The sequence below is a fragment of the Bradyrhizobium sp. 17 genome (assembly GCF_023073515.1).
GTDB classification, from domain to species: domain Bacteria; phylum Pseudomonadota; class Alphaproteobacteria; order Rhizobiales; family Xanthobacteraceae; genus Bradyrhizobium; species Bradyrhizobium canariense_D.
Map to the genome: position 1 here is coordinate 533,949 of NZ_JADPJQ010000130.1, position 113,571 is coordinate 647,519.

Genomic DNA, 113,571 nt, shown 5'->3' on the forward strand with positions numbered 1-113,571 from the left:
GCTGGATGGACCTCAATATGGTGCGCCCACGACGTCGCTGAAGCCCCAAAAGCTGACCCGTATATCGGGAGATGCCGCGCATTGCAGTGAGTCCGATCACATGCAGGAACGGTGGTCTGCTCCAACAGGGCCGTTTGAGAAGGGTAGCTTCCAGCGAGGGGACAGAATGGAGAAGTATGGAGGGGCGCCATCGAGGTGCGTGACTATGACCCCGACTGGCCGGTTCGTTTCCAGCAGGAGTGCCGTCGCTTGCGATTTATGATCGGTCCGGCGCTCAAGATCGAACACATGGGCAGTACGTCTGTGTCCGGCCTCTCGGCCAAACCGATTATCGACATCTTGGTCGGCCTCCCGAACTTGTTGCGCGCGAAGTCCACGTTTGTGAGGCCATTCGCGCAACTCAGATACACCTACATCCCCGAGTACGAAGCATGGTTACCTGGTGAACTGTTTTTTCGGAAGAGGATGCCTGGACCCTGGACACACCATCTTCACATCATGGAGCAATGCAATCCACGCTGGAGAGATTTCCTGCTGTTTCGCGACTACTTGCGCTTACACCCGGAAATCGCTGCCGCGTACGGAAGCCAAAGAAATCGCTCGCGGATGAATTTGACAAGAACATCGAGGGCTTTCGCAAAACAAAACATCGGTTGTGAGGGAGATAACCGACAAGGCGCTATCAGCATTCGGGAAGTATTGTTTTGCGCTGCCACAGCGACGAGATATGCCGTGCGGCGCTGCTAAGATGTCCGCTTCGGGTCCACAAGCTGGAATGCCAACGAGCAGCTCCTTGCTCGAGCCTCACAGCGCAAGGCACGGGTGGAGTTCTCTCCCTTCAGGCGCTTGGCAGGGACCGAGTAAGGAGCTGCCGGCGAGCCTTCTTCAGATCGGTCGCCAGTTTTATTTTCTCTCTCAAAACGAGGATTTCGGAATATTCCTTTTGGATCTCTGGGCGGGTGCGAAGTGCTTCAAGCTGCTGGGCGGTCAGTTTCAGTATCGCGGCAATATGCGTACTCTGGATGTGGTGCATGGCAATCAAATCCGCTGTTGGAAAAAACGGAACGGCACGATACAGCGAACTGCGGTGCGGCGTCGCTGGAAATAAACAGCCAGCCTTACTGTCGTTTTTTTTTGCAGCGCGTCGCTGCCCTCATCAGGTAGGGGGCTGCCGTCTGCTCATAATGAATTTCTTGACCGCATGAATCGTGCGAGCAAGCTGTCGCGGCCGGCGACTACGCGGCGGCGTGACTAGCACAACGAAGAGCAGGTTCAGCAGCAGCCAGCAGCCGACCGCGATGAAAAAGGTACTTCATAACTCCTCAAGGGTGCCCTCGGAAGAGCACTGCAAGAAGAGCGGCAGCAACAATCGCGAGCCAGATCATCGAAACAACGAAGCTGGCGAAATGCCAATCTACGTCGCGGCGCCTGGTCTGCATTGTGTCTCCTTCCGGAGGCCGTGTGTCGTCGTCTCAGCGGCCTCTATCGTCCTTGCCGTTGGGGCTGCCGTCTCCGCCGCCGTTGCCCCAGCCGTTGTTGCCGTGATGGTGATGGTCGTCGTGGACCGCGCCTGCGCCCGACTTCGCGATCGCATCCGATGTAAGGGATGTCGACAGGAGTAGGGTGATGGCTGGAGGTGTCACCGCCGCGAACTTTCCGCAGGTTCTTAAGAACTCGCGACGGTCGTCCTGATCTGGCATGCGTTTCTCCGTCCAGAGATAAGCCCAAATTAAATCACAATAACTGAATTAAATCAATTTAATTTCGTTCCAGAAGAAAGCGGCCCGCCCACTCGTCCACTCCCTCAGGGGAAGCTCGACGCGCTGGAGTCCGCTGTGGTCACAAGCCGCCGACCACGCCGAAGGTGGGAGCTTCCGCTTTGCCTTGGTAAGCCGACGTTTATGAGGTCACGTCCTCCGCGAGAGCGGCTTCGACCGCTCGGCTCGGCGGCAGGCCAAGAGCAGGTCAGGAACTCGCGGAGGCGTTGCGGATTGGCTCTGTCGGCCGGACTGAGTGCCTCCAGCGAGACGGCTATGGCGAGCGACCGCAACACATTCCTCGGCGTCGCGGCGTGCGACCTTGCCCTGCCTCTTGGCGAAGCCGACGTCGTCATCTTCGGAGCTGCCGACGCCACGCCGCATTTGAAGGGCAGGACCAGCCATGCCGCGAATGGCCCAGCGGCCATTCGCAATGCTTTGCGCGTTTATCAGACCGACCTTGCCAGGTGGGATTTCGACCAAGACGGAATCCTGCTCGACCCGGAGCAAATCCGGGTCGTCGATGGCGGCGATCTTGCCACGTCACCCGAGGCCCCCGAGCAAAACCGGAATGCAATCAGGTCCGCCACCAGGAAGATCCTGAAGTCCGGCGCGGTACCCATGCTGCTCGGCGGAGATGATTCTGTCCCCATACCGTTCTTCGAGGCGTTCGAAGACATGGGCAAGCTGACGATCCTGCAGATCGACGCGCATCTGGATTGGAAGGACCAGCGCGACGGCTCAGCACATACGTTTTCCAGCACGATGCGGCGCGCCAGCGAGTTGCCTTGGGTCGAACGCATTGTGCAGGTCGGTTTACGGGGTATCGGCGGCTCGGGCCTGCAGGAGCTCAGTTGCGCGCGGAATTGGGGCTCCAGGATTATTACGGCACGAGAGCTCAAAAGCCGGGGCGTTCAAGCCGTCCTGAGTGCAATCGAGGACAGCGCGAATTGCCTGATCACGATCGACTGCGACGGCCTGGATCCGTCCGTCATTCCCGGCGTGCTGCTGCCGCAACCTGGCGGCTTGTCCTATTTCGACGTCATAGACCTGATCGCGGGCGTCGCCTCGAAGGCCAGAATTGTCGGTCTTGATCTGGTCGAATTGGTGCCGGAGCGTGATCTGCAGAATATTGGGGCGATCTGCGCAGCGCGGATCATCTGCAACGCCATTGGACATATCGCCAAGCAGAAACGCTAGCCGGTGGGCATGTGTCCGAGCGCCTTGCGGATCATCGCGGCGAGCTGGTTGCGGCGGTAGGGTTTTGTCAGCAGCATGACGCCGTCGTCGAGCTTGCCGTGGTGGACGATGGCGTTGTCGGTATAGCCGGAAGTGTAGAGCACCTTCACGCCGGGGCGGATCGTCGCAACCTTGTCGGCGAGGTCGCGTCCGCTCATGCCGCCGGGGATGACGACGTCGGTGAACAGTAGATCGAACGGCTGGCCGGCCCGGATCAACTCCAGCGCGGCCTTGCCGTCGGGCGCGGCGACGGTCTGGTAGCCGAGGCTCTGGAGCTGCACGGTGACGAAGTTGCGCACCAGCGGATCATCCTCGACCACAAAAATGGTCTCGGCGCCACCCTCGGCCGGCGGTGCGGCAGAGGTGACTGGCTCGGTCATGCCTTCGCCCGGCGGCAGATAGAGCTTGATCGTGGTGCCGTGGCCTTCCTCGCTGTAGATCTTGATGTGGCCGCCGGATTGCTTGACGAAGCCGTAGACCATGGAAAGGCCGAGGCCGCTTCCCTTGCCGACCTCCTTGGTGGTGAAGAACGGCTCGAAGGCCTGCTGTTGCACCTCGGCCGGCATGCCGGTGCCGGTGTCGCTGACGGCGAGCATCACGTAAGGGCCGGGCCGCACGTCGGGATTGCTTTGCGCATAGGCCTGGTCGAGCACGACGCGGTGGGCCTCGAGCAGCAGCTTGCCGCCGTTCGGCATGGCGTCGCGGGCGTTGATGGCCATGTTGAGCAGGGCATTGGTGAGGCGGGACGGATCGATGTGCGCGGTCATCTGCCCCTGTTCGAGCACGGTCTCGATCTCGATCTGCTCGCCGAGGGTGGGGCGCAGGAGTTTCGCGATGTCCGCGACCGCGGCGTTGATCTCGACGTTGCGCGGCTGCAGCGGCTGCCTGCGCGCGAAGGCGAGCAGATGCTGAATCAGCTCGGCGCAGCGCTCGGCGGCCTCGTCGATCAGGCGTGCCACGCGCTGGAGCTCGGGCTGCTGCTTCAGGCTCGCCACCAGCGTCTCGGTATTGCCGGAGATCACGGTCAGCATGTTGTTGAAGTCGTGCGCGACGCCGCCGGTGAGCTTGCCGATGGCATCCAGCTTCTGCGACTGGTACAATTGCCGCTCGGTCTCGCGCGAGGTGGTCGCGTCGTGATAGACCAGCACCGCGCCGGAGACGTTGCCTTTCCCGTCCAGCATCGGCCGGCCGCTGATCATGAGATGACGGGGAGCATTGCCGCTGTGCGGGCGGACGATCATCTCCATGTTCTCGAACGGCTCGCCACGCAGCACGCGTGCCGACGGTAACTCGTCGGCCTTGAGCGGGGTGACGCCGTCGCCGTGAAGCACGATGGACATCGCGCGCAGATTGCGCAGGTTCATGCCGGTCCGGTGCAGCAGCATGCGCTCGGCGGCGGGATTGGACAGAAGGACATTGCCCTCGGCATCGATGACCAGCACCGCCTCCGCCATGCTGTGAAAGGTGCTCTGGAGCACGTTGACCGAGAGGCGCAGCTCGTCATGCGCGGTGACCAGATGCTCGGTGCGCTCGGCCACCGCGGCCTCGAGCTGCTGCTTGGCGGCCGTGGTCTCCATTAGCGTGCTCTTGAGTGCGCCCTCACTGCGCCGGCTCTCGCGCATCATCATCACGACCAGCAGCAGGATCACCAACGCGCCGGCGACGTCGATGCCGAGCAGCACGATGCCGGTGCGGCGCGAATCCTGGGAGCGCGCCGCGAGCAATCGTTCTTCCTCTGCGCTCAAATGATCGAAATTGCCCATCACCGTGTCCATGAGGCCACGGCCCTCGCCCTTGCCCTGGACTGCGGCAATGCCGGCCTGATCGTTTCCGGCGCGCAGGCGCATCACTTCGGCGGCGATCTCGATCCGGCGCAGCGCCAGCGGCTCGGTGCCCTCGAGCAGCGCGACATGTTCGGGAGTGTCGCGCACGCTGCGCTTGAGGTCGGCGAGTGCGGGTGCGATACGGGCGTGCACCGCCTGGAATTCTTCGCTGAAGCTCGGGTTGCGATAGATCTCGTAGCCACGTGCGGCGCTCTCGGCACTGCGCATCAGCACGCGCAGGTCGGAGATCTTCTTCAGCACCCCGACGGTGTGATTGACCCAGGCCGCATCGGACCGTGACTTGACGTCGAGGCCGATCGAGGCTGCGGTGATGATCAGGAGGATGGCAAGTCCAGCACCGAGAATGACGCGCTGCGTTGGGATCAAGGGACTTCTTTCTTGTCCTTCGGCTGCGAGCCATCGCCCGGCACGGCGATGCATTCCCGGATCGTGGTCAGCAGCGTGTCCGGCGTGAACGGCTTGCGCAGGCAGCGGGTCGCGCCAAGCTCCAGCGCCATCCGGAGGAAGTCGGGAGAGGGCGAGGCGGATGATGCGAAGGCGTAGCCGGACATCGCGATTAGCGGAACCGCCGGCGCGCGCTCGTGAAAGATGCGAATGGACTCGAAGCCGCGCATATGCGGCATGAAGATGTCAACCAGCATCACGTCGAAATTCTGTGTTTCGAGCGCAGCCAAACCCGTTTCTCCGCCGTCAGTCAACGTGACGTCGAAGCCCTGACGTTGGAGGAGGACCTCGATGGTCGCGCCGACCATCGGATCGTCATCAACCACGAGAATGCGCGGCATGACACTTCCCAGTCATCGAAGTCCCCACAGCCAAGTTGATACAGGTGAATCGCGCGTCGGGTCAATTTGGGATTGGATAAGGGTAGATATGCACGGTGCGGTGAATAAAGGTCCGCTCGCATCGATTGTACGCGACACTTGCCGATGTCGAATACGAGGCGAGCGAAACAGGTGAGGCGCCTGAATGAAAAAGGCGCCGCATCGCTGCGACGCCTTCTTCTTCAAGTGTTTCAGGTCGTGTTACGGGCAGGGATGACGCTGGCCGTCATAGCCCAGATAGGTGCCGGACGCGGGATCGTAGGACTTGTAGCGCTGCGCGCAGTAGGCCGCGGAGTCGCCGCCGCCATCGGGGACCACGGCCACTGTCGGTTCATCATAGTAGCTGTCGCCGTAATAGTAGGGGTCGTCGTAATACCCGCCGCCGTAATAGGCGTACGAGCCGAGGCCGCCGATCGCAGCGCCGGCCGCGAACCCGGGCCAAAAGCCGCCGCCGTGACGATGATGCCAGTGACGACCACTCCAATTGCCGCTACCACCCTGCCAGTTGCCCGCAGTCGCGACGCTGCGTGTACCGCTGTAGGACGGCGAGAAGGCCTGTCGGCTCACCGTGCCGGCTGCGAAGCTGCCACCGCCCGGACGTACTGCTGCGCCGGCCGCGAAATTGCCGCCGCCGCCGCCGATCCGCGCGCCGCCGAAGTTGCCGCCGCCCATGCGGGCGCCGCCGCCACCGAAATGTGCCCCGCCGCCGCCGCCACCGAAGTGTGCTCCGCCGCCGCCACCGAAGTGTGCTCCGCCGCCGCCGCCACCAAAGTGTGCTCCGCCGCCGCCGACCGCTGCGGCCCGACTTTGGGCAAAGCTCGGCGTCGCCAACGGGATAACCAATGCCACTGCCGCAGCCGTGCTCAAGACTTTCAGACTTTTCATGATCAAAACTCCTTTTCCCGGAAGCAAACCCCATGAAAGGGCCGGAGTTCCTGGGATCACGGGGGTTTGCGTGCGACGAAAAGTTCTCATGGCGACGCTGTATCCGGCATGAACGGATCGCGTCCGATTTGCGGCAGCGTTCCGTGCCGGGGACTGCATCTGCAGCGCGGCATTGCCGCCCGCGCCGAACTGGACATTTCGCCGTCCGGATGGCATCAGGACCCGACGAAGCAGGGCCCTTGCCGCATGAAACAGTTCTTCCTCAAGTTTTTCACCTGGTGGAATGGCCAGACGTTTGGCACCCAACTCTGGACCAAGCGCTACGGCGAGCTGGTCGGCCAGGACGAGCAGGGCAACCTCTATTATCGCACCCGCGGCGGGGCGATCGACCCGGTGCTCGGCTTCGAGCGCCGCTGGGTGGTCTATAACGGCTACGCCGAGGCCAGCCGTATCCCGCCGTCCTGGCACGGCTGGATGCATCACACCGTCGACGTGCCGCCGACGCAGGACAACTACCAGCCGCGCGAATGGGAAAAGCCGCACCAGCCCAATCTCACCGGCACGGCCAACGCCTACCGTCCCGCGGGCTCGACGCTCGCCAGCGGCAAGCGGCCGAAGGCGACCGGCGACTATCAGCCCTGGACGCCGAGCTAGCCTTCCGATTCCCGTCTCAACCCTTGTCGTGGGGGTGGATGCACCCGCATCCGCCTCGCTTTGCTGTGGACAACGGGAACAGCGGGGATGAGTGCTGCGCGGGCATTGCAGCCACGCGGGCGATGCGGCTCAATGGTCGCATCTTACGGAGATGGGAGACCATCGCGTTCGGTTCGGGCAACAGTTCGCGACTGTCCCGAAATGCAGCGGCCGCCGACCAGGACTCGATCGGGAGATAGGCCCCCGGTCTGGAAGCTCCGAAATCGCCCGATGAAATGTGCAGCCGCCGTAAGACAGGAAAGGCCGCTCGGGAAACCGGGCGGCCTTTTTCTTTGATAGAGGGACGACTGGATTTCGCGTGCCCCGGACGCTGCGCGGCACCGCTACGCGATGCATCGCGTCCGGGACACGAGAGTGGAGACTAGGTCATCCGCTCGGCCGCACGCTTCACCGCCTCTAGCCGGCGCGCCTGACCCTGCGCGCCGCGCTCTTTTAGTAATGCCAGCACCTCCGCCGGCGCGGTATCCGGCGAGCCTGCATTGAACGGCGGGGCCGGATTGTATTCGAGCTGAAGCTGGATCGCCTCCGCGGTGGTGCGATCGACCATGATCGACACCAGGGTCAGAGCGAAATCGATTCCCGCGGTGACGCCGCCGCCGGTGATGCGGTTGCGGTCGACGCAGACGCGCGTCTTGGTCGGCGTCGCGCCGAACTGAGCGAGCATCTCCATCGCGCTCCAATGCGTGGCGGCGCGATAGCCCTTCAAGAGGCCGGCGGCGCCGAGAGCCAGCGATCCCGTGCAGACCGAGGTGACGTATTTGGCACCCTCGGCCTGCCGGCGCAGGAAACCGAGCACCTCCTCGTCATTGAGCAGATCGTTGGTGCCGCCGCCGCCGGGCACGCAGATCACGTCGAGCTGCGGGCAGTCGGCGAATGTCGTGGTCGGCGTCAGCGTCAGCACGGAATCGCTCGGCACCGGCTCGACCCGTTTCCAGATCAAATGCAGTTTTGCGCCGGGCACGGAGGAGAACACCTGCAAGGGGCCCGTGAAATCGAGCTGGGTGACGCGCGGAAACACCAAGAGACCGATCTGGAGCGGGGACGACATGAGAGCCTCCAATTATGAGCTTGACGGAAGCAGCCTCTCATGATGCCTTTCCGTCCAGAATGGCGTATTTCCCTCGCTTTCGGACATGACCATGATCGGCATCCTGATCTTCCCGGACTTCCAGTTGCTCGATGCGGCCGGCCCGATCTCCGTGTTCGAGATCGCGGCGCGCTGCACGGGCAAGACGACGACCGGGATCCGCGTGCTGGCGGTGAGCGCGGGGCCGGTGCGCAGCTCGTCGGGCGTGGAGATGATGGCGCGCGACTTCAAGTCGGCCAATGCGATCACGACGCTGGTCGTGGCGGGAGGCGCGGGCGTGACGGATGCCGCGCGCTGCGAGGTCACGCGCGCCTTCGTGCAGCGGCTGGCGCGGCGCGGCGTGCGGGTCGCGAGCGTCTGCTCGGGCGCCTATGTGCTCGCCGAAGCAGGCCTGCTCGACGGCCGCCGCGCCACCACGCATTGGGGACGCACGCGGGATTTCGTCGCGCGCTATCCCAAGGTGAAGTTCGAGCCGGACCAGATTTTCACCCGCGACGGCAATGTGTGGACGTCGGCCGGCATCACGGCCGGCATCGACCTTGCGCTCGCGATGGTGACGGAGGATCACGGTGAGCAGATCGCGCAGGACACGGCGCGGCAGCTCGTGCTGTATCATCGCCGCAGCGGCGGCCAGTCGCAATTCTCGTCACTTCTGGAATTGAAGACGCCGAACGGCCGCTTCGGCGCGCTGCTGTCCTGGGCGCGCGAGAACCTCGACGCTCGCTTGACTGTCGAAGATCTCGCCGACCGCGCCGGCATGAGCGCGCGGCATTTTGCCCGCGCCTTTGCCGCCGAGACCGGCACGACGCCTTCAAAGGCCATCGAGCGCTTGCGCATCGAGGTCGCGCGCGAGCGCGTGCAGTCCTCGCGCGAGGCGATCGAACTCGTCGCGGAGACGACCGGTTTCCGCGATCCCGAGCGCATGCGGCGCGCCTTCATTCGCGCCTTCGGCCAGCCGCCGCAAGCGCTGCGGCGCGCGGCAAGGGCCGGGTAGGGAGAATTGATCGAGTTGGAGAGCCCGCTTGAGCGGGTGAGCACACTTGGATATTTGAGCAGACTTGCATATTGCGCGGCATTTCGCCCTTTGGACCCGGAACGGACCTCGTCAAGCGAATGCACCCGTTGTAGACGATGTGTACAACACGTACCGTCGCCGATCCGATGCAAAGGAACCCCAATGACCGATCGAGAAAAGATTCTGATTGCCCTTCGCGAAAAACCTCTGAAGACCTTCGAAGTCATGAAGCGCGTGAACATCAAGAATCAGGACGACTGCCAATCGCTCCTGTTGAAGATGCGTGACGAAGGCGCCGTGAAGTTCGACATTCACAAGGGACATTGGCGCGCTGCGTGACGACATTCGCCTGGTCACCAGCGGCCTCGCGATGGCAGAGCGGACATGACTTGCGTGTTGGCAAGGCTTGCGAATTGGTTCAGCCCGATGCGGCCTTGCCGCCGGTCGCCGCGGCGCCCGAGGCCTGTGCGCGCGCCGTCAAGCGCCGCGCGATCGGCATCAGCATGTAGGGCGCCAGGTGAATGGGAAACTGCGTCATCGCGAAATAGAGCCAGGTGGTGGGCGGCAGCGCGCCGGCGGTCGCGGCGAGCATCAGGCCCAGATTGCGCTGTGACACCATCAGCCCGAGCGCCAGCGCGCGCTCATAGCCGATGCGGCGGAACAGCAGCGTGGTCACGGCGAGCAGCGTGAAATAGATCGCGAAGGCGAGAGCCGCGAAGCCGATGGTGGAGACCGGCCGGGCGACGAGATCGCTCGCGACGTCGCCCATGATCGCGGTCGCGAAGACCAGCAGGATGACGATGTTGAAGCCGTCGATCGGCTGCCTGTGGCGCTGGATCGCGGCCGCGCCGAAGACTTGCCGGATCACGGTCGCGGCCAGCAGCGATGCTGCGAGGATGCCGAGCAGCTTCAGCCCCAGCGCAGGCGGCGAGATACTGAGCATGTCGCCGAGGAAGAGGCTTGCGAACAGCGATGCCGTGAACGGTACCAGCGCCGTCGCGCTCACCAGCGTGACCAGCACCAGCGTTGCGTCGAGGCCCATCAGCGCCGCCAGCGCCGGTGCGGCCATCATCGGCGAGGCCATGCTCTGCAGCATCAACGCCAGGGCAAGGTCGGGCGCGCGCGCCGTGAGCCCGGTGACATGGACGATCAGCCCGATGATCACAGGCACGCCGATCATGGTCCAGACGGTCGCGGTCGCGACCAGCGCCGGCCGGCGCAGATGGCCGGTGAGCGCGGCGAGATCGACCCGCATGAAGGAGATGCAAAGCAGAACGAAGATCGCCTCGGTGACGTAGGGGCGCAACAACGCCCCGAGCGGCGGTACCGCGAGCGCGATGAACACGACGGCGGCCACCGCGCGGGTGCCCTGGCCGCCAAGCCATGTCAGACCGCGCAGCGGGAGGGCGAATATGCTTTGAAGAACAGGCGGCATCGGGAATGGCGTTCAGGCCAATCCTTTCAGCCACGCGCCGATCTCGCTCACGGCGACATTGGCCTCTCGCAGCAATTTCCCCATCGTGAGGAAGCCGTGGAACTGGCCGGGATAGTGCTTGTAGGCCACGGGCACGCCGGCCCGCTTCAGCCGCTCGGCATATTCGCCGCCTTCGTCGCGCAGGGGATCGGCACCGGCGGTCAGCACATAGGCCGGCGGCAGGCCGGCCAGGTTTGTCGCCCGTGCCGGCGAGGCGCGCCAGTCGTGGATATCGGCGGCGCCGTTGAGATAATGGTCGCGGAACCAGCGGATCACCGAATGCGTCAGCAGCACGCTCGTCTCGGGTTCGCGGTGAGAGCCGTGCGTCATGGCGAAATCGGTTGCCGGGTAGATCAGCAACTGGCCCGCGATGGCCGGACCGTCGCCGTCGCGCGCGGCGAGCGCGACGACTGCGGCAAGATTGCCGCCGGCGCTGTCGCCACCGATCGAAAGCCGGGAGGCGTCGATGCCGAGTTCGCGCGCGTTGGCGGCGACCCATTTGGTCGCGGCGATCGCGTCATCGATGGCGGCGGGAAATTTGTGCTCGGGCGCGAGGCGGTAGTCCACCGAGATCACGATCAGCGCGCCGGCGTCGGCGAGCTGGCCGCAGACGACGTCATGGGAGTCGAGATCGCCGATCACCCAGCCGCCGCCGTGGAAGAACACCAGCGCCGGGGACAAGCCATCATACCGCCGCGGCTCTTTCGGAACATAGAGGCGCGCGGGAATGGCGCCGTGCGGTGCCGGGATCGACAGCGGCGTGACGCGCGCGAGGTCAGGTGGCTCGGGATTGGTCGCAAAGCGCGCCTGCGCGTAATAGGCCCGCGCTTCCGGTGCGGTCAGGGTCTCATAGGCGGGCCGGCCGGCCTCCTGAAAGGCCTTGTAGACGGCGGCGGCATCGGGATCGAGCACGACGGGCATGGGAAGCGACCTCTGGGTTTCTGATTGTTCGTTGGACGTCGTTTTCGGGGCGATGCCCGCCTGACCCCTGAGAGGAGTGCTCGACTATTCCATCCGGGGGCCGATCTGGCCAGACCGGGCCGGGAAGGGCAGGGATGCCGCCCTTCCCCCGCCGTATTCGCCGTGTTAACCGGATGGCCTGCGAGCGGCGGTATCCCCTGTAGAATGTCCTCCAGCAAGCCCGATTCGCTGTTGAAGCCGCGCGAGATATGTTTCGAACATTTACCCTGACAGGTCTTGCGGCGCTTCTGGCCGCCACCGCACTGACGGCTGCGACGCCGGCGCAGGCGCAGATCGGCACGATCTTCTCCGATCCGCCGCCGCTGCGGCCGCCCGGCACCATTCCGCGTGGCCAGCCCCAGCCGCAGCCGCAGATCCCCGATGACGACGAAGAGGTGCCGGAGCTGCCGCCGCAGGGCCGTGTGCTGCCGTCGCGTCCGATGGCGCCACCGCCAGGCCGGCAGGGCAATGTGATGCCGGGGCCGGTCGAGACCCAACCTCTGGCGCCGCCGCCCGGTTCTAGCGCCGCTCCGCCAAACCAGCCGCCGCCCGTCGCGGTCGCTCCGCCCAATCCGCAAGGCGCCCCGGGTGCGCCCGGTCAGCGTCAGCCACAGCAGAAGGGCGGACCGGGCGGCGCTGTCCCGCAGACGCCGGCGAGCCTTCAGCCGGGCGACGAAGTCGTCACCGAGCCGCCGGCCCAGAAGATCGTGAACAAGAAAGCGACCTTCTCCGGCCTCGACAAGATCACCGGGCGCATCATCAACTTCGACGAGGAGATCGGCGAGACCGTGCAGTTCGGGGCGCTGCGCGTCAAAACCGACGCCTGCTACACGCGGCCGGCGACCGAGGCCGCCAACACCGACGCCTTCGTCGAGGTCGACGAGATCACCTTGCAGGGTGAGGTGAAGCGCATCTTCTCGGGCTGGATGTACGCGGCAAGTCCGGGCCTGCACGGCGTCGAGCACCCGATCTACGATATCTGGCTCACCGACTGCAAAGAGCCGCAGCAAACGATTGCGACCGCGGCACCGGATCCCGGCACCAAGCCGGCACCGCCGCCGCCCGCGCAGAAGAAGGCCGCGCCCAAGCAGGTGCAGCAGCGTCCGCCGCAGCCGTTACCGCCGATCCAGCAGCAGCAGCCGGCACCGCCGCCACCACCCGAGCAGCGGCCGGGTCTGTTCGGTTTCCCCGGGTTTGGCCGGTAAATGCTGATTATTGCCGCGCAGCGATGATCTCGAGCGCGCGCGCGCCCGGGATCGCTTCGCCGGCCGAGAGCCTCAGGAAATCGCCAGGCTCGCCCGCGAGCGCCTTGTCGAGCAGCGCGGTGTAGCGCCGCCGCGAAATCTCGGCCGCGCCAAAACTCTTCAGGTGTTCGGTGACATATTGGGTGTCGAGCAGCTCGAAGCCGCCATGGATGAGCCGCGCGACCAGATGCACCAATGCGACCTTGGAGGCATCGCGTGCGGTGTGGAACATGCTTTCGCCGAAAAAAGCCCGGCCCAGGCTGACGCCGTAAAGGCCGCCGACGAGGTCCTCGCCCTGCCAGGCCTCGACGCTGTGGCAATGGCCGAGCTCGTACAGCCCGCCATAGAGGTCGCGGATGCGCTTGTTGATCCAGGTGTCCTCGCGCCCGGCTTGGGGTGCGGCGCAGCCGGCGATCGTGGCCTTGAAGGCGGTATTAACGGTGACGCGGAATGAATCCGAACGCACGGTGCGCGCGAGCCGCGAGGCCACGCGAAATCCGTCGAGCGGGATGACCCCGCGCAACTCCGGCTCGACCCAGAACAGGGTCGGATCATCGGCGCTTTCAGCCATCGGAAAGATGCCGCAGGCATAGGCGCGCAGCAGCACGGCTGGCGTGATTTCAGACGGGGCAGAGTCGCGCGAAGTCATGGCGCGCCATAATAGCAGGATCGCAAGGCGGGTGCGATGGGCGGTGCGGATCAGTTCGCTGCGGCAGCAGCCGGCTTGCCGGCGGCAGCCGGGACACGGCGGAACATCAACATGACGCGGGTTCCTGAATGGTTGGGGTCGCGCTCGACCGAAGCGTCGAGCTTGCTGGCCATAGCTGCGACGATACGCTGGCCCATGCCGGTGGAGCGCGGATCGGCCTTGACGTTGTCGCCGACGCCATCGTCGCTGATCGAGAGCAGGAGATCGTCGCCCTGCGAGGTCAGCTCCACATGGATCGGGCCGGCGCCGTCAGGGTAGGCGTATTTTACCGCGTTCATCACCAGCTCGTTGACGATGATGCCGACGGCGACTGCACGGTCCGGATCGATCTCGATCGGTTCGGCCTTCAGCGTCAGGCGCGACATCCGGTTGCCCTCGGCCGAGCGGCGCAGATCCTCGAGCAGCGAGTCCAGATACTGGTTCAGGACCACGCTCTTCAGGTCTTGCGAGGTGTAGAGGCGGCGGTGCACTTGCGCGACTGCGGCCACGCGGCCCATCGCATTGGTCAACGCAGCCTTGACCTCGTCCTGCGCGGCGGAGCTGGCCTGCAGGTGCAGGAGGGAGGCGATGATCTGCAGCGAGTTGCCGACGCGGTGGTTGACCTCGCGCAATAGCAGCTCGCGTTCGGCTGCAAGAGCAGCGTAGCGGTCGCGCGAGGCATGGATCTCGGCTTCGGCTTCCTCGCGCGCCTTCTGCAATTCGGCTTGGCGCAGCGCGCCATCGGCCGCGACGTGAAGCAGGGGAATGAAGTCGCCCTTGACGTCCTTGACGAGATAATCGGCCGCGCCCGCCTTCAGCGCCGTCACCGCGATGCTGGAATCCTGCGAGGCCGTGACGAAGACCACCGGCGGCGCGCCCGGGATCGCCATGATCTGCTCCAGCGTTTCCAGTCCGTCGAGGCCGGGCATGTATTGGTCGAGTGCCACCACGTCGATACCGCCGGTCGTGGCCGCGCGGCGGATGTGCTCGAGGCCTTCCTCGCCGCTTGCGGCGTGAACGACCTTGTAGCCGCGCCGTGTCAGGCCGCGATCGACCAAGCGCGCCAGCGCCCCGTCATCGTCGATGTAGAGCAGTGTGGGCGTACGTTGATTCATGGGGCGGCGGGCGGGACCTGGATGACCGAGAAGAACAAGCCGAGCTGCCGGATGGCATTGGCGAAATTCTCGTAGTTCACGGGCTTGGTGATGTAGACGTTGCAGCCGAGCTCGTAGCAGCGTTTGATTTCCTGGGAATCGTCGGTGGTGGTCAGCACCACCACGGGCGAGGCCTTCAGGTATTTGTTCTCCTTGATCTGCTTCAAAATGTCGATCCCGGTCATGTCGGGGAGGTTGAGATCGAGCAGGATCAGGAGCGCATTGCCTTTTTGCACGAGCCCGCTGCCGTCGGGCCCGAACAGGTGCTTCATCGCCTCAGTGCCGTTGGCAAAGGAGATGATCTCGTTGTTGACGCCGGACCTCCGGATGTTCCGCTCGATCAGCCGCGCGTGGCCCTCGTCGTCCTCGATCATGATGATGGTGACGGGTTGAGTCATTGATCCGCGTTCCGGTTGCTGGCGTTCCAGGTGATGGGCAGCGTGATGGTGAACGTGCTGCCCGTATTCAGTTCCGATGATACCGACATGGTGCCGCCGAGGCGACGCACAAGTGCACGCACATGCGCAAGACCGATGCCCTGACCGGGCTTGTCCTGGGTTCCGGCGCGGCGAAACAGGTCGAAGATCCGCTGGTGGTCCTTGGCGTCGATGCCGCGGCCGTTATCGCTGATCTCGAAGATAGCGTAGCCGAGCTTGGTGCGCCCGCGGATTCTGATCTCGCCGGGGACGCCGGGCTTGAGATATTTGATGGCGTTGTCGATCAGATTGGAGAAGATCTGCTCCAGCGCCAGGCGGTCGCTGACGAGATCCGGCAGCGGGGCGATGTGGATCTCGGCCTGCGCTTCGGCGGCCTGATGCGCCAGCGTCGACACGATGGCTTCGATCAGCTCGCGCGTGTCGATCTTTTCCGGCTGGAACTCGCGCCGGCCCTCGCGGGTGAGATTGAGGATCGCCGAGATCAGGCGGTCCATCTTGGCGATCGACGACTTGATGAAGCCCAGCGCTTCGGAAAAATCGTCTGACAGCTGCTTGTCCGGACCTTCGAGTGCGATCTCGCCGTCCGGCAACGGCGGCCCGTCGGCCGGGACATGGGTGAGGCTGCCGATACGGCGGAAAATGTCGCCGCCGAGCTCTTCGAGCTCACTGGTGAAGCCCATGATGTTAACGAGTGGCGAGCGCAGATCGTGGCTGACGATATAGGCAAAGCGCTGGATCTCGTTGTTGGCTTCGCGCAGATCGGCCGTGCGTTCGTCGACCACGCCCTCCAGATTGACATTGGCATCGCGCAGGCGCGCCTCGGCATCGTCGCGGGCAAGGGCCGAGCGCCGCACCAGCCAGATCGAGATCAGGGCCAGCAGCACGACGAGGCCGGAGCCGATGCCGGTCATCGACGCGGCCAGGGTCTGGCTGCGGTCCGAATTGACCGTTCGCAGCCGGAATAGCCGTTCCTCCTCCTGAATCATCCCGGTCGCGACATTGGCGATCGCGGCCGTGGTGTCCGTGGAGGCGATCTCGCGGACCAGCGCTGCGGCCTTCTCCGGCTCGCCGCGCCGGATGAAGTCCATCTCCTGCACGAACTGGCGGAGCCTAGTCTCGATCGCCGCGCTCAGCTTCTCGATGCTTTGGCGTTGCTCCGGATTGTCGCCGATCAGGCGCGTGAGCCTGTCGAGAGCCGGGACGATGGCCGCCACGGCCTTGTCATGGTCGACCTTGAAATCCTCGCCTTGTGTCAGAAGGTAACCCCGGGCGGTGCTCTCGGCGCGGCGGATTTCCAGCAGGAGGGCGTTGATCTGGTTCTCCGCCTCGATGGTGTGAATCACCCATTTGCTGTCGTCTCTCGCCTTGTTGACGAGGTAGACGGAGCCGGCGCTGATCACGGTCAGCACCAGGAGACCGGCCGCGAACAGCAGGATCTGCCAGAATCTACGCCGCCGCTGCGCGTCAGCGATCACGACGGTCTCGCTCGATCAGGCTTGCCGGACTTCAAAACGCCCCCTCGGAACTGTCCCCATCGTGCCAAACGCGATTAGGGCCAAAGGGTTCCACGGGAAAGGACGGCTACTTCGGGGCGGGTTCCGCCTTGTTGGCGAGATATTGTTCCAGCCAGTGGATGTGATAGTCGCCGTTGATGATGTCGTCTTCGCGCACCAGAGCGCGGAACAGCGGCAGGGTCGTCTCGATGCCCTCGACCACCATCTCGTCCAGCGCCCGGCGCAGCCGCATCAGGCACTCGCCGCGGGTCTTGCCGTGCACGATCAGCTTGCCGACCAGCGAGTCGTAATAAGGCGGGATCGTATAGCCCTGATAGACTGCGGAATCGATCCGCACGCCGAGCCCCCCGGGCGGGTGATATTGCGTGATGCGGCCGGGCGAAGGACGAAAGGTCTGCGGATTCTCGGCGTTGATGCGGCACTCGATCGCGTGGCCGATGACCTGGACCTCGTCCTGCCTCGCCGGCAGGTCGCCGCCTGCGGCGATGCGGATCTGCTCCAGCACGAGGTCGATGTCGGTGATGCTCTCGGTGACGGGATGCTCGACCTGGATGCGGGTGTTCATCTCGATGAAGTAGAACTCGCCGTCCTCGAACAGGAACTCGATCGTGCCGACGCCGAGATATTTCATCTCGCGCATCGCCTTGGCGCAGGTCTCGCCGATCTTGGCGCGCGCAGCCGCGGTCAGCACGGGCGAGGGGCCTTCCTCCCAGACCTTCTGGTGGCGTCGCTGCAGCGAGCAGTCGCGTTCGCCAAGATGAATCGCGCCGCCGCGGCCGTCGCCGAGGATCTGGATCTCGATGTGACGCGGCTTCTGCAGATATTTCTCGAGGTAGACGGAAGCATCGCCGAAGGCGGATTTGGCCTCGTTGGCGGCCGTCGACAGCGCGACCTGAAGATCGGCCTCGCTCTCGGCCACCTTCATGCCGCGGCCGCCGCCGCCCGCCGCGGCTTTGACCAGCACGGGGAAGCCGATCTTCCTGGCGATCGCCATCGCGTCGTCGTTGGGGCCGACCCCTCCGTCGGAGCCGGGCACCACGGGAATGCCGAGCTTCTTGGCGGTCCTCTTGGCCTCGATTTTGTCGCCCATCAGGCGGATGTGCTCGGCCTTCGGGCCGATGAAATGCAGATTATGCTCAGCGAGGATTTCGGCGAAGCGCGCGTTCTCCGACAGGAAGCCGTAGCCGGGATGCACGGCATCGGCCCCGGTGATCTCGCAGGCCGCGAGCAGCGCGGGCACGTTGAGATAGCTGTCCTTGGAGGCCGGCGGCCCGATGCACACGCTCTCGTCCGACAGGCGCACATGCATGGCGTCGGCGTCGGCGGTTGAATGCACGGCGACGGTCGCGATCCCGAGCTCCTTGCAGGCCCTGAGGATGCGAAGGGCGATCTCGCCGCGATTGGCTATGAGGATCTTGTCGAACATGGTGTCCTTATTGGACTGACGCGCGGAAAGCGGCGAGGGCGATGAGACCGCCCTCGAACGTCACTCAATGATCACGAGCGGCTCGCCGTACTCGACCGGCTGGCCGTCCTCGATCACGATCTGCGTCACCGTGCCGGCGCGCGGCGAGGGGATCTGGTTCATGGTCTTCATGGCTTCGATGATCAGCAGCGTCTGGCCGACCGAGACCTTGCTGCCGACCTCGATGAACGGCTTGGCGCCGGGCTCCGGCGCCCAATAGGCGGTGCCGACCATCGGCGAGGTCACGGCGCCGGGATGCTTCGACAGGTCGGCAGCGGCAGGCGCGGCGGCAGCTGCGGCCGCCGGGAGCGCGGCGGGGGCAGCTGGCATCTGCATCGGCATGGTCGCGGCGACGCTGATATTGCGGGCGACGCGCAGGCGCAGGCCGGCACGCTCGATCTCGATTTCGGTGAGGCTGGTCTCATCGAGCAGCAAGGCGAGCTCGCGGACGAGGGCAGAATCCTCGCTGGAAAACTTTGCGGCTGCTTTGTCGTCTGGCTGGCGCGCCATGTTGTTTGATCCGAATGTTCTGTGTGAAGGGGAGCGTCAGGCTTTGGGCTTGAGGCCGAGCTTGGCGGCAAGGCCCTGGATGGCGAGGCGATAGCCCTCGACGCCGAAACCGCAGAGGGAGGCGAAGGCCGCGCGCGCGGTGTAGGAGTGATGACGGAAATTCTCGCGGGCGTGGATGTTGGTGACGTGCACTTCGACCGTCGGGATCTGCACCGCGAGCAGCGCGTCGTGCAGCGCGATCGACGTGTGCGAATAGCCGCCGGCATTGATGATGATGCCCTTCATCTTGCGGGCGTGTGCCTCGTGGATGAAGTCGATCAGCTCGCCTTCGCGGTTGGACTGCCGGCAGTCGGCCTTGAGGCCGAACGTCGCCGCCGTCTCCCGGCACAGCGCCTCGACGTCGGCCAGCGACGCATGCCCGTACTTCTCGGGCTCGCGCGTCCCCAACATGTTGAGGTTCGGCCCGTTCAGGACAAGGATCGTGTCGGTTGCTGGTTCGGCCATTCCAATCCCGCAAGAGCTGCTTCAGCGTGGCGGGGGTTATAGGTAACAAAGCGCGTGAGGGGAAGCCTTGAAGGACCTTCGAGGTGGCTTCAGATACCTCATCCGGGGTGCAAAAATCTGTGTGGAAGCTACGGAAATTGCTTGTTAACCAGTCCGAAGCATGGCTGCCGGCCGAACGGCAAAGGGGCGGGCATTGCTGCCCGCCCCCGATGGTTGCCGGGTATCGTCTTACGTGTTCAGGACAGCCACGATCTCATAGGTGTCCGGATTCACGATCACGATCTCATCCTTGACCAGGACGTAGCGATAGGTCCGCCATTCCGGATAGATCGTCACGACGCGGGACGGCAGGGTGTGCAGCTCAATACCCTCGCGCGGAATGCGGGTGCCGACCGAGATCGAGAAGTTCACGTTGGTCACCGGACGCACGTGCTCCTCGCGGATCACCGAGGTGATCTGCGTGCGTTGCTCGGTCGAGAGCTTGGCGCCCGCGCCGGCCTGACCGACCGTCGTGTTGGTGCTGCTCTGACCCTGCGCGTTCTGGTTGGAGCTGGTGCCGGTCTGACCCTGCGCGTTCTGGTTGGTGCTGGTGCCGGTCTGGCCCTGAGCGTTCTGGTTGGTGCGCGTCTCGGTACCCTTCTGGTTCTCGGCATTGTTGGTGCTGCTGGTGCCGCTCTTGGCGCCCTCAGCCTTCATGTCCTTCTGGTCCTTGGCGCCGGACTTGCTCGTGTCCTGACTCATGCTCTTGGACTTGTCCTGCTGACCCTGCGCGCGTTCGTCGGTGTGCTGGCCCTTGGTGGCGCCGGACTTGTCCTCAGCCGCGTTCTTGTTCATCTCGCGGCCCGAGTGCTCGTCCTTTGTTGCGCCGGAGGATTTGTCCTCGGCGGACGTGCCGGACTTCATGCTGCTGGAGCCGCCGGCCTGGCCGACGGTGCCCTTCTCATGGGCGGATTCCTTACCCATCGAGCCGCCGCGTTCGGCGGCGCCGCCGGAGGGCTGCGAATGCTGCGTCTGCGCACCACCGGCGCCGCCACCGCTGTCGCGGTTCATGGTGCCCTGTGCGTTCGCCAGACCGGTGCCCGCGACGAGCGCGAGTGTGGCAACCGAGATCATAAAGCGGTTAGACATGGAATTCTCCTCACGTGTTCATTTGCGTCATTGCCCGCGCCGACAACGAAAGGAGATTTGAGTTGTTCCGGAACTTCGGTGGTTCCGAGGCTTTTGTTTGTTGAATGCCAGATGAATGCGCGCGCCAGATTTCGGCGCAATGAAAAGGCCGGCTTTTCAGCCGGCCTTTTGCGTGCGTGAGTTGTAGAGCAGATCGCTGATCAGCAAGTCGCCTTGTTAGCAGGTCGCCTTTTTAACAGGTCGCCTTGCCGCAGCGGGCCACAGCGATCTTTTCCTTCAGGCTATCGACACCGACGGCGCCGACAACGATCTGCTTGCCGATCACGTAGCTCGGCGTGCCGTTCATGCCCATTGCTTCGGCGAGCTTGAAGTTCTCCTCAATGGTGCTGCGCACCTCGGCGCTGCCGATGTCCTTCTCGATTCGAGCGGTGTCGAGGCCAGCTTCCTTGGCCGCCTGAAGTGCGCGCGCCTTGTCGGCCGCGCCACGACCGCCGAGCAGCTTCTGGTGGAAGTCGAGGTACTTCTTGCCGGAGGGATCCTGCATGCGCACCGCGACGGCGACCTGGGCCGCTTCGACCGAGCCCTGGCTCAGTACCGGAAACTCCTTCAGCACCACCTTCAGCTTCGGATCGGCCTTCATGAGGGTGAGCATGTCGTCCATCGCGCGCTTGCAGTAGCCGCAATTGTAGTCGAAGAACTCGACGAAGGTGACGTCGCCGTCCTTGTTGCCGAGCACGACCTGGCGCGGAGAGTTGAAGATCGCATCGGAATTCTGAGCGACGCTGGCCTCGTGTTTCTGCGTCTCCGCCGCGGCCTGGCGCTTGGTGAGTTCGGTCATCGCTTCCTCGAGCACCTCGGGATGGGTGACGAGATAGTTCTTGATGATCGCCTCGATGTCCGTGCGCTGGGCATCGGAGAAGCTGTCGGCCGACGCGGGCGCGGCTGCGCCGAACATGGCGAGCGCAAACAGCGCGGGAGCAAGCAGGCGCAGCGCAGGCATAGGCAAATCCTCTTATCCAAAGCAGGTTTCGGAAAACGTCCCGGCGGACTTAAGCTCGGTGTCGTGACGTCGTTTCGTAAGGCGTCGTGGCGTAAGGCGTCGTCTTGTAAGATCGTCTTGGTCTTGTCAGTTGCGCGGCGGTTTCGACGCCACGATGTCGTCGGCCTTGACCCATCCGGGCGTGCCGACGGCGAAACGGGTTTTCGCGCGCGTCGCAAGCTCGCGGGCGGTCTTGTTGTCGCCGCGCAGATAGGCGGCCTGCGCCGACGCCAGATCCGCCTCGGCATAGTCGCCTTTCCGGCCATACGCCATCGCGAGCTGCATGTAGCCGAGCACGGCCTCCGGTTCCCGTGCGACCGCGGCCCGGAGAATCCGAACGGCGTCATCGGTGTAGGCCTTATTATCGGACCCAACCAGAGCCTGCCCAAGTAACATCTCGATGAGGGGCGCGTTGTTCGAAAGTGCGACAGCCTTGCGCAGGGCCGGGATCGCCTCCGCCGGCTTGCCGCCCTCCAGCAGCGCCTGGCCGCGCACCTCGTAAAAATACGCGTTGTTGGGCTGGACCTGGATCAGCGCGTCGATCTGGGTGAGCGCGCTGCGCAAATCCCCGTGCAGATAGGTGCTGATGGCGCGGGCATAGCGCGCCGGCATGCTGTCGTTGGTCAGGGGATAGCGGCGGTACACCGTTTCCGGCCGCTCCATGAAGGCGGAGATCTTGGCGCGCACCATGTCGTGGCGCAGCTGGAGCGCGGGATCGTCCTTTTTGTCCCAATAAGGGCTGGCGCTGGCGAACTCCTGCAGTGAAGCGACGCGCTCGGCGGGCATCGGGTGCGACTGGAGATAGGGATCGGCGCCGCGAGCCGCGAACAGGCTCTCGCTGGTGAAGCGCTTGAAGGTCTCGTACATGCCCTTCGGCGACTGCTGGGTCGCAGTCAGGAATTTCACGCCGGCGCGGTCGGCGTTCTCCTCCTGCTGGCGCTGATAGGACAGCAAGGTCCGGCGGATCATCTCCTGCGGGCCGGCAAGGGCGGCGGCTCCTGCATTGGCAAGGCCATTGTTGCCGGCGCTGCCGCTGCCGCGGGTGCTGCCGACCGCCATCGCGCCAGCACCGAGCAGCATGGCGATGATCATCTGGGTCTGGGCGTTGGCGAGCTGCTCGCGCAGCTTGGACAAATGGCCGCCGGCCAGATGCCCGGTCTCGTGCGCGAGCACGCCGATGATCTGGTTTGGCGTTTCCGACTGGAGGATCGCGCCGTAATTGACGAAGATGCGGCGGCCATCGGCGACGAACGCGTTGAACGAGCCCTCGTTGACGATCACCATCTGGATGTTCTGCTTCTCCAGGCCGGCGACCCGCAGGATCGGGCGGGTGTATTCGCGCAGCAGCTGCTCGGTTTCGGTGTCGCGCAGGACCGGCGGCCCCTTGGCCTGCGCATGCGCGGCCGAGAACGGCGTCAGCGCGATCGCAGCCGCCGCGAGGAGGGAGATGAGGGCGGTGGCCTTCTTGCGCAATGCGATCTGGAACAACATCAAGCGGTCTGGGTCAAACGGTCTTATCAGCAGGCTGGTCAAGCATTCTTGGTCGAGCAGTCTTGGTCGAGCAGTTTCGTGATTGGTTTTGGCGATTGGCGGCGGACCGGATACGCGATATGCCCTTTTGAGCCGTTCCCCTTATGAGCCGTACAATGCGGCCAGTCTGGGGCGCAAGCACCCCGTTTTTCCCGGGTCGGACGGATCGGCCCCGCCAGCGAATAGCAGAAATCGATGCACGATGCGACCTTGAGGAACCGGTTGGGGCAGTGGCTCGCGGCCTCCCGCCGCAGCGATGTTCCCCCGTTCATGGTGATGGACGTGATGGCCGCGGCGGCCCGAATCGAGGCGGCCGGGGGCCATGTCATCCACATGGAGGTTGGCCAGCCCGCCGCCGGCGCGCCTAAGACCGCGATTGCAGCCGCCCATGTGGCGCTCGAGGCCGGGCGGATCGACTATACCTCAGCGCTCGGCATCCCCTCCTTGCGCGAGCGCATCGCGCGGCATTATCGCGATGCCTATGGCTGTGACGTCAGCCCCGAGCGGGTCGTAGTGACCACCGGCTCCTCCGGCGGGTTCATTCTGGCTTTCCTGGCGATGTTTGAGCCGGGCGACCGCGTTGCCGTGACGGTGCCGGGTTATCCGCCGTACCGTCATATCCTTACCGCGCTCGGCTGCGAGCCGGTGCTGATCGAGACCACGAACGAGACCCGCCATGCGCTGACGGGCGAGGCGCTGCTGGCCGCCCATCGCAAGGCGCCGCTGAAGGGCGTGCTGGTCGGCAGTCCCGCCAATCCGACCGGGACGATGATGTCCCGCGAGGCGCTCGCCGGCCTGATCGCTGCGGCGGAAGACGCCGGCATCCGTTTCATCTCGGACGAGATCTATCATGGGCTCGACTACGCGTTTCCCGCCGTGACGGCTGCGGCGCTGTCGGACCACGCGCTCGTGATCAACTCGTTCTCGAAGTATTTCTGCATGACGGGCTGGCGCGTCGGCTGGATGGTCGTGCCCGAGATTCTGGTGCGGCCGATCGAGCGGCTGCAGCAGAACCTGTCGATCTCGGTGCCGTCGCTGTCGCAGATCGCGGCCGAAGCGGCCTTCGACGGCGCGGCCGAGATGGAGGAGATCAAGCACGGCTATCAGGAAAACCGGCGCATCCTGATCGAGGGATTGCCCAAGGCCGGCCTGACCAGATTTCTGCCGGCCGACGGCGCGTTCTATCTCTATGCGGACGTCTCGGATTTCACCTCCGACAGTTTCGAGTTCGCCAAGCAGATGCTCGAACAGGCCCATGTCGCGGTCACGCCGGGCCTCGACTTCGATCCCATCCATGGTCGTTCATTCATACGGCTCTCTTATGCGCGTTCGGCTGCGGAGATGCGGGAAGCAGTTGACCGGATCGCTCACTGGCTTAAATAGCCGCCAGTTTTCGCCAGCCTTCTGGAGTGCAACTTGTCTGACCGTTCCGTCCCCTCTACCGCCACGCATTCTCCTCTCGCCGCATTGATGTGGCCGATCCGGCCGGGTGAAACCGTCGGCGCCTTGCGCGCTGTCGTGCTGATTGCGCTCGGCACCGCCTTAATGGCGCTGTCAGCCAAGGTGAACCTGCCGCTGCCTTACGTGCCCATGACATTGCAGACGCTGGTCGTGTTGATGATCGGCGCCGCCTATGGCTGGCGGCTTGGCAGCGCAACCATGATCGCCTACCTCGCCGAGGGTGCAATGGGCCTGCCGGTGTTCGCCGGCCCTGTCGGTGGAATTGCACCGCTGGTGGGCCCGACCGCGGGCTATCTGTTCGGCTTCATTGGCGCCGCCTTCGTCACCGGCTGGCTCGCCGAGCGCGGCTGGGATCGCAGCGTAACGCTGCTGTTTGCGGCCATGGCGGCCGGCCACATCCTCATTCTGGCCGCGGGCTTTGGCTGGCTGGCCTTCGGTCTCGGCCTGGGTGCCGCAAAGGCGTGGCAGGTCGGCCTGATGCCGTTCGTTGCGGCGTCGCTGGTCAAGAACGCGCTGGGCGCGACGTTGATGCCGGCGATACGCCGGGTGGTCGATCGCGGGTAAAGCGCGCAATATCGAGCAGTTCCGATTGACAGGGCCGGCCAAGTTGATCTTGGCTGGCCTGGCGTTTTGAGGGGGAGTGAAACAATGACGACGACAACGATGGTGGGGGCGCCGGTCGCGCCGCCCGCCGCCAAGCCGTGGTACAAGGTACTTTATATCCAGGTGCTGATCGCGATCGTGCTCGGCGCCATCGTCGGCTGGCTCTGGCCGTCGGTCGCCACCAATGAGTGGATCAAGGCACTCGGCGACGGCTTCATCAAGCTGATCAAGATGGTGATCGCGCCGATCATCTTCTGCACCGTTGTCTCGGGCATCGCCCATATCCAGGACGCCAAGAAGGTCGGCCGCATCGGCGTCAAGGCGCTGGTCTATTTCGAGATCGTCTCGACCTTCGCACTGGTGATCGGCCTAGTCATCGGCAATCTGGTGAAGCCGGGTGCGGGCTTCGGCGGTGCCGCCGCCAATGCGCAGGCCGTCGCCAACTACGCCAAGCAGGCCGAAGGCCAGAAGTCGGTCGACTTCGTGCTGCACATAATTCCGGACACCGTCGTCGGCGCCTTCGCGCAAGGCGAGATCCTGCAGGTGCTGCTGTTTTCGGTGCTGTTCGGCTTCGCCATCATGGGGCTCGGTGAACGCGGCCACACCATCCGCTCGTTCATCGACGACGCCGCGCATGCGGTGTTCGGCGTCATCTCCATCGTGATGCGCGCAGCCCCGATCGGTGCCTTCGGCGCGATGGCCTACACCATCGGCAAGTTCGGCACCGGGGCGATCCTCAACCTGGTCGGCCTGATCGCGACGTTCTACCTGACCGCGGCGCTGTTCGTATTCGTCGTGCTCGGAATCATCGCGCGCTTCGCCGGCTTCTCCATCTTTAAGTTCCTCGCCTACATCAAGGACGAGCTGCTGATTGTGCTCGGCACCTCGTCCTCGGAAAGCGCGTTGCCGTCCTTGATGGAAAAGCTCGAGCGCCTCGGCTGCTCCAAGTCGGTGGTCGGCCTCGTGGTGCCCACGGGCTATTCGTTCAATCTTGACGGCACCAACATCTACATGACGCTGGCGACGCTGTTCATCGCGCAGGCGCTGGGCTTCGATCTCACCTTCGGCCAGCAGCTCACCATCCTGGTGGTGGCGATGCTGACCTCGAAGGGCGCCTCCGGCATCACGGGCGCGGGCTTCATCACGCTGGCGGCGACGCTCGCCGTGGTCGATCCGCGCCTCGTGCCGGGCATGGCGATCGTGCTCGGCATCGACAAGTTCATGAGCGAGTGCCGCGCGCTGACCAATCTGTGCGGCAATGGCGTTGCCTGCGTGATCGTCGCCTGGTGGGAGGGCGAGCTCGATCGCGACAAGCTCAACGCCAACCTCGCCCGGCAGATCGATCCGACCGACATGGAAACGGCGGTCACGACGGATTGATCTGCATGTGACGGTGCCGAGCGCCGTCAGATGTTGAAATAATAGGGCTGGTCGAGATCCTCGATCAGCCCTTTTTCTTTCGCTGCGAGGGCTTAGAACCGCTCCGGCCGGTACGGCGTGGGATCGATCGCGGGCGTTTTGCCGCTCATCATCTCCGCGAGCAGGCGGCCGGTCGCGGGTCCAAGCGTAAAGCCCTGGTGGCCGTGGCCGAAGTTCATCCAGAGGCCGGCATGGCGTGGGGCAGGGCCGAGCACCGGCAGCATGTCGGGCGTGCAGGGGCGGGTGCCGAACCATGGGTCGGGCTCGACCCGCTTGCCGAGGTCGATCAGCTCGCGCGCGGAAGCTTCCGCGCTGGCGAGCTGCACGGGCGTTGCGAGCGCGTCCAGGCCGGTCAGCTCCGCGCCGGTGGTGATGCGGATACCCTTCGCCATCGGACCCATGGCGTAGCCACCGGCCTTGTCGACCAGCGGCAGATCGAGCGAGGCGCCGCCGCTGTAATGCATGTGGTAGCCGCGCTTGCGCACCAGCGGGATGCGATAGCCGAATTTGAGCAGGAGATCGGGCGACCACGGCCCGAGCGTCACGACGGCGTGGGCGGCGTCGACGCGCCCATGGTCTGTCTTGACCGACCAGCCGGTGGCGGTCTGATGAAGGCTTTGGGCATCACCGAGCACGATGGTGCCGCCGAGGCGCTCGAACAGATCGGCATAGGCCGTGACCAGCGCGCCGGGATCGGACACGGTCCAGGTGTCGAGCCAATGGATCGCGCCGGGCAGGTCGTCGCGCAGGACAGGTTCGGCCTTGGCGAGCTCGGCGCCCGAGAGCGCACGAAACCTCACGCCGAATTCGCGCTGGTCTTCTTCCGCCGCCTTGACGGCGAGATCGAACGAAGCTGCGTCGCGATGCAGGTGCCGGTATCCCGCGCGGCGGATCAGATTGTCGGCGTGGGCTTCGCGAATGAGGATGTCGTGCTCCGCCGTCGCGTAGGCGATCAGCCGCGCCCAGGCGTCGATCGCCTCACGATGCCGCTTCGGCGCCGAATGCCACCAATAGCGAAGCAGGGGCTCGATATGGAGATGAAGCGAAGACAGGCTGTAACGCACGTCGTTGGTGCGGCCGGTCGCGATCTTCAGGAGCGTGGCGAGGTCGCGCGGCATCGGGTAGGGGCGCACCGCTTCCGCCTGGATCATGCCGGCATTGCCGTAGCTGGTCTCTCGGCCCGGCTCTCTGCGGTCGATCAGCGTGACGGACCAGCCACGCTGCTGCAGGTGCAGCGCCGCGCTGACGCCGATCATGCCGCCGCCGAGGACGATCGCGCTTTGCATTGAACTGACCTCGCCAAATCAAAACCGCCCGGTTTGGCCGGGCGGTTTCAACTATCTTGTTGCTCTATTCGCCGCCGCCGAAGCGGCGGGACCACCAGCCGGCACGACGCGGTGCGGGCGAGGTTTCGCTTGCCGCTGCGGGCGCGGGCTCCGGAGCGGGTGTGGGCGGGGCAACCGGCTCGGCCGCCTGTGCAACCGGTGCCGGTTCACTCTGGCTGCTCGACAGGAAGCTCACCTTTTCCCGAACCGTCGAACGGCGTCGTGCAGCCTTGTCGTCCGCGTGCTCCTCGTCCGCGGCCGAAGGAGCCGGCTCAGGCTGGGCCGTTGCTTCAATCCGTGCTTCGGCCCGCGGCTCAGGCTGGGTGACCTGAGGTTCTGACGTGTGCTCGGCCTGCGCGATCGAGGGCGCTGCCTCGCCGCCAAAACCGTCGAAATCGGCGACTGCGTTGGTGGCTTCCGACGGCGCATTGGCACTAAGCTCGTCGCTGATGGAGCCGGCGAGACCTTCCTCGCCAGGACCGCGACGGCGGCGGCCACCACGGCGACCACGCCGGCGACGGCGATCGGCGCTGCCCTGCTGCTCGCCACGGGCTGCCTGTTCCTCGCCTTCCTCGCCTTCCGGTTCGGCCTCGGCATCCTCTTCGCCTTCGCCGGCCGCCATGGCCGTCTCGGCAATAGCGGGCGCGCCATCCTCGCGCGTCTCCTCGTCCCGCGGACCACCGCGACCGCGGCGGCGACGGCGACGCTTGCGGCGCTGGCTGTCCTGCTCGGTAGCGGCGTCGCCTGCGGTCTGCTCCTCGATGAGACCTTCGGTCTCCTCGGTCTCGACCTCGGATTCGCTCTCCGGATCGAACTCCTCGTCGTCATAGGCCTCTTCGACCAGGGGCGGCGGGCTTGCGGCCGCCTGGGCCGCCAGCAGAGCCTTGGCGGCTTCCAGCGTATGCACCTGCTCGCCGCGGTCGATGACATAGGCCTGCGGTCCGCTGACGCTCGGGTCGGCGATGACCGACAACGTGACCTTGAAGCCGTTCTCAAGGTCGCGCAGATGGCCGCGCTTGTGGTTCAGCACATAGAGCGCGACGTCGGTGCGGGTGCGGACCACGAGGTTGTGGGTTGCGCCCTTCATCAGGATCTCTTCGAGGCCGCGCAGCAATTGGAGCGCAACCGAGGACACCGAGCGGACATGGCCGGTGCCGCCGCAATGCGTGCAGGGATCGGTTGAGGATTCCAGCACGCTAGCGCGGATGCGCTGGCGTGACATCTCGAGCAGGCCGAAATGCGAGATGCGTCCGACCTGGATCCGCGCGCGGTCCTGCCGGAGGCAATCGGACAGCTTGCGTTCGACCGCGCGGTTGTTGCGCTTCTCGTCCATGTCGATGAAGTCGATGACGATCAGGCCGGCGAGGTCGCGCAACCGAAGCTGACGCGCAACCTCCTCGGAGGCCTCGAGATTGGTCTTGAGCGCGGTATCTTCGATATGATGCTCGCGCGTCGAACGGCCGGAGTTGACGTCGATCGAGACCAGCGCTTCGGTCTGGTTGATCACGATGTAGCCGCCGGAGCGCAACTGTACGGTCGGCGAGAACATCGCATCCAGCTGGCTTTCGACGCCCATCCGCGAGAACAGCGGCTGGCCGTCGCGATACTGCCTCACCGCGCTCACATTGGCGGGCATCAACATCTTCATGAAGTCGCGCGCTTCGCGATAGCCGGCATCGCCCGCCACCTGGATCTCGTCGATCTCCTTATTGTAGAGGTCGCGCAGCGAGCGCTTGATCAGCGAGCCTTCCTCGTAGACGAGGGTCGGGGCCTGCGACTTCAGCGTCATGTCGCGCACCGTCTCCCACATGCGGATCAGGTACTCGAAATCGCGCTTGATCTCGGGCTTGGTGCGGGCGGCACCCGCCGTGCGCAGAATGATCCCCATGCCCTCGGGCACGTCGAGATCCTGCACCACTTCCTTCAGGCGCGAACGGTCCTGCGCGCTCGTGATCTTGCGGCTGATGCCGCCGCCGCGCGCGGTGTTCGGCATCAAGACGGCATAACGGCCGGCGAGTGAGAGGTAGGTCGTCAGCGCCGCGCCCTTGTTGCCGCGCTCTTCCTTGACGACCTGCACCAGCATCACCTGGCGACGCTTGATGACTTCCTGGATCTTGTACTGGCGGCGGGGACGGAAGGTGCGCTCCGGCACTTCCTCCAGCACATCGTCGCCGCCGACGGATTCAACGACGTCCTCTTCGGCTTCCTCGTCGTCCTCGTCTTCGTCGTCATCCTCGGCCGTCGCTTCGGAGTCGTGATGCGGAGCCTGCGCACTCTCGCCCGCGGCGTACACGGCGTCGGCAGGCTCAGCAGCCGATGTCACGGCCTCGGCAAGATCGTCGGCGTGTGCGTCGGAGGCAAACTCCTGCGGCTCGGCAACGGCCTCGGTGGCGACCGCGGGCTCGGCGCCGATCGCCGCGACAGGCGCCGGTGTCTCGTCGGCATGATCATGGTCGTGATGATCGTGCTCGCCATGATGATCGTGGTCGTGATGATCGTGCGCGTGATGATCGTCACCATGGGCATGATGATGGTCGTCGTGGTCATGCCCTTCGTGGTCATGTGCTTCGTGGCCGTGATGATCGTGGCCTTCGTGCTCGCCGTGATGCTCTGCGTCGGCGTGCAGGTGCTCGCCCTCGTGCGAAGCGCCCTCAGGCAGGGCCTCGCCCTGGACCTGCCGGGCCGCGGGATCGCCTTCGACGACCTCGCTGCGGACGCGCTCGCCATGGCTACGGCGGCGGGAATTGCGGTGGCGGGAGCGGCGGCGGCCCTGGGAGCGGTTCTCGCTCTCTTCCTCGGCCTCGCGATGGGCCTGCTCCTCGGCTTCGATCAGCGCCTGCCGGTCGGCAACCGGAATCTGGTAGTAGTCGGGATGGATTTCGCTGAAGGCGAGGAAGCCGTGGCGGTTGCCGCCATATTCGACGAAAGCGGCCTGGAGCGAGGGTTCGACCCTTGTGACCTTGGCGAGGTAGATATTCCCGCGCAGTTGCTTGCGTTGCGCGGTCTCGAAATCAAACTCTTCGACGCGATTGCCGCGGACCACGACGACCCGGGTCTCTTCCGGGTGGGTGGCATCGATCAACATCTTGTTGGGCATGTCTTAACTCTTGGCGGCGGCGGGCGCGATTCACCGTGGGCGCCATCAGCGCTGCCGGGTGACGCGACGGTCCACCTGATTCGGGGGTGAGGGGAAGGCCGAAACACCGTCTCTCGCGCCTTGCCGAACCGAAAGCCGGAGGACCGAAGCGGCGCGCGGAATTGTCACTCCGCAGCGTCGCGAATGGTCCTTCAGAATTGGTCGGCACAGTCTGGCGCATCAAGCGTCGGCCCGTATGAAACATTGGGCGGCGGGGCCGCCCCTCAATCAGTTGCTGTTGGCCAGGCATGGCGCGAGCGCGCTCGCCTTGGGGTATTACGAACCGCTCCCTTGGGATTAAGGGACCGGGTAACGGGTTGCGCCGCTGTCAGAACCGTCCCGGAAACGTGTTGGTAACCGAGGACCGTTCCGCCGCCGGGGCTTGCCCCGCTCCACCTTGCTGCCGCGCACCGCGCTGGACTTAGAGGGGAACGGAAAAACGCTGGAATTCCCAAACCTTGAGAGTTCCGGCGCTGCACCGGGAGGCTGAATGCGACACAACCGGAAATATCGGCCGTCAGCATTCCGTACATACGTGGATTGGGCCATCCGTGCAAGGAGCGTCGCACGGCGGTCACAGTCAGCGAGTTTCGCGTGTCTGTCATTAAGGATCGTTTAACCCTGTGGTTCTATTGCGTTAAAGAGGCTGCTCGGAGGCACGGAATCGGTGGCGAGCCGCGCAAATCAAAGGATCCTGCTGGGATGCGTGCTGCTCTGCGCGGCGGCATTGCCGTGTGCTGATTCCTCGCGCCTGAAGGCCGCGGAAAGTCAGCCTCAACTCCCTGTTGCATCAGCGAATTTCCCAACGGCCTCGGCCGCCCGACTGGCCGGGGACGGCAGGCAGACTCGCTTTGTCCTCGACATCGATCAGACCGTTAGCTTCCGCGCAGTCACTCTGGCCGACCCGTATCGGGTGGTGGTCGACGTTCCCCAGGTCGATTTTCAACTTCCCGCCGGCACCGGGTCCGGCGGACGCGGACTGGTCAAGGCCTTCCGCTATGGGCTGGTGATGCCCGGAGGCTCCCGAATCGTGTTCGACCTGACGGGCCCCGCCAAGATCGCCAATTCCTACGTGGTGGAGGCTGCCAACGGCCAGCCGGCGCGGCTGGTGCTCGAAATGGAGGAGGTCGAGCGCACCGCCTTCGTGCTGTCGCTGGCTCCGGAAAACCGTCCTGAGCTGCGGCCGGCTATTGCCGATCCGCCGCCCGCGACGGTTCCCGCATCTGCCCACCCTGAAGCCGGGCAGAAGGCCGATGGCCGCGCGGTCGTCGTCATTGATCCCGGCCATGGCGGCATCGACAACGGCACGCAGTCGAGCGGCGAGAGCGAGAAGAATCTGGTGCTGGCCTTTGGCCTGGCGCTACGCGAACGGCTGGAAAAGACCGGCAAATATCGCGTGGTGATGACCCGAGACGACGACACCTTCATCCCGCTCAACGACCGGGTCAAAGTCGCCCGCAACCTCAAGGCGGCGTTGTTCGTCTCGATCCATGCCGACGCGCTGCCGCGCGCCGAGGGCGATGCGCAGGGCGCGACCATCTACACGTTGTCCGACAAGGCCTCCGACGCCGAGGCGCAGCGGCTGGCGGATGCGGAGAACCGGGCGGACGCCATCGCTGGCTTCAACCTCGCCGAGGAGCCGACCGATGTCGCCGACATCCTGATCGATCTCACCCAGCGGGAAACCCGTACCTTTTCAAGCCGTTTTGCCCGCCTGTTGATGGGCGAAATGAAGTCGACGGTGCGGATGCACAAGCATCCCCTGAAGTCAGCCGGCTTCCGGGTGCTGAAGGCCCCCGACGTGCCGTCGGTCCTGGTGGAGATCGGCTATGTCTCCAACAAGGGCGACCTCGAGCATCTGGTCTCCGAGGGATGGCGGTCGCGTGCCGTGGGCTCGATGGCGCAGGCGATCGATGGATTTTTGGCCAAACGGATGGCCACGGCCGGATCGTCGAATTGACGACCGGGGGATCGTCATATTGACGACCCGGGGATCGTCGAATTGAGAGTGATTTTCCGTCCCGCCGCAAAAGCCCTAGTTTGGCCACAGCGGGCGCTTTATAAAAACGCCGCAGGGGGTTCCGGAATCGGCGAGAATCCCGCTCGGCAAGCGCCTTGAGTCCGGCACTAATAGTATTGAGTAAAGCCGGTGAATTCGCGATGGTTTGGTGCCTGTTTCTGGTGCCAGGGCTGATCTTTGGGCTGATCCAGAGTTTGAACGGATAAACAGATAATGCGCTTGCTGGTGCGGTTCATGGGCTTCCTGTTCGCCGCGGGAACGGTGTTGTTCCTTGTCGGGGTCGGTGCCGTCGCAGGCCTGATCTGGCATTTCTCCAAGGACTTGCCGGACTACTCTCAGCTTCAGGATTACGAGCCGCCGGTGATGACCCGCGTGCACGCGACCGACGGCTCGCTGCTCGGCGAATACGCCAAGGAGCGGCGGCTGTACCTGCCGATCCAGGCGGTGCCGAAACTCGTGATCAACGCCTTCCTTGCGGCCGAGGACAAGAATTTCTACGAGCATGGCGGCATCGACTACACCGGCATGGCGCGCGCCGGCGTGGTCTACATCCAGAACTACGGCTCCAACCGCCGTCCGCAGGGCGCTTCCACGATCACCCAGCAGGTCGCCAAGAACTTCCTTCTGACCAACGAGGTCTCCTTCGCCCGCAAGATCAAGGAAGCGTTGCTGGCGATGCGGATCGAGAAGACCTACTCGAAGGACAAGATCCTCGAGCTTTATCTGAATGAAATCTATCTGGGCCTTGGCGCCTACGGCATCGCAGCCGCGTCGCTGGTTTATTTCGACAAGTCGGTGAACGAGCTGACCGTGGCGGAAGCGTCCTATCTCGCGGCGCTGCCGAAGATGCCCGCGACGCTGCATCCTGTCCGCAACCGCGACCGCGCCATCGAGCGCCGCAATTACGTGATCGATCGTCTGGTTGAGAACGGCTGGGTCAAGCAGGCCGATGCCGACAAGGCGCGCAAGGAGCCGCTGGCCGTTACCAGCCGTTCCAACGGCGCCCACACCTTCGCCGGCGAATATTTCGCCGAGGAAGTGCGCCGCGACATCTTCGAGCGTTATGGCGAGAAGAAGTTATACGAGGGCGGTCTCTCGGTCCGCACCACACTCGATCCCAAGATTCAGGTCATGGCGCGCAAGACCATGGTCGCCGGTCTCGTCAACTATGACGAGCAGCAGGGCTATCGCGGCGCCATCAGCAAGCTCGACATTTCTGGCGACTGGGGCGTGAAGCTCGCCGAGATCAAGTCTCTGTCCGATATCTCGCCATGGCGCATGGCCGTGGTGCTGGAGACCAGCGACCAGTCGGCGCGCATCGGCTTCCAGCCGAGCCGCGAACTCGGCGGCGCCATCAGCAAGCAGCGCGAGACCGGCCTCATCACGCTCGACGGCATCAAATGGGCAAGAGCGGCCTCTGGGGCTGCGAAGGGCAGGGCGGCGAGCGCGGTGTCGCAGGTGCTCCAGCCCGGTGACGTGATCTACGCCGATCCGCTGTACAAGGACGCCCAGCCTGTCGAAGGGCAGTACCGGCTGCGCCAGATCCCGGAAGTGTCCGGCGCGATGGTGGTGATGGACCCCTGGACCGGCCGCGTGCTGGCGATGGTCGGCGGCTTCTCGTTCGACCAGAGCCAGTTCAACCGCGCCACGCAGGCCTATCGGCAGCCCGGTTCGTCGTTCAAGCCGATCGTCTATTCGGCTGCGCTCGACAACGGCTATACGCCTTCGACTGTCGTGCTCGACGCCCCGATCGAAATCGATCAAGGCCAGGGCGCGGGCGTGTGGCGGCCTGAAAACTTCTCCTCGGGCAAATTCCAGGGGCCGGTGACGCTGCGCAACGCATTGCGGCAGTCGCTCAACACGGTGACGGTGCGCCTCGCCCAGGACATCGGCATGCCCTTGATCGGCGAATATGCCCGCCGCTTCGGTGTCTATGACGAACTGCCGAACTATCTGTCCTACGCGCTCGGCGCCGGCGAGACCACGGCGATGCGCATGGTCACGGCCTATTCGATGCTCGCCAATGGCGGCCGCCGGGTGAAGCCGACCCTGATCGACCGCATCCAGGATCGCTACGGCCACACCATCTTCAAGCACGACCAGCGCGAATGCCGTGGCTGTGACGCGCCCGGCGGCTGGAAGAACCAGAACGAGCCGCAGCTGATCGACCGCCGCGAGCAGGTGCTGGATTCCATGACCGCCTATCAGATCACCGAGCTGATGGAAGGCGTGGTCCAGGCCGGTACCGCGACCGTGGTCAAGCAGGTCGGCAAGCCGATCGCCGGCAAGACCGGCACCACCAACGAGGCCAAGGACGCCTGGTTCGTCGGCTTCTCGCCCGACGTCGCCGTTGCCATCTATATGGGCTATGACAAACCGCGTCCGCTCGGCAAGGGCAACGCCGCGACCGGCGGCCATCTCGCAGCTCCCATCGCACGCGACTTCCTCCAGCTCGCGCTCGCCGACAAGCCCGCGGTCCCGTTCAAGGTGCCGGCCGGCATCAAGCTGGTGCGGGTCGTCGCCAAGTCCGGCATGCGCGCCGGTCCGGGCGAGACCGGCGGAACCATTCTCGAAGCCTTCAAGCCGGGCACGGCGCCGCCGGATAACTACTCCGTCATCGGCGTTGCCGATGCCGATGGGCGAGGCGGCGTGCCGGCGTCGCAGCAGCAGCAGCCGGATTCCGGTTTCTTCATGCGGCCGGGCACCGGCGGGCTGTACTAAGGCCTAGGACAAGACAAACGTTCGTCGCCGCGGCGGTTGCGCTTTGCAGCCGCCGCCGCTACATCCCGTTGTCATTAGACGCGGAAAAATTCCGCGAGACCAGAGAACCACATGCGCGCCGAAATCGAACGGTTGGTAGAAGAGATCAAGCAGTCTGTCGGGCTGCTGAGGAGGCATCTTTGACGTCGAGAAATCGACGGCGCGCCTCGCTGAGCTGAACAAGCTCGCAGAAGATCCCAATCTCTGGAACGATCCCCAGAAAGCCCAGAAATTGATGCAGGAGCGCACCTCGCTTGAGGATGCGCTCTCCGGCATCGGCAAGGTCGAGCAGGAGCTCGAAGACGACATCGGCATGATCGAGCTCGGCGAAGCCGAGGGCGATGAGGGCGTTGTCAAGGAAGCCGAAGCCGCGCTCAAGACCCTCAAGAAGGAAGTCGCCCGGCGCGAGCTCGAGGCGTTGCTGTCGGGCGAGGCGGATAGTTTCGATTCCTATCTCGAAGTGCATGCCGGCGCCGGTGGCACCGAAAGCCAGGACTGGGCCCAGATGCTGCTTCGCATGTACTCGCGCTGGGCCGAAACCCACGGCTTCAAGGTCGAGGTGCTGGAAGAGTCCGAGGGCGAAGAGGCCGGCATCAAGTCCGCGACCATCCAGGTCTCCGGCCACAATGCCTATGGCTGGCTGAAGACCGAGGCGGGCGTGCATCGCCTGGTGCGGATCTCGCCGTTCGATTCCAACGCGCGGCGGCACACCTCGTTCTCGTCCGTCGCTGTGTTTCCGGTGATCGACGACACCATCAAGATCGACATCAAGGAATCCGACGTCCGCGTCGACACCATGCGCTCCGGTGGTGCCGGCGGCCAGCATGTCAACAAGACCGAGTCCGCGGTGCGGCTGACGCATATCCCGACCGGTGTCGCCGTGGTCTGCCAGGCCGGCCGCTCGCAGCACAAGAACAAGGCGCAGGCCTGGGACATGCTGCGCGCGCGGCTTTACCAGATCGAGCTGAAGCGGCGCGAAGAGAAGGCCGCCGCCGACCAGGCCGCCAAAACCGACATCGGCTGGGGCCACCAGATCCGCTCCTACGTGCTCCAGCCCTACCAGATGGTGAAGGACCTGCGCACGGGTGTGCAGACCTCCGACACATCAGGCGTGCTCGGTGGCGATCTCGACGACTTCATGGCCGCGACCCTGGCGCAGCGCGCCTTCGGCACTCCCGGCGCCGACATCGAGGACGTCGACTGATGCCCCGGATCGCCTTCATCGGGCTTGGGCGGATGGGCCATGGCATGGCCGGCCGCTATCTCGATGCTGGCTTCACGGTGACGCTGTGGAATCGCAGTAAAACAAAAGCGGAAGACCTGATCGCGCGCGGCGCGCTCTGGGCGACCTCGCCTGAGGACGCGGCGATCGACGCCGACGCCGTCGTGACCATGGTCGCCGATGATGAGGCCTCGCGTGCGGTCTGGCTCGGGCCCGAGGGCGCAGCCAAGACCGCGAAGGCCGGCACCATTGCGATCGAATGCTCCACCGTCTCCTATGACCATGCGCGCGAGATGGGCCGCGAGATGAACGCTCGCGGGCTGATCTATATCGATTGCCCCGTGACGGGATTGCCGGATGCGGCCGCGAGCGGAAAGCTGACCTTGCTCGTTGGTGCCGATGCCGCCGATCTCGAACGCGCGCGGCCTTATCTGACGCCGATCGGCTCGACCATCCGCCATTTCGGCGCGGTCGGCTTCGGCACGGTCTACAAGCTGATCAACAATCTGATGGGCGCGATCCAGATCGCCGGCCTCGCCGAGGGGCTTGCCATTGCCGAGCAGGCCGGGCTCGACATGAACCTCGTGCTGGAGTCGATTCAGGCTGGCGTGGCCGCGAGCCCGCAGGTGCAGCGTCATTCCAAGCGCATGGTCTCCCGCGATTTCTCCGGCGCGACATTCACGGCAGCGCTGCGGCACAAGGATGCCGCCTACGCGGTGAAGCTCGCCGAGAGCCTGCTGGCCGACAAGCCGCTGGTCGCGCGCGCCGCGGTGGAAGCCTACGCGCAAGCGAAGGCCGCGATGCCTGACGACGACGAAGGCAAGATGATCGAACTGGTGTCGCGGCCGAAGAAACCGTCCTAGCGGTCGCATCGACATGGGGCAGCCTCGTTCGGAACGCGGTCTCGGCATTGCCCTCGTCATATCAGCTGCGATTGCCTGGAGCACGGCGCCGTTCTTCACACGTCTGTTGCCGTTCGATCCCTGGACCATTCTGTTCTGGCGCGGCGTGTTCGGCGGCAGTCTGATCTCGGTGTTTCTCGTCCTGATGCAGGGACGCGGCGCGCTGCGGCAATTGGTGGCGCCGGGACGCGGCGGCTTGCTCGTCGCCTCATTGTCCACGCTCGGCATGGTTTCCTTCATCCCCGCGCTCCAGATGACCAAGGTGATGAATGTGGCTGTGCTGATCTCCACGCAGCCGTTCGTGGCCGCGGCGCTGGCGTGGCTGTGGCTTGGCGAAGCCGTAACATGGCGTACCCTGATCGCGAGCCTCGTTGCCTTTGGCGGCGTCGCCATCACGGTCGGAGGCATCGAAGCCGGGGCTGATGTTGGAGGCGTGGCGCTGAGTTGCTTCATGGTACTCGCCATCTCGGCGATGACGGTTGTGATCCGACGCTACCAGGAGACATCGATGGTGGCAGCGGCGGCGTTGTCGAATTTCCTGGGAAGCCTCGTCAGCCTTCCGTTTGCGCACGACCTCGTCCATATCGACAGCGCCAACCTCGCGATCCTCGCGATGTTCGGCTGCTTTCAGGTGGCGCTGGGGCTGACATTCTACATGCTCGGCTCGCGCCTCCTGCCGTCGAGCCAGGCTTCCCTGATTGCGACGCTGGAAACGCCGCTGATGCCGTTCTGGATCTGGATTGCCTTTCGCGAGATACCTGCTGTCCACGCCCTTGTTGGCGGTGCCCTGGTCATTGGGGCGGTGGTTGCGGATATCGCGGTTGACGCGCGAAGTCGCGATCGATCCTGAATCTCGCCCTTTACCCGGAAATCGGGTGGCAATTCTGGTCGCGCAGTCCTAGCAGATCGGACCATCGCTGTGAGACGCCCATGTCCCCGAACGACAACCGTATCGACGCGCGCGACTGGTCGCTGCTCACGGTGCTCTCGGTGCTCTGGGGCGGCTCGTTCTTTTTCGACGGCGCGGCGCTGCGGGAATTGCCGCCGCTCACGCTGGTGCTTTTGCGCGTTGCACTTGGCGCCGCCATTCTGCTACCGCTGCTCCGTATCCAGGGTATTGGCTTTCCCAAGGGCATCGCCGGCTGGAAGCCGTTCGTCGCGATTGGGCTCCTCAACAACGTCATTCCGTTCTCGCTGATCGTGGTCGGCCAGACCTTCATTCCGAGCGGGCTGGCGTCGGTCCTGAATGCCACCACGCCGCTGTTCACGGTCATCGTGATGGCCGCGGCGGGCGAAGAGGCCTTGCGGCTCCGCCGCGTCGCCGGCGTGGCACTGGGCCTCGCCGGCGTGATCATCCTGCACGGATGGGGTGTCGAGACACGGGCGGGGCAGGGGCTGGGCATCCTGCTCTGCCTCGGCGGCGCCTTCAGCTATGGCTTCGCCGCGCCGGCGGCGCGCCGGTTGTTGAAGGACTCCCCGCCGCTGGGGACGGCCGCGTTTCAACTGATGGCTTCCACGGTGATGATGGCGATCGTGGCCGGCGCAGCGGAGCAGCCGTGGCGTCTCCCGCTGCCGGGCGTGACGATTTGGCTCGCGGTGCTCGGCCTTGCCGGGTTGTCGACGGCGCTCGCCTATATCGTCTTCTTCCAGATCCTGCGGCGGTCGGGCGCGACCAATGTGATGCTGGTGACACTGCTCATTCCCGTCACCGCCATTCTTCTGGGATGGCTTGTGCTGGGCGAGCCGATCTGGATGCGAGAGATCGCGGGCGCGATCGTGATCGGCAGCGCATTGCTGGTGATCGACGGGCGCGTTCTGGAGCTGCTGCGGCGCGGCACATAGTTCTGGAGCGCTCGTTTCATCTCACGGAAAATCGCGGCGCTTGCCAGCCGTAAGCGAGCTTGCGACACTCTCGGCAAAACAAGACTACAAAACAGGGGAGAGAACGATGCTGGGTCGTCGCAATAACCTTGCTGCCCTCGCCATTCTTGCTGCCGGCGTGCTCGTCACGACGCCGGCCCTGGCGCAGAAGAAATACGATCCCGGCGCCACCGACACCGAAATCAAGCTCGGCAACATCATGCCCTATAGCGGGCCGGCGTCGTCCTATGGCGTGATCGGCAAGACCGAGGCCGCGTTCTTCAAGATGATCAACGACCAGGGCGGCATCAACGGTCGCAAGATCAATTTCATCAGCTATGACGACGCCTATTCGCCGCCAAAGGCGATCGAGCAGGCGCGCAAGCTGGTCGAGAGCGACGAGGTGTTGCTGATCTTCCAGCCGCTCGGCACGCCTTCGAACTCCGCCATCATGAAATACATGAACGCCAAGAAGGTGCCGCAGCTCTTCGTCGCCTCCGGCGGCACCAAATTCGGCGACCCCAAGAATTTCCCTTGGACCATGGGCTTCCAGCCGAACTACCAGAGCGAGGGGCGGATCTACGCGAAGTATATCCGCGACAACTTTCCGAACAGCAAGATCGCAGTTCTTTGGCAAAACGACGATGCTGGCAAGGACCAGTTCAAGGGCCTGAAGGACGGACTCGGTGACAAGGCCGATATGATCATCGCCGACAAATCCTATGAGGTCAGCGATCCCTCGATCGACTCGCAGATCGTTGCGCTTCACGATTCCGGCGCCGACATCTTCTTCTCATGGGCCGCGCCGAAAGGCTCGGCACAGGCGATCCGGAAGGTCGGCGAGCTCGGCTGGAAGCCAAAATTCTTCCTCGCCAATACGGCTACCTCGATCGCCTCGGTGCTCAAGCCCGCCGGGCTCGACTATGCCAAGGATATCATCTCGACAGCATATTTGAAGGATCCGACCGACCCGACCTGGGACAAGGATCCGGCGGTCGTCGCGTGGCGCACCTTCATGGATAAGTACTATCCCGAAGGGGACAAGACCAACGCCAACAACCTTTATGGCTACGTCCAGGCGGAGGCGATGGCGCAGGTGCTGAGGCAGTGCGGCGACAATCTCACCCGTGACAACGTGATGAAGCAGGCCACCAGCCTGAAGGATTTTCACACCGACCTGATGCTGCCCGGGATCATGGTCAACACTTCGGCCGACGATTATTTTCCGATCGAGCAGATGCAGCTGATGCGCTTCAACGGCCAGGCTTGGGAGTTGTTCGGCGACGTCATCACCGGTGAGGTCGGCCACGAGCGCGGCCAATAGTCAGGGCTGGCTCCGCGGCGGGCCAGTTGCCTGGTGTGATGAAGACGGGGCGAGCCTGCCGAAGCGTTGCGATTGCGAACGAAGCTGCGCACCTCGTCGTTCCCGGCATCCGTCCGCTTATTCGGTGACGAGATCGGCGGCGCGTTTCGCCTTCTTGCCGGTATTCTTGACTGTCTCGTCTCCGACCTTTTCGGCCTTGGCGCGAAGCTCACATTTGGTGCGGATCTCGTCGAGCTCGTCGTCGGTCAAATGCTCAATTCCCACGAAGGAATTTTGCACCGCGCTCACCCGGATCAGTTCGTCGAGCTTCACCTGAATGGCCGCGCTATCGCGATTCTGGGAATTCTGAATCAGGAAGACCATCAGGAATGTCACGATGGTGGTGCCGGTGTTGATCACCAACTGCCATGTGTCGGAGTAATGGAAGATGGGACCGGTGACCGCCCAAACCAGGATGATGCCGGCTGCAATCATGAATGTCAGCGCTCGCCCGGCCGCTTGAGATGTTCGGTTAGCAATATCGCTGAAGAGTTGAGCCGCGTTGTTACGTGGCTGGTCCGCTTTGCCCTTGGCCGGACGAGCTTTCGTATGGATCTGTTGCATCAGAAGATCGCGCCATTGAGGACCTGCGACCTAACGCGAAGGGAACTCCGAAGTTCCGCCATGTAAACCTGGGACGAGACGAGCGCGCTCTCAACGAGCCTAGCCCGCGCTGAGTCGCACGCCGGCGCGCAAGAACTTCTGCGGATCGACCGCTTCGCCGTCGATCCGGGTTTCATAGTGCAGATGCGGCCCGGTGGAACGGCCGGTCGACCCGACGAGACCAACGACCTGGCCGATTCTCACGATCTCGCCGACCCGGACATTGATCTCGGAGAGATGGCCATAGCGCGTCGCAAGGCCATTGCCGTGATCGACCTCGATCATGCGGCCGTAGCCGCCGGACCAGCCGGCCGAGACGACCTTGCCGTTGGCGGTGACGCGAACGGGATCGCCGCTCGCGGCGCGGAAGTCGAGCCCGGTATGCATCGCAGGCCGGCCGAGGAACGGATCGCTGCGCACGCCGAAGCCGGAGGTGAACTCGACCTCGCCGATGACGGGCTTGCGATAGGGCACGAGCGCGAGCGTGCGATTGAGCCGGTCCATCTCGGCTCGGGTGTTGTTGATGCGATAGAGCTGCTTCTCGAACGGCCCCGAACTGGCGGTGATTTTAACAGGCACGAACGGCCCGCCCATCGCGGTGCGCGGCACGGCGGCTTCGAGATTTGCGAGGTTCAGGCCGAGATCGCTGACGACGCCGCGCATCCGGCGCATGCGCGAATCCATGCCTTCCTCGACGGCGTTGAGCGCCGCCATCTGGCGACGCTCGACCTGGTCCAGCGAGGTCGTGAGCCGAACGACGACGTTGTCGAACCCCTGGTTCTTGGCGAATTGATTGACGGGCGGAGCTGCGAGGGTCGGCGCGCGCGATTCGAGCCGCGCTTCGCGATCCGGCGGCGCCACGAAGATCACGGTGTCGCTGATCGGCGAGGGCTTTGGCGTGCCCTGCGTCGTCTGGCTGGCATCGCCACGCTGCGGGGTGGAACGTGGAATCGATCCGGTCACGTCCGGCATGGACCCGAGCGCCGTGGCACGGGACTCCAGCGCCGTCTGGCGCTTCATGATCTGGTCGAGCTTCTGGTCGAACTGCTCCTGGTCGAGCAGCTGCCGGCTGGTGGTGCGGTCGACCTTGGCGCGGAGCTCGGCGATGCGGTCCTCATAGGCGTATTGCATCTCGGCCTGCCGGGCGATCAGCCGGGTGAGGACGTCGTCGCGGAAGGCGAAATAGGTCGCGGTTGCGGCCGACCAGAGCCCGAGCAACACGACAGTGCCGACCACGATCCAGAACACCACAGGTCCCAGGCGAACCTGCTTGCCGTGATGCACGATGGTGTAGGCGTCGTCGGTGTCGGGAAGGGGAAGCGCGGTTGCCACTGCGGCGGCACGGCGATGAAAGGCCCGTCCATGGTCGTGCGGGTGATGTTGGGGGTACTGCGAGAGTTGGGCAGAACTTTTCGACATCGGCACTCCCGCGCCGATCGGATGAGTCCGTGCGGCCTAATTGCCGCGGCAATCTGGGCCGGTCATGGTTAATTTTCCGGAAACGGAACCCCTTGAATTTAAATGATTGGTTAAAGGCTCCTTGCGGCTTCCAGCACCTCGTCGGCGTGGCCGTCGACCCGGACATTGCGCCAGATCCGGGCGATCTTGCCGTCGGCGCCAAGCAGCATCGTGGTGCGAAGAATTCCCAGGAAGCTCTTGCCATACATGGACTTTTCGCCCCAGGCGCCGTAGGCCTCCAGCATCTCGTGCGTCTCATCCGAGACGAGGGGCACGCCGAGACCGTGCTTGTCCCGGAACTTGTCCTGAGCCTTGACCGGATCGGCGGAAATGCCGAGCGCGGCGGTGCCAGCCTTGGCGAAGGCGCCGGTGAGCCGGGTGAAATCGATGGCCTCCCTGGTGCAGCCTGGCGTGTCGGCGCGGGGATAGAAGAACAGGACCAGCTTCTGGCCGGCATAATCCGACAGCGCGACGACGCCGCCGCCGTCGCGGGGCAGGCGGAAGGCGGGAGCCTTCTGCCCCTCAGCCAAGCCGGCCTTCGCCGCCGTTTCAGGCGCGGATGCCGATTTGGAAGAATTTAACCGTTTCGATGCGGCCTTATGCGATGTTGTCTTTGCTATGGTCCCAGTTGATTTGCTCGCCGGTGTCCGCTGTGTTTTCGCGAGCTTGGTTTGAGTCGCAGCCCGCGCTTTCACGGGCGTCTTTTTAGCCGTCGGAGTGACGGAGGGCGTTTTGGACGATTTCTTTCGGGATTTCTTGGACATACGCCTTCCTTTCGTCGCTTTCGGCGGGTCAACCAAAGCGGTATTGCAGCCCTTTTCCGCTATGCCGGAATCGTGCCCTCGGCGGGGCGAGTCTGACGACGCCGGAGTCTGGTTACAAGGAATTCCACGCACCACCCCACTGCTCGTTGAACGCGCTCCCGGGGCGACATGACGAACAGAAGGAATATTCGAGGTATGGCGGCAATGCCGGCGCGGGAAGCTTCGCTTCCCGTCGACGGCTGCGGCCCCGGCGGCGCTCAATCCCACGACGGGCGCCTGTATCGAGAGGCAATGGCAAGGAATACGTCGCCCCAGGATTACAATCGGGATTTGGATCGGCGCGGCAGCCAACCAGAGCAGCAGCAATGGGACGACGCCGACTGGGATCCGGATCAGGAAGCGGCGGCGGGCCATCGGGCGCGCCGGCTGTTGTCGCGTTCCAATTCGGGCTTCCATCGCTTCGCTGACGGGTTTGGGCCGTTGCGCCGCTGGTTGGGCGGCGGTCGCTGGCTGAAGCGCGTGACCGTGGTCGTCGGTGTCCTGGTCGTCATCTTCGTCGGCTGTTTCGGCGCGCTGTGGTGGCGGCTCGGCGCCGGTCCCATCAATCTCGACATTGCGACGCCGTGGCTCGCGGCCGCGATCGAGGACAATATCGGTCACGGCAACACCGTGGAGGTCGGCGGCACGCAGATCGAGCGGGCCGGGCGGATCCGCATCGCCGTGCGCATCCGTGATATCGTCGTGCGCGACCACGATCACGTCATTGTCGCCACCGCGCCGAAGGCCGAGGTGAAGCTGTCGGGTGCGGGCCTGCTGATGGGGCATCTGCGCGCCGAAAGCCTCAACCTCGTCGATGCCGAGCTCGCAATCCGGATCGCGCCTGACGGCACCGTCACGGTATCGGCCGGCGACACCGCAAAGCCGCTCGCAACCGGCGTCGCCTCCAAAAGGGACGCGGGACTGCCGCCGACTTTCCCGCGCAACGGTGTGCCACCGCCGCCATTCGCCACCGAGCCTGCGACCTCCGACGCACCGCAAGCCGCGCCCCAGGCCACGTCCCCGACTGGCATTCTTCAGGGCCTCGACTGGCTCGACAGTCTGAGCATGACCGGCCTCGACGGCCAGAATCTCAACGAGATCGGCCTGAAGAACGGCAATCTGATCGTCGACGACCAGCAGCGCGGCAGCAAATGGACGTTTGAGAACATCACGCTCAGCCTGCGCCGACCGAGCCGTGGCGGCGTCGCGCTCAGCCTCGGTGAAGAGGGCGCACGTCCGTGGTCGTTGCGTGCCACGATCGGCCCCACCGAGAACGGCGTGCGCTCGGTCGATATCCGCGCCGACAAGGTTTCGACCGCCAACATCCTGCTGGCGCTGCGGGTGAAGGATCTCACCTACACCGCCGACCTGCCGCTGACCGGCGAGATCAAGGGCGAGCTCGGCCGCGACGGCGTGCCGACTTTCTTTCGCGGCAAGATCACGGTCGGTGCGGGCAACATCATCGACACCGATACGCCCGATTATCCGATGGCGATCGACTCGGCCGAGATCAATGTCGAGTGGGACGCCAACCGGCGGGTGCTGGTTGCTCCGTTCAAGGTCCTCTCGGGCGCGAACCGCCTGACGCTTTTGGCTCATGTCGAGCCGCCCAACGGCACCGTCAATGACTGGCAGCTCGGTTTCAGCGGCGGTTCGATCCTGCTCGGCGGCATCGACAACGAGCCGCCGCTGGTCTTCAACCGCATTGCGATCGGCTTCCGCTTCGATACCGACCACAAGAGGCTGCTGTTGACCCAGGCCGATATCTCCAACGGAGAGATCGGCGTCGCCGGCACCGGTGCCATCGACTATTCGGGCGAGCCGCGGCTGACATTGGGTTTTGCGGGAACGCCGATGTCGGCCTCCGCGCTCAAGCGGATGTGGCCGACGCTTGTCGTTCCCGAGTTGCGCGAATGGGTGATCGAGCGGATCGAGCGTGGAACGCTCCAGCGCATCGAGATCGGCGTTAATTCACCGACGAAGAATCTTCCGCGCAAGGGCCCACCCATTCCCGACGACGGCTTGTCGGTCAATATCGTGGCGAGCGGTGTCACGGTTCGCCCCGTCGATGGCCTGCCGGTGGTGCACGATGCCGATTTGAAGGCGCGCGTGACCGGCCGCACCGCGACGGTGAATATCGGGCAGGGCATTGCCGATACGCCGGCGGGCCGCAAGGTCACGATTTCCGACTTCGTCTTCGAGGTGCCCGATATGGCGCCCAAGCCGTCGCCGTCGCGGACGAGGTTTCGTGTCGAAGGTCCGGTGCCTGCGGCCGCCGAAATGCTTTCCAACGATCGCTTGAGCGATCTGTCGTCGACCGTCATCGATCCCAATACCAGCAAGGGGACGTTCTCGGCGAACGTCCAGCTTGGGCTGCCGGTCAAGGGCGAGCTGACCAAAGCCGACACCACCTACAGCGTTACGGCCGATCTCAACGGTTTTGGTGCCGACAAGCTGGTGATGAACCAAAAGCTGGAGGCCAACAACCTCAAGATCGTCGCGAGCAACCAGGGCTATCAGGTCAAGGGCGACGTCAAGATCAACGGGCAGGCGGCCTCGCTCGATTACCGCAAGCCGGCCGAGGGCGATGCGGACGTCAAACTGCAGACCACGCTGGACGATGCGAGCCGCGCGCGCCTCGGATTCGATCTGGGTCCCGCCGTCAGCGGATCGGTGCCGATCAAACTGTCGGGCAAGATCGCCGGGGGACCCGACCAGACGACGAAGCTCGGCATCGAGGCCGACCTGACCTCGGTCAAGCTCGACAACATCCTGCCCGGCTGGGTCAAGCTGCCGGGAAGAGCGGGCAAGGCCAGCTTCAAGGTGGTGCCGACGGCGCAATCGACGCGTCTGGAGGACATCGTCATCGAAGGCGGCGGCGCCTCGATCAAGGGGTCGCTCGAGGTCGATGCCAACGGCGAGCTCATGAACGCGAACTTCCCGACCTACGCGCCATCCGACGGCGACAAGGCCTCACTGAAAGTGGAGCGCAGCCAGGACGGCGTGCTCAAGGGTACGATGCGCGGCGACGTATTCGACGGCCGCGGCTTCCTGAAGTCGGCGATCTCAGGCAATTCAAAGGACGATGCCAAGAGCAAGACGAAGAACCTCGATTTCGACATCGACGTGAAGCTCGGCGCCGTCATGGGTTTCAACGGCGAGGCGATGCGCAGCGTCGACGCCAAGATGTCGCGGCGCAATGGTGCGGTCAAAGCCTTCACGCTGAGCGGCAGGATCGGAAAAGACACGCCCGTGGCAGCCGACCTGCGCGGCGGCCGCGCCCAGGGCAACCGCGAGGTCATCTATCTCCAGACCAGCGATGCCGGCAACTTCCTGCGCTTCACAGACACCACCAACAAGGTCTTCGGCGGCCAGATGGTGGTGGCGATGGAGCCGCCGACGTCCGAGCCTACGACACGGGAAGGACTGATCAATGTGCGTGACTTCTCGGTCAAGGGAATGGAGCAACTCGATCGCGTCGCGGCGGGGGCTCCCAACGGCGCCCAGAACGGCGTAGCCTTCACGGCGATGCGCGCGGAGTTCACGCGGCAGAACGGCGCGCTCACGATCCGCGACGGCGTGGTCAAGGGGCCGATGATCGGCGCCACCATCGAGGGCTCAATCGACTTTCCCGGCAACCAGGTTTGTATGAGCGGCACCTTCGTCCCGATGTACGGCGTCAACAACATCTTCGGCCAGATCCCGTTGTTCGGCATCTTCCTCGGCGGCGGCAACAATGAAGGATTGATCGGCGTGACCTACGAGGTCGTCGGCACGCCGGCAGCGCCCGTAATGCGCGTCAACCCGATTTCGGCGATGGCCCCCGGTCTGTTCCGCAAGATCTTCGAATTCAACACCGGCAAACAGAACTCGCCGTTCGAGGAATTCCCGTCGCAGTCGAACGATGGCTCGACCGGATCGACGCGCCAGCTATCGAGCGGGTGCACCCTCGCGCGACGTTAGTGGCGAGGCTACACCTTGGTTTCCGCGCCGCCTTACGCCGCGCGCACGCCCGCCAGGAAAGTCCCGACTTCGCCAGAGAGCTGCTCGGCCTGCTTGGAGAGGTTTGAGGCTGCTGCGAGCACCATGCCTGCGGCATTGCCGGTCTCGTTCGCTGCCGTACTGACGCCCCCGATATTGGTGGTGACTTCCTGGGTTGCCTCGGCCGTCTGGGAGACGCTGCGGGCGATCTCGGCCGTGGCGGCGCCTTGCTCCTCGATCGCGGCGCCGATCGAGGTGGCGATCCGGCTGACCTCCTCGATGGTGGCGGTGATGCCGCCGATGGCGTCCACCGCTTCCTTGGTCGCGCCCTGGATCTGGGCGATCTTGTCGCCGATCTCGCGGGTGGCTTCTGCAGTCTGGCTCGCCAGCGACTTCACCTCCGAAGCGACGACAGCAAAGCCGCGGCCGGCTTCACCGGCGCGTGCGGCCTCGATGGTGGCATTGAGCGCGAGCAGATTGGTCTGCGCCGCGATGCTGGAAATCAGCTCGGCGACGTGCTCGATCTGCTGGGCGCCGTCCGAGAGGGCGCGCACGATGGTGTCGGTGCGGCGGGCGCTGTCCACGGCGCGGCCGGTGACCACGGCGGACTGCGCGACCTGACGGCTGATCTCGGTGATGGAGGAGGAGAGCTCCTCGGCCGCGGCCGCGACCGTCTGGACGCGCTGGCTGGCTTCGGTGGCGGCCGAGCCGACGACGGCGGCGCGGCGGTTGGTGCCTTCCGCGGTCGACGACATCGACTTGGCGGTGACCTCCAGCTCGCCGGAGCCCGAGGCCATCAGGCCGACGAGCTGGCCGACGGAGGCATCGAACCGGTCGGCAAGCGAGATCAGCGCGTCGCGCTTCTCCTGTTCGCTGCGGGTCTTGGTGGCGACCTGCTCCGCCTCCAGCTTGCGGGCCGTCAGCGCGGTCTGCCTGAGCACTTCGAGGGTCTCGGCCATGCGGCCGATCTCGTCGCCGCGACCGGTCTCCTCGACCGCCGTGTCGATGGCGCCTTCGGAAATGGCCTGCATGCGGTTCTTCTGGCGATCGAGCGCGCCGAGCACGTCGCGGGCGATCAGCCAGGACAGTGTCGCCATCAGCAGCATCAAGCCGATGCCAATCGCCCCCAGCTCCAGCGTCAAGGCTCGCACGTCGGCGTCGATGTCGTCGACATAGAGGCCGTAGCTGATCGTCGCGTTCCAGGGCGCGAATTTGCGCGCGAAAACGGTCTTGCGGACGGGCTCCGTCTGGCCGGGGCGGGGGTAGAGATATGAGGTTACGCCGCCCTGAGCAGCCTGGTTGCCGGCCGTTACGATCGCATCTGCGATGAGGACACCGTTGGAGTCCTTGGCGCCCGTGATCTTGCCTTCGAGCTGCTGGTTCGCGCCATTGATCAGGATCGAGGTATCGGCGTTATAGACCACCGGATAGCCTTGGCCGCCATTGAAGCTCATGCGGCGGCCGCGCAGATGGAACTGGATTTTCGCTTCGGCCTGCGTCAGCTTGCCGGCGCCGACCTCCTCTTCGAGTGATTGGGCGAGGTTGTGGAGCATGTCGACCGCGGTCCGCATCTGCTGAACGCGATCCTCCAGCATGCGGCTCTTGCTGAGCACGGACGACACCCCGATGATGGCCGTGACCGTGAGTGCCGAAAGACAGACCATGCTGGCGAGCTTGGTGCGGATCTTGAGGTGACTCAGCAGCTTCATCACGGCCTCGACGGAATGGTTATTGTTGCTCGCGTCGGTAGCATGAAATTCTTACCAATCATGAATGGACGCGTGCGACGGCTGCTGCGCAAGCTGCGTGCGCAGCCGCGTGCGCAAACATGCAGGTCGTCATGCGCTTCTCGGGCGCATGGCGCGTCAACTCGGAGAAAAATCGTGTGGGTCTTTAGTCGCGACCTAATCCGTTGGGAGCGGCAATGAACCGATTCGTTCACCGCCTCATCATGTCGATGCTGCTGGTCGCGGTCCTCGTCCTGGTCTGGAACGTGCTGGGCTCGCGCTGAGATGGCACCCGTGAACATACGGATGCCATCTCTTCATTCGCGAATCAATCGCTGACGCCTCAGCGCCGCGCGAACGCGCCGCTAGTCCTTGCCCATCGCCGCATCGGCGCTGACCGAGCCGCCGCCGGCTGCCGAGAGGTAGAGGCAGGCGAAGCAGAACAGGATCGCCGCGGTGCCACCATTGAGCAGCGGCAGGAACACCGGCGTTTCGCCCTTGAACATGTGCCCCATGAAATAGGCGAAGGCCATCTCACCCGAGAGGATGAATGCCGCGAGGCGGGTAAACAGGCCGATCATCAGCAACGCGCCAAGCACGAGCTCAAGCGTACCGGCTGCGTAGATGATCGGCGGGATGTTTGCGAAGTAGGGAAGCACCGGAAACTTGAACAGCTTGGCGACACCGTACTGGAACAGCAGCAGGCCGGTGATGAAGCGAAACAGGCTCAAGAGAACCGGTTGAAAGCGAACGAGATAGGGAAAGTTCATTGGTTTGTGCCCTCCATCCAATGCTGCGACTAGGACCGCATTCAGTTCCGCCCTGCAAGCCGCCCAAGGGCAATTTGCGCTGACATTTTTGTCATGTCGGACAAAACACCGCAGGAAGGACTTTCAGCCGCGTGCGATCCACATCTTCGTAGCTGTTCGCGTCGTGCCCATCCGTAATTTCCCGGTGACGCGAATGCGCTCAAGTTACCTTCAGGAGACCTACCGCCGCAAGGCGGGCACGACCAGGAACGGGATCATCCCGAGCACCACGCTCGCGAGTGCGAAGGCGAGCAGCGCGTTGTAGCCATGGGTCGCGTCATGGATCAGGCCGCCGCTCCAGGAGCCGAAAGCCGAGCCGAGCCCGCTGCCGATCGAGATGGTGCCGTAGATGGTGCCGACGCGCTTGCCCCCAAAGATCTTCATCGCGGTCGCCGTGATCAGCGGTCCACGTGAGCCCATCATGCTGCCGAAGCAGACCACGAATCCGGTGAGCAGGAGGAAATTGGCGGAGTATTGCAACAGCCACAGCAGGAAGATGCCGAGGATCGAGATCGCGTAGCTGAGCAGCACCGACGGCCGGCGACCGATCAGGCCGTCGAGCGCGGACACGCCTAGCATGCCAAACACCAGCACGATGCCGGAGAAGCCCCAGGCCGTGGCGGCCTGCAGCGGTGGAAAGCCGGCATCGATCAAATAGGCCACGATCTGGGCGGCGATCGCATACATGCCGACCGCGGTGAAGAAGAATGTCGAGAACAGCGCCCAGAAGGCGTGATGGCGCATCGCGCTCGGAAGGGTCCAGCCGTGATCGACGAAATCCGGATCGGTCTTCTTCGCGATCTGCGGCGAGCCCGAGGCGAACAGCCGCCATGGCAGCAGCATGAGCGGCACCAGCAGGCCGAGCGCGGCGAAGCCGAACAGCTGGTAGGTTTCGCGCCACCCCAGATGATCGATCAAAAGCTGCGAGGCCGGCAGCAGCGCCAGCACGCCGCCACCCATGGCCGAGTAGACCACCGCCATCGCGGTCGGGAGTTTTGGGCCGAACCAGCGGCCCAGCAGGATCGAGTTCGGCACATTGCCGATGAAGGCGACGCCAATGCCGACGCAGAGTCCGATCGAGAGCTGGAACTGCCAGAGTGACTGCGCGTGGCTTGCGATCAGGAAGGCCGAGCCGAGCAGCAAAAGGCCCAGTGCATAGACGATGCGCGGTCCGGAATGATCGAACAGGCGCCCGACCAACGGCGCCGTCAGTCCGCTGACGAGCCACGTCAGCGAATAGATCGAGACCACTTGGGCGCGATCCCAGCCAAAGTTTTCCGAGATCGGCTTCAGGAAGACGGTGAAGCTTTCGCTGAGGCCGCGGCCGAGCACGGCGAGTGTGAAGCAGAGCGCGAGCACCACCAGCGCGGTGCGCACGACGCCCTGCGGCGTCGCCGTGACGCGTTCCCTGGTCGCTTGCTTGGACTGTTCCTCTAGCGTGTTCTGGTCCATTGCCGATCAGGGAGCGCGCTTCAGCGCGCCCTGACAAGCAGCGAAAAGCTCATACGCCTATGCAGGCCTCAGGAGGATGTGCTTCTTCTTGCCGAACGACAGCTTGACCACGCCTTCCGGCGTCAGGTCGGCCGCCGACAACGCCATCTTCTCGTCGGTGACGGGCTCGTCATTGACGCGCAGGCCGCCGCCCTTGATCTGGCGCCGTGCTTCGCCGTTGGAGGCAACGAGGCCCGCCTTGACGAAGGCGTTGAGCACGCCGAGGCCGGCGTCGAACTCGCCGCGCGGAATTTCCACGGTCGGCAGGCTCTCGGCCAGCGCGCCTTCCTCGAAGGTGCGGCGCGCGGTCTCGGCCGCCTCGTTCGCTGCGTCGCGGCCATGCAGGAGCGCGGTCGCCTCGGTGGCGAGCACCTTCTTGGCCTCGTTGATCTCGGAGCCTCCGAGCGCCTCGAGCTTCCTGATCTCGGTCATTGGCAGCGTCGTGAACAGCTTGAGGAACTTGCCGACGTCGGCGTCTTCGGTGTTGCGCCAGTACTGCCAGAAATCATACGGCGAGAACTGGTCGGCGTTGAGCCAGACCGCGCCCTGAGCGGTCTTGCCCATCTTGGCCCCCGACGCCGTCGTCAGCAGCGGCGTCGTCAGGGCGAACAGCTGATGCGTGCCCATGCGGCGGCCGAGATCGACGCCCATGATGATGTTGCCCCACTGGTCGGAGCCGCCCATCTGCAAGTTGCAGCCGGTCCGCCTGGCGAGCTCGACGAAGTCGTAGGCCTGGCAGATCATGTAGTTGAACTCGATGAAGCTCATCTCCTGCTCGCGCTCGAGGCGCAGGCGCACGGAGTCCATCGTCAGCATGCGGTTGACCGAGAAATGCCGCCCGACGTCGCGCAGCATCTCGATGTAGTTGAGCTTTGTCAGCCACTCGGCATTGTCGAGCATGATGGCGTCGCTCTTGCCCCCGCCATAGCGCAGCACCTTTGCGAACACGCCGCGGATCGATTCCTTGTTGGCCTCGATCTCGGCGACGGTGCGGATCGCGCGCGTCTCGTCCTTTCCGGAGGGATCGCCGACCATGGTTGTGCCGCCGCCCATCAGCGTGATCGGCTTGTTGCCGGACTGCTGCAGCCAGTGCAGCATCATCATGGTCAGGTAGTTGCCGATGTGCAGCGAGCGGGCGGTGCAATCGTAACCGACATAAGCCGTCGCCTCGCCCTTGGCGGCGAGGGCGTCCAGCCCCTCGAAATCGGAGCATTGGTGGATGAATCCACGTTCCTGCAGCGTATTGAGGAAATCCGATTTGAATGCAGTCATTTGTCGGCGCGCCTGACAATTCTTGGTTTACTGTTTTGGGAGCAATTTAAGGGTCATCCGTGGGAACTCGGTTGCTGCCCGCTACTTTGGCCTGTGGCATTATAAGATGTGTCCCTCTGGCACAAGATCGGCATGCCGGAAGGGTCTCTTGAGGACGCTGATCCATGATGTTGACGGCACTCGGTTTGATGAGCGGCACCTCGCTGGACGGGGTGGATGTTGCGCTGATCGAAACCGACGGAAAGCAGGTGAAGGCATTCGGGCCGTCCGGCTACCGGCCGTATAGCCCGGCGGAGCGCAACCTGCTGCGTCAGGCGCTGAGCGAGGCCGTGCACCTGGCGCAACGCGATGCTAGGCCGGGAGTTCTGGCCGAGGCCGAACGCGCAGTGACGCTCGCGCATGCCGAGGCGGTGGCCGCCTTCGTCGCCCAGAACCGGATGAAGCCGGAAGACATCGACATCGTCGGCTTCCACGGCCAGACCGTGCTGCACCGCCCCGAGAAGCGGCTGACGGTGCAGATCGGCGACGCGCCGGCGCTGGCCAGGGCGATCCATATCCCCGTGATGCATGATTTTCGCGCCGCCGACGTCGAGGCCGGCGGGCAGGGCGCGCCATTTGTGCCGGTTTATCACCGCGCGCTCGCCCATTCGCTGGAGCGCGAAGGGCCGATCATCGTGGTCAATATCGGCGGCGTCTCCAACATCACCTATATCGACGGCAACGACACGCTGATTGCCTGCGACACCGGACCCGGCAACGCGCTGCTCGACGATTTCATGTACCGCACCATGAACCAGGCGTTCGACGCGGACGGAAAGCTCGCAGCCCTCGGCAAGGCGGACGAAGCCTGGATCGCGCGGGCGCTGGAGCTGCCGTTCTTCGTAAGCCCGCCGCCGAAATCGCTCGACCGCAACGATTTTGCCGCACTAAAGCTCGGCGATGTCCTGCCGGCCGACGGCGCCGCGACCCTGACCGCCTTCACCGCGGCGGCCATCGCCCGCATCATCCCGCTGCTGCCACGCAGGCCGCGGAGCTGGATCGTCTGCGGCGGCGGCGCCCGCAACCGGACCATGCTCCAGATGCTGCGGGAGCGCGTTGGGTCCGCCACTGTCGAGGCCGCGGAGGCAGTCGGCTGGGCCTCCGACGCCATCGAGGCGCAGGCCTTCGGCTTCCTCGCCGCGCGCGGCCTGAAGGGCCTGCCGCTGTCGTATCCCGGGACCACGGGCGTGCCGATGCCGATGACGGGCGGGGTGATCGCGCGGCCTTGAGATGATAGGCGGGATGATGCAGATGCATTGATCTTGACAGGTAGATGCACATGCATCTATCTTTGATGCAGTTGCATCTAACCGTCGGGATTCTCGCCATGACCGCTTCACTGAAACTGATCAGCCACAAGCTTTGCCCCTATGTGCAGCGCGCGGTGATCGCGCTCAACGAGAAGGGCGTGCCGTTCGAGCGGGTCGACATCGATCTCGCCAATAAGCCCGACTGGTTTCTCAAACTGTCGCCGCTCGGCAAGGTGCCGGTGCTGGTCGTGACGAGCGAGAAGGGCGAGGTCGCGCTGTTCGAGAGCAACGTGATCTGCGAGTACATCGAGGAGACGCAAGGCGGCGTGAGACTGCATCCGGCGGATGCCTTGGAGCGTGCCGAGCACCGGGCGTGGATGGAGTTCGGTTCAGCAGTGCTCGCCGATCTCTGGGGCCTAGAGACCACGACCGATGCGGCGACGTTCGAGAGCAAGCGCCAGGCGCTGATGGTGAAGTTCGCCCGGGTCGAAGCGGCGCTCGGTGCCGGTCCTTATTTTGCTGGCGAAGCGTTCAGTCTCGTCGACGCCGTATTCGCCCCCGTCTTCCGCTACTTCGATCTGTTCGACGAGCTGACCGACCACGGCATTTTCCGCGATGTGCCGAAGGTCCGCGCATGGCGCGCCGAACTGGCGAAGCGTCCGAGCGTCCGTACTGCGGTGGGCGCGGACTATCCGCAATTGCTGCGCGCCTTCCTCGTGCGCCACGACGCGCATCTGCTCAAGCTTGCGGCCTGAGCCCACGCCGATGTCGCAATCCATGGCCTGGCTGATGCTGGTGATCGCAGGCGCACTCGATGTTGGCTGGGCGATCTCGATGAAATATGCGGAAGGCTACACGCGCGCTGGCTGGAGCGTCGTTTCGCTCGTGCTGCTCGTAGCCTTCGTTGTCCTGCTCGGGCGTGCTTTGAAGGTGCTCGAGGTCGGCGTCGCCTATTCGGTCTGGACCGGCATCGGCGCCGCCGGCACCGTCGTCATGGGTGTGGTGCTGTTCGGCGAGGCGCTGAGCGCGATGAAGATCGCGGGGATCCTGCTGGTGCTGACGGGGATCGCGGCGCTCAAGCTGGCCTAGAGCTCTGCGGCCATTTTCGCGAGCGTCGCGATCGTTTTCATGTTGCGCGCGGTGCCGGTTGGCGGCGGGGATGACCAGCTTCGACGTGCCCATGCCGTCGCCGTAATGCACGTAGATCTCGCGGCGGCCGAGGCGGATCTCCTCCTTGTTCTGGCCGCGAATGCCGGCGAGCGCATCCGCCGGCGGCGCCTTGTCGAGGAAGATCGCGACGGTACGGTTGGGGGCGGCCTTTGGAAACGGATTATCGGCCAAGACCTGCGCCATCTCGGTGGCGCTGCGCACGAGCACGCCGACCGGCGCGCCGGCATAGGCGTGCAATCGCTTTTCGAGTGCGGTCTTGATCGCAGATTGCGACTTGCGGCTTGTGAAGACGACGTTGCCGCTTGCAATATAGGTGCGCACGGCGGCGTAGCCGAGCTCCTCGCACATGGCCTTGAGTTCGCTCATCGGCAATTTGCCGGTGCCGCCGACATTCACGGCACGCAGCAATGCGATGAACGCACCCACGGAAAGCTCAGCGCACGTTGGCGAGGCGCATGTCGAGATAGGCGGTGATGGTTTCCATCAGCGGCTCGAGCTTGGCGTCGAAGAAGTGGTTGGCGCCCGGGATGACCTGCTGGTCGATCACGATGCCCTTCTGGGTCTTCAGCTTCTCGACCAGCGTGTTGACGTCCTTGGGCGGCACCACCGCGTCCTTCTCGCCATGCACGATCAGCCCCGAGGACGGGCAGGGTGCGAGGAACGAGAAGTCGTAGAGGTTGGCGGGCGGCGCGATCGAGATGAAGCCCTCGACCTCGGGGCGGCGCATCAGCAGCTGCATGCCGATCCAGGCGCCGAAGGAGAAGCCGGCAACCCAGCAGGCGCGCGCTTCGGGATTGATGGTCTGCGCCCAGTCGAGCGCCGCGGCCGCGTCCGACAATTCGCCGGTGCCGTGGTCGAACGAGCCCTGGCTGCGGCCGACGCCACGGAAATTGAAACGCAGCACCGAGAAGCCGCGATGCGCGAACGCATAGTAGCACTGGTAGATGATCTGATGATTCATCGTGCCGTGGAACTGCGGATGCGGATGCAGGACCATCGCGATTGGCGCGTTCTTCTGCTTGGCCGGATGGTAGCGGCCTTCGAGGCGGCCGGCGGGGCCGGTGAAAATAACTTCAGGCATGATGATCTCTTGATTGATCCCTTGAAGACGCTCTTCAACAATCAACCGATTGTGCGGATTTCATCGGCTGCTGGGCCGATCAAGCCGCGAATGGAAGGGTGGAGCGGCGCCCTCGGATGATGCGCGAGCGGCGCGCGGCGAACTGACGCGCGCGTTCTAACATGAGGCGAGGGTCAAAAAGCAAGCATCTTGAACATCCCGCAATCGGCTCAAGACGTTAGCGTGTCATGGCCGTCATCGCGCGAAGGCGATTGGGAATCGAGATTGCCAAGCGCTGCCCGGGGGCCCATGTCGGGTACCAGTGCGGGCGAAGCAGCCTGGTCCGAATGGTAACATAATACGTCATGCCGAGCCGTGTTTATCTCGACTGGAACGCGACCACGCCGCTTCGCTCCGAGGCGCGAGGCGCAATGCTCGCAGCCTACGAGCTGATCGGCAATCCGTCCTCTGTTCACGCCGAGGGGCGCGAGGCGCGACGGCTTGTCGAGGGGGCGCGGGCCATCCTTGCGACCGCAGTAGGCGCGCTGCCGCGGAACGTCGTCTTCACCTCCACGGGAACCGAAGCCAACGCGCTGGCGCTTTCACCGGGGCTTCGGGGGCAGTCTGGGGGGCCTGTCGAGCGGCTTCTGGTCTCGGCCGTCGAGCATGCTTCGGTACTGGCAGGCGGCCGGTTCCCGGCAGGTGAGATCGGTCAGATCAGGGTCACACGCTCCGGCGTGATCGACCTCGATCATTTGAAGGCGCTGCTCAGAGAGGGCCCGCCGGCGCTGGTCTCTATCATGGCGGCCAACAACGAGACGGGCGCGCTGCAGCCTATCGCCGAGGCCGCGGGAATCGTTCACGGGGCCGGCGGCCTCCTGCACGTCGACGCAATCCAGGCGCTTGGGAAAATCCCCTTCGATATCAAGGTGATCGGTGCGGACCTTGCGACCTTTTCTGCGCACAAGATCGGCGGCCCCAAGGGGGTCGGCGCGCTGGTCGTGGCCGAGGGCGTGGCCGGACTTGAGCCGGTGCTGCGGGGCGGCGGGCAGGAGCTGAACCGGCGTGCCGGAACCGAGAATGTCGCCGGCATTGCCGGCTTCGGGGCATCCGTGCGGGCTGCCCTTCAGGCTTTGCCGGAGGATGCGGAACGGATGGCAACCCTCAGAGATCGCTTGGAAAATGGCATTCGCTCCATGGCCGGCGCAACGGTCTTCTCAGATGACGCCAGGCGGTTGCCAAATACCGTTCTTTTCACGGCTCCCGGCTTGAAAGCCGAGACCGCGGTGATCGGTTTCGACCTCGAAGGTGTCGCGGTGTCCTCGGGCTCTGCCTGTTCCTCGGGCAAGGTACAGCCGTCCCACGTGCTGTCGGCGATGGGGTATGATCCCACCGTCGCCCAAGGAGCGGTGCGTCTCAGTCTGGGCTGGTCCACGGAGCCGGATGACATCAACAGGGCGTTAGAGGCTTGGCGAAAGCTCGGTAATACCCTACTTAAGGGATAAGCGATGAAACACGGCTTGAACGGTTCTAAGCGCGTGCGTCCCGCCAAGAAACATCGTAATAGTCGTCCGAATTTGATGATCCACCGCGGTCCTTGAAACCGCGAGCGGAGGATAGAATGCCAGCCGTGCAAGAGACGGTCGAGCGCGTGAAGCGCATCGACGTCGATCAGTATCGTTATGGGTTTGAGACCCTGATCGAGTCCGACAAGGCCCCAAAGGGGCTGTCGGAAGAAACCGTCAAGTTCATCTCCGAGAAGAAGAACGAACCCGCCTGGATGCTCCAGTGGCGGCTCGAGGCCTATCGGCGCTGGCTGACCATGACCGAGCCGACCTGGGCCCGCGTCGACTATCCCAAGATCGACTTTCAGGACCTCTATTATTATTCGGCTCCCAAGCCGAAGAAGACGATCACCTCGCTCGACGAGATCGATCCCGAGATTCTGAAGACCTACGAGAAGCTCGGCATTCCCTTGCGGGAAGTCGCCATGCTCGAAGGCGTCGAGCCGAAGCCCGGCGAGGAAGACCCCAACAGGCGCAAGATCGCGGTCGACGCGGTGTTCGATTCGGTCTCGGTTGCGACCACCTTCAAGGCCGAGCTGAAGAAGGCCGGCGTGATCTTCATGCCGATCTCGGAGGCGATCCGCGAGCATCCCGAGCTGGTGCAGAAATATCTGGGATCCGTGGTGCCGACGTCGGACAATTTCTACGCAACGCTGAACTCGGCGGTGTTCTCGGACGGCTCGTTCGTTTACGTGCCGCCGGGCGTGCGCTGCCCGATGGAACTGTCCACCTACTTCCGCATCAACGAGCGCAACACTGGCCAGTTCGAGCGCACGCTGATCATTGCCGACAAGGGCTCCTACGTCTCTTATCTCGAGGGCTGCACCGCGCCGCAGCGCGACGAGAACCAGCTGCACGCGGCCGTGGTCGAACTCGTCACGCACGACGACGCCGAGATCAAATATTCGACGGTGCAGAACTGGTATCCCGGCAATTCGGAAGGCAAAGGCGGCATCTACAATTTCGTCACCAAGCGTGGTGACTGCCGCGGCAACAATTCCAAGATCTCCTGGACCCAGGTCGAGACAGGTTCGGCGATCACCTGGAAGTATCCGAGCTGCATCCTGCGGGGCGACAATTCGCGTGGTGAATTCTATTCGATCGCGATCTCGAATGGCTATCAGCAGGTCGACAGCGGCACCAAGATGATCCATCTCGGCAAGAACACGTCGAGCCGTATCATCTCCAAGGGCATCGCCGCCGGCAGATCGCAGAACACCTATCGCGGCCTCGTGACGGCGCATCGCAAGGCGACCGGCGCGCGCAACTTCACCGCCTGCGATTCGCTGTTGATCGGCGACAAATGCGGCGCGCACACCGTGCCCTACATCGAAGCCAAGAACTCGTCGGCGACGTTCGAGCACGAGGCCACCACGTCCAAGATCTCCGAGGACGTGCTGTTCTACTGCATCCAGCGCGGCCTCACGCAGGAGGAGGCGGTCGGCCTCGTCGTCAACGGCTTCGTCAAGGACGTGCTGCAGCAACTGCCGATGGAATTCGCGGTGGAAGCGCAGAAGCTGATCTCGATCTCGCTTGAAGGATCGGTCGGCTAGCGCCGGCCCTCGCGGCGCGCGTCGCGCGCCCTATGCATCATTTGAATAAACTGGACACCAAGATGGCTTTGCTTGAAGTGAAAGACCTCAAGGTTCGTGTCGAGGAGCGTGAGATCCTCCATGGGTTGACGCTGACCGTGAACGAGGGCGAGATCCACGCGATCATGGGGCCGAACGGCTCCGGCAAATCGACGCTGTCCCACGTCATCGCCGGCAAGCCTGGTTACGAGGTCACCGACGGCGAGATCCTGTTCAAGGGCGAAGACCTGCTCGCGATGGCGCCCAACGAACGGGCCGCCAAGGGCGTGTTCCTGGCGTTCCAGTATCCGGTCGAGATCCCCGGCGTCTCCACCATGAATTTCCTGCGCACCGCGCTGAACGCGCAGCGCAAGGCGCGCGGCGAGGGCGAATATTCGACGCCCGACTTTTTGAAGAAAGTCCGCGAAGTCTCGAAGTCGCTGAACATCCCGCAGGACATGCTCAAGCGCGGTGTCAATGTCGGCTTCTCCGGCGGCGAGAAGAAGCGCAATGAGGTGCTGCAGATGGCGCTGTTCGAGCCGAGCCTGTGCATCCTCGACGAGATGGATTCCGGCCTCGACATCGACGCGCTGCGCATTGCAGCCGACGGCGTCAACGCGCTGCATTCGCCCAAGCGCGCGATGGTCGTCATCACCCATTATCAGCGGCTGCTGAACTATATCGTGCCTGACGTCGTGCACGTGATGTCAAAAGGCCGTGTCGTGAAGAGCGGTGGCAAGGAACTGGCGCTGGAGCTGGAAGCGTCCGGCTACGCCCAGTTCGAGGACGCCGCGTAAGGAATTTTGAGATGAACGTTGCTGTGGCAAAGACCGGAAACGGCCGCGCGGTGAGCGATCTCTTCGCCAGCGCCGAAAGCCGGCTGCCGGGTTCGCCTTCCGTGATCGCGGTACGCCGCGAGGCGTTCGAGACCTATGAGCGTCTCGGCCTGCCGCACCGCCGGATCGAGGAGTGGAAGTACACCGATCTGCGCGCGCTGGTCGGCGAGGTACTGCCGCTCGCGGCTGCGCCCGATGCGACTGCGTTGAAGCGCGCCGCGGACGCGGTGAAAGCACATGCGATCGCCGGCGCCCGCAAGCTGGTGCTGGTCGACGGTGTGTTCGCTCCCGATCTCTCCGACGTCAAGGCGCTCGCCTCCGAGGCGAGCTTTAAGACGTTGCGGGAGACGCTGGAGAAGGATTCCGGTCTGTTAAGGACCGCGGCCATCGATGCGGTGATCGCGCTGAACGCGGCGATGGCGACCGACGGTGTCGTGCTTGATATCGCCGACGGCACGCAGCTGTCCGCGCCGATCCAGATCATCCACATCGCGGTTGCATCTTCCGCGTCGGCTTTCACCCGCTCGCAGGTTGCGGTCGGGAAGGGCGCTCGTGCCACCATCATCGAGAGCTTTGTCGCGGCCGGCGCCAAGGCTTACCAGGTCAACGATGCCGTCATCCTCTCGGTTGGCGATAATGCCGACATCGCGCATATCCGTCTGATGGACGATTCGCCGGATGCGGTGAACATCACCTCGCAGTTCGTCACGGTCGGTGCGAATACAAAGCTCAACTTCTTCAACATGACGACCGGCGCGGCAGTCAGCCGCCTGCAAGGCTTCATCACGCTGGCAGGCGAGGGCAGCGAGCTCTCGGTCAACGGCGTGAACCTGTTGCAGAAGACCGAACACGGCGACACCACGCTGGTGGTCGACCATGCCGTGCCGAACTGCGTCAGCCGAGAAGTTTTCCGCGCCGTGATCGACGATCGCGCCCATTCGGTGTTCCAGGGCCGCATCATCGTTCGTCCCGATGCGCAGAAGACCGACGGCAAGATGATGATCCGCGCGCTGCTGCTCTCGGATGAGGCGGAAGCCGACAACAAGCCCGAGCTCGAGATCTTTGCGGACGACGTCTCCTGCGGTCACGGCGCCACCGCCGGTGCGCTGGACGACAGTCTGCTGTTCTATCTGAAGGCGCGCGGCCTGCCGGAGAAGCAGGCCCAGGCGCTGCTGATCCAGGCCTTCGTCGGCGAGGCGATCGAGCAGATCGCCGACGATGATCTGCGCGAGCACGTGATCGGCATTGCCGAGCGCTGGCTGGAGCGGCGCCAATGAGCACGCATCCGGCAGTCAAGAACGGCTCTTACGACGTTGCGCGCGTGCGCCAGGATTTTCCGGCGCTGGCCATGCAGATCTACGGCAAGCCGCTGGTCTATCTCGACAACGCCGCATCTGCGCAGAAGCCGAGCGCCGTGCTCGATCGCATGACGCAGGCCTACACCTCCGAATATGCCAACGTGCACCGCGGCCTGCATTATCTCGCCAACGCCGCGACCGAAGCCTATGAGGGCGGCCGCACCAAGGTGGCGCAGTTCATCAACGCGCCGCGGACCGAGGAAGTGATCTTCACCCGCAACGCGACCGAGGCGATCAACCTCGTCGCCTCGTCCTGGGGCGAGCCGAACATCAAAGCAGGCGACGAGATCGTCATTTCGATCATGGAGCACCACTCCAACATCGTGCCCTGGCATTTCCTCAGGGAACGCCATGGTGCCGTGATCAAATGGGCGCCGGTCGACGACGAGGGCAATTTCCTCATCGACGAATTCGAAAAGCTGCTGACGTCGAAGACCAAGCTGGTCGCGATCACGCAGATGTCGAACGCGCTTGGCACCATCGTCCCGGTCAAGGACGTTGTGAAGATCGCCCACGCCCGCGGCATTCCCGTGCTGGTCGACGGCAGCCAGGGCGCGGTGCATATCCCAGTCGACGTCCAGGACCTCGGCTGCGACTTCTATGTCTTCACCGGCCACAAGGTCTACGGGCCGACCGGCATCGGCGTGCTCTGGGCCAAGTACGACCACCTGGTCGCGATGCGCCCCTATAACGGCGGCGGCGAAATGATCCGCGAGGTCTCGCGCGACATCGTCACCTACGGCGATCCCCCGCACAAATTCGAGGCCGGCACGCCGGCGATCGTCGAGGCCGTCGGGCTCGGCGCCGCGATCGACTACGTCAATTCGATCGGCAAGGAGCGCATCGCCGCGCACGAGCACGATCTCGTCACCTACGCCCAGGATAAGCTGCGCGAGATCAACTCGCTGCGGCTGATCGGCACGGCGCGGGGCAAGGGCCCGGTGATCTCCTTCGAACTCAAGGGCGCGCACGCCCACGACGTCGCCACCGTGATCGACCGCCAGGGCATCGCGGTGCGCGCCGGCACCCATTGCGTGATGCCGCTTTTAGAGCGGTTCAACGTCACAGCCACGTGCCGGGCGTCGTTCGGCATGTATAATACGCGGGAAGAAGTCGATCATCTGGCACAGGCGCTGTTGAAGGCGCGGGATTTGTTCGCATGAGTGACACGGCCGAAATCAAAGCCAATCCGATGGAAACCCAGTCGGCGCTGCCGCCTGAGGAGACCGAGCGTCTCACCACCGAGATCATCGCCGGGCTCAAGACCGTGTTCGACCCGGAAATCCCGGCTGATATCTACGAGCTCGGCCTGATCTACAAGGTCGAGATCAAGGACGATCGTTCCGTCGATGTGCAAATGACGCTGACGACACCGAATTGCCCGGCCGCCGGCGAGCTGCCGACCATGGTCGAGAACGCGGTCGCCAGCGTCCCCGGCGTCGGCGTGGTCGACGTCAAGGTGGTCTGGGAGCCGGCCTGGACGCCGGAACGCATGAGCGACGAGGCCCGCCTCGTGCTCAACATGTGGTGACGCGTAACCTCGGCTTTAGATCCTTGTTAGATCCTTGGCATTGAATTCGCTCGGCAACGGACCACATCATTGACATGACACAGATATCGTCGGGCTCGACACCAGCATCCACTCCAAAGCCGAGGCGGCCCCGCCCGCAGGTCATGCGGCTGACGGACGCTGCCGCCCAGCGCATCAGCGAGCTGACCCAGCGGGCCGATTCCGAGATCGTTGGCCTGCGCGTCGGCGTCAAGAACGGCGGCTGTGCCGGACAGTCCTACACCGTCGAATACGCCCATGATGTCCGGCCGACCGACGAGGTCGTCGAGGACAAGGGCGTCAAGATCCTGGTCGATCCCAAGGCCGTGCTGTTCCTGCTCGGCACCGAGATGGACTACAAGGCCGACAAGATGCAGGCCCAGTTCGTCTTCAACAACCCCAACCAAGTCTCCGCCTGCGGCTGTGGCGAGTCGGTCGAGCTGCGTCCGGCGCAGATCGACGGGTAGTCCGTTTCTCGCAAATCACTCCGCTGTCGTCCTGGCGAAGGCCAGGATCCATACCGCGTGATCTCGCGGTGATCGTCGGTGCCAATACCGACGCTGGCACGACTGGCAGTCTTCGCTAAACTCCCTCCCGTGGAATGGGTCCTGGCTTTCGCCAGGACGACCGTGCGGAAATAGTTCAGCCATGGACCGCGAATTTCTGATCGACCTGTTCGCCGATTTCGGCCCCGTCGCCATCCGGAAAATGTTCTCCGGCTACGGCATCTCCGCCGACGGCGTCAACTTCGCGCTGGCCTTGCGCGCCGGCCTGTTCTTCCGCGCTGACGAGATGACCATCCCGGATTTTGAGGCGGAAGGCTCGAAGCCGTTCCAATACTCGACCCGCGCCAAGACCGTGGTGGTGAACTCCTATTGGGAGCTGCCGGCCCGCCTGTTCGACGATTCCGCGGAACTCGCGCAATGGGCGAGGGCCGCGCTTGCTGCTGCCCAGCGCGCCAAGGTGAAGAAGCCGCCCAAGGTGAAGAAGGCGGCGAAGAAGGTTGCGAAGAAGCCCGTTGCAACGAAGCGGCCGACCAAGAAGAAAACAGTGCGCAGGGCGGGCAAAGCGAAGCGTGCCCTCCGCTGACGTGCTGGTGTGGGAGATGATGGGCATGGCGCTGAGCGCCTTTGCCCACCCGATGGGACTTCACTCCACGGCCTTGGTCAGACCAACCCGCATGTCCCTGGCGGTGAAGACGCAGACGCCGTCGGCCAGCACGCGACCGTCGGCAATTCCGAGCACCAGCTTGCCGCGCCGGACCATCCTCACGGAGACCTCGTAGCGCACGCGTTGCGCGTTCGGTGTGACCTCGCCCGTGCACGCGACTTCGCCGACGCCGATGGCGCGGCCCTTGCCCGGCGAGCCCGACCATCCCAGCCAGTAGCCGACCATCTGCCACATGGCATCCAAACCCAGAGACGCTGGCATCGTGGCATCGCCGTGATAGTGGCAATCGAAGAACCAATGGCCCGGCGCGATGTCGAGTTCGCCGACGATATGGCCCTTGCCGAACTCGCCGCCATCCAGGCTGATCTCCGTGATGCGATCCATCATCAGCATCGGCGGCGCTGGCAATTGCGCATTGCCCGGGCCGAAATAGCCGCCCTCGCTCGATCTCAGCAGCTCGTCCCTGGTGTAGGACGGTTGCGGTGAGTGAAAATCATGCGGGTTTGGCAAGGCGAAAAGTCCTCCGGATGCTCGCAGTCGGACGCCTTGAGACGGCGAGGGAGATGTCGTTCGTCGGGTCAGAATGTCAAGCGCGGCTGTCGGTGCGCAGCTTCGGATTCACGCCACCCGGTTATGCGTCTCGACCGCGAATTCCGGATCGGCCTCGCAGATCACGCGGTTGCGGCCGTTGCGTTTGGCGGCGTACAGGCAGGCATCCGCGCGTTCGATCAGCGCATCGGTGTCGTCGCCCTGCTTGAGCATGGAGACGCCGACGGAGATGGTGACCCGGCCAAGGATTTCGCCGGTGGACTTCTTCTTTAGTTCCTTCGCCATCACCGCGCGGCGGATGTGATCGGCCACCGTCAGGGCCTGGCGCAGCGCGGTGTTGGGCAGCACGACCGCGAATTCCTCGCCGCCATAGCGGGCGGTGATGTCCTGGCCCTTGATGGTCTGCTTCAGCGACAGGCCGACCAGCCGCAGCACCTGGTCGCCGGTGAGATGGCCGTAGGAATCGTTGAACGACTTGAAATGATCGATGTCGACCAGCAGCAGCGACAGCGGCTCGCCGGAGGCGAGCGCGCCTTGCACGGCCATGTCGATCATGCGATCGAAATATTTGCGGTTGCCGAGCCCCGTCAGCGGATCGGTCAGGCTCTCGGCGCGGATCGCCTCCAGGCTCTGCTGGAGGTTGCTGATCTCGCTCCTCGAGAGCGTCAGCCGGTCTTCCAGCGCCTTGTTGGTCTCGCGCATCTCGCTGGTCGAATGCAGCAGCGTCTCGATGATCGACTTGATCTGCTCGCGGCTTTCGGCCGATGACAGCTTTTTGGTCGCGTCTGACAGGCTCGCATCGTAGGAGCCGGTCATCGCGAGCGCGTCGCCGAGAACCTTTATGACGTCGTCGATCTCGCCGATGACGCGCGCGCCGACCTTGTCGATGCGCTCAGTGGTCTTGATGTGGGAGAGGTAGGTCTCGTAGATCTGATCGAGATCGGCTTCGGTCAGCTTGCCGCTTCGCGCCAGCGTCTCGTTGATGATCTTGTTGAGCGGGGCGTTGTAGCCGGTGGCGTAGACGTACCAGATCTCGTAATTGCGGGGAATTGCCGTCTGCCGTAGCGATCGGATCTGACCGAGCGCTATCTGGGCGAACGCCATCGTGCGTTCGTGTTCGTCGAGCACCTTGACCACGGAACATACCCCACAGCGACCGGCGTGCCGACGACCGCAGCAATACTTAAATTATGTTCGTAGGCTAACGGACGATCGTGAACGCCCCGTAAATATACGTCCACGAATGCATCCGAAAAAGTGCGCGCCGGCTTGGTTTCAACCAAAGCCTGGCGCGCATCGTGCTTCAGGCGCCGGCGGGGGAGCGAACTGGACGCAGCAGAAATGCCGGCAGATGCGAGTGGTCACCCGGCTCGCTGTCGGCTTCGCGTTGGCGGCGCGGCTCGGGACGGCCGATCGACGGCACATGCGACGGATTGGCCTGCTGGCGCGCACCGTCACGCGGCTCGGATGATGGCTTGGCTTCGCGCGGCGGCCTGGCTTCACGCGAAGGTCTTGCTTCACGCGGAGGCCTTGCCTCGCGCGCGGGCCTTGCTTCGGAAGCGGGCCTTGCTTCGGTCGAAGGCTGTGCCTCGCCACGCGGTTCGCGCGGCTCGTGGCTGCGCTCACGATCGCGGCCGCGCTGCGGCTTTCCGCGTCCGCCGCGTGACCGTTCACGGCCGCGCTGCTCGCGCGGACGCTCGCTCGCGTCGGAAGCATCGGTGCGGACTTCGAAATCGCCCTCCGCGCGTGGAATGCTCTGGCCGATCAGCTTCTCGATCGCCACCATCGATTTCTGGTCGAGCGGCGTGACGAGCGAGATCGCCATGCCGGACCGGCCTGCGCGACCGGTGCGGCCGACGCGGTGGACATAATCGTCGGGATGGTGGGGAACGTCGAAATTGAAGACGTGGCTGACCTCGGGGATGTCGAGGCCGCGGGCGGCGACGTCGGATGCGACCAGCAGGGGCAGCTCGCCCTTGCGGAACTGCTCGAGTGCCGCCGTGCGGGCCGACTGGTCCATGTCGCCGTGCAGCGCGCCGACGCTGAAGCCGTGCTTTTGCAGCGATTTGTGAACGACGGCGACCTCGCGCTTGCGATTGCAGAAGATGATCGCGTTCTGGAGATCCTTGGCCTCGCGCAGCAATCGGCGAAGCAGCTCGCGCTTCTCGTGCGCCTCGCGCCCGGCCGGGACCTGACACTGCGTAACGGTGACAGCGGTGGTGGCGGGCTTCGATACCTCGATCTTCTGCGGATTGTGCAGGAAGGTTTCGGTGATGCGCCGGATCTCCGGCGGCATGGTCGCGGTGAAGAACAGGGTCTGCCGCGTGAACGGGACGAGCTTGCAGACGCGCTCGATGTCGGGAATGAAGCCCATGTCCAGCATGCGGTCGGCTTCGTCGATGACGAGCAGCTCGACGCCGGTGAGCAGCAGGCCGCCGCGCTCCGTGTGGTCGAGCAGGCGGCCGGGAGTGGCGATCAGCACGTCGACGCCGCGCGTCAGCTTGGCATCCTGGTCGCCGAAGGAAACGCCGCCGATCAGGAGGGCGACGTTGAGTTTCTGGCCCGCGCCGTAGCGGTCGAAGTTTTCCTTCACCTGCGCCGCGAGTTCGCGGGTCGGCTCAAGGATCAGGGTGCGCGGCATGCGCGCCCGGGCGCGACCCTTTTCGAGGATGGTGAGCATCGGCAGCACGAAGGCCGCGGTCTTGCCGGTGCCAGTCTGGGCGATGCCGAGCACGTCCTTGCGAGCGAGGACGTGAGGGATCGCCTGTTCCTGAATGGGGGTGGGGGTGGTGTAACCGGTGGCCGCCACTGCAGCGAGGACTTTTTCGGATAGTCCGAGATGGGTAAAAGACATTGAGCCTCTGGTCGAAACCGCCGTTCGGAATCGAGGGTAATAAGGCTGTCGCGTTCCACCCCAAAACGGCGCGCTCTCAAAGAAGCTGGGGGTGCTGACTCACGCGAACAAAGCGCCAAGCTCAGGAATCGCTCTTCGATCTGAGCCGCGTCGCCACGGAACATAGGGGGGAATCGGCCAAAGTCAATGGAGCGGGCGCGGGAAGGCCCTAAAAAACCTGAGGTTTTCGCCCAAATAGTGGGAGCGGCTGCGGTTTTCCGCCCAAACGTCGGCTAGCGCCCCTCCGGCCCCTGCGCGCGGAAGTCGCCGGGCGCGATCCCGTAGGCGGCGTTGAAGACCCGGTAATAGGTCGCGACGCTCTCGAAGCCGCAGGAGGTCGCGATGTCGGCAATCAACCGGTCCGGGGCTTCGCGCATCAAGCGGCGGCTCTGGTTCAGGCGTTCGTCCGTCACGGTTTGCGAGAAACTCCTGGCCGCGCTCTCGAACAACGTATGCAGGTGACGCACGGAGACGCCGAGCAGGTCGGCCACCATGGTCGGCGCCAGATTTGGGTCTTGCAGGTGCCGCGCGATCAGGCGCCGTGCGTACGAGAGCCGGGCGGTCCGCAGTGCGGCCTGCCCGAGGCGGCTGCCGGGCCGCAGGATGCCGCGCTCGATCAGCGCCAGATGAGCTAAAGCCTCGACGAGGGAAGCGGCATCGGCCGCGCCGTCATCACCCGCGGCAACCTCGCCGAGATCCGCAAAGCAGGCGCCGAGTAGAGGCTTCAAGCCGGGATCGTCGAACGTCCGGGGCGCAAGCTCGCGCATGCGCTTGTCCTGCGTGGAGAGGCCGCTCAGCGAGACTTTCAGGATCCGCAGGTGGAAGCCTCCCGTGCCCAGCGGCGCGGCGCGATAGGGCTGGTCGGTATGGCTGGTAGCGAAGCTGCCATTGGCGATCGTGAAGTTGCTGCCGCGCATGCCGCCGAACCAGCCGCCGCTGCCGAGCTGCTGATAGACGCAGAGGCTGTCGCCCGGCGCGTGAGCGATATCGGTCACGCTGCGCTCGACCGTGTAATGGGAGGCCTTCAGCTCGACGAGGCCGGCTCCGCCAAGCTGGCGCAGCGAGAATTCGCCGAAGAAGTTCGCGCGGCGTTCGGGCTCGAGTTCGACGGTGACGCCGAACAGGCCCTTGGCGCGCACCTCGCGCCAAAAGTCGAAGCGGTCGTGCGGCTCGACCTCGTCGGTGCACCAGCGATACACGGCGGCCCCTCGCTTCCAGCGGAATTGCCCACAAGAATTGACCGAGAAAAAGCAAATTCCGGTGGCATCTACCATAGGCTAGACAACAGACCTGAGTCCTCAGGGCGGTTGAACCAGCGATGTGGCTGGGCCGACTATCACATCAACGGCGCGGTTCCCATGAACCGCTGTTCGAGGGAACCGGCGTGGGCCGTTCTTGAGGGATTTTCGATGACGCGTCGGCTTCTCAGAGTACTGGCAGCGCTTGGCCTTGCGGCCGGCCTCAGCGGTTTCGCGCTTCCCGCCTGTGCCGAGAAGCGCGTTGCGCTCGTCGTCGGCAACAACGACTACAGGAACGTTCCGAAGCTGCTCAAGGCGGTCAACGACGCCCGCACCATGGGCGATACGCTGAAGCAGCTCGGATTCTCCGTAATGCTCGCCGAAAACCAGAGCCGGCAGCAATTTTCGGAGACGCTGCTCGCGTTCGATCGGACGATCGAGCCCGGCGACACCGCGTTCTTCTTCTATGCCGGCCACGGCTTCGAGATCGCGGGCCAGAACTATCTGCTGCCGACGGACGTGCCCGCGGCGACGGAAGGGCAGGAAGAACTGGTGCGTGACGCCTCCATCCTGGCCGATCGCATCGTCGAGCGCCTCCAGAACAAGAAGGCGCGGACCTCGATCCTGGTGTTCGACGCCTGCCGCAACAACCCGTTCGAGCGCAAGGGTACCCGCGCCGTCTCCGGTGGCGGCGGGCTTGCCCCGATGGTGCAGCTGCCCGAAGGCGTGTTCTCGGTCTTCTCGGCGGGCCCGCGCCAGACCGCGCTCGACCGCCTCTCCAATGACGACGCCAATCCCAATTCGGTATTCACGCGCACCTTCGCCAAGGAACTGCTCCAGCCCGGCGAGAACCTGGTGCAAGTGGCGCAGCGTACGCGCCGTCTCGTGAGCGAGATGGCCGACACTGTCAAGCACAGGCAGGTGCCGGTCTATTTCGATCAGATGGTCGATGACGTCTTCCTCAGCGGCATCGCCAAGGATGCCGCCGCGCGCCCGGCCGATCCGCCGGCGCAGAAGCTCGCGGCGCTGCCACCGGTGTCGGTGCCGCGCGTGCCGAAGGAGGAGACCACCAACGCGCCGATCGCGAGCTTCTCGCGTCACAATGGCGGCTGGAGCGTGGTGTTCTCCTTTGCCGATCCGACCCTCGGCGTTTCCTGGCGCATGGCCGGCAACGGCGACTTCCGCGAAACCGGCTTCATCGATACGCTCGACCCGCGCACGCGCAAGAGGATGCCGAACCCGTCGATCGAATTGCCGCCGGACGCGCAGGCCGGCACCATCGAGGTTCGCTATGTCGACCAATCCGGTGACATGCAGGGGCCGTTCCCGATCAGGTTCGATCCCGAAGCCGCGCTGATCCGTGACCAGCGCAAGATCCTGGACATGACCGCGACGAGCTGGCTGTCATTCCGCGAGTTCAACGGGCTGCTGGTCTACTACACGCACCTCGTGTCCTACCGCTGCGCCATCCGCGAGGTGCGCATCGGCATCGATACCGCCGTTCCGAACCAGGTGTTGAAGATGCCGGGCTGCGACATGCGCGATCCCAGTGCGATCAGCGCCGGCATGCCGCTCTCCATGAAGCTCGCGCCGGCAACGCAGTTCATCTCGGTGGAGCTGACCTATCGCGACGGCAGCGTGTCGGAGATCAAGAGCTTCCGCAGCGCGAACCGCAGCAACAACTGAGGTGTCGAGCAGGCCGCGTAGCTATTCGCGGCGCTTCCGGATGAAGCGTTTGAGGGCCTCGATCAAGGACGGGGTCAGCGGGAAGAAAGCGCCCATCGCGATCGAGATGATGACTTGGCGCGGCAGGAGCTTGACCTACTCCTCGTACGGATAACCGTTCTGTTCGATGCGCACCGGCGCAAGCGGCGGCCTGCCCGGTGCGATCATGATCAAGACGAAAAGCACGTTGATCAGGATCCAGACGCCGAGCAGTATGAGGATTGTCTGCACTGCAATTTCCCGAATGAGTCGGAATTGGAGGCAAGGCTAACGGCCATTCACAACCGCAGCAAATGAATCTTGCTTGCTGCACTGCACAGAATGCTTGGCTCGTGAAGGAGGACCCGACCGTGAAACCCGATACGTTGCAGCGTCCCCAGGGCTCCCCGCTGAAGGTGCGGTGTTGCATCGTCGGCGGCGGACCGGCGGGCATGATGCTCGGCTATCTCCTCGGGCGCGCCGGCATCGATGTCGTGGTGCTGGAGAAGCATGCGGATTTCTTCCGCGACTTCCGCGGCGACACCGTGCATCCTTCGACGCTCCAGGTGATGGACGAGCTCGGCCTGATCGACGGATTCCTGAAGCTGCCGCATCAGCGCTTGCAAAAGCTGGACGGCCTGTTCGGCAGTACCCCCGTTCGCATCGCCGATCTCAGCCGCCTCCGCACCAAGTACCCCTTCATCGCCTTCATGCCGCAATGGGATTTCCTGAATTTCCTGCGCGAGGCCGGCCAGCGCTTCGCCTCGCTGCAGGTGATGATGAACACGGAGGCCGTCGATCTGATCCGCCGCGGCGAGACCATCGCCGGCGTGCGGGCGAATACGCCTGACGGTATCGTGGACATCGAAGCTGATCTCACCATCGCATGTGACGGCCGGCATTCGACCGTGCGCCAGCATTCCGGCCTCGAGGTCGAGGAGATCGGCGCGCCAATGGACGTGCTGTGGTTCCGCGTCGGACGCAAGGCGAACGAGACCGAGAACCTGTTCGCGCGCGTCGAGCCCGGCAAGATGATGATCACCTTCGACCGCGGCGACTATTGGCAGTGCGCCTATGTCATCGCCAAGGGACAATACGACGCGGTGAAGGCGAGGGGATTGCAGGCGCTGCTCGACGACGTCGTTCGCATGGCGCCGATCCTGAAGAGCGGCATTGCCGAGGTGAAGAACTTCGACGATGTCAAGCTGCTCACCGTCGCGATCAACCGCCTGCCGCGCTGGACGCGGCCGGGCCTGCTTCTGATCGGCGACGCCGCACATGCGATGTCGCCGGTCGGCGGTGTCGGCGTCAATCTCGCCGTCCAGGATGCGGTCGCGACCGCAAACCTGCTGGCGGACGAGCTGCAGCGCGGCTGCCCGTCGGAGGACGAACTCGATGCCGTGCGCCGTCGCCGCGAATTCCCGGTGAAGATGACGCAGCGGATGCAGATGATCGTGCAGAACAACATCATCAGCGGCGCCTTGCAGGGCGGCGACCGGCCGCTGAAAGTGCCGCTGGTCCTGCGCCTCATCACCGCGCTGCCGTGGCTCCAGGGCATTCCGGCGCGCCTGCTCGCGCTTGGCGTCCGGCCCGAGCACGTGCAGTCGAAGGCTACGCCGGCACGGTAGCGCAAGGGCCCGGTAGGGATAACGCGGCGTTAAATCGCGCTCGACGCGTTGCCTGCGTGCAACAGCGCAAACGGATTGAAGGCGCGCTGCTTGCCAATCCGACGTCTTAACTGTCTTGATTCAAATTTGAGTAAGACCTGCGTGTGAGCGTGCACCCATCAAAGGACACGGGGTGTACCATGCGTAACAAGTTGATTGCCGCCTTCGCCTGCACGACCGCTCTGATTTCGACCGGCGCCGCTTCCGCCGCCGATCTCGGTGCTCGGCCCTACACAAAGGCGCCGGCCTATATGGAGTCGATGTTCAACTGGACCGGCTTCTATGTCGGCGGCCACATCGGCGGTGCATGGACCAACGAGCAGTTCATCAACAACGGGACCGGGGCACCGTTTGGCGATCTGACCCCGGGGCAGGGCTACCGTCAGCGCAACTCCGGCATCCTGGGCGGCGCCCAGATCGGCTACAATTGGCAGGCCAACAACTACGTGTTCGGTATGGAAGGCACGATCTCGGGCCTCGACAACAAGGGCTCGTTCTTGAACACCGCGTTCGGCGCGGGTGACGACGTGTTCTCCTGGCGCACCAATGTGCTTGCCACCGTCGTCGGTCGCGCGGGCTTCGCCGTGCAGAACAACCTGTTCTACATCAAGGGCGGCTATGCCGGCGTGAACAACCGTCTGTCGGTCACCGATACGGTCGGTCCGGCCACCGGTTCCGGCGGTCAGACCCATTGGGCCAACGGCTGGACCGTCGGTGCCGGCTGGGAATACGGCATCACCCGCAACTGGATCGTCGGCCTCGAGTACAACTACGCAGCCTTCGCCAGCCAGACCTATCAACTCGGCGGCACCTCCGGCAATTACAGCTTCGATGCCAAGCCGCGCGACCTGCAGTGGGCCGTCGTGCGCGCCAGCTACAAGTTCGACGCGCCGGTCATCGCCCGCTACTAAGTGGGTCAACGAACGACCAAGCAGCCATAAAGACGATCACTGCCCAAATTCAAAAGCCCCGGCATTGTCCGGGGCTTCTTTTTTGTGTGCAGATTTATTGGTGCGGCCTACGCCATCACCGAGAACCCGCCATCGACGGGGATCGCGGTGCCGGTGACGAAGTTGGAGGCGGATGAGGCGAGGAACACGGTGATGCCGGCGAAGTCGTCGATGTCGCCCCACCGCCCCGCAGGCGTGCGTGCCAGCACCCGCTCGTGCAATCCCGATACCTGCTGCCGCGCACCGCGGGTCAGGTCGGTGTCGATCCAGCCCGGCAGGATGGCATTGACCTGGATGTTGTCGGGCGCCCACGCATTGGCGCAGGCGCGCGTGTACTGAACGATGCCGCCCTTGCTCGCCGCATAGGCCGTCGCGAAGCTCGCGCCGAAGATCGACATCATCGAGCCGATGTTGATCACCTTGCCGTTGCCGGACGCCTTCAGCGCCGGATAAGCCAGCTTCGAGCACAGGAAGGCGCTGGTGAGATTGGTGTTGATCACCGTGTTCCACTCGTCGAGCTCGAGCTCGTGCGGCGGCTTGCGGATGCTCATGCCGGCATTGTTGATGAGGATGTCGATGCGGCCGAAATCCCTGACGACGCGATCGATCATCGCGGCGATGGCCGCCTTGTCGGTGACGTCGGTGGCAACACTGATCGCCTTCACGCCGCGCTGGCTGAGATCAGCGACGGCGGCGGCGGATTTGGTTTCGTTGCGCCCGACCACGGCGATGTTGGCGCCGGCATCGGCGAGGCCACGGGCCATTCCGAGCCCGATGCCGCCATTGCCTCCCGTGACAATCGCGACCTTGCCGCGGAGATCGAACCGACTGGTTGTCATGCTGCTATTCCCTGGTTCTTCTATTGGTTGCTCTGCCAGATCAGCACCAGCCCGAAGCCGGCCAAGGCTGCGCCATAGCCGGCCCATTGCAGCTGGTTGACCATGAAGCTCGATCGCGGCCACGCGACGGTGCCCGTACCCTGTCCGATCCAGAGCAGCCCGACGGCAAGGGCAAACAGGCCTGCTATCAGCAGAAATCTGCGCATGCATTCCTCCCCGGCGGTTTGCTTCTGTCGTGACGCGACATGACGATTGCCGCGGCCCGAAAACTTGCCGGGAGACTAGCCGTAGCCGTGGTCGGGATACAATGGCCGCTGATGCAGGCCGCAGGGCGGATGCATGTCCATACGCAAGGTCCGCTGAAGCACCGTACAACGAAAAAGCCCCGGACGATGCCGGGGCTTTGACGTCTGAACTTGCGTTCGGATCAGTACTTCGCGACGACCGGACCGGTCCAGTTGAAGCGGTAAACCAGCGAAGTCGAGATCGTCTGGTTCCAGCTGTTGGCGCGAATGCTCTGACCGACCGGGAGGTTACCGGCATCGAACAGGATGTCCTGGGTCTTGGCATTGTAGAAGGCCGAACGGTACTCGGTCTTCATGAACCAGCCGGGCGACTGGATGCCGAAGATGTTCAGGTTGTTCTCAACGCCGCCGCCGATGAACCAGCCATTGCGGTTGTAGCCGTTGAGGTGAACGCCGGCCGGAGCGCCAGCCAAGGTCATGAAGTTGGTGCTGCCGAAGTGGGCGCCGGAGTAACCGCCGTTGACGTAGGAGAGAACGTTCGGAGCGACCAGCCAGCCGAGGCGCACACCAGCGGCCCAGGAGTCTTCCAGCTTCTGGTTGCCGGTGATGCCGAGCAGGGGATCTTGAATGGTAGCACGGATGCTGCCGAACTGACCGTCAGCGAACACGCCGGCGACCCAGGTGCCACTGAACTGCCAGTCGTAGCCGAGACCGACGGTGCCGAACCAGCCCGAGCCACCCTGGCGCTGATCGATCGTCAGGGGAACTGCGCCAACCGTGGTCTGGACGCGCTGGTCAGAGGCCGAGAGGCCGCCGCCGGCGCCGCCGAAGATGTAGAAGCCGGTCCAGTTGGCGACGGGAGCCGCCATCGGGGCCTTCGCGTAGGGACGGGCGCCAAGGTCAGCGGCCGAAGCCGAAGCGGTCATGGCAGCAACCGCGGTCAGTGCGAGCAAAATCTTCTTCATCTTAAAAATCCCCAAGCTTTGGTCTGTCTGGCAGGCGCGAGCGCACTGAAGTCCGTGTGATCTGATGTCCTGGACTATACCTGCTTCTCTCCGAAATGCTGTAGCAGGCACAGTCGCCGGGAAACGCCGCACGGCAGGGATTCTGGGTGCCGTCGTGGAAATGTGAAATAAGTACGCATTATCAATGCAGTACGTCGAATTTTGCGATTTGCGTTTTGGTAGCTTCTCGTTAGCGAATCCGGCTTTGTCCGAAATGGAGGCAGTCCTGCATCAGTCATGGCTCGGTGAGTCGTTGGCCGAGTCGCGGCGCGATGAGGCCGGGAATCAACGAAATCGAGGCGGACGTTGGCGGGATTGGCGGGAAAGAGCGGTTGTCATCTCCCAAAAAACAAAAGAGCCCCGGGCATCATGCCGGGGCTCTGGATGGATACGACCGGGCAGCGCCTGCGGATCAGACGTCCAGCAGGTCGTCATTGGCGAATTCGGCCTTGTCCGAGATGAAGGCGAAGCGGGCTTCGGCCTTGGTGCCCATCAGGCGTTCCACCGAATCCGCCGTGGTGTCGCGGTCGTCGGCGAGCAGAACCACCTTCAGCATGGTCCGCTTGGCCGGATCCATGGTGGTTTCCTTGAGCTGCGCCGGCATCATTTCGCCGAGGCCTTTGAAGCGATTGACCTCGACCTTGGCGTTGGCGTTGAACTCGCTCTTGATCAGCGCTGCCTTGTGCGCGTCATCGCGGGCGTAGACCGACTTCGTGCCGTTGGTCAGCTTGTAGAGCGGCGGCACGGCGAGGAAGAGATGGCCTTCATCGATCAGCCGCGGCATCTGCCGGTAGAAGAAGGTGATCAGCAGCGACGCGATGTGGGCACCGTCGACATCGGCGTCGGTCATGATGATGATGCGCTGGTAGCGCAGATCCTCTTCGCGATACTGCGCGAGCATGCCGCAGCCGATCGCCTGCACGAGGTCGGCGAGCTGCGTGTTCGCCGTCAGCTTGTCCTTGCCGGCGGACGCGACGTTGAGGATCTTGCCGCGCAGCGGCAACACGGCCTGGGTCTTGCGGTCGCGCGCCTGCTTGGCGCTGCCGCCGGCCGAGTCACCCTCGACGATGAAGAGTTCTGAGCCTTCCAACCCTGCATCGCTGCAATCGGCGAGCTTGCCGGGGAGGCGCAGCTTCTTGCCGGCGGTCTTGCGCGCGGTCTCCTTCTCCTGGCGGCGGCGCAGCCGCTCCTCGGCGCGGTCGACCACGAAGTCGAGCAGCCTGTTGGCCTGGTTCGGATTGCCCGACAGCCAATGGTCGAACGGATCCTTCATCGCCTGTTCGACGATGCGCTGCGCTTCGGCGGTGGCGAGACGGTCCTTGGTCTGGCCCTGGAATTCAGGCTCGCGCACGAACACCGAGAGCATCACGGCTGCACCCACCATCACGTCTTCTGACGTAATGGACGACGCGCGCTTGCCCTGGCCGACGCGTTCGGCGTGGTCCTTGAGGCCGCGCAGCAGCGCGCTGCGCAGCCCGGATTCGTGCGTGCCGCCGTCGGGCGTCGGCACAGTGTTGGTGTAGGAAGACAGGAAGCCGTCGGCATCCGCGGTCCAGGCCACCGCCCATTCGCAGGCGCCATGGGCGCCGTTGCGGCCCGACTTGCCGGCGAAGATGTCGGGATGCACCAGCGTGTCGGCATGGATCGCGGCGGCCAGATAGTCCTTGAGGCCACCGGGGAAGTGGAACGTCGCTTCCGCCGGCACGTCGTCGACGCCCTTAAGCAGTTCGGGCGCGCAATTCCAGCGGATCTCGACGCCGCCGAACAGATACGCCTTCGAACGCGTCATCTTGAACAGGCGCTGCGGCTTGAACGCGGCCTTGGCACCGAAGATGTCGGTGTCCGGCTTGAAGCGCACGCGGGTTCCGCGGCGGTTGTTGATCTTGCCGAGATCCTCGAGCTTGCCCTTCGGGTGGCCGCGCTCGAACGTCATGCGATAGAGTTTCTGGCTGCGCGCGACCTCGACCTCGAGCAGCGAGGAGAGGGCGTTCACCACGGAGATGCCGACGCCGTGCAGGCCGCCCGAGGTCTCGTAGACCTTGGAGTCGAACTTGCCGCCCGAGTGCAGCGTGCACATGATGACTTCGAGCGCCGACTTCTTCGGGAATTTTGGATGCGGATCGACCGGGATGCCGCGGCCGTTGTCCGTGACGGTCAAAAAGCCGTCCGCGCTCAATTCGACTCCGATGAAGGTCGCATGCCCCGCGAGCGCCTCGTCCATCGAGTTGTCGATGACTTCGGCGAAGAGGTGATGCAGCGCCTTCTCGTCGGTGCCGCCGATATACATGCCGGGCCGGCGGCGCACCGGTTCCAGACCTTCGAGGACCTCGATGTCGGCTGCGGTGTAGTCGGCCTCGGCACCGCCCGCGCGCGGGGCGGCCTTGGCGGCGCGGGGCTTGGGCTCATCGCCGCCGAAAAAATCGTCTTTTGCTTTGGGCTTCAACTGCTTGGACATATATCTTTATGCGTTTTGAGGGCCGCATGAGCGGCGAATCGGTTGGGCCGACTATGCCACTTCTGACTTGGAAAGGTTATCGCGGGGCGGGCCGGGCGGTGTGGTTGGGAGCCAATCCCGGCGATTTTACGCCGCATCCCCATCAATTCCCGGCAATGTGACGGTCCGGTCCGGCTGGACCTGGCTTTGTGACTTGATGTCACACAAGTCATTGGCTTACCAGTCCTTTTCATCGAGCAGCACCTTCGGGCAGGACGGAAAGGCTATTTTTGAATGGAGCAGTTTGCGCAGGGGCTCGCCGATTTCGTGCGCGCTCACCAGACGTGGGCAGCTCCCATCGTGTTCGTGCTCGCCTTCGGGGAGTCGCTCGCCTTCATCTCGCTGCTGATCCCGGCCTGGGGCGCGTTGGTCGCTATCGGCGCGCTGATCGGCGCGAGTGGCATCAGCTTCTATCCGGTCTGGATCGCCGGTGGCATCGGGGCGGCGCTGGGCGACTGGGTCTCTTACTGGTTCGGCTATCGCTACAAGGAGCAGGTCGCGCAGATGTGGCCGCTCTCGCGTTATCCGGAACTCCTGCCCAGAGGCGAGGCCTTCGTGCGCAGCTGGGGCGTGCCGAGCATCTTCATCGGCCGCTTCTTCGGCCCCTTGCGTGCCTCCGTGCCGCTTGCAGCCGGCATTTTCGAGATGCCCTATTGGAGCTTCCAGGCCGCCAATTTCGTCTCGGCACTGATCTGGTCGGCGGCGCTGCTGCTGTTCGGAGATGTGATCGCCAAGATCATGGAATGGATCTGGGGCGTGGTGTGACGTCGGAACCTTGACGGCGACCGCAACTGGCCTTATAGCACCGCGCCATGATCAACGCCGCGACCATCCTGTTCGCCCGTCGCCGCCGCCGCTCTTTAGCGGTTTGGGCGGTCGATCGCGTTTGAGATCATCGTCTTTGCCGCTGGATCCGATCCGCGGCATTCTCTCTCCTGTCAGTGCGATCTGATCCGGCGGCCACCAAGGAGGCCAGCAGGAGACTACGATGTATACGCCACCCTTTTTCAAGCAGGACCGCGCCGCGAGCCTGAAATTCGCCGACACGCGCGGCTTCGGCACCATGTGCGCCTTCGACGGCCACAAGCCGATCGCCTCGCCGCTGCCGTTCTATTTGACCTATGCCGCGGACGGCACGCCGCAGGCCGCGTTTCATGTCGCCCGTCACAATCCGCTGCTAAAGCTTGCGGATGGGACGACCTCCTGGCTCCTCGCGGTCAACGGCCCCGATGCCTACGTGTCGCCGGATTGGTACGTCTCGCCGGATCAGGTGCCGACCTGGCTGTACCAGTCGGTCCATCTGACCGGGCCGGTGCGGTTGTTGTCGGATGGTGAACTGGCCGTGCAAATCGATACGCTCAGCAACAAGTTCGAGAACTGGCTGTTGCCGAAGAAGCCGTGGACGTCGGGCAAGATGACGGCCGGGCGGCTCGAGGCGATGAAGAAGGCGATCGTGGGTCTGGTCATGACGGTTGAGGAGGTCGAAGCCAGCTTCAAGCTCAACCAGCACAAGTCCGACGCCGATTATATGGCGATCGCCAATGCGCTTGGCGCGCAAGCCCATGCCGACGCCAGGGAGATCGCGCAACTGATGCAGGACGTAAGGCCGGAGGCCTTCGCATCCGAAACCAACATGCTCGAAAGGAGCGCGCCATGAGCCTCACTGAAACGACGAAAGCACCGACCACTGGCGCTGCGACAAAGCCGGCCACCGTCTTCGTCGACGGCGGCTCCGGCACCACCGGGCTTGGCATCAACGAGCGGCTGAAGCTGCAGAGCGACGTGGTCGTGAAGACGATTGCCGACGACAAGCGCAAGGATCCCGCGGCCAAGAAGGCGCTGATGGAGAAGGTTGATCTGGTCATCCTCTGTCTGCCCGACGATGCTGCCAGGGAAACGGTTGCGCTCATCGACAGCATGGGGCCGTCGGGCCCGAAGGTGCTGGATGCCTCGACCGCGTACCGGGTCGCGCCCGACTGGGCCTATGGCTTTCCGGAACTGACGCCGGATCAGGCTGGCAAGATCAAGGCTGCGAAGAAGGTGTCCAATCCCGGCTGCTATCCGACCGGCGCGATCGCGCTGCTGCGACCGATCGTCGATGCCGGCCTGCTGCCGCGCGACTATCCCGTCACCATCAATGCGGTGAGCGGCTATTCCGGCGGCGGCAAGTCGATGATCGCGAGTTTCGAGGACGGCAGCGCGCCGTCCTTCGAACTCTACGGCCTCGGCTTCGAGCACAAGCATCTGCCGGAGATGCAGCTCTATTCGAACCTGACGCGGCGGCCGATCTTCATCCCGTCGGTCGGCAACTACCGGCAGGGCATGCTGGTGTCGGTGCCGCTCCAGCTCGACACGCTGCCCGGCAAGCCCAGCGGCGCCGATCTCCAGGCCGCGCTGGCAAAGCGTTACGCCGGCTCGAAATACGTCTCGGTGATGCCGCTGCAGAACGAGACGACCAAGGGTGGCAAGCTCGAGCCGGAAGGGCTCAACGAGACCAACACGCTCGAACTCTACGTCTTCGCCAGCGACAAGTACCATCAGGCGGTGCTGGTCGCGCGGCTCGACAATCTCGGCAAGGGCGCGTCCGGCGCGGCCGTGCAGAACATGCGACTGATGCTGGGATTGCCGGAGGCGTAGGAGCAACATTCGCTGCTCGTCATGACCGGGCTGGTCCCGGGCATGACGGCCGCGAGGGGCGCTTCTCAGTACTTCGCGATGATCGGGCCGCCGAACCTGTAGTTGATGCGGGCCGTGATCAAGTCGACGTCCTGGCCAATGCGGTCGGTACGTGAGAACGTGCCGACGGGTGCCAGCACGCCGTTTGCCGTGAGGGTAACGTCGCGCCGGCCCATGAACAGATGGTCGTATTCGAGGCCGACCGACCAGTTCGGCGCAAAGCCGTATTCGATGCCGACGCCGACCGTGCCGCCCCAGCGGGTGTCGTCGGCACCGTCGAACTCGGCTCCGGCCAGACCGCCGGTTCCGATGCCGCGGTAGCGATTGCGGGTGACGGCGGCGCCGCCCTTTGCGTAAAGCAGTGCGCTGTTCCAGGCGTAGCCGATCTGGCCGGTGAACAGGCCGAAAGCATCGACACGGGTGCGGTTCGCGACGCCGAGCACGGTGCTGGCGTTCCGGCCGGAGAGGTCCGCCCAGTCGCCCTGCGCTTCGAGGCCGAATACGAAGGCGCTGCTCTGCCAGCGATAACCGATCTGGCCGCCGGCGACGGCGCCCGTCGCGTCATGGCAGCCTTCCGCAACGCCGGCCGCGAAACCAACCGTCTGGTCCCAGCAATTGCGTGACGAGCCATATCCGCCGTTGGCGCCGATGTAGAAGCCGCTCCAATCATAGATCGCGGCGATCATCGGCGGCGCCTTGGTGTAGGGACGGGCGGCGAGATCTGCGGCGTTAGCCTGGGTCGCGACGGCAACGAGCGACAACGCGCCGACGGCGGATGCAATCTTCCAATTCATGTCTGCCCCGAATCAATCAATTGCGATGGGCAAATATACCTCTGGATGTGCGATCCATCGTGTCAGCCCAAGAGTGCATTGCTGCTTTTTTCCGCACTGTCGTCATTCGGCAACACCGGCAGCCGCGATAGGCCTTCGAGATTTCACCCGTTCGTTGCAGGCGCCAACCCAACCGGGGCCGATCAGAGCACCTTGAAGATCGCGAGCGCCAGCACGGCTTGGGCGAGAAAACCGACGGTGAAGGCGAGGGTGCGGAAGACGGGAATACCCATCGCATAGACGATCAGATGCGCAACGCGCGACCAGAAATAGACGGCGCAGGCAAGCACCGTCCACTTCGAGGAGTAGTCGATCGCATTCAGGATCAGCACCAGCGGCGCGAACAGCACGAGGTTCTCGACGGCGTTGTCATGCGCGAACATCAGGCGGTTCGCCCATTCCGACTGCGGCTTGTCGGTGCGCGAGGGATTGGCCATCGCACCACCAAGCCCGCGAATCTGGCAGCGGTTGATGGTGTAGGGAATCCAGAGGATTCCAGTCAGGACCACCGTCAGTGTCAGCCAGAACAATTCACGCGTCATAACCCGGTCCCCTCATCAATTTCTGCTGCAGGCATGGAGCTTATACGAAAGCGCGAAAGATTCTGCTATGCGCGAACCCTGACATAGCTGCCGGGTGCGTCCTCGATCGGGGGAAACGCCTCGCTGCCGACCGTGCGGGCCGGGACTTCCTCGGGATCGAGTGCGCCCAGCCATTGCCGCCAGTCCGGCCACCAGGAGCCCTTGTGCTCGACCGCGCCCTTCATCCACTCGGCGACGTTGGCGGACTTCACGTTGTCGTTGGTCCAGTACTGGTATTTGTTCGAGGCGGGCGGATTGACCACGCCGGCGATGTGGCCCGAGCCGGACAGCACGTATTTCACCGGGCCGCCGAAGAACTGGGAGCCGTACAGCACCGATTCAGCCGGCGCGATATGGTCCTCGCGGGTTGCGAGATTGTAGATCGGCACCATGACCTTGGAGAGATCGAGCAAGGTGTTGTCCAGCACCAACGTGCCGGTCGAGAGCCGGTTCTCAAGGTAGCAATTGCGCAGGTAGTACGAATGGTTCGACGCGGTCATGCGGGTCGCGTCCGAATTCCAGTGCAGCAGGTCGAACGCGCTCGGCTGCTGGCCTTTGAGGTAATTGCTGACGACATAGGACCAGATCAAATCGTTGGAGCGCAGCATGTTGAAGGCCATCGCCATCTTCGAGCCTTCGAGCACGCCCGCCGCCTTCATGTCCTGCTCGAGGGATGCGATCTGCTCCTCGTCGACGAACACGAGCAAATCACCGGCATGGGTGAAGTCGACCTGTGCCGCGAAGAACGTCGCGGACGCCACGCGCTGGCGGCGCTTCTCGGCGAGCCAGGCCAGCGTGGTCGCGAGCATGGTGCCGCCGACGCAATAGCCGGCGGTGTGCACCTTCATCTCGCCGGTGACCTTCTCGATCACGTCCATCGCCGTGAGCGGGCCTTCCTTCATGTAGTCTTCCCAGCTCTTGGCTCCGAGGCGTTTGTCGGGATTGACCCATGAGATCACGAACACGGTGATGCCCTGATCGACGCACCATTTGATGTAGGATTTCTCCGGCTTGAGATCGAGGATGTAGAATTTGTTGATCCAGGGCGGGATGATCAGGAGCGGCGTGCGCAGCACCTTCTCCGTCGCCGGCGCATACTGGATCAGCTGCATCATCTCGTTCTGGTAGATCACCTTGCCCGGCGTCGTCGCCATGTTCACGCCGACGACGAGATTGTCCGGATCGGACTGACGGATCTTCAGCGTGCCCTTGCCGGCGGCGATGTCCTCGGCCAGCATCTTCAGGCCGCGCGCGAGATTTTCGCCGCTGCTGGCCACCGTCGCGCGCAGCACTTCCGGATTGGTCAGCACGAAGTTGGAGGGCGATATCGCGTTGGTGACTTGCTGGACGTAGAACTCGGCCTTGCGGCGGGTCTGCGGATCGAGGCCCTCGGCTTCGCGCACAAGCTCCTGCGCAAATTTGGTCGTGAGCAGATAGAGCTGCATCATGAAATCGAAGAACTGGTTCGACTTCCATTCCGGATCGGCAAAGCGCTTGTCGCGCGGCGAGGGTGCGATCGCGGGCGGTGCGTCCTGACCGGCCATGCGGCGCGCCGCCGAGCCCCAGAGGTCAAGATAGTCCTTGGCGAGCTTGGTCTGGAGTGCGGAGGCCCGCGACGTATCCGACAGCCAGTATTCGGCGACGGCGGTGAAGGTCTTGATGACCTCGGTAAGCTCCGCCGGCGGACGATCCTGCACCTCGCCGCTCTCGCGCGGCTTCAGGTACGCGGCAAGCGCCTTGCCGCCGCTTTCCATCGCCCGCGCGACATTCATCGCGAAGGCTTCCGCATCGAACTTCGTCTCGGGTTTGGGCGTATCGGTGGTGGCCATACTCATGAGGAGAACAGTAACGATTCATTCCGTATTCGTCACCGCGAAGCTCGCATGTTTGGCGTTAAACACTCTCGAAGATGTGTTGCAGTGCGACAAAATTTTCTTGGTTCCGTCACAATCGAGCCGCACCGCTCGGCTTGATGGACTGGGGCTATTTTCTCGCTCGCACCATTTGGGCAGCAATGGTTTGAGCTTGGGCGCGGACTTGGGTAAGGTTGCCCGGGGCCGTGCTTTGGGACGAAGTGGGGATTTCCCTAGTGTTGGCGTTGTGGGACCTGCAAAAGTCGCGGCGGATCTGTGGCGCGCTGCTGATGGCGACGCTCGCCCTGGGCGGCTGCTCGAGCCAGCTCGCGGATATGACGCCTTCCGATGCTCAAGCGCATCCCAGAGAGGCCGGTAGCTATCTGCCGGTGCACGATCTGCCGCCGGATCGCGATCAGGCCGTCATGCCGCCGGACCAACGCGCCAAGATCGAGGCCGAACTTGCTGCCGCGCGCGACCGTCAGGCGGTTGCCACCAAGGACGCGAAATAGGGCGCCGCAAGGTAATCGCTGGCGCCTCCGCCTCGCCGTGCTAAAAGACCTTAGTTCAGCCGAGAGTCAGGGCGAACGACTTCAGTCAACATCGTCGATGATTGCTCTAAGTATTTGATCTTGAGTAATTTTCGCGAGAGATGCGGGCGCCTTCCGCCTGGTCTTTATGGCCTGTCGATTCTGTCCTGACCGGTTGCCGGAGCCGAGAGAGCCATGGAAGAATTTTACCGCATCCGCCGCCTTCCGCCTTACGTGTTCGAACAGGTCAACCGGGCCAAGGCAGCCGCGCGGAACGCCGGCGCCGACATCATCGACCTCGGCATGGGCAATCCGGACCTGCCGGCGCCTGCGCACGTGCTGGAGAAGCTGAAGGAGACGCTGGGCAAGCCGCGCACCGACCGCTACTCGGCCTCCCGCGGCATCCCCGGGCTGCGCCGGGCCCAGGCCGGCTACTACGCCCGCCGCTTCGGCGTGAAGCTCAATCCCGACACCCAGGTGGTGGCGACGCTTGGCTCCAAGGAGGGCTTTGCCAACGTGGCGCAGGCGATCACCGCGCCCGGCGACGTCATCCTTTGTCCCAATCCGAGCTACCCGATTCACGCCTTCGGCTTCTTGATGGCGGGCGGCGTGATCCGTTCGGTGCCCTCGGAGCCGACGCCGCAATTCTTCGAGGCTGTCGAGCGGGCGATCGTGCATTCGATCCCGAAGCCGCTGGCGCTCGTGGTCTGCTATCCTTCGAACCCGACCGCCTATGTCGCGAGCCTCGACTTCTACAAGGACCTGGTCGCGTTCGCGAAGAAGCACGAGATCCTGATCCTGTCGGATCTCGCTTATGCCGAGGTTTATTTCGACGAAAGCAACCCGCCGCCCTCGGTGCTCCAGGTGCCGGGCGCGATGGACGTTGCCGTCGAGTTCACCTCGATGTCGAAGACCTATTCGATGGCTGGCTGGCGCATGGGCTTCGCGGTCGGCAACGAGCGCGTGATTGCGGCACTCGGCCGCGTCAAATCATATCTCGACTACGGTGCGTTCACGCCGATCCAGGTCGCAGCGACCGCCGCACTGAACGGACCGGACGATTGCATCAAGGAGATGCGCGACACCTACCGCAAGCGGCGCGACGCGCTGGTGGAATCGTTCGGCCGTGCCGGCTGGGAGATCCCGCCGCCGGAAGCATCGATGTTCGCCTGGGTGCCGCTGCCGGAAGCCTTCCGCAGCGTCGGCAGCATGCAGTTCGCGACCCTGATGGTGGAGAAATCCGGTGTCGCGGTCTCGCCCGGCGTCGGCTTCGGCGAGCATGGCGAAGGATATGTCCGCATCGCCATGGTGGAAAACGAGCAACGGATCAGGCAGGCCGCGCGTGGCGTGCGCCGCTTCCTTGAAAGCGGCATCGAAACGTTGCACAACGTCGTTCCGCTCGCCACTCGGCGTTAAGTTCTCTTCCGCAGGTTTTCCAAGGCATCATGGTTGCACCCCTGAAAGTGGGCATAGCGGGGCTCGGCACCGTGGGCGCCGAAGTTGTCCGTCTGATCGAAACGCAGGCGCGGGTGCTTGCCGGCCGCAGCGGCCGTGGCATCCGTGTCGTCGCCGTCACCGCACGCTCGAAGGCGAAGAAGCGCGGCGTCGATCTGCGCGGCATCGAATGGGTCAAGGATCCGCTTGCCCTCGCCACGCATCCGGGCATCGACTGCTTCGTCGAGCTGATGGGCGGCGCGGGCGATCCCGCGCTGGCGGCGGTCGAGGCCGCGCTCGCCGCCGGCAAGTCCGTCGTCACCGCCAACAAGGCGTTGCTGGCAAAGCACGGCCTCAAGCTGGCAAAGGCCGCCGAAAAGCACGGCGGCGCGCTGAATTTCGAAGCAGCCGTCGGCGCTGCGATCCCTGTCATCAAGACGTTACGCGAAGGTCTTGCCGGAACCGGCATCAACCGGGTCTACGGCATCCTCAACGGCACCTGCAATTACATCCTGACCCGGATGGAGCAGGAGGGCCTGTCCTTCGCCGAATGCCTGAAGGACGCGCAACGGCTCGGCTATGCCGAGGCCGATCCGTCATTCGACGTCGACGGCCACGATACCGCGCAAAAGCTCGCCATTCTCGCCAGCCTCGCTTTCGGCACGAAAGTTGCTCAAAGCGCGGTGTATGTCGAAGGTATCTCCTCCATCGCGCCGGAAGATCTCCGTGCCGCTGACGATCTCGGTTACCGGCTCAAGCTGCTCGGCGTCGCGGTTCGCACCGCCACGGGCATCGAGCAGCGCGTGCATCCGACCATGGTTCCGAAATCCTCCTCGATAGCGCAGGTGATGGGTGTCACCAACGCGGTCACGATCGATGGCGAGGGCATCCCGCCGATCACGCTGGTCGGCCCCGGTGCCGGCGGCGCCGCGACCGCATCCGCCGTCGTCGCCGACATCGCCGACGTTGCGCGCGGCATTCGCGCCAATCCGTTCGGCCGGCCGATTTCGCAGCTGCGCGACACCAAGAAGGCGCCGATGGAGCGCCACGAGGGCGGCTACTACATCCGCCTTCTGGCACGCGATTTCCCGGGCACCGCGGCTGCGATCGCGACCCGGCTCGCCGAGCAGAAGATTTCAATCGAGTCGATCGTGCAGCGCCATCCCAATGGCGGCCCTGCGCCGGCAGACGGCAAGGCGGTCCCGGTGCCTGTCATTCTCATCACCTATGCCACGCATGAGGACGCCGTGCGCCGTGCGCTCGCGGCCGTGCAGAAGGACAAGGTGATCAGCGGACGGCCACAGGTTATCAGGATCGAGAAGAACTGACACGGTTCGAACGAACTGTGGGTGTTACGAGTTGATGCGGCGGAGATGTCCGTCCAAAACTGTTTCGAAGGAGTGAGCCGATGTCGACCCATATTTCAGTCCCGCCGCAAGCATTGCTCGAGCGCATTCTCACGCTGGAGATCGTGCGTGTGACGGAGCGGGCGGCGGTGTCTTCGGCGCGTCTGCGCGGGCACGGCAACGAGAAGGCGGCCGACCAGGCCGCGGTGGACGCGATGCGGCGCGAGCTCAACAAGCTGCCGATCGAGGGCACCATCGTCATCGGCGAGGGCGAGCGCGACGAGGCGCCGATGCTCTTCATCGGCGAGAAGGTCGGCATGAACGCCGGCCCGCAGGTCGACATCGCCGTCGATCCGCTTGAAGGCACCACGCTGTGCGCCAAGAACATGCCGGGCTCGATTGCCACCATGGCGATGGCCGACGGCGGCACGCTGCTGCACGCCCCCGACGTCTATATGCAGAAGCTCGCGATCGGTCCCGGTTACGACAAGGGCGTCGTCGAGCTCGATGCGACACCGGCCGAAAACGTCCGCCGGCTCGCCAAGGCCAAGGGCGTCAAGCCCGACGGCATCACCGTTCTCGTGCTCGACCGGCCACGCCATGCCAGCATCATCGAGAGCGTGCGATCGACTGGCGCCGCCGTGCGCCTGATCACCGACGGCGACGTCGCCGGCGTGATCCACTGCGCCGACCCCGACAATACCGGCGTCGACATGTATCTCGGCACCGGCGGCGCGCCGGAAGGCGTGCTCGCGGCCGTGGCGCTGCGCTGCATTGGCGGCCAGATGCAGTGCCGTCTCATCCTCGACTCCGACGAGAAGCGCGAGCGCGCCGCCAAGATGGGCGTCAGCGATCCCAAGATGATCTACGGCATCGAGGACATGGCGCGCGGCGACTGCCTGTTCGCAGCCACCGGCGTCACCACGGGCTCGCTGCTGTCGGGCGTCAAATTCCGCAAGGACGGCGTGATCGAGACCGAGACGGTGGTGATGCGCTCCGTCACCGGCACCGTGCGCTACATCAAGGCCGAGCACCGCGAGCTGGCGAAATTCCACCTCGACTGACGACTGCCGTCATTCAGGACGGCGCGACAGCGTCGAGGCCGGAATCTCGTGCCAATAACCTCTGGATTCCGGGGCCGCTCTGACGAGAGTCCCCGAATGACGAACAACAAAAAGAGGAAGCGCACATGTCCGACCTCTCCGCCGTCAAAGCCCTGGTCTTCGACGTGTTCGGCACCGTCGTCGACTGGCGCACCAGCCTGATCACCGACTTCATGTGGTGGGCGAAGGGCCGCGGCATCAGCGCCGACTGGACCGCCTTGGTCGACGGCTGGCGCGGCATGTACATGGCTTCGATGGATGACGTGCGCAAACATCCCGAGCGCGGCTACGTCATGCTCGATGATCTGCATCGCCGCTCGCTCGAAAAACTGGTCGCGCAATTTTCGATTCCAAAGCTGACCGAGGCCGATCTCGATCACCTCACCAAGGGGTGGCACCGCTTGCACCCGTGGCCCGACAGCGTCGCCGGCCTGACCCGACTGAAGACGAAATTCGTGATCTCGCCGCTGTCGAACGGCAATGTCGCGCTGCTCACCAACATGGCGAAGTTCGCAGGGCTTCCCTGGGACCTCATCATGTCGGCCGAGCTGTTCGAGCACTACAAGCCCGATCCCGAAACCTATCTCGGCGCCGCGCGCCTGCTCGGCCTCAAGCCGGAGCAGGTGATGATGGTCGCGGCCCACAACGGCGATCTCGCCGCCGCGCAGAAGAACGGGCTGAAGACGGCCTTCGTGGCGCGGCCGACCGAATACGGTCCGCTTCAGAAGGTCGATTTCGAGGCCACCGGCAATTGGGACATCGTCGCCAAGGATTTTGGTGGGATCGCCGACAAGCTCGGGTGCTAGGGCGGCTGACGCTCATCCGAGGCGGACGAGGCCCGGAATGCTGAACATATGGGCCAAGGCTCAGCCTCGCAGGACGTTCCACGGGGCGAAGGCATTGTTGACGCCCTCGAGCGCCGGTCCGAGTTGCGGCATATGCCGCAGCAGCACCGATTTCATTCCGTTGTTGTGGATCCAGTCCAGACCGAAGTTGGTGTAGACTTCCGCGCGGTAGTCATCGGTGAAGAACCGGTCGCTCTTCAGACGCCGCGATGCCATCAGGATGAAAATGCGGAAGGCGGTATCGCTGAAGCCGAAACCCTCCGGCAGGTCCTCGGCCAATAATCCGACCATCAGATCAACGCGATCGACGTTGCCCTTGTAGATCGCGCGCATCTTCCTGGCGGCACCGGGGATGCTGGTGATTTCTTCGAATGTGTTGACCCGCTTCTTGCCGACCAGCTCGCGAAACCGGTTGTAGCGCGGCACGCCGCGCTCGCGATCACGCATGATGTCGATCGCGGCCACGTCGAGCAGCGGCTGGCCGTCTTTCGTGAACCGGCGCAGGAAGTTGGGAAAATTGTGGAGGCGAATGGCGCCGGGATGAGCGGTGCCGAACGAGTACAGCAGGTTCGCGAAGCCGTGAGTCTGCATGAACTTGCGGGAGGCGGGGCCCTGCATTTTGACCAAGTCGCTAGCGGTAATCTCTGTGCTATCGAGCCGCCGTACATCAAGGTTTTCCGGGATCAACGGGTGCAGGCGGTACACGGCGGTGAATTCCTCGGTCATCGCGTAGGGCGCGCTGTGCTGATCCGTCGGAGAGCCGATGATGCCAAAGGCGGCTTCGCTGTTCTTGCCGAGCACGGCGCGCAGCACCCGGCACGGGATCCCCGACCAGTTGGCGTGCATGCTGAAGTCCAGTGCGGGATGGCCGAGGATGCCTGGCGTCCATTCGACGGTGTGGATCTTGGCGATCAGGGCCGCGTTGATCAGGCGCGCATGCTGGAATAGCTCCTCGTCCTTCCAGGTCGGATACCGCGCCTTCAAGCCGTCGCAGATGACATTGTGCTCGCGTGCAAAGAGATTGTGCAGCAGGCTGAGCCCCACCCACCAATTGTCGTTGAAGCCGGTGAGATCGGCGCCGGGATGCACCGGATCGGCTGGAAGCATCCCATCATCGCCGACCGCGATCTTCCCATCTGCCCCGGAACGGATCTGCATCTGCCTTGCGCGGTCGCTGCCGTAGATTTGTCCGGCGTCCCACCAGTGCGAGTTGAGGTTGCGGAACGTGGGGGTCGCGCCGAGCCATGGTTCACGTGGCGTCTCGTCGCAAACGGTCCGACGGATCTTCATGCAGTCGTCGATCCGCTCATCCGCAGGCCATTCGTCGTTTGGCGTCAGCGGAATTTTGAACTCGTTTCCCGACTTAGGGGCCCCATGGCTGAACCAATTATGCGTTTCGAACTGGATCCAGGCGGCGGCCAGCAGATTGAGGCTGGTCGCCGGAATAAATTCGTGGCGCGCCAGCAATTCCTCCGAGATCACGCGCGGACTGGGTTCGAGCAGGTCGTCCAGGCTGTCCGGTACGCATTCGGACAGCGCGAAGTTACGTCCGAACCGGGCGCCAGCCATCCCCATGCGCGGATGGTCGAGGCTGTTGAACGAGCCGTCGGCGGAACGCCACCGGTCATTGCCCGTGTTCCAGCGAGGCGATGTCGTGCCGTAGCCGGTATGGTGCAGATTGCGCTCCCGCAGCCGGTCGCGGAACGCCGAGAGATTGACGGCTCCGAGCAGGGTCGGCAGTTTGTCCCATGTGACAAAGAAGTTGACGGCCCGATAGATAACATCCGGGACCCATTGGAGCAGGTCGCGATGGAAGACAAAACCATCGTTCTCGCGGGACATTGACGCTCCCAAACGCAATTGAGCGAAATGAACTTAACTTGCAACTAGGAAGTAATGTTCGCCAACGCCGCCGGAGGCATCACGCAATTTGAAGTTCTTTACCGGCCAGTCGGACGGCGGTGATCGTTCGGATGGTCCGGGCGGCGCGTGCGTCGCCCGGACCAGATCCGGCGATTACAAAGTCATCTGCATCGGTTCGGGATAATAGTGGAATCCTTCACCCGCCTTGGCGACATGGCCATAGCCCGGCCAGGCGAAGTGATAGGACATCACGGGCGTCTTGTTCGCAGCAAGCATGGTCAGCAGTTTTACGCGTGACTCGGCCGCCTGCTTCGGGTCGGTGTCGTAGGAGAATTCCATCCGCGGCCGCTCGAGCAGCAGGACGGGATGATGCGACAGGTCACCAAGGAAGGCGAAGGACTTGCCGGCCGACGAGACCATGAAGATGGTGTGGCCGACGGTATGACCGGGCGCTGCGATTGCCTGCACGCCAGGCAGAAATTCCTGGCCGTCCTTGAAGAACACGATGCGGTCGCGGACCGGCAGCAGGTTCTTGCGGGCGTGAACGACGAAATCCTTGGCCGCGCTGCCGAGCTTGCCTTCGTCGGTCCAGAAGTCGAAATCGGTCTGCGAGATGTAGATCTGCGCGTTGGGAAACAGCGGCTTGCCGCCGTCGTCCACGATGCCGCCGATGTGGTCGATATGGGCATGCGAGCAAACCACGGCGTCGATGTCGCCGGGCTTGATGCCGGCCTCGGTCATGCTCTTCTGCTGCCGACCGGTGGTGACGCCGAACATCTTGGATGAGCCCATGCCGGTATCGAACAGGATGAGCTTGTCGCCGGTGTTGACGATCGGCGAGTTCTGCTCGAGCACGACATTGTCCGGCGACAGGAAATTGTCGACGAGCATCTTCTTCACCTCTTCCTTGGAAACACCGGTGAAGGTGCCCGAGGGATCGCCCAGGGGAAGCGGTCCGTCGGACACGACGGTGACTTCGGCGTCGCCGAGAACGAAGCGGTGCCAGTAGGGCGTCTGGGTGCCGAGCTTGGGAGCGCGCGCCAAGGCGCTGCCGCCGAGCATTGCGCTGGCACCAAGGCCAGCCCCGAGGGTCAACAAGGACCGACGTGAGACATCGATTGTCATGCGTTTCCTCCGCTTTTGTCTTTTGTTTTGCGCAATTGCTTGCGCGTTACATTCGGCCCGCGCCGATGGTCGAATGCTGCGCCGGTTCAGGCAGGCGAGCAAGTGGAATTGATTTGGCGATGATCTCGGTTTGTCGAAGTTGGATGCGCAATTCCGGCGCGCGACAAAAGACGTCCGTTGCCGACGAGCCTCGTCAGCACGATCCGTGCCAGTACGGCCAAAGGCAATCAATGATTGTGTCGTGATTGTGTCTGCTGGCCGCCCGATACGGCGTGACCGCAAGATTCTTTGTACGCCGCGACCTATGGCTCATGCAATTCTCGGCGCGAGCTCGCTCCCTTCCGTTTCGGCAAAGCCCGCCTGCAAAACCTCTTCGCGCTTGTGGCGCAAATGCGCTCGCAGGATATGGGCGAGGCCGACGCCGTCGCGCCTCTGCAGTGCGTTCAGGATGGCATCGTGCTCCTTCACGGCGACCGCCCAGCGTTCGGGCGTCATCGGCGTGACATAGCGCGCGCGGCGGATGCGCGCGGTCACGGACGTATACAGCCCCGCGAGCACCGGGTTTCCGGCCGCAACGACGATGGCTTCGTGAATGGCGCGGTTGCCGCGATAGTACTGGATCAGATCGCGTTCGCGATAATGCCGCACCATGTCCGCGTGCGCGGCGGCAATCGCGTCGATCTCGGCATCGGTGATGCGTTCGCAGGCGAGTTCGCCGGCGAGCGCCTCGAGACCCTGGCAGACCTCGAACAAGTCGCGCATGTCCTTGTCGGTCAGTTTTGCTGCGCGCGAGCCGCGATGCGGCAGGAGCTGCACGAGACCTTCGGCGGCGAGCACCTTGAGCGCCTCGCGGAGCGGCGTGCGCGATATCTGCAGCCGCTCGCACAGTTCGCGCTCGGGAATCCGCGCGCCCGGCGGGATCTCGCCGTCGAGCAGGATGGCCCGGATGCGGCCGACGACTTCCTCATGAAGCATGGGTCTGAAGTCCAATTGAATGCAAAAATGGAGCTATATACGCATTAATGCAAGTTCCGGCTTGTAAATTGATCATTTTGCATTCAAAAATGTAGAAAAGCAGAAGGACATCGAGGAAATGGACCAGCAGGTGAAGGCGGAAGACCTCGTTTTCGAGCGCCAGGACGGGATCGGGCGGATCACCTTCAACCGCCCGCAGGCGCGCAACGCCTTCACTTTCGCGATGTATGAGCGGCTCGCCGCGATCTGCGAGGAGATCAACGACGATCACGCGATCAAGGTACTGGTGCTGCGCGGGGCCGGCGACAAGGCGTTTGCCGCGGGCACCGACATCAATCAGTTCCGCGATTTCAAGTCGCCGCAGGACGCGATCGACTACGAGAACCGCATCGATCGAGTGTTGACCACGCTCGAGCAGTGCCGCGTGCCGACGATCGCGGCGATCAACGGGTTCTGCACCGGCGGCGGCGCGGGCATTGCCGCGGCATGTGACCTCCGCATCGGCACCCAAAGCGCGAAAATCGGCTTTCCCATTGCCCGCACGCTCGGCAACTGCCTGTCGATGTCCAATGTCAGTCGTCTCACCGCGCTGATCGGCGCCGCCCGCGTCAAGGATCTGATCTTCACGGCGCGGCTCGTCGACGCGACCGAGGCTGCCAGTGTCGGGCTGCTCGGCGAGGTCGTCGAGGATATCGCCGCGCTCGAAAGGCGCGCGGACGAGGTTGCCAAATTGCTCGCCAGCCACGCGCCGCTGACGCTGAATGCGACCAAGCAGGCCGTGGCGCGCCTGCAAAGGCGCCTGACGCCCGACGAGGGCGAAGACCTCATCCTGATGTGCTACACGAGCCAGGATTTTCGCGAAGGGCTCGATGCTTTCCTCACCAAGCGCGCGCCGCAATGGCGCGGCCAATAGGACGCCCCGATGCAAAGCGATCGCTCGCAATCAACCTCCGGCCGTTCGGGGCCGCTTGCCGGCCTCAAGGTGATCGATCTCACCCATGTCATGGCAGGGCCGACCTGCACCTTGATGCTGGCCGATATGGGCGCCGACGTCATCAAGATCGAGAAATCGCCGAACGGTGACGACACCCGCCATTCGGTGCCGCCGAAGATCGGCGACGAGGCGGCCTCCTTCCTGATGATGAACCGCAACAAGCGCGGCATCGTGCTGGATCTGAAGACCGATGGCGGCAAGCAGGTGTTGCGGCGGCTGATCGCGGGCGCCGACGTGCTGGTCGAGAATTTTGCGCCGGGCGCCATGGAGCGCCTCGGCTTCGGCTATGACGACCTGCACAAGCAGCATCCAACGCTGATCTATTGCTCGCTGTCTGGCTTCGGCCGCACCGGACCCTACAAGCATCGCCGCGGCTTCGATCTGGTCGCCCAGGCCATGAGCGGAATCATGAGCTTTACCGGCGAACGTCCCGATGGTCCGCCCGTGAAATGCGGCCCGCCGCTGTCCGACATCACCGCCGGCCTGCTGGCGAGCATGGGCATCCTCGCGGCCTACACGCACCGTCTCAAGACCGGCGAAGGGCAGTGGGTCGAGACCTCGCTCTATGAGGCCGCGCTGGTGCAGACCTACTGGCAGTCGACCATCGCGCTGGCCGCGGGCACCGCGCCGCGGGCCATGGGTTCGGCGCATCCGCTCAACGCGCCATATCAGGCGTTCGAGGCCTCGGACGGCTGGTTGGTGGTCGGCGGCGCCAACAAGAAGCATTGGCTGTTGATGCTGGAGGCGCTCGGCGCAAGCGAGCTCGCAGCCGATCCACGCTTCGTCACCGGCGCCGACCGCATGGCCAATTTGAAGGAGCTCGAAGCTGTTCTGAGCGAGCGCTTCCGCACCCGCACGCGCGCGCACTGGCTGGCGGCACTGGACGAGAAGGGCGTGCCGTGCGGGCCCGTGCACGACATGCTGGAGGCGCTCAGCGATCCGCAGACGCTGGCGCGCGAGATGGTTGTCGAGGTCGAGCATTCCACGCTCGGGCCCGTGAAGACGATCGGCTTGCCGGTCAAGTTTTCGGAGACCCCAGGCAAAGTGCGCACGGGCGCGCCGGTCTACGGTGAGCATACAAGCGAGGTGCTCGCCGAGCATGGGTTCGACCGGAAGCAGATCGACGCGCTCGAACAAGAAGGCGCAATCGTGTTGGCATCGGGAAGAGGCGAGGAACGGGTCGCCTGACCGGACGTCGAAAACAACAAGAACAAGAGACAAAAATAAGCTGGAGGACATCATGGGTCAGACATCAAAACTTCTGCTCTCCGCAGCCGTAATTGTGCTCGCCGGCACGACGCCGGCGCTCTCGGCGTGGCAGCCGCAAAAGCCGATCGAGTTCGTGGCGACCGCCGGGCCCGGCGGCGGCACGGACAATCTCGCGCGCGCCGTGCAGAACATCATCACCAAGCACAAGCTGGTGGAGCAGCCGATCGTCGTCGTCAACAAGGGCGGCGGCAGCGGCGCGGAAGGCTATGTCTACGGCAAGGCGTCCGCCGGCGATCCCTACAAGGTGATCTTCGGCACGTCGAATGCCTGGCAGCAGCCGCTCGTCTCCAAGGTCGCTTTCAACTACACCGATCTCACCCCGATCGCGGCGATGGCGCAGGACGAGTTCCTGCTCTGGGTCAAGCAGGACGCGCCCTACAAGACGGCGGGCGATTATCTGAAGGCGGCCGCATCAGGCGAGTTCAAGATGGGCGGCGCGCAGTCAAAGGATACCGACGAGGTGCTGACCCGCATGATCGAGAAGGCCGGCCACATCAAGCTGACCTATATTCCCTTCAAGAGCGGCGCCGAGACGGCCGTGCAACTCGCCGGCGGACACCTGGACTCTCACGTCAACAATCCCAGCGAGAGTCTCGGGCAATGGCGTGGCGCCACCCAGCGCCCGCTTTGCGTCTTCAGCCCGAAGCGGCTGCCGCAGGGCGCCAAGGTCACCGCGACCGAAGGCTGGGGCGATGTTCCGACCTGCGTCGAGCAGGGCCTCGACATCAAGCAGTATGAGCAGCCGCGCACAGTGTGGCTCCCCGGCAAGGTCACGCCGGACCAGGCCGCGTTCTATGTTGACCTGATGAAGAAGGTGCAGGCGACGCCGGACTGGAAGGACTACATCGAGAAAACCTCCCAGGTCGACACGTTCCTGACCGGTGCCGAGTTCGACAAGTTCATCAAGGAGGATCTCGAGCGCGTCAGGCTGGTTGCGAGCGAGCAGGGTTGGTTGGTCAAGTGAGGCTGCGCACGCCTCAAACCCCTCCGCCGGAACGACAGCGAACGCTGGGAAAACACGTGCGCCATAATCGGACACTGTACGTGGCCTGACCGGAGCCCTCGATGATATCGCGCCGCGCTCTCGAACTTGCGACAGCCGTTCTCACCGGCAGCTTCGGTGTGGCGGTCGTCATTTCCAGCCTCGATAACGGCATCGGCTGGTCGAGCGCGGGCGTGGACGCCGGGACGTTTCCGTTCCTGACCGGGATCATCATCGTGCTCGGGAGCCTCTACAACCTGTTTCGAGGTGTCATGCCGGCCGCGACGCTCGCCAGCGTCCCAATTGCCATCACATCGATCGAGCTGCGCCGGCTTGCCGGCCTGTTCGTGCCGGCCGCGATTTTCGTGGCTGCGATCCCGTTGGCCGGGGTGTACGTCGCCTCGGCCCTGTACATCTTCGCGGTACTGGCGATCCCCCGACAACAATCCGTGCCGCGCGCGCTTGGCATGGCGGCGGCGACAGCGCTTGCGCTCTACATCGTGTTCGAGCGCATGTTCCAGGTGAGCTTGCCGCACGGCGCGCTCGCCGCGGCGTTCGGCTTCTGACGGAGAGGCCGATGGACAATCTCGGGGAACTCCTTCACGGCTTCAGTATCGCGATCACGCTGCCGCATCTGGCGCTGATGGTGATCGGCGTGCTGCTCGGCATTCTCGTCGGCGTGCTGCCCGGGCTGGGTGCTCCGAACGGGGTGTCGCTGCTGCTGCCGCTGACTTTCGGCATGCAGCCGGTCTCTGCCATCATCCTGCTCTCCAGCATGTATTGGGGCGCGTTGTTCGGGGGATCCGTGACCTCGATCCTGTTCAACATCCCGGGCGAGCCGTCGTCTGTCGCCACCACCTTCGACGGCTACCCGATGGCGCGCGATGGACGGCCGACGACGGCGCTCGCCACCGCCTTCGGCTCGGCGGCATTCGGCGCGCTGATCGGCGTCATCCTGATCACCTTCCTCGCATCATGGGTGGCGCAAGTCGCACTCGCCTTCGGGCCGGCGGAATATTTTGCGGTCTATTTTCTTGCCTTCGCCAGCTTCGTCGGCATGGGCGGGGCTGCTCCGATCAAGACTGTCGTCGCGCTGGCGATCGGCTTTGCCATCGCCGCCATCGGCATCGACACCGTCTCCGGCAGCGTGCGCCTCACCATGGGCGTCGACGAGCTGGTCAAGGGCGTCAACTTCGTCGTCGCGGTGATGGGCCTGTTCGGCATCGGCGAGCTGCTCGTGGCCGTCGAAGAGGAGTTTCATGCCCGCGCGGTCTCGTCGAAGATAGAGTGGCGCGAGGTGTTTCGCGCGATCGGTCGCCTGCCGCGGCATAGCGTTGCGCTGTTGCGCAGCGCGGCGATCGGATGCTGGATGGGGATCACGCCCGGTGGCCCGACTGCGGCATCGTTCATGAGCTACGGCATCGCCCGGCGCTTCTCGCGCCGTGGCAGATATTTCGGCACCGGGGAGCTTGAAGGCATCATCTCGCCGGAGACGGCCGATCATGCGGCTGGCACCAGCGCGCTTCTGCCCATGCTCTCGCTCGGCATTCCCGGCTCGGCCACTGCGGCCGTCATGATGGGCGGGCTGATGATCTGGGGCCTCAATCCCGGGCCGATGCTGTTCGTCGACCAGAAGGACTTTGTCTGGGGCCTGATTGCCTCGATGTATGTCGGCAACATCGTCGCCGTCGCACTCGTGCTGCTGACCGTTCCGGTCTTCGCGGCCCTGATGCGGATTCCCTTCGTGATCATCGCGCCGCTGATCGTGATCATCTGCGTCGTCGGCGCCTATTCGGTATCGAACTCCTATCTCGATGTCGTCATGATGCTCGGCTTCGGCATCGTCGGCTATCTCTTCAAGAAGCTGTTCTATCCGCTGGCGCCGCTCGTGCTCGCGATCGTCATCGGGGACAAGGCCGAGGACGCGTTCCGGCAGTCGATGCTGATGTCCAAGGGATCGCTCGGGATCTTCTTCGCCAACAAGCTGGTGACATGCCTGATCGTGGCCGGCATCGCACTTTTGCTGCTTCCGCTCGTGCTGCAGCTTGCGCGCCTGCTGCGCAAGCCTGCGCCGTCCACCGACGAGACGACAGCCCAAGAGAGAACGCAAGAGAGAGCTCAAGAGACCGCTCAAGAGACCGCTCGGGAGAAAGTGATCATATGACCGCAAAGCCGCTCATTGCATTGGCAATGGGAGATCCCGCCGGCATCAGCCCGGAATTGACCGCAAAGCTCGTGGTGCAGGACGATATCCGCGCCCGCAGCCAGATTGTCGTGATCGGCGACCGCCGCATCTTCGACGCGGGCGCGCGCGTTGCCGGCGTCGAGCCGGAGCTGACAACAGTGGAGCAGGGGGCCGATCTGCGCGCGGCGGAGGGCGAGACTCTGTTCGTCGACCTCGGCCATCTCGATCCCGGCGACATCCAGCAGGGGATCGCGAGCCTTGCCGGCGGCAGGTTCGCGCTTGCCAACTACAAGCACGCGCTCGAGCTCGGCCGCGACGGCCGGGTCGATGCCGTCTGCTTCACGCCGTTCAACAAGCAGGCGATGCGGCTGGCCCGCGCCGAGTATGACGACGAGATCGCATTCTCCGCCGAAGTGGTCGGACTCAAAACCCCCGCAAGCGAGTTCAATGTGCTGGACCGGCTGTGGAACGCCCGCGTGACGTCCCACATCCCGCTCAAGGACGTCGCCGCGCGACTGTCCGGCGAACGCATCCATAGCGCGCTGAAGCTGACCGATGCCTGCATGCGCAACGCCGGCTTCGCACGGCCGCGCATCGCGGTCGCCGGTCTCAATCCGCATGCCGGTGACGGCGGCAATTTCGGCCGCGAAGAGATCGACATCATTGCGCCCGTGGTCGCCGCCGGCCAGCGCGATGGTATTGCCGCGGAAGGGCCATTTCCCGCTGACACCGTATTCCTGCGCGCCAAGGGCGGCGCCTTCGATGCGGTGCTGACGATGTATCACGACCAGGGCCAGATCGCGATGAAGCTGATGGGTTTTGATCGTGGCGTGACTTTGCTTGGCGGCTTCCCGTTCCCGATCTGCACGCCCGCGCACGGCACCGCGTACGACATTGCCGGGCAGGGCATTGCATCAATCGGGGCCAGCCGCGCCGCGCTGGTGCTAGCCGGAGAGATGGCGGCTCGTCGCGTCGCCTGATTTCTCCGAGGGCGCCTGCTTGTGCCCGCGGTGGCCGTGCGCAGCTTCGGGCCCCACCGGGAAAAAGTGGAAACTTCCGCCGTCGTAACGAGTTGCTGTCCCATGAACGTCTCCATCTCGGAGTTGGAACATGGTAGACGACGACCCGCTGCGAACGGCGGTGGATATTGCTTGGTCCGTTTACCGCGCCCGGCATCGCCACGTCGATGCCGCAGATTGCCGTCGCTGCCTGCTCGAGCGTCATCTGCAAGGGAGATGGGAAGCGCGCGGGAGCGATGCCGAAGAACTCACGGGATTCGGGATTGCCTACCTCGATCGGCTTCCCGAGGACGAATGTTAAGGCTCGTGGAAGGGCTCGTCTGCCGGGTCGCGGCCGCAAGTGCCAGGCCGAATTGGACGCTGCTCGCGATTTCGAACCTTCTGTCCGCCGCGATCGTGCTGATCGTGCGTGCGGCGGCTTGACGGTAGCCTGCCATGCGCATCGCTCAGCTTGCTCCCCTGGCCGAAAGCGTCCCTCCGAAGCTCTACGGGGGCACCGAGCGGGTGGTGGCCTGGCTGGTGGATGGGCTGGTCGAGCTCGGCCACGAAGTCACGCTGTTTGCGAGCGGCGATTCCAGGACGAATGGTGCGCTTCATCCGGTCTGGCCCCGCGCGCTGCGGCTCGGACAGAAGGGGGCGGACCCGACCGCCGCAAGCGCGATGCTGATGGAGGCAATCGCAAGGCGTGCGAAAGAATTCGACGTAATCCACGCGCATGTCGACTGGCTGTCCCTGCCGTTGCTCAGTCGTCTCGGCGTGCCGTTCCTCACGACCATGCACGGTCGCCTCGACTTGCCTGGGCTACCCGACGTCGTCAGGCACTTCCCTGAAGCATGCTTCGTGTCGATTTCCGATCATCAGCGGCTGCCGCTTCCGGATGCGAAATGGATCGGAACCATCCAGCACGGGCTGCCGCCCGATCTGTTTCGGCCGTCCTACGAACCGGGGTCCTATTTGGCGTTTCTCGGGCGGCTCACCGCAGACAAGGGTCCGCAGGACGCCATCCGTATCGCGCGCGCAGTCCAGATGCCCCTCCATATCGCCGCGAAGGTCCCGCGCGCCGAGACGGCCTACTTCAGGAACCACATCGAGCCGAACGTCGACGGCAAGGATATCCGGCTTGTTGGGGAAGTCGATGACGCGAAGAAACAGCCCTTCCTTGCCGAAGCCGCTGCTCTGCTGTTTCCGATCGATTGGCCGGAGCCGTTTGGGCTGGTCATGATCGAAGCGATGGCATGCGGAACGCCCGTGATCGCCTATCGCTCCGGCTCCGTCCCCGAAGTCATCGAACATGGATTGACCGGCTTCATCGTCGAGAACGAGGAGCAGGCCGTCAAGGCGATCGGCGAACTGGGAAAACTGGATCGAAGGAAGGTGCGCGCCCGCTTCGAGGAGCGCTTCTCTGCGAGCCGAATGGCGAGGCAGTACGAACACCAATACCGCAGGCTCGCTGGCGCCGCGGCTCGGGAGTTGATCACTGAACCGTCGGAAACGTGAAAGGAGCAGCCGATGTCGCTCGGAAAAGCGGGGCAGATTTGCATCTTTCTGGTCTTCGCTCTGGCTGCGCCGCCGGCGTTCGCCGCGGAGATCGACGCCGCTGCCATCAACGTCGCCGAGCCGTCGAAGAAAACCCTGTCGAACGATAAGCCGACCGCGGCGGGGGTCCGGTTGCAGGTCCTGCTGGACCGCGCGCACTTCTCGCCCGGCGAGATCGACGGCAGATTCGGCGAGAACGCCAAAAAGGCGTTGCGGGCCTATGCCGAAGCACGGCAGCTGCCGGTTTCGGACGCCGTGACGGACGATGTCTGGACCGCGTTACGGGCGGACGACCGGCCGGTGACGATGACCTATGCCATCACCGAGCAGGACGTGGCGGGTCCTTTCCTGAAAAAGCTGCCGTCGAGGATGGAGGACATGAAGGAGCTTACAAAGCTCGGCTTCACCAGTGCGCGCGAGGCCCTGGCCGAGAAATTTCACATGCGCGAGCAGCTCCTGGTCGCGCTCAACTCCGGGCGTCATTTCGATCGCGCCGGCGACACCATCGTCGTGGTGGACACATCAGGCGCAGGCGAGGGCATCCCCACCAAGGCCGAGAGGATCGAGGTCGACAAGATCAGGCAGACCGTAAAACTGTTCGACAAAACGAATGCGCTGATCGGATTTTATCCCGCGACCGTCGGCAGCGAAGAGAAGCCGTCGCCCTCAGGTACGCTCAAGGTCACGGAAGTCAGCCGAAATCCGTACTATCGCTACAATCCCGCTTATCGCTTCAAGGGCGTCCATTCCCGCAAGCCCTTCACCATCAAGCCCGGCCCGAACAATCCGGTCGGCACGGTCTGGATCAACCTGTCTGCCGAGGGCTACGGCATTCACGGCACGCCTTCGCCGGAGAAGATTTCCAAGGCGGAATCTCACGGCTGCGTGCGTCTGACCAATTGGGATGCCGAGCGCGTCGCCGGGCGTGTCTCGAAGGGCACGCCGGTGGCATTCGTGGGCAGCCCCGGATGAACAAACGCCTCGAGGTGGCAACGCCGCTCGCCGATTGTGCGCTATTTCGGGATCGGCATCGTCAGCTCCTTGTCGGCCGTATCCACCACGAAGACGGCCAGCAATTTTGCGGGTTCGGTCTCGCTGGCATTGGCGCTGACGGCATGGCGGTCGCCGGGCTTTTCGGAGAAGTTCTCGCCCTTGTGAAAGACCTTGGCCGGGCCGTCATTGACCTGACTGCGTATCGCTCCTTCCAGGACGGTGGCGTAGATGAAAGCCGAGGGCGCGTGGATGTGGGCCGGCGAGGAGCCTCCGGGACCATACTCGACCAGTACGCCCTTCATGCTCTTGCCCGGGACATTGGGCAGCGCCTGGTCGAACACGACCGTCACCTTGGCCGTGGGCGTCGCCGTCTCGGCGGCATGGGCTGTCAGGAATGATGCGGCATAAACAGCGGTTGCGATGAGCAATCTGCGCATGGGGGTCTCCTCAAAGTCTCGCGAGCCATGTTGCGAGCGGCGTTTTGCCAAGCCGCGCCTCGCCGAGAGGGTTCAGCGATGTGTCGTCGATGGGAGCGCCGTAGTACGGCGCCTTTGGGTCTCCCACCACCGGTCGGGGGTCGCCGGACGCCTTCAGGCGGCGTGCGATGAATTCATCAAAGGGCGCCTTCTCAGGTCCTGCGATATCGATCGTGCCGTTGAGCGGCGGGCTCATCGCGACTTCTGCGAGGCGATCGGCCACGTCCTCGGCCGCGATGGGCTGAAACAATGCCGAGGGAACAACGATCCCACCCTCGGCCGCACCCATCTCGGCAATGGCGCTGAGGAATTCGAAGAACTGGGTGGCGCGGACGATCGAGTAGGGGACCGGCGAAGACTTGATGATAGTCTCCTGCGCCAGCTTGGCGCGAAAATAGGAGTTATCGGGCGAGCGCTCGGTTCCGACGATCGAGAGCGCCACATGATGCTTCACGGCCGCTGCGGCCTCAGTCGCAGCGAGGTTTTTGCTCGAACGCTCGAAGAATTCCAGCACGGCCGCGGGCTCCCAGGACGGCGCGTTGGCAACGTCGACGACGACATTGGTGCCCGCCAGCACTGCTGCGAGACCTTCCCCGGTCACCGCGTTCACGCCCGACTTCGGCGAAGCCGCGACCGCGTCGTGGCCTTGCTGCTTGAGCTTCGCCACCAGCTTGGATCCGATCAATCCGGTCCCGCCGATCACGACGATCTTCATGGCCTATCTCCTCGGCACGTTGCGGGCGCGAGCGTTTCAGGGTCGACGGCGCGCGCGTCGCGATGCGATGAGGCGACTCTTACCGGGGAAATGGGGCAGGCTCTTGCCTGTAACCGGCCTGCCTTGTCCAAAAATGATGAAGATGTTTATCGATCGCCGATAGATAAGTTGCATATCGAAATAGCCCGACGCGCGGAGCGCACCGCTGGCGCCAGCCACCACCAGCGGCGCGCGCTAGATTGCAGCACGTCCTTCGTGTCGGCGTTCGGTTACAGACGGCAATCGCACTACGCAGCGGAACCCGACATGGCTGGTCGAGGTATCGACCGGCTCGGCGTGCCGCGCGGCCGGGCGGTATCGGCGGCAATAGTTCGGCGCGCAGAGGTGCGAGCCGCCCTTGAGGACCGTGAGCGGAATCTGGATGTCGGGGAGGCGAGGGTCGTAGCTTGTGTGCTCACCGCCGCCGCGGGGATTTTTGGGGATGCAGCAGGGTTTTGCGGCGTCGGCGGCGTGTTTTGACGACCACCAGTCGGAGGTCCACTCCCAGACATTGCCGATCATGTCGTAGAGGCCGTAGCCGTTCGGCGGGAAGGCCATGACCGGCGAGGTACGCTCGTACCCATCCTCGCCGAGATTCTGGACGGGGAAGTTGCCCTGCCAGATATTGGCCATGTGTTTGCCGCCCGGCATCAGCGCATCGCCCCAGGCGTATTCCTCCGCCTCGAGGCCGCCACGCGCCGCAAATTCCCATTCCGCCTCCGTCGGCAGGCCCTTGCCGGCCCAGTGGGCATAGGCTGCCGCATCGCTAAAGGAGACGTGGACGACGGGATGATCGTCGAGATCCTCGATGTGCTGCCAGGACCATAGGGATGACGCCAGTTGGCGCCGCGCAGGAATGTCCACCACTGGCTCCAGTCGGTGAGATCGGTGATGCGCGGCAGCGGTGAGAACACCCGCGATCCCGCGTAGAGCATCTCTGCCAGCGCGCCCGGATAGTCCTTCGGATCGGGAACGATCTGCGCCTCGGTGACATGGCCGGTTGCGTCGACGAACTGCTTGAACTGCCGGTTGGTCACGGGCGTGCGGTCTATCCAGAAGCCGTCGACAGCAACGCGATGGCTCGGCGCTTCCTCGGGATAATGATGGTCGGATCCCATGCGAAAGGTTCCGCCGGGAATGAAGACCATCTCGCCGGTCTTCAAATCATCCGGCAACCACTCGCAGTGATCCAGATCTGCTCGCAACATGGTGGAAGCTCCGATGCTCGTAGTCCACCTGATGCTACTGCGCCAACCTGGCAGACTTCGACGATAGCTCTCTGCCCGGCCCATTAGACGCATTGTCTAGCCCCGTTTTTTTGGCACTCGGGGAGAGGAGGACGCTGCGTCAACATCTCTTTCTTTTGCACGCACGTTTTCGACCACGCGGCAAATCCATGCCGCGTGCGCTCTGCCATCCCCAAAGCGCGTCCGCTCAATATCGCTAAGGTTGCAAACGGTACCCGAAGATTGGACGGCTGTGATGTGCAGTTTGTGCCAGTCTGCGGGGGAGTTGGTGAGGCCTCGCGTGCCGCAGAATTGTCGCGCTTCAGTAACACGGTACAGCCATGGGGCAAGTCCTCCTGGTTGATTCGCGCAAGCTGGACGGTTTCGAAGGACTTCAGCAGGCCGTCCACGGCTCGCATGTCGATGTGATGCAACTCGGCCGCGGTCGGTTGCGCGGAACGTTGTCCCATGTCGGCATCGGCGACTTCTCGCTCAGCATTGGTGCGTTCAACGTCGGCATGCGCACGCAGCGGGTTTCCAGCGACGACAAGCTGATCATCGGGATGCTGCTCGCGGCCGAAGAGCGCGTCGCCCACTGGTCGTTCGACATGCAGCTCAACGATGTGCTCGTCATTCCGCCGCTGCTCGAACATGACGGTGTTTTTCACGGCGGCTCCGCTTACGCCGCCATGCGGTTCGACCTCAACGAGGTCGCGACGCTGTTCGCCGGAAAAGCACGGCTGAGTGATCCTGACACCTGGCGCAGCCGCGGTCATTTCCGCGCGGACATCGAGAGCGGCGCGATCGCCTCGCGCCGCCTGGTCCGGATCATGTCGCACCTGCGCGACAACAAATACGGACTGACGCCATCAACAGCCGATTTCTGGAAACGATCGATCGCCGAATGCATGGCTGCCAACGTCGCGTCGTCGCTGCCACCCGACGGCAATGGCTGGCTCCCTTCCGCGCGACGGCTGATCCGCAAGGTCGAGGAGTTTCTCGACGACGCCGGCACCCGTCCGGTGCACGTGTCGGAAATTTGCGCGGCGCTCGGCGTATCGCGGCGCACCCTTCACCGCGCGTTTCAGGAGGTATTCGGTCTCGGCCCGGTCAGCTTCCTCAGGCACAAGCGTCTTTGCGCTGTTCATTCGATCCTGCACCAGAGCGCACCCGGCTCGACCACCGTGACAGCGGTCGCCATGCAGCAGGGCTTTTACGAACTCGGCCGGTTCTCGCAATACTACCTGGCAATGTTCGGAGAGCGTCCGTCGCAAACGCTCGGAATCGCGGCGGTGCAGGCCGCCGAAGACGAGATCGCCAGAGCCTCGCGCTTTGAGCCTGGACCGCGAACGACGCCATGATGGCATGCATGCCAGTGTTTTGCAGGCGTCAAACGGCGAAAAAAGCTGTCATGAAAACAACCGGATGGCTACCGTGTATGGGGTTGTTTTCACGGTTTTGAGTTGGATAGGCGAGCCGCCTCCAGCTTCAGGCCCCGCAGACGATCACGCCGTACCAGCCCAGGCCGCGATAGGTCTCGTAGCCGGGCGTCGCATGGAACGCGACCAGCGTGCCCGAGCCGTCCTGGTAGAAGCCGGAACGCTGGCCGTTGAGCGACAGCGAGATGCGTTCGCTGAGAATGCCTTGTCCGTCGGAAGCGGCGATCACGCGAAGATTGGAGTCGACCAGCAGCACGCGCGCCTTGTCGCTGTCGCCAACGCGCACGCCTTGCACGATGGCGCGGGCCTGCGCCTCCCAGTCGAAATGGATGGCGAGCACCCCGATCGGCGCGCCGTTGGCCTGGCCGCCGGCGCGGACGCTGGCGCAATAGGTCGCGACCTGGGCATTGCCGAGCAGCGGCTGGTTCTCGACGTCGCCGGCGACATAGTCGTCGCCGGAGCGCAGGGTCTTGGCCTCGCGAAACCATTTGGTGTGGGCGACGTTCTGGCCGACAGCGCGAAAGCGGTCGGCGCGGCCGTTGGCGATGACGTTGCCGTCGAGATCGCAGAGCCAGAGGTCGAGATAGACGGTATAGGCTCCTAGGATCACACCGAGACGCTGCGAGGCATGGGACACGGCCGCGGCGTCGGGCGAGGCCGCGCAACCGACCAGCGCGGAATCGGTCGCCCACCAGCGCACGTCGCAGGTCCGTTCATAGAGGTTGCGGTCGATCAGCTCGATGGCGTTGAGCGAGAGGTCGACCATGCGCTCGCCGCGCGAGCGCTGGCTCATGCGGTCGATCGAGGCGACGAGGTCGCCGGTGCGCTTGGTCAGCTGGCTTTCGAGTTCGCGGGCGATAGTCTCGACCTGCTGGCCGACGCCGCGGACCTCCTGCGCCACCACGGCGAAGCCCGCGCCCTGCGCGCCGGCGCGCGAGCTTTCGATCAACGCGTTCAGCGCCAGCATCTTCATCTGGTTGGTGATCTGCTGGATCGCCTTGGTCTTGTCGACCGCGATCTGGTTGACCTCCGCCGTGAGGCGGTTGATCAGCGCGGAGATGTCGGAATCATCATCAGCGGGTTCATTTGCGATCGGCTTGGCTTTGAGACCCAGCGCAGCAGACATCGGGGGCTTCCCTTGGCAATGAGGTCTGATCTGCAACGAACCCGGAACAATCACTGACAGATCGAATACGATTCTTTTTCGAAGATTCCGCCTAACGCCTGCTTAATTTGCTGTTTTGCGGAATGCTCAAATGATAGTCAGTCCGGGTAGCAAAGCGGCAATCCACCGCTTTGTGCCGCGCAGACGTTGCAAATCCCGAGGGATTGCGGGCCAATCGTCCGTCGGCCGGACGATGCAATCCCTCCGGCTCCCAGGTTCCTCAAACCGACAGCTGTTCATGACGCCGCCCGCTACCGCCTTGCCCGTCGAAGCGCCCCAGGCGTTCCTGGGAGTGGCGCGCTCGCTCACCGACAAGCTTTGGCGCGACCGGCTGGATGCCCGCGGGGCGGCGAAAGCGCTTGCCATCGTGCAGCGCCACCAACTGCCCGAGCTCCTGGCGCGGGTGCTGGCAGGCCGCGGCGTCGACAGCGACGCCGTCGCAGATTTCCTCGATCCCGCCATCCGCAAGCTTCTGCCGGACCCGTTCACGGTGACGGAGATGGAGGCCGCCGCGAAGCGGATCGCGGATGCCGCAGCGAACGGCGAGAAGGTCGCGATCTTCGGCGACTACGATGTCGACGGCGCGACCTCGGCGGCGCTGCTGACCTGGCATCTGCGGCATTGCGGGCTCGATCCGCTGATCCACATTCCCGACCGCATCTTCGAGGGCTACGGGCCCAACACGGAAGCCGTGCGCGCGCTGGCCGAAAAGGGCGCCACGCTGCTCGTCACCGTCGATTGCGGCACCACCAGCATCGAGCCGCTCGCCGAAGCAAAACGTATCGGCATGTCCGTCGTCGTGATCGACCATCATCAGGCCGGCACGGAGCTGCCGGAGGTCGACGCGCTGGTCAATCCGAACCGGCTCGACGATCTCTCCGGCCTCGGCCATCTCGCCGCCGTCGGCCTCGTGCTGGTGACGCTGGTCGCGGTCAATCGTGAATTACGCCAGCGCGGCTTCTGGAATGCGGAGATGCCCGAGCCGGATCTGCTCGGCATGCTGCATCACGTCGCGCTCGGCACGGTTGCTGATGTCGCGCCGCTGATCGGTCTCAACCGCGCGTTCGTCGCCAAGGGCCTGATCGCGATGCGGCGGCGCGACCATGTCGGCCACACAGCGCTGATGGACGTGGCGCGGCTCAACGGCCCGCCGGAGGCCTGGCATCTCGGCTTCATGCTGGGGCCGCGCATCAATGCCGGCGGTCGCATCGGCCGCGCCGATCTCGGCGTGCGCCTGCTTTTGGAGGGTGACAGCGTCGAGGCCGCGCGGATCGCCGCCGAACTCGACCGCCTCAACAGCGAGCGCCGGGTCATCGAGCAGGCGGCCGAAGCGCAGGCCGAAGCCGAGGCGCTCGCCTCGATCGGGCTCGAGGACAAGATCGGCGTGATCGTCACGGCCTCCGAAGGCTGGCATCCCGGCGTGGTCGGTCTCGTTGCGTCCCGGTTGAAGGAGAAGTTCTCGCGGCCCGCCTTTGCGATCGCGCTGGAGCCCGGGGGCATCGGCACCGGCTCCGGCCGTTCGATTGCCGGCGTCGATATCGGCAAGGCCGTGCGGCAGGCGGTCGCCGATGGCATTCTGCTGAAGGGGGGCGGCCACGCGATGGCTGCGGGGGTCACGCTGCGGAAGGAAAAACTCGCCGAGTTTCGCGCCTACCTCGAGAATGCGTTGGGGCGCGACGTTGCCGAGGCGCGCCACGTCAACGAGCTCTACATCGACGGCGCGGTCTCCGCGCGCGCGGTGACGACCGAGCTTGCAGCGACGCTCAACCGCGCGGGTCCCTTCGGCAGCGGCAATCCGGAAGCCGTGTTGGCGCTGCCGGCGCACCAGCTCGTCTATGCCGACGAGGTGGGACAGGCACATTTGAGGCTACGCTTCAAGTCGGGCGACGGCGCCATCGTCAACGGCATCGCGTTCCGTTCGATCGGACAGAAGCTCGGCAACGCGCTCGTTGCCAATCGCGGCCAGCAATTGCATGTCGCGGGATCATTGTCGGTCGATCGCTATCAGGGCGCCGAGCGTGTGCAATTTCGCGTCATCGACGTCGCGCTACCCGATCAGGGACCATCCATGATTAGATAGGCCCGGCAAACAACAAAAAAGCTAACAGCAAAACTGGGAGTGAACATGGCAGGGCAGGTTGAGGGTAAAGTGGCGCTGGTGACGGGCGGCGCCTCCGGCATCGGCGAAGCCGTCGTCGAGCTATTCGCGCGCGAGGGCGCCACCGTCATTGCCACCGACATCGACGAGCTGCGCGGCCCCGAGCTCGCCAATCGCATCACCAAGGCCGACGGCAAGGCGATTTTCCTGGAGCAGGACGTCACCAGCGAAGAGCGCTGGATCGAGATCACAGCCGAGATCGCGAAGCGCTTTGGCCGGCTTGATATTCTCGTCTCCAACGCCGGCATCGGCATCGCCGTGCCCTCGATCGTCGACATGACGCTCAGCGACTGGCGCAAGCAGAACGCGATCAACCTCGACGGCGTCTTCCTCTCGGTCAAGCATTGCCTGCCCTTGATGCGCAAGACCGGCGGCGGCTCGATCGTCATGATGTCCTCGCTCGCGGGCCTGCGCGGCGCGCCTGGGCTGTCGGCCTATTCGGCGACCAAGGGCGGCGTGCGGCTGTTCGCGAAGTCAATCGCGATGGAGTGCGCGGCCGCCGGCGACGGCATCCGCGTCAACTCCGTCCATCCCGGCATCATCGACACCCCGATCTGGGGCAAGATCCCGACCGGCGCGACCGGCAACCAGGGCAATGCACCGATCGATCCCGAGGAGCGTGCGCGCCTCGTCACGCCGCTCGGCCGCGCCGGCCATGCTTCTGAGATTGCCTCCGGCGTGCTGTATCTGGCCTCCGATGCCTCGTGCTACGTCACCGGCAGCGAGCTCGTCATCGACGGCGGCATGAATGCCGGCGGCGTGCCGCGGCGGCAATAGACCGCCTCGCGGGCTGCGAAGGGCAGGGTGGCGCCCGCGGGGGCTGACGCGCAGGCGTCGGACCTGTACAACGCGGGCGTCTTCCGATCGACAGAGGTGTCCTTCCGCCATGGCGCACAGCCTTCACTCATCGTCCTCCACGCCAGCAACGTTCCGCTCGAACCGTCCGGACCTCGTCACCGACGCGATCCGCAGCGCGCGCGAGGATCTTGCCGCCTGCTTTCGGATGGCTGCGCGCAACGGCTTTGAGGAGGGCATCTGCAACCACTTCTCGGCCGTGGTGCCGGGCCATGACGATCTCTTCCTGGTCAACCCTTACGGCTACGCCTTCCGCGAGCTGACCGCGTCAAAGCTGCTGATCTGCGATTTCCACGGCAGCGTGCTCGACGGCGAGGGCGTACCCGAGGCGACCGCGTTCTACATCCATGCCGAGATGCACAAGCGCCTGCCGCGCGCCAAGGTCGCCTTCCACACCCACATGCCCTACGCCACGGCGCTGTCGATGACCGAGGGCGATCCGCTGATCTGGGCCGGCCAGACCGCGCTCAAGTTCTACGGTCGCACCGCCGTGGACCGCGACTACAACGGCCTCGCGCTCGACAACCGCGAAGGCGCGCGCATCGCATCCGCCGTTGGGGATGCCGATATCATCTTCATGAAGCATCACGGCGTGATGGTGTTGGCACCGACCATCGCGGAAGCCTGGGACGATCTCTACTATCTCGAACGCGCCGCCGAGGTGCAGGTGCTGGCGATGTCGACCGGGCGACAGATGCTGCCGGTCGATCCCGCGATTGCAGCCGAGACCTACAGGCAGATGCGCGAGGGCGATTCCGAATCTGCACGGCTGCATCTTGCGGCGATCCGGCGGCAGCTCGATGCGGAGGAGCCGCAATACCGGCATTGAGCCGGCCTAAGACCCCTGGCGTAGCTTCGCCAGCACCTTCAGCCCGCCATAGCCGTCCGCAGGCACGATACCGGCCCTCTGCTGAAAATCCTTGATTGCCTTCATCGTGTCGTTGCCGACGCGGCCGTCGGTGCCGCCGGTGTCGAAGCCCGCCTTGGTCAGGCGCGTCTGCATCTCCTGCACCTCGGCGAGTGTCAGCGCGCGCTCGGAGCCGGGGAACGGCTGGATGAAAGGCGGGGCGCCGAGGCAGCGGTCGCCGAGATGGCAGATCGCCAGGGCATAGTTCATCGAGGGATTGTAGCTCTTCACCGCGTTGAAATTCGGTCCCAGCAGAAACGTCGGCCCGCCCGCAACCGGCGTCCACATCTGCGCGGATGCGGAGGCTTGCGGGAATGGCTGGCCGTCGGCGCGGGTGACGCCGGCCGCCTGCCAAGCCGCATAGGTCCGGCTGCCGCTCATCTCACCGGGCGTGCGCACCTCGTAGCCCCAATGCTCGCCGCGGTGCCACTTGCCGCGATTGACGAGATATTTTGCCGTCGAGCCCAGCGCGTCGTCGGGCTTGCCGAACGGCGACACCTTGCCGTCGCCATCATAGTCGATGCCGACATTGAGCCAGACTTCCGGCATCCATTGCGAATGCCCCATCGCGCCGGCCCAGGATCCCTGCATCTGCTCCGGCGTGCTCCAGCCCTTGTCGACGATGCGTAGCGCGTTGATCAGCTCGGTTTCCCAATAGGCCTTGCGTCGCGGTTCGTTCCAGGCGAGGGCGGCGAGCGAGGGAAACACCGGCGTCATGTGGTTCTGCTGCACCAGCGGATCGCCATAGGCGGACTCGACGCCCCACAGCGCCAGCAGCGTGCCGCGCTCGACGCCGAAATCGCGCTCGATGCGCGCGAGCAGCGCCTCGTTGTTCTTCAGCGCGATCTTGCCGTTGATGATGCGCCAGTCGGAGACGCGACGGTTGATGTATTGCCAGACCTGCTCATGAAATTCGGGCTGGTTCCGCATCTGCTTGAACACGCTCATGTCGGGCTCGACCCGCGCCATCGCACGCTGCCATGTCGCAGCCGAGATGCCCTTGGCCATGGCACGAGCGCGAAAACCCTCACGCCATTCGTCGAAGCCTGGAGGTGCGGCGAAGACATGCGTCGGGAAAGCGAGCAGGGTGGCGGCGCCGATCGTGAAGGCGCGGCGGGTATGATGGATCGAGGAATCAGCGTGTTTCATCGACTTATTGTAGCGGGAAATGCGGCTCCTGTGAGTCGGTTCCTGGAGGGTCGGGAACGGGACGTCCGTCCTGTTCCTTCCGGAACAAATTGTCGCACTCACGCATTCCCTCCGCATGCAATCGAGGAGGACGAGATGAGGAAATATCTGTTTGCGGCCGCCATGGTCACCGCTATCGCAGCCCCCGCATTCGCCGACGAAGTCGGTGTTCATGTTGGTCCGGTCGGCGCCGGCGTGACCGTCGGACAGTCCCCGGAATATCGAGAGCGTGACCGCGATCGTGATCGCACCACCGTGATCAAGGAGCGCGAGCCTGCCGACCGCACCACCGTCATCAAGAAGGAAGATGAATTCGGTAACCGCGAAAAGACCGTGATTCATCACGACAACGACTAACGGAGCGGGGCCCCGGCCGATGGTCGGGGCCCGCCTTCCGTCGAGAATTCGGGGTCGAATGAAGATACGCGCGCATGCAGAGAGCCACGTCGTCGAGCTCGACGACGGATCACAATGGCAGATTTTCCCTGGCGATCTCGCCACCACACTGAGCTGGAAGCCCGAAACCGATCTGCACCTGGAGCGAAGCGGCGAGCGGGTGAGTTCGCATGAGCTGGTGAACGACGCCGATCAAAGCCGCGTGCGGGTGATCGCAGCGGGCGAGACCTGGCCCGATGGCGAGGTTAAGAAAGTGTTGAAGGGCGGGTAGGGCGCGCCTGCAACGGGTCGGATATCCCCAATTTTGAGCCTGTCACTTTACGGTCGATTCGCTTCCGTCTGCGCACAATGCGTGAATGCAGGAGCTGTTCGACATCATCCGCGCCAATCCCTGGCCGTTCGGCGCCGGGTTGTTCGTCGTCGTCCTGATGATCCTCGCGGAGAACTTTGGGCGCGGTATTCAAGGCCACGGCGCCGTCAGTGACTT

At 64.2% G+C, this 113,571-nt stretch carries 102 protein-coding genes and 3 pseudogenes (1 of these 105 cut by a window edge); 56 read left to right on the top strand and 49 right to left on the bottom strand.

Annotated elements, in window-relative coordinates; all coding sequences use genetic code 11:
- The first annotated feature begins 195 nt into the window (after nt 1-195).
- A complete protein-coding gene (locus IVB13_RS38870) occupies nt 196-747 on the top strand; it encodes a GrpB family protein (RefSeq protein WP_247492635.1) in 552 nt (183 codons plus the stop codon).
- 91 nt (nt 748-838) lie between these two features.
- On the opposite strand, the gene IVB13_RS38875 is transcribed toward IVB13_RS38870, so the two are convergent.
- Together IVB13_RS38875 and IVB13_RS38880 are read right to left on the bottom strand one after the other, a co-directional pair.
- Nucleotides 839-1,033 carry a hypothetical protein gene (locus IVB13_RS38875; protein ID WP_018454499.1) on the bottom strand — a complete coding sequence of 65 codons (195 nt, stop codon included), beginning with the start codon at nt 1,031-1,033 and terminating at the stop codon, nt 839-841.
- A 439-nt stretch (nt 1,034-1,472) separates the two neighbouring features.
- Nucleotides 1,473-1,700, bottom strand: a complete 228-nt coding sequence (locus IVB13_RS38880) for a hypothetical protein (protein ID WP_085353535.1) — start codon at nt 1,698-1,700, stop codon at nt 1,473-1,475.
- A 333-nt stretch (nt 1,701-2,033) separates the two neighbouring features.
- Between IVB13_RS38880 and IVB13_RS38885 the strand changes: the two genes are divergently transcribed.
- Entirely contained in the window at nt 2,034-2,957 is a 924-nt protein-coding gene (locus IVB13_RS38885) for an arginase family protein (protein WP_247368601.1), read from the top strand.
- On the opposite strand, the gene IVB13_RS38890 is transcribed toward IVB13_RS38885, so the two are convergent.
- The 3 genes from IVB13_RS38890 to IVB13_RS38900 all read right to left on the bottom strand — a co-directional run bounded on the left by IVB13_RS38890 (nt 2,954) and on the right by IVB13_RS38900 (nt 6,549).
- Nucleotides 2,954-5,206, bottom strand: coding sequence for a CHASE3 domain-containing protein (locus tag IVB13_RS38890; protein ID WP_247371018.1), 2,253 nt, complete (start codon nt 5,204-5,206; stop codon nt 2,954-2,956). The genes IVB13_RS38885 and IVB13_RS38890 overlap by 4 nt on opposite strands.
- Complete coding sequence (locus IVB13_RS38895; protein WP_085353532.1) at nt 5,203-5,625, bottom strand: response regulator; 423 nt, start codon at nt 5,623-5,625, stop codon at nt 5,203-5,205. The genes IVB13_RS38890 and IVB13_RS38895 overlap by 4 nt, the downstream gene beginning before the upstream one ends.
- A 240-nt stretch (nt 5,626-5,865) precedes the next feature.
- Entirely contained in the window at nt 5,866-6,549 is a 684-nt protein-coding gene (locus IVB13_RS38900; protein WP_247371021.1) for a BA14K family protein, read from the bottom strand.
- 246 nt (nt 6,550-6,795) lie between these two features.
- Between IVB13_RS38900 and IVB13_RS38905 the strand changes: the two genes are divergently transcribed.
- A complete protein-coding gene (locus IVB13_RS38905; RefSeq protein WP_026232746.1) occupies nt 6,796-7,203 on the top strand; it encodes an NADH:ubiquinone oxidoreductase subunit NDUFA12 in 408 nt (135 codons plus the stop codon).
- Between the two features lie 421 nt (nt 7,204-7,624).
- Here the strand turns inward: IVB13_RS38905 and IVB13_RS38910 are convergent, their stop codons facing one another.
- A complete protein-coding gene (locus IVB13_RS38910) occupies nt 7,625-8,311 on the bottom strand; it encodes a DJ-1/PfpI family protein (protein ID WP_085353530.1) in 687 nt (228 codons plus the stop codon).
- 91 nt (nt 8,312-8,402) lie between these two features.
- Between IVB13_RS38910 and IVB13_RS38915 the strand changes: the two genes are divergently transcribed.
- Both IVB13_RS38915 and IVB13_RS38920 read left to right on the top strand, forming a co-directional pair.
- Nucleotides 8,403-9,344 carry a GlxA family transcriptional regulator gene (locus IVB13_RS38915; RefSeq protein WP_026232745.1) on the top strand — a complete coding sequence of 314 codons (942 nt, stop codon included), beginning with the start codon at nt 8,403-8,405 and terminating at the stop codon, nt 9,342-9,344.
- A gap of 183 nt (nt 9,345-9,527) precedes the next feature.
- Nucleotides 9,528-9,704 carry a hypothetical protein gene (locus tag IVB13_RS38920; RefSeq protein WP_018454491.1) on the top strand — a complete coding sequence of 59 codons (177 nt, stop codon included), beginning with the start codon at nt 9,528-9,530 and terminating at the stop codon, nt 9,702-9,704.
- 79 nt (nt 9,705-9,783) lie between these two features.
- On the opposite strand, the gene IVB13_RS38925 is transcribed toward IVB13_RS38920, so the two are convergent.
- Together IVB13_RS38925 and IVB13_RS38930 are read right to left on the bottom strand one after the other, a co-directional pair.
- On the bottom strand, nt 9,784-10,800 hold the full coding sequence (locus tag IVB13_RS38925) for a Na+-dependent transporter (RefSeq protein WP_247371024.1): 1,017 nt from the start codon (nt 10,798-10,800) through the stop codon (nt 9,784-9,786).
- 12 nt (nt 10,801-10,812) lie between these two features.
- Complete coding sequence (locus IVB13_RS38930; RefSeq protein WP_247371027.1) at nt 10,813-11,760, bottom strand: alpha/beta hydrolase; 948 nt, start codon at nt 11,758-11,760, stop codon at nt 10,813-10,815.
- A 204-nt stretch (nt 11,761-11,964) separates the two neighbouring features.
- Between IVB13_RS38930 and IVB13_RS38935 the strand changes: the two are divergent.
- Nucleotides 11,965-13,004, top strand: a pseudogene (locus tag IVB13_RS38935) (DUF2155 domain-containing protein).
- Nucleotides 13,005-13,011: 7 nt separating this feature from the next.
- Here the strand turns inward: IVB13_RS38935 and aat are convergent.
- The 10 genes from aat to IVB13_RS38985 all read right to left on the bottom strand — a co-directional run bounded on the left by aat (nt 13,012) and on the right by IVB13_RS38985 (nt 22,973).
- Entirely contained in the window at nt 13,012-13,692 is a 681-nt protein-coding gene (aat, locus tag IVB13_RS38940; RefSeq protein ID WP_026232743.1) for a leucyl/phenylalanyl-tRNA--protein transferase, read from the bottom strand.
- A 50-nt stretch (nt 13,693-13,742) separates the two neighbouring features.
- The gene (locus tag IVB13_RS38945; RefSeq protein WP_018454486.1) at nt 13,743-14,846 is read right to left on the bottom strand and encodes a histidine kinase dimerization/phosphoacceptor domain -containing protein; all 1,104 of its coding nucleotides are present in this window, start codon (nt 14,844-14,846) and stop codon (nt 13,743-13,745) included.
- Nucleotides 14,843-15,283, bottom strand: coding sequence for a response regulator (locus tag IVB13_RS38950; RefSeq protein WP_018454485.1), 441 nt, complete (start codon nt 15,281-15,283; stop codon nt 14,843-14,845). The genes IVB13_RS38945 and IVB13_RS38950 overlap by 4 nt, the downstream gene beginning before the upstream one ends.
- Nucleotides 15,280-16,797 carry a CHASE3 domain-containing protein gene (locus IVB13_RS38955; RefSeq protein ID WP_247492638.1) on the bottom strand — a complete coding sequence of 506 codons (1,518 nt, stop codon included), beginning with the start codon at nt 16,795-16,797 and terminating at the stop codon, nt 15,280-15,282. Before IVB13_RS38955 ends, IVB13_RS38950 begins: the two co-directional genes overlap by 4 nt.
- Before the next feature lie 106 nt (nt 16,798-16,903).
- Nucleotides 16,904-18,262, bottom strand: a complete 1,359-nt coding sequence (gene accC / locus IVB13_RS38960; protein WP_018454483.1) for an acetyl-CoA carboxylase biotin carboxylase subunit — start codon at nt 18,260-18,262, stop codon at nt 16,904-16,906.
- 60 nt (nt 18,263-18,322) lie between these two features.
- Nucleotides 18,323-18,811 (bottom strand): acetyl-CoA carboxylase biotin carboxyl carrier protein, encoded by a 489-nt coding sequence (gene accB, locus IVB13_RS38965; RefSeq protein ID WP_247371037.1) that lies wholly within the window; start codon nt 18,809-18,811, stop codon nt 18,323-18,325.
- A gap of 36 nt (nt 18,812-18,847) precedes the next feature.
- Nucleotides 18,848-19,315, bottom strand: coding sequence for a type II 3-dehydroquinate dehydratase (gene aroQ / locus IVB13_RS38970; RefSeq protein ID WP_247297418.1), 468 nt, complete (start codon nt 19,313-19,315; stop codon nt 18,848-18,850).
- Between the two features lie 228 nt (nt 19,316-19,543).
- A complete protein-coding gene (locus IVB13_RS38975) occupies nt 19,544-20,443 on the bottom strand; it encodes a DUF1236 domain-containing protein (protein WP_085353522.1) in 900 nt (299 codons plus the stop codon).
- 232 nt (nt 20,444-20,675) lie between these two features.
- Nucleotides 20,676-21,443, bottom strand: coding sequence for a DsbA family protein (locus IVB13_RS38980; RefSeq protein ID WP_247492640.1), 768 nt, complete (start codon nt 21,441-21,443; stop codon nt 20,676-20,678).
- A 126-nt stretch (nt 21,444-21,569) separates the two neighbouring features.
- Nucleotides 21,570-22,973, bottom strand: coding sequence for a M48 family metalloprotease (locus tag IVB13_RS38985; RefSeq protein WP_018454479.1), 1,404 nt, complete (start codon nt 22,971-22,973; stop codon nt 21,570-21,572).
- A 234-nt stretch (nt 22,974-23,207) separates the two neighbouring features.
- Here IVB13_RS38985 and IVB13_RS38990 point away from each other — a divergent pair, with 234 nt between their 5' ends.
- The 3 genes from IVB13_RS38990 to IVB13_RS39000 all read left to right on the top strand — a co-directional run bounded on the left by IVB13_RS38990 (nt 23,208) and on the right by IVB13_RS39000 (nt 26,456).
- A complete protein-coding gene (locus IVB13_RS38990; protein ID WP_018454478.1) occupies nt 23,208-24,395 on the top strand; it encodes an aminotransferase class I/II-fold pyridoxal phosphate-dependent enzyme in 1,188 nt (395 codons plus the stop codon).
- An 87-nt stretch (nt 24,396-24,482) separates the two neighbouring features.
- Nucleotides 24,483-25,037 (top strand): biotin transporter BioY, encoded by a 555-nt coding sequence (locus tag IVB13_RS38995; RefSeq protein ID WP_018454477.1) that lies wholly within the window; start codon nt 24,483-24,485, stop codon nt 25,035-25,037.
- 84 nt (nt 25,038-25,121) lie between these two features.
- Nucleotides 25,122-26,456, top strand: a complete 1,335-nt coding sequence (locus tag IVB13_RS39000) for a dicarboxylate/amino acid:cation symporter (protein WP_018454476.1) — start codon at nt 25,122-25,124, stop codon at nt 26,454-26,456.
- 92 nt (nt 26,457-26,548) lie between these two features.
- Here IVB13_RS39000 and IVB13_RS39005 read toward each other — a convergent pair whose 3' ends face one another.
- Together IVB13_RS39005 and IVB13_RS39010 are read right to left on the bottom strand one after the other, a co-directional pair.
- Complete coding sequence (locus IVB13_RS39005; protein WP_247297415.1) at nt 26,549-27,781, bottom strand: FAD-binding oxidoreductase; 1,233 nt, start codon at nt 27,779-27,781, stop codon at nt 26,549-26,551.
- A 64-nt stretch (nt 27,782-27,845) separates the two neighbouring features.
- A complete protein-coding gene (locus IVB13_RS39010; protein WP_247492652.1) occupies nt 27,846-30,917 on the bottom strand; it encodes an Rne/Rng family ribonuclease in 3,072 nt (1,023 codons plus the stop codon).
- A gap of 706 nt (nt 30,918-31,623) precedes the next feature.
- On the opposite strand from IVB13_RS39010, the gene IVB13_RS39015 reads away from it, so the two are divergent.
- From IVB13_RS39015 to IVB13_RS39045, 7 genes are all read left to right on the top strand, one after another.
- The gene (locus IVB13_RS39015) at nt 31,624-32,916 is read left to right on the top strand and encodes an N-acetylmuramoyl-L-alanine amidase (protein WP_247492664.1); all 1,293 of its coding nucleotides are present in this window, start codon (nt 31,624-31,626) and stop codon (nt 32,914-32,916) included.
- A gap of 273 nt (nt 32,917-33,189) precedes the next feature.
- On the top strand, nt 33,190-35,697 hold the full coding sequence (locus tag IVB13_RS39020) for a penicillin-binding protein 1A (protein ID WP_018454472.1): 2,508 nt from the start codon (nt 33,190-33,192) through the stop codon (nt 35,695-35,697).
- 111 nt (nt 35,698-35,808) lie between these two features.
- A protein-coding gene (gene prfB / locus IVB13_RS39025) for a peptide chain release factor 2 (RefSeq protein ID WP_143273426.1) occupies nt 35,809-36,940 on the top strand; the annotation gives its coding sequence in 2 pieces (ribosomal slippage) (nt 35,809-35,877 and nt 35,879-36,940; 1,131 coding nt in all).
- On the top strand, nt 36,940-37,821 hold the full coding sequence (locus IVB13_RS39030; RefSeq protein ID WP_247338036.1) for an NAD(P)-dependent oxidoreductase: 882 nt from the start codon (nt 36,940-36,942) through the stop codon (nt 37,819-37,821). The genes prfB and IVB13_RS39030 overlap by 1 nt, the downstream gene beginning before the upstream one ends.
- 13 nt (nt 37,822-37,834) lie before the next feature.
- Nucleotides 37,835-38,710 carry a DMT family transporter gene (locus tag IVB13_RS39035; RefSeq protein WP_247338035.1) on the top strand — a complete coding sequence of 292 codons (876 nt, stop codon included), beginning with the start codon at nt 37,835-37,837 and terminating at the stop codon, nt 38,708-38,710.
- A gap of 80 nt (nt 38,711-38,790) precedes the next feature.
- Nucleotides 38,791-39,702: a DMT family transporter gene (locus IVB13_RS39040; RefSeq protein ID WP_018454468.1), complete on the top strand. Its 912-nt coding sequence runs from the start codon at nt 38,791-38,793 to the stop codon at nt 39,700-39,702.
- Nucleotides 39,703-39,808: 106 nt separating this feature from the next.
- Nucleotides 39,809-41,044 carry an ABC transporter substrate-binding protein gene (locus IVB13_RS39045; RefSeq protein ID WP_018454467.1) on the top strand — a complete coding sequence of 412 codons (1,236 nt, stop codon included), beginning with the start codon at nt 39,809-39,811 and terminating at the stop codon, nt 41,042-41,044.
- 117 nt (nt 41,045-41,161) lie between these two features.
- Here the strand turns inward: IVB13_RS39045 and IVB13_RS39050 are convergent, their stop codons facing one another.
- The 3 genes from IVB13_RS39050 to IVB13_RS39060 form a co-directional block, all read right to left on the bottom strand.
- Entirely contained in the window at nt 41,162-41,647 is a 486-nt protein-coding gene (locus IVB13_RS39050; RefSeq protein ID WP_026232740.1) for a low affinity iron permease family protein, read from the bottom strand.
- Nucleotides 41,648-41,746: 99 nt separating this feature from the next.
- Nucleotides 41,747-43,105 carry a M23 family metallopeptidase gene (locus tag IVB13_RS39055; protein ID WP_198957644.1) on the bottom strand — a complete coding sequence of 453 codons (1,359 nt, stop codon included), beginning with the start codon at nt 43,103-43,105 and terminating at the stop codon, nt 41,747-41,749.
- A gap of 110 nt (nt 43,106-43,215) precedes the next feature.
- Nucleotides 43,216-43,908 (bottom strand): peroxiredoxin, encoded by a 693-nt coding sequence (locus IVB13_RS39060; RefSeq protein WP_083926366.1) that lies wholly within the window; start codon nt 43,906-43,908, stop codon nt 43,216-43,218.
- 204 nt (nt 43,909-44,112) lie between these two features.
- Here IVB13_RS39060 and IVB13_RS39065 point away from each other — a divergent pair, with 204 nt between their 5' ends.
- Nucleotides 44,113-47,910: a DUF3971 domain-containing protein gene (locus IVB13_RS39065; RefSeq protein WP_247492768.1), complete on the top strand. Its 3,798-nt coding sequence runs from the start codon at nt 44,113-44,115 to the stop codon at nt 47,908-47,910.
- Nucleotides 47,911-47,942: 32 nt separating this feature from the next.
- Here IVB13_RS39065 and IVB13_RS39070 read toward each other — a convergent pair whose 3' ends face one another.
- The 4 genes from IVB13_RS39070 to tyrS form a co-directional block, all read right to left on the bottom strand.
- The gene (locus tag IVB13_RS39070; RefSeq protein WP_018454462.1) at nt 47,943-49,637 is read right to left on the bottom strand and encodes a methyl-accepting chemotaxis protein; all 1,695 of its coding nucleotides are present in this window, start codon (nt 49,635-49,637) and stop codon (nt 47,943-47,945) included.
- 383 nt (nt 49,638-50,020) lie between these two features.
- The gene (locus IVB13_RS39075) at nt 50,021-50,425 is read right to left on the bottom strand and encodes a DoxX family protein (protein ID WP_018454461.1); all 405 of its coding nucleotides are present in this window, start codon (nt 50,423-50,425) and stop codon (nt 50,021-50,023) included.
- A gap of 219 nt (nt 50,426-50,644) precedes the next feature.
- Nucleotides 50,645-51,916, bottom strand: a complete 1,272-nt coding sequence (locus IVB13_RS39080; protein ID WP_085353503.1) for an MFS transporter — start codon at nt 51,914-51,916, stop codon at nt 50,645-50,647.
- A gap of 57 nt (nt 51,917-51,973) precedes the next feature.
- A complete protein-coding gene (tyrS, locus tag IVB13_RS39085; RefSeq protein WP_018454459.1) occupies nt 51,974-53,227 on the bottom strand; it encodes a tyrosine--tRNA ligase in 1,254 nt (417 codons plus the stop codon).
- A 164-nt stretch (nt 53,228-53,391) separates the two neighbouring features.
- Between tyrS and IVB13_RS39090 the strand changes: the two genes are divergently transcribed.
- The 3 genes from IVB13_RS39090 (at nt 53,392) to IVB13_RS39100 (ending at nt 55,605) form a co-directional block, all read left to right on the top strand.
- Complete coding sequence (locus IVB13_RS39090) at nt 53,392-54,495, top strand: anhydro-N-acetylmuramic acid kinase (RefSeq protein ID WP_018454458.1); 1,104 nt, start codon at nt 53,392-53,394, stop codon at nt 54,493-54,495.
- A gap of 98 nt (nt 54,496-54,593) precedes the next feature.
- Nucleotides 54,594-55,271 (top strand): glutathione S-transferase family protein, encoded by a 678-nt coding sequence (locus IVB13_RS39095; RefSeq protein WP_018454457.1) that lies wholly within the window; start codon nt 54,594-54,596, stop codon nt 55,269-55,271.
- A gap of 10 nt (nt 55,272-55,281) precedes the next feature.
- Entirely contained in the window at nt 55,282-55,605 is a 324-nt protein-coding gene (locus IVB13_RS39100; protein ID WP_039799056.1) for a multidrug efflux SMR transporter, read from the top strand.
- Here the strand turns inward: IVB13_RS39100 and IVB13_RS39105 are convergent.
- Together IVB13_RS39105 and IVB13_RS39110 are read right to left on the bottom strand one after the other, a co-directional pair.
- Nucleotides 55,602-56,112 (bottom strand): annotated as a pseudogene (locus IVB13_RS39105) (DUF1697 domain-containing protein). The gene IVB13_RS39100 and the pseudogene IVB13_RS39105 overlap by 4 nt on opposite strands.
- 7 nt (nt 56,113-56,119) lie before the next feature.
- Entirely contained in the window at nt 56,120-56,767 is a 648-nt protein-coding gene (locus IVB13_RS39110) for an alpha/beta hydrolase (RefSeq protein ID WP_007591562.1), read from the bottom strand.
- Between the two features lie 344 nt (nt 56,768-57,111).
- Here IVB13_RS39110 and IVB13_RS39115 point away from each other — a divergent pair, with 344 nt between their 5' ends.
- The 8 genes from IVB13_RS39115 to IVB13_RS39150 all read left to right on the top strand — a co-directional run bounded on the left by IVB13_RS39115 (nt 57,112) and on the right by IVB13_RS39150 (nt 64,714).
- Nucleotides 57,112-58,251 carry a cysteine desulfurase family protein gene (locus IVB13_RS39115; protein WP_247492666.1) on the top strand — a complete coding sequence of 380 codons (1,140 nt, stop codon included), beginning with the start codon at nt 57,112-57,114 and terminating at the stop codon, nt 58,249-58,251.
- 116 nt (nt 58,252-58,367) lie between these two features.
- Nucleotides 58,368-59,864, top strand: coding sequence for a Fe-S cluster assembly protein SufB (sufB, locus tag IVB13_RS39120; protein WP_007609805.1), 1,497 nt, complete (start codon nt 58,368-58,370; stop codon nt 59,862-59,864).
- A gap of 62 nt (nt 59,865-59,926) precedes the next feature.
- Nucleotides 59,927-60,679 carry a Fe-S cluster assembly ATPase SufC gene (sufC, locus tag IVB13_RS39125; RefSeq protein WP_007609807.1) on the top strand — a complete coding sequence of 251 codons (753 nt, stop codon included), beginning with the start codon at nt 59,927-59,929 and terminating at the stop codon, nt 60,677-60,679.
- 11 nt (nt 60,680-60,690) lie between these two features.
- Entirely contained in the window at nt 60,691-61,995 is a 1,305-nt protein-coding gene (sufD, locus tag IVB13_RS39130; protein ID WP_018454452.1) for a Fe-S cluster assembly protein SufD, read from the top strand.
- Complete coding sequence (locus IVB13_RS39135; protein ID WP_018454451.1) at nt 61,992-63,239, top strand: cysteine desulfurase; 1,248 nt, start codon at nt 61,992-61,994, stop codon at nt 63,237-63,239. The genes sufD and IVB13_RS39135 overlap by 4 nt, the downstream gene beginning before the upstream one ends.
- On the top strand, nt 63,236-63,607 hold the full coding sequence (locus IVB13_RS39140) for an SUF system Fe-S cluster assembly protein (RefSeq protein WP_007591551.1): 372 nt from the start codon (nt 63,236-63,238) through the stop codon (nt 63,605-63,607). The genes IVB13_RS39135 and IVB13_RS39140 overlap by 4 nt, the downstream gene beginning before the upstream one ends.
- Before the next feature lie 74 nt (nt 63,608-63,681).
- Nucleotides 63,682-64,092, top strand: a complete 411-nt coding sequence (locus IVB13_RS39145) for an iron-sulfur cluster assembly accessory protein (RefSeq protein WP_083926365.1) — start codon at nt 63,682-63,684, stop codon at nt 64,090-64,092.
- A 181-nt stretch (nt 64,093-64,273) separates the two neighbouring features.
- Complete coding sequence (locus tag IVB13_RS39150) at nt 64,274-64,714, top strand: TfoX/Sxy family protein (protein ID WP_018454449.1); 441 nt, start codon at nt 64,274-64,276, stop codon at nt 64,712-64,714.
- Between the two features lie 60 nt (nt 64,715-64,774).
- Here the strand turns inward: IVB13_RS39150 and fabA are convergent, their stop codons facing one another.
- From fabA to IVB13_RS39170, 4 genes are all read right to left on the bottom strand, one after another.
- On the bottom strand, nt 64,775-65,305 hold the full coding sequence (gene fabA / locus IVB13_RS39155) for a bifunctional 3-hydroxydecanoyl-ACP dehydratase/trans-2-decenoyl-ACP isomerase (RefSeq protein WP_018454448.1): 531 nt from the start codon (nt 65,303-65,305) through the stop codon (nt 64,775-64,777).
- A gap of 108 nt (nt 65,306-65,413) precedes the next feature.
- Complete coding sequence (locus tag IVB13_RS39160; protein WP_247338032.1) at nt 65,414-66,481, bottom strand: GGDEF domain-containing protein; 1,068 nt, start codon at nt 66,479-66,481, stop codon at nt 65,414-65,416.
- 166 nt (nt 66,482-66,647) lie between these two features.
- Nucleotides 66,648-68,198 carry a DEAD/DEAH box helicase gene (locus IVB13_RS39165; RefSeq protein WP_247338031.1) on the bottom strand — a complete coding sequence of 517 codons (1,551 nt, stop codon included), beginning with the start codon at nt 68,196-68,198 and terminating at the stop codon, nt 66,648-66,650.
- Nucleotides 68,199-68,470: 272 nt separating this feature from the next.
- Nucleotides 68,471-69,436 carry a helix-turn-helix transcriptional regulator gene (locus IVB13_RS39170; protein WP_018454445.1) on the bottom strand — a complete coding sequence of 322 codons (966 nt, stop codon included), beginning with the start codon at nt 69,434-69,436 and terminating at the stop codon, nt 68,471-68,473.
- A 210-nt stretch (nt 69,437-69,646) separates the two neighbouring features.
- On the opposite strand from IVB13_RS39170, the gene IVB13_RS39175 reads away from it, so the two are divergent.
- Nucleotides 69,647-71,161, top strand: a complete 1,515-nt coding sequence (locus IVB13_RS39175) for a caspase family protein (protein ID WP_018454444.1) — start codon at nt 69,647-69,649, stop codon at nt 71,159-71,161.
- A gap of 135 nt (nt 71,162-71,296) precedes the next feature.
- On the opposite strand, the gene IVB13_RS40275 is transcribed toward IVB13_RS39175, so the two are convergent.
- The gene (locus IVB13_RS40275) at nt 71,297-71,431 is read right to left on the bottom strand and encodes a hypothetical protein (protein ID WP_256467325.1); all 135 of its coding nucleotides are present in this window, start codon (nt 71,429-71,431) and stop codon (nt 71,297-71,299) included.
- A gap of 119 nt (nt 71,432-71,550) precedes the next feature.
- Between IVB13_RS40275 and IVB13_RS39180 the strand changes: the two genes are divergently transcribed.
- Nucleotides 71,551-72,807, top strand: coding sequence for an FAD-dependent oxidoreductase (locus tag IVB13_RS39180; protein WP_247338029.1), 1,257 nt, complete (start codon nt 71,551-71,553; stop codon nt 72,805-72,807).
- 179 nt (nt 72,808-72,986) lie between these two features.
- Nucleotides 72,987-73,757, top strand: coding sequence for an outer membrane beta-barrel protein (locus IVB13_RS39185; RefSeq protein ID WP_204511099.1), 771 nt, complete (start codon nt 72,987-72,989; stop codon nt 73,755-73,757).
- Nucleotides 73,758-73,864: 107 nt separating this feature from the next.
- Here IVB13_RS39185 and IVB13_RS39190 read toward each other — a convergent pair whose 3' ends face one another.
- From IVB13_RS39190 to parE, 4 genes are all read right to left on the bottom strand, one after another.
- Nucleotides 73,865-74,635, bottom strand: coding sequence for a glucose 1-dehydrogenase (locus IVB13_RS39190; RefSeq protein ID WP_018454440.1), 771 nt, complete (start codon nt 74,633-74,635; stop codon nt 73,865-73,867).
- 20 nt (nt 74,636-74,655) lie between these two features.
- Nucleotides 74,656-74,841 (bottom strand): hypothetical protein, encoded by a 186-nt coding sequence (locus tag IVB13_RS39195; RefSeq protein ID WP_018454439.1) that lies wholly within the window; start codon nt 74,839-74,841, stop codon nt 74,656-74,658.
- Between the two features lie 221 nt (nt 74,842-75,062).
- Nucleotides 75,063-75,845, bottom strand: coding sequence for an outer membrane beta-barrel protein (locus tag IVB13_RS39200; protein WP_018454438.1), 783 nt, complete (start codon nt 75,843-75,845; stop codon nt 75,063-75,065).
- Between the two features lie 451 nt (nt 75,846-76,296).
- On the bottom strand, nt 76,297-78,339 hold the full coding sequence (parE, locus tag IVB13_RS39205; RefSeq protein ID WP_247492686.1) for a DNA topoisomerase IV subunit B: 2,043 nt from the start codon (nt 78,337-78,339) through the stop codon (nt 76,297-76,299).
- Nucleotides 78,340-78,612: 273 nt separating this feature from the next.
- On the opposite strand from parE, the gene IVB13_RS39210 reads away from it, so the two are divergent.
- The 3 genes from IVB13_RS39210 to argC all read left to right on the top strand — a co-directional run bounded on the left by IVB13_RS39210 (nt 78,613) and on the right by argC (nt 81,015).
- Entirely contained in the window at nt 78,613-79,143 is a 531-nt protein-coding gene (locus IVB13_RS39210) for a DedA family protein (protein WP_247492688.1), read from the top strand.
- A 223-nt stretch (nt 79,144-79,366) separates the two neighbouring features.
- Nucleotides 79,367-80,035 (top strand): FMN-binding negative transcriptional regulator, encoded by a 669-nt coding sequence (locus IVB13_RS39215; protein ID WP_085353489.1) that lies wholly within the window; start codon nt 79,367-79,369, stop codon nt 80,033-80,035.
- On the top strand, nt 80,032-81,015 hold the full coding sequence (gene argC / locus IVB13_RS39220; protein WP_018454434.1) for an N-acetyl-gamma-glutamyl-phosphate reductase: 984 nt from the start codon (nt 80,032-80,034) through the stop codon (nt 81,013-81,015). Before IVB13_RS39215 ends, argC begins: the two co-directional genes overlap by 4 nt.
- 65 nt (nt 81,016-81,080) lie before the next feature.
- Here the strand turns inward: argC and IVB13_RS39225 are convergent, their stop codons facing one another.
- The 3 genes from IVB13_RS39225 to phaC form a co-directional block, all read right to left on the bottom strand.
- A complete protein-coding gene (locus IVB13_RS39225; protein ID WP_018454433.1) occupies nt 81,081-81,848 on the bottom strand; it encodes an outer membrane beta-barrel protein in 768 nt (255 codons plus the stop codon).
- Nucleotides 81,849-82,030: 182 nt separating this feature from the next.
- Nucleotides 82,031-82,429, bottom strand: a complete 399-nt coding sequence (locus tag IVB13_RS39230) for an MAPEG family protein (RefSeq protein WP_018454432.1) — start codon at nt 82,427-82,429, stop codon at nt 82,031-82,033.
- A 65-nt stretch (nt 82,430-82,494) separates the two neighbouring features.
- Nucleotides 82,495-84,303 (bottom strand): class I poly(R)-hydroxyalkanoic acid synthase, encoded by a 1,809-nt coding sequence (gene phaC, locus IVB13_RS39235; protein WP_026232733.1) that lies wholly within the window; start codon nt 84,301-84,303, stop codon nt 82,495-82,497.
- A gap of 254 nt (nt 84,304-84,557) precedes the next feature.
- Here phaC and IVB13_RS39240 point away from each other — a divergent pair, with 254 nt between their 5' ends.
- The 5 genes from IVB13_RS39240 to IVB13_RS39260 all read left to right on the top strand — a co-directional run bounded on the left by IVB13_RS39240 (nt 84,558) and on the right by IVB13_RS39260 (nt 89,540).
- Entirely contained in the window at nt 84,558-84,833 is a 276-nt protein-coding gene (locus tag IVB13_RS39240) for a hypothetical protein (RefSeq protein ID WP_026232732.1), read from the top strand.
- A gap of 213 nt (nt 84,834-85,046) precedes the next feature.
- Nucleotides 85,047-86,267: an LL-diaminopimelate aminotransferase gene (locus tag IVB13_RS39245; RefSeq protein WP_018454429.1), complete on the top strand. Its 1,221-nt coding sequence runs from the start codon at nt 85,047-85,049 to the stop codon at nt 86,265-86,267.
- A gap of 29 nt (nt 86,268-86,296) precedes the next feature.
- A complete protein-coding gene (locus IVB13_RS39250; RefSeq protein WP_018454428.1) occupies nt 86,297-87,613 on the top strand; it encodes a homoserine dehydrogenase in 1,317 nt (438 codons plus the stop codon).
- Nucleotides 87,614-87,693: 80 nt separating this feature from the next.
- Nucleotides 87,694-88,695: a class II fructose-bisphosphatase gene (gene glpX / locus IVB13_RS39255; RefSeq protein ID WP_018454427.1), complete on the top strand. Its 1,002-nt coding sequence runs from the start codon at nt 87,694-87,696 to the stop codon at nt 88,693-88,695.
- Nucleotides 88,696-88,820: 125 nt separating this feature from the next.
- Complete coding sequence (locus IVB13_RS39260) at nt 88,821-89,540, top strand: haloacid dehalogenase type II (protein ID WP_018454426.1); 720 nt, start codon at nt 88,821-88,823, stop codon at nt 89,538-89,540.
- Nucleotides 89,541-89,600: 60 nt separating this feature from the next.
- Here the strand turns inward: IVB13_RS39260 and IVB13_RS39265 are convergent, their stop codons facing one another.
- The 3 genes from IVB13_RS39265 to IVB13_RS39275 all read right to left on the bottom strand — a co-directional run bounded on the left by IVB13_RS39265 (nt 89,601) and on the right by IVB13_RS39275 (nt 93,542).
- Entirely contained in the window at nt 89,601-91,421 is a 1,821-nt protein-coding gene (locus IVB13_RS39265; RefSeq protein WP_018454425.1) for a peroxidase family protein, read from the bottom strand.
- A 174-nt stretch (nt 91,422-91,595) separates the two neighbouring features.
- Nucleotides 91,596-92,567 (bottom strand): MBL fold metallo-hydrolase, encoded by a 972-nt coding sequence (locus IVB13_RS39270; protein ID WP_026232731.1) that lies wholly within the window; start codon nt 92,565-92,567, stop codon nt 91,596-91,598.
- A gap of 309 nt (nt 92,568-92,876) precedes the next feature.
- On the bottom strand, nt 92,877-93,542 hold the full coding sequence (locus tag IVB13_RS39275) for a GntR family transcriptional regulator (RefSeq protein WP_018454423.1): 666 nt from the start codon (nt 93,540-93,542) through the stop codon (nt 92,877-92,879).
- A 118-nt stretch (nt 93,543-93,660) separates the two neighbouring features.
- Between IVB13_RS39275 and IVB13_RS39280 the strand changes: the two genes are divergently transcribed.
- From IVB13_RS39280 to IVB13_RS39320, 10 genes are all read left to right on the top strand, one after another.
- A complete protein-coding gene (locus IVB13_RS39280) occupies nt 93,661-94,455 on the top strand; it encodes an enoyl-CoA hydratase/isomerase family protein (protein WP_018454422.1) in 795 nt (264 codons plus the stop codon).
- A gap of 9 nt (nt 94,456-94,464) precedes the next feature.
- On the top strand, nt 94,465-95,724 hold the full coding sequence (locus IVB13_RS39285; protein WP_204511108.1) for a CoA transferase: 1,260 nt from the start codon (nt 94,465-94,467) through the stop codon (nt 95,722-95,724).
- Nucleotides 95,725-95,776: 52 nt separating this feature from the next.
- Nucleotides 95,777-96,769, top strand: a complete 993-nt coding sequence (locus IVB13_RS39290) for a tripartite tricarboxylate transporter substrate-binding protein (protein ID WP_026232729.1) — start codon at nt 95,777-95,779, stop codon at nt 96,767-96,769.
- Nucleotides 96,770-96,870: 101 nt separating this feature from the next.
- Entirely contained in the window at nt 96,871-97,353 is a 483-nt protein-coding gene (locus IVB13_RS39295; protein ID WP_018454419.1) for a tripartite tricarboxylate transporter TctB family protein, read from the top strand.
- Nucleotides 97,354-97,364: 11 nt separating this feature from the next.
- Entirely contained in the window at nt 97,365-98,951 is a 1,587-nt protein-coding gene (locus IVB13_RS39300; protein ID WP_018454418.1) for a tripartite tricarboxylate transporter permease, read from the top strand.
- Complete coding sequence (locus IVB13_RS39305) at nt 98,948-99,952, top strand: 4-hydroxythreonine-4-phosphate dehydrogenase PdxA (RefSeq protein ID WP_018454417.1); 1,005 nt, start codon at nt 98,948-98,950, stop codon at nt 99,950-99,952. The genes IVB13_RS39300 and IVB13_RS39305 overlap by 4 nt, the downstream gene beginning before the upstream one ends.
- A 130-nt stretch (nt 99,953-100,082) precedes the next feature.
- Nucleotides 100,083-100,292 carry a hypothetical protein gene (locus IVB13_RS39310; RefSeq protein WP_083926364.1) on the top strand — a complete coding sequence of 70 codons (210 nt, stop codon included), beginning with the start codon at nt 100,083-100,085 and terminating at the stop codon, nt 100,290-100,292.
- Nucleotides 100,286-100,414 carry a hypothetical protein gene (locus IVB13_RS40280; RefSeq protein WP_018454416.1) on the top strand — a complete coding sequence of 43 codons (129 nt, stop codon included), beginning with the start codon at nt 100,286-100,288 and terminating at the stop codon, nt 100,412-100,414. The genes IVB13_RS39310 and IVB13_RS40280 overlap by 7 nt, the downstream gene beginning before the upstream one ends.
- A 12-nt stretch (nt 100,415-100,426) precedes the next feature.
- On the top strand, nt 100,427-101,488 hold the full coding sequence (locus IVB13_RS39315; RefSeq protein ID WP_018454415.1) for a glycosyltransferase family 4 protein: 1,062 nt from the start codon (nt 100,427-100,429) through the stop codon (nt 101,486-101,488).
- 12 nt (nt 101,489-101,500) lie between these two features.
- Nucleotides 101,501-102,499: a L,D-transpeptidase family protein gene (locus tag IVB13_RS39320; RefSeq protein ID WP_247492691.1), complete on the top strand. Its 999-nt coding sequence runs from the start codon at nt 101,501-101,503 to the stop codon at nt 102,497-102,499.
- A 41-nt stretch (nt 102,500-102,540) separates the two neighbouring features.
- Here the strand turns inward: IVB13_RS39320 and IVB13_RS39325 are convergent, their stop codons facing one another.
- From IVB13_RS39325 to IVB13_RS39335, 3 genes and pseudogenes are all read right to left on the bottom strand, one after another.
- Nucleotides 102,541-102,957, bottom strand: a complete 417-nt coding sequence (locus IVB13_RS39325; protein WP_018454413.1) for a cupin domain-containing protein — start codon at nt 102,955-102,957, stop codon at nt 102,541-102,543.
- Nucleotides 102,958-102,967: 10 nt separating this feature from the next.
- Nucleotides 102,968-103,711 (bottom strand): SDR family oxidoreductase, encoded by a 744-nt coding sequence (locus IVB13_RS39330; protein ID WP_018454412.1) that lies wholly within the window; start codon nt 103,709-103,711, stop codon nt 102,968-102,970.
- 234 nt (nt 103,712-103,945) lie between these two features.
- Nucleotides 103,946-104,958: pseudogene (locus IVB13_RS39335) on the bottom strand (formylglycine-generating enzyme family protein).
- A 359-nt stretch (nt 104,959-105,317) separates the two neighbouring features.
- Between IVB13_RS39335 and IVB13_RS39340 the strand changes: the two are divergent.
- Entirely contained in the window at nt 105,318-106,337 is a 1,020-nt protein-coding gene (locus tag IVB13_RS39340; protein WP_018454411.1) for a helix-turn-helix domain-containing protein, read from the top strand.
- A 127-nt stretch (nt 106,338-106,464) separates the two neighbouring features.
- On the opposite strand, the gene IVB13_RS39345 is transcribed toward IVB13_RS39340, so the two are convergent.
- Entirely contained in the window at nt 106,465-107,541 is a 1,077-nt protein-coding gene (locus tag IVB13_RS39345) for a methyl-accepting chemotaxis protein (protein WP_018454410.1), read from the bottom strand.
- Nucleotides 107,542-107,818: 277 nt separating this feature from the next.
- Between IVB13_RS39345 and recJ the strand changes: the two genes are divergently transcribed.
- The 3 genes from recJ to IVB13_RS39360 all read left to right on the top strand — a co-directional run bounded on the left by recJ (nt 107,819) and on the right by IVB13_RS39360 (nt 111,422).
- Nucleotides 107,819-109,660 carry a single-stranded-DNA-specific exonuclease RecJ gene (gene recJ / locus IVB13_RS39350; protein WP_247492719.1) on the top strand — a complete coding sequence of 614 codons (1,842 nt, stop codon included), beginning with the start codon at nt 107,819-107,821 and terminating at the stop codon, nt 109,658-109,660.
- Between the two features lie 45 nt (nt 109,661-109,705).
- The gene (locus tag IVB13_RS39355) at nt 109,706-110,515 is read left to right on the top strand and encodes a glucose 1-dehydrogenase (protein WP_026232728.1); all 810 of its coding nucleotides are present in this window, start codon (nt 109,706-109,708) and stop codon (nt 110,513-110,515) included.
- Between the two features lie 109 nt (nt 110,516-110,624).
- Nucleotides 110,625-111,422, top strand: coding sequence for an aldolase (locus IVB13_RS39360; RefSeq protein ID WP_018454407.1), 798 nt, complete (start codon nt 110,625-110,627; stop codon nt 111,420-111,422).
- A gap of 6 nt (nt 111,423-111,428) precedes the next feature.
- Here the strand turns inward: IVB13_RS39360 and IVB13_RS39365 are convergent, their stop codons facing one another.
- The gene (locus tag IVB13_RS39365) at nt 111,429-112,649 is read right to left on the bottom strand and encodes a lytic murein transglycosylase (RefSeq protein ID WP_018454406.1); all 1,221 of its coding nucleotides are present in this window, start codon (nt 112,647-112,649) and stop codon (nt 111,429-111,431) included.
- Nucleotides 112,650-112,784: 135 nt separating this feature from the next.
- Here IVB13_RS39365 and IVB13_RS39370 point away from each other — a divergent pair, with 135 nt between their 5' ends.
- From IVB13_RS39370 to IVB13_RS39380, 3 genes are all read left to right on the top strand, one after another.
- Nucleotides 112,785-113,045, top strand: a complete 261-nt coding sequence (locus IVB13_RS39370) for a hypothetical protein (protein WP_007591459.1) — start codon at nt 112,785-112,787, stop codon at nt 113,043-113,045.
- A 58-nt stretch (nt 113,046-113,103) separates the two neighbouring features.
- A complete protein-coding gene (locus tag IVB13_RS39375) occupies nt 113,104-113,355 on the top strand; it encodes a hypothetical protein (protein WP_018454404.1) in 252 nt (83 codons plus the stop codon).
- A gap of 85 nt (nt 113,356-113,440) precedes the next feature.
- Nucleotides 113,441-113,571, top strand: partial view of a hypothetical protein gene (locus tag IVB13_RS39380; RefSeq protein ID WP_018454403.1) — the 5' portion only. It continues 40 nt past the right edge of the window; 131 of the gene's 171 nt are visible here — the first part of the coding sequence; it begins with the start codon at nt 113,441-113,443; the stop codon falls past the right edge of the window.

Bases quoted from the DNA above. Each gene is read 5' to 3' on its own strand.
- IVB13_RS38875 (WP_018454499.1), bottom strand. From the start codon at position 1,033: ATGCACCACATCCAGAGTACGCATATTGCCGCGATACTGAAACTGACC.
- IVB13_RS38880 (WP_085353535.1), bottom strand. From the start codon at position 1,700: ATGCCAGATCAGGACGACCGTCGCGAGTTCTTAAGAACCTGCGGAAAG.
- IVB13_RS38885 (WP_247368601.1), top strand. From the start codon at position 2,034: ATGGCGAGCGACCGCAACACATTCCTCGGCGTCGCGGCGTGCGACCTT.
- IVB13_RS38895 (WP_085353532.1), bottom strand. From the start codon at position 5,625: ATGCCGCGCATTCTCGTGGTTGATGACGATCCGATGGTCGGCGCGACC.
- IVB13_RS38900 (WP_247371021.1), bottom strand. From the start codon at position 6,549: ATGAAAAGTCTGAAAGTCTTGAGCACGGCTGCGGCAGTGGCATTGGTT.
- IVB13_RS38905 (WP_026232746.1), top strand. From the start codon at position 6,796: ATGAAACAGTTCTTCCTCAAGTTTTTCACCTGGTGGAATGGCCAGACG.
- IVB13_RS38910 (WP_085353530.1), bottom strand. From the start codon at position 8,311: ATGTCGTCCCCGCTCCAGATCGGTCTCTTGGTGTTTCCGCGCGTCACC.
- IVB13_RS38915 (WP_026232745.1), top strand. From the start codon at position 8,403: ATGATCGGCATCCTGATCTTCCCGGACTTCCAGTTGCTCGATGCGGCC.
- IVB13_RS38920 (WP_018454491.1), top strand. From the start codon at position 9,528: ATGACCGATCGAGAAAAGATTCTGATTGCCCTTCGCGAAAAACCTCTG.
- IVB13_RS38925 (WP_247371024.1), bottom strand. From the start codon at position 10,800: ATGCCGCCTGTTCTTCAAAGCATATTCGCCCTCCCGCTGCGCGGTCTG.
- IVB13_RS38930 (WP_247371027.1), bottom strand. From the start codon at position 11,760: ATGCCCGTCGTGCTCGATCCCGATGCCGCCGCCGTCTACAAGGCCTTT.
- aat (WP_026232743.1), bottom strand. From the start codon at position 13,692: ATGACTTCGCGCGACTCTGCCCCGTCTGAAATCACGCCAGCCGTGCTG.
- IVB13_RS38945 (WP_018454486.1), bottom strand. From the start codon at position 14,846: ATGAATCAACGTACGCCCACACTGCTCTACATCGACGATGACGGGGCG.
- IVB13_RS38950 (WP_018454485.1), bottom strand. From the start codon at position 15,283: ATGACTCAACCCGTCACCATCATCATGATCGAGGACGACGAGGGCCAC.
- accC (WP_018454483.1), bottom strand. From the start codon at position 18,262: ATGTTCGACAAGATCCTCATAGCCAATCGCGGCGAGATCGCCCTTCGC.
- accB (WP_247371037.1), bottom strand. From the start codon at position 18,811: ATGGCGCGCCAGCCAGACGACAAAGCAGCCGCAAAGTTTTCCAGCGAG.
- aroQ (WP_247297418.1), bottom strand. From the start codon at position 19,315: ATGGCCGAACCAGCAACCGACACGATCCTTGTCCTGAACGGGCCGAAC.
- IVB13_RS38975 (WP_085353522.1), bottom strand. From the start codon at position 20,443: ATGTCTAACCGCTTTATGATCTCGGTTGCCACACTCGCGCTCGTCGCG.
- IVB13_RS38980 (WP_247492640.1), bottom strand. From the start codon at position 21,443: ATGCCTGCGCTGCGCCTGCTTGCTCCCGCGCTGTTTGCGCTCGCCATG.
- IVB13_RS38985 (WP_018454479.1), bottom strand. From the start codon at position 22,973: ATGTTGTTCCAGATCGCATTGCGCAAGAAGGCCACCGCCCTCATCTCC.
- IVB13_RS38990 (WP_018454478.1), top strand. From the start codon at position 23,208: ATGCACGATGCGACCTTGAGGAACCGGTTGGGGCAGTGGCTCGCGGCC.
- IVB13_RS38995 (WP_018454477.1), top strand. From the start codon at position 24,483: ATGTGGCCGATCCGGCCGGGTGAAACCGTCGGCGCCTTGCGCGCTGTC.
- IVB13_RS39000 (WP_018454476.1), top strand. From the start codon at position 25,122: ATGACGACGACAACGATGGTGGGGGCGCCGGTCGCGCCGCCCGCCGCC.
- IVB13_RS39005 (WP_247297415.1), bottom strand. From the start codon at position 27,781: ATGCAAAGCGCGATCGTCCTCGGCGGCGGCATGATCGGCGTCAGCGCG.
- IVB13_RS39010 (WP_247492652.1), bottom strand. From the start codon at position 30,917: ATGCCCAACAAGATGTTGATCGATGCCACCCACCCGGAAGAGACCCGG.
- IVB13_RS39020 (WP_018454472.1), top strand. From the start codon at position 33,190: ATGCGCTTGCTGGTGCGGTTCATGGGCTTCCTGTTCGCCGCGGGAACG.
- IVB13_RS39030 (WP_247338036.1), top strand. From the start codon at position 36,940: ATGCCCCGGATCGCCTTCATCGGGCTTGGGCGGATGGGCCATGGCATG.
- IVB13_RS39035 (WP_247338035.1), top strand. From the start codon at position 37,835: ATGGGGCAGCCTCGTTCGGAACGCGGTCTCGGCATTGCCCTCGTCATA.
- IVB13_RS39040 (WP_018454468.1), top strand. From the start codon at position 38,791: ATGTCCCCGAACGACAACCGTATCGACGCGCGCGACTGGTCGCTGCTC.
- IVB13_RS39045 (WP_018454467.1), top strand. From the start codon at position 39,809: ATGCTGGGTCGTCGCAATAACCTTGCTGCCCTCGCCATTCTTGCTGCC.
- IVB13_RS39050 (WP_026232740.1), bottom strand. From the start codon at position 41,647: ATGCAACAGATCCATACGAAAGCTCGTCCGGCCAAGGGCAAAGCGGAC.
- IVB13_RS39055 (WP_198957644.1), bottom strand. From the start codon at position 43,105: ATGTCGAAAAGTTCTGCCCAACTCTCGCAGTACCCCCAACATCACCCG.
- IVB13_RS39060 (WP_083926366.1), bottom strand. From the start codon at position 43,908: ATGTCCAAGAAATCCCGAAAGAAATCGTCCAAAACGCCCTCCGTCACT.
- IVB13_RS39065 (WP_247492768.1), top strand. From the start codon at position 44,113: ATGCCGGCGCGGGAAGCTTCGCTTCCCGTCGACGGCTGCGGCCCCGGC.
- IVB13_RS39070 (WP_018454462.1), bottom strand. From the start codon at position 49,637: ATGAAGCTGCTGAGTCACCTCAAGATCCGCACCAAGCTCGCCAGCATG.
- IVB13_RS39075 (WP_018454461.1), bottom strand. From the start codon at position 50,425: ATGAACTTTCCCTATCTCGTTCGCTTTCAACCGGTTCTCTTGAGCCTG.
- IVB13_RS39080 (WP_085353503.1), bottom strand. From the start codon at position 51,916: ATGGACCAGAACACGCTAGAGGAACAGTCCAAGCAAGCGACCAGGGAA.
- tyrS (WP_018454459.1), bottom strand. From the start codon at position 53,227: ATGACTGCATTCAAATCGGATTTCCTCAATACGCTGCAGGAACGTGGA.
- IVB13_RS39090 (WP_018454458.1), top strand. From the start codon at position 53,392: ATGATGTTGACGGCACTCGGTTTGATGAGCGGCACCTCGCTGGACGGG.
- IVB13_RS39095 (WP_018454457.1), top strand. From the start codon at position 54,594: ATGACCGCTTCACTGAAACTGATCAGCCACAAGCTTTGCCCCTATGTG.
- IVB13_RS39100 (WP_039799056.1), top strand. From the start codon at position 55,282: ATGTCGCAATCCATGGCCTGGCTGATGCTGGTGATCGCAGGCGCACTC.
- IVB13_RS39110 (WP_007591562.1), bottom strand. From the start codon at position 56,767: ATGCCTGAAGTTATTTTCACCGGCCCCGCCGGCCGCCTCGAAGGCCGC.
- IVB13_RS39115 (WP_247492666.1), top strand. From the start codon at position 57,112: ATGCCGAGCCGTGTTTATCTCGACTGGAACGCGACCACGCCGCTTCGC.
- sufB (WP_007609805.1), top strand. From the start codon at position 58,368: ATGCCAGCCGTGCAAGAGACGGTCGAGCGCGTGAAGCGCATCGACGTC.
- sufC (WP_007609807.1), top strand. From the start codon at position 59,927: ATGGCTTTGCTTGAAGTGAAAGACCTCAAGGTTCGTGTCGAGGAGCGT.
- sufD (WP_018454452.1), top strand. From the start codon at position 60,691: ATGAACGTTGCTGTGGCAAAGACCGGAAACGGCCGCGCGGTGAGCGAT.
- IVB13_RS39135 (WP_018454451.1), top strand. From the start codon at position 61,992: ATGAGCACGCATCCGGCAGTCAAGAACGGCTCTTACGACGTTGCGCGC.
- IVB13_RS39140 (WP_007591551.1), top strand. From the start codon at position 63,236: ATGAGTGACACGGCCGAAATCAAAGCCAATCCGATGGAAACCCAGTCG.
- IVB13_RS39145 (WP_083926365.1), top strand. From the start codon at position 63,682: ATGACACAGATATCGTCGGGCTCGACACCAGCATCCACTCCAAAGCCG.
- IVB13_RS39150 (WP_018454449.1), top strand. From the start codon at position 64,274: ATGGACCGCGAATTTCTGATCGACCTGTTCGCCGATTTCGGCCCCGTC.
- IVB13_RS39165 (WP_247338031.1), bottom strand. From the start codon at position 68,198: ATGTCTTTTACCCATCTCGGACTATCCGAAAAAGTCCTCGCTGCAGTG.
- IVB13_RS39175 (WP_018454444.1), top strand. From the start codon at position 69,647: ATGACGCGTCGGCTTCTCAGAGTACTGGCAGCGCTTGGCCTTGCGGCC.
- IVB13_RS39185 (WP_204511099.1), top strand. From the start codon at position 72,987: ATGCGTAACAAGTTGATTGCCGCCTTCGCCTGCACGACCGCTCTGATT.
- IVB13_RS39190 (WP_018454440.1), bottom strand. From the start codon at position 74,635: ATGACAACCAGTCGGTTCGATCTCCGCGGCAAGGTCGCGATTGTCACG.
- IVB13_RS39195 (WP_018454439.1), bottom strand. From the start codon at position 74,841: ATGCGCAGATTTCTGCTGATAGCAGGCCTGTTTGCCCTTGCCGTCGGG.
- IVB13_RS39200 (WP_018454438.1), bottom strand. From the start codon at position 75,845: ATGAAGAAGATTTTGCTCGCACTGACCGCGGTTGCTGCCATGACCGCT.
- parE (WP_247492686.1), bottom strand. From the start codon at position 78,339: ATGTCCAAGCAGTTGAAGCCCAAAGCAAAAGACGATTTTTTCGGCGGC.
- IVB13_RS39210 (WP_247492688.1), top strand. From the start codon at position 78,613: ATGGAGCAGTTTGCGCAGGGGCTCGCCGATTTCGTGCGCGCTCACCAG.
- IVB13_RS39215 (WP_085353489.1), top strand. From the start codon at position 79,367: ATGTATACGCCACCCTTTTTCAAGCAGGACCGCGCCGCGAGCCTGAAA.
- argC (WP_018454434.1), top strand. From the start codon at position 80,032: ATGAGCCTCACTGAAACGACGAAAGCACCGACCACTGGCGCTGCGACA.
- IVB13_RS39225 (WP_018454433.1), bottom strand. From the start codon at position 81,848: ATGAATTGGAAGATTGCATCCGCCGTCGGCGCGTTGTCGCTCGTTGCC.
- IVB13_RS39230 (WP_018454432.1), bottom strand. From the start codon at position 82,429: ATGACGCGTGAATTGTTCTGGCTGACACTGACGGTGGTCCTGACTGGA.
- phaC (WP_026232733.1), bottom strand. From the start codon at position 84,303: ATGAGTATGGCCACCACCGATACGCCCAAACCCGAGACGAAGTTCGAT.
- IVB13_RS39245 (WP_018454429.1), top strand. From the start codon at position 85,047: ATGGAAGAATTTTACCGCATCCGCCGCCTTCCGCCTTACGTGTTCGAA.
- IVB13_RS39250 (WP_018454428.1), top strand. From the start codon at position 86,297: ATGGTTGCACCCCTGAAAGTGGGCATAGCGGGGCTCGGCACCGTGGGC.
- glpX (WP_018454427.1), top strand. From the start codon at position 87,694: ATGTCGACCCATATTTCAGTCCCGCCGCAAGCATTGCTCGAGCGCATT.
- IVB13_RS39260 (WP_018454426.1), top strand. From the start codon at position 88,821: ATGTCCGACCTCTCCGCCGTCAAAGCCCTGGTCTTCGACGTGTTCGGC.
- IVB13_RS39265 (WP_018454425.1), bottom strand. From the start codon at position 91,421: ATGTCCCGCGAGAACGATGGTTTTGTCTTCCATCGCGACCTGCTCCAA.
- IVB13_RS39270 (WP_026232731.1), bottom strand. From the start codon at position 92,567: ATGACAATCGATGTCTCACGTCGGTCCTTGTTGACCCTCGGGGCTGGC.
- IVB13_RS39275 (WP_018454423.1), bottom strand. From the start codon at position 93,542: ATGCTTCATGAGGAAGTCGTCGGCCGCATCCGGGCCATCCTGCTCGAC.
- IVB13_RS39280 (WP_018454422.1), top strand. From the start codon at position 93,661: ATGGACCAGCAGGTGAAGGCGGAAGACCTCGTTTTCGAGCGCCAGGAC.
- IVB13_RS39285 (WP_204511108.1), top strand. From the start codon at position 94,465: ATGCAAAGCGATCGCTCGCAATCAACCTCCGGCCGTTCGGGGCCGCTT.
- IVB13_RS39290 (WP_026232729.1), top strand. From the start codon at position 95,777: ATGGGTCAGACATCAAAACTTCTGCTCTCCGCAGCCGTAATTGTGCTC.
- IVB13_RS39295 (WP_018454419.1), top strand. From the start codon at position 96,871: ATGATATCGCGCCGCGCTCTCGAACTTGCGACAGCCGTTCTCACCGGC.
- IVB13_RS39300 (WP_018454418.1), top strand. From the start codon at position 97,365: ATGGACAATCTCGGGGAACTCCTTCACGGCTTCAGTATCGCGATCACG.
- IVB13_RS39305 (WP_018454417.1), top strand. From the start codon at position 98,948: ATGACCGCAAAGCCGCTCATTGCATTGGCAATGGGAGATCCCGCCGGC.
- IVB13_RS39310 (WP_083926364.1), top strand. From the start codon at position 100,083: ATGGTAGACGACGACCCGCTGCGAACGGCGGTGGATATTGCTTGGTCC.
- IVB13_RS40280 (WP_018454416.1), top strand. From the start codon at position 100,286: ATGTTAAGGCTCGTGGAAGGGCTCGTCTGCCGGGTCGCGGCCGCAAGT.
- IVB13_RS39315 (WP_018454415.1), top strand. From the start codon at position 100,427: ATGCGCATCGCTCAGCTTGCTCCCCTGGCCGAAAGCGTCCCTCCGAAG.
- IVB13_RS39320 (WP_247492691.1), top strand. From the start codon at position 101,501: ATGTCGCTCGGAAAAGCGGGGCAGATTTGCATCTTTCTGGTCTTCGCT.
- IVB13_RS39325 (WP_018454413.1), bottom strand. From the start codon at position 102,957: ATGCGCAGATTGCTCATCGCAACCGCTGTTTATGCCGCATCATTCCTG.
- IVB13_RS39330 (WP_018454412.1), bottom strand. From the start codon at position 103,711: ATGAAGATCGTCGTGATCGGCGGGACCGGATTGATCGGATCCAAGCTG.
- IVB13_RS39340 (WP_018454411.1), top strand. From the start codon at position 105,318: ATGGGGCAAGTCCTCCTGGTTGATTCGCGCAAGCTGGACGGTTTCGAA.
- IVB13_RS39345 (WP_018454410.1), bottom strand. From the start codon at position 107,541: ATGTCTGCTGCGCTGGGTCTCAAAGCCAAGCCGATCGCAAATGAACCC.
- recJ (WP_247492719.1), top strand. From the start codon at position 107,819: ATGACGCCGCCCGCTACCGCCTTGCCCGTCGAAGCGCCCCAGGCGTTC.
- IVB13_RS39355 (WP_026232728.1), top strand. From the start codon at position 109,706: ATGGCAGGGCAGGTTGAGGGTAAAGTGGCGCTGGTGACGGGCGGCGCC.
- IVB13_RS39360 (WP_018454407.1), top strand. From the start codon at position 110,625: ATGGCGCACAGCCTTCACTCATCGTCCTCCACGCCAGCAACGTTCCGC.
- IVB13_RS39365 (WP_018454406.1), bottom strand. From the start codon at position 112,649: ATGAAACACGCTGATTCCTCGATCCATCATACCCGCCGCGCCTTCACG.
- IVB13_RS39370 (WP_007591459.1), top strand. From the start codon at position 112,785: ATGAGGAAATATCTGTTTGCGGCCGCCATGGTCACCGCTATCGCAGCC.
- IVB13_RS39375 (WP_018454404.1), top strand. From the start codon at position 113,104: ATGAAGATACGCGCGCATGCAGAGAGCCACGTCGTCGAGCTCGACGAC.